This is a genomic window from Marinobacter sp. AN1 (genome assembly GCF_026013985.1).
GTDB lineage: Bacteria > Pseudomonadota > Gammaproteobacteria > Pseudomonadales > Oleiphilaceae > Marinobacter > Marinobacter segnicrescens.
In genome coordinates this window covers 862,781-978,123 of the sequence record NZ_CP110342.1, presented here as the reverse complement: position 1 = coordinate 978,123, position 115,343 = coordinate 862,781, and the positions used below count along the sequence as shown (strand labels likewise).

The 115,343-nt window shown below is 56.4% G+C and carries 97 protein-coding genes, 1 tRNA gene, 5 pseudogenes and 1 riboswitch (2 of these 104 running past the window's edge); of the genes and pseudogenes, 46 read left to right on the top strand and 57 right to left on the bottom strand.

The window, feature by feature from the left end; translation table 11 throughout:
• Positions 1 to 1,073 carry the 5' portion of an IS21 family transposase gene (gene istA, locus LJ360_RS04385; protein WP_177186128.1) on the bottom strand. It extends 472 nt beyond the left edge of the window, so only the first 1,073 of its 1,545 coding nucleotides appear in the window; it begins with the start codon at positions 1,071 to 1,073; the stop codon falls past the left edge of the window.
• Between the two features lie 303 nt (positions 1,074 to 1,376).
• Between istA and LJ360_RS04380 the strand changes: the two genes are divergently transcribed.
• Both LJ360_RS04380 and LJ360_RS04375 read left to right on the top strand, forming a co-directional pair.
• Positions 1,377 to 2,312: a tyrosine-type recombinase/integrase gene (locus tag LJ360_RS04380; protein WP_264995388.1), complete on the top strand. Its 936-nt coding sequence runs from the start codon at positions 1,377 to 1,379 to the stop codon at positions 2,310 to 2,312.
• Between the two features lie 68 nt (positions 2,313 to 2,380).
• Complete coding sequence (locus tag LJ360_RS04375) at positions 2,381 to 3,133, top strand: hypothetical protein (RefSeq protein WP_264995387.1); 753 nt, start codon at positions 2,381 to 2,383, stop codon at positions 3,131 to 3,133.
• A 154-nt stretch (positions 3,134 to 3,287) separates the two neighbouring features.
• Here LJ360_RS04375 and tnpC read toward each other — a convergent pair whose 3' ends face one another.
• The 3 genes from tnpC to tnpA all read right to left on the bottom strand — a co-directional run bounded on the left by tnpC (position 3,288) and on the right by tnpA (position 5,638).
• A complete protein-coding gene (gene tnpC, locus LJ360_RS04370) occupies positions 3,288 to 4,853 on the bottom strand; it encodes an IS66 family transposase (RefSeq protein ID WP_264993908.1) in 1,566 nt (521 codons plus the stop codon).
• A 75-nt stretch (positions 4,854 to 4,928) separates the two neighbouring features.
• Positions 4,929 to 5,264: an IS66 family insertion sequence element accessory protein TnpB gene (gene tnpB, locus LJ360_RS04365; protein ID WP_264993909.1), complete on the bottom strand. Its 336-nt coding sequence runs from the start codon at positions 5,262 to 5,264 to the stop codon at positions 4,929 to 4,931.
• The gene (gene tnpA, locus LJ360_RS04360) at positions 5,261 to 5,638 is read right to left on the bottom strand and encodes an IS66-like element accessory protein TnpA (protein ID WP_264994798.1); all 378 of its coding nucleotides are present in this window, start codon (positions 5,636 to 5,638) and stop codon (positions 5,261 to 5,263) included. Before tnpA ends, tnpB begins: the two co-directional genes overlap by 4 nt.
• Before the next feature lie 84 nt (positions 5,639 to 5,722).
• On the opposite strand from tnpA, the gene LJ360_RS04355 reads away from it, so the two are divergent.
• From LJ360_RS04355 to LJ360_RS04345, 3 genes are read left to right on the top strand one after another with little or no spacing between them, the layout of a single operon-like run.
• Positions 5,723 to 6,037, top strand: a complete 315-nt coding sequence (locus LJ360_RS04355; RefSeq protein ID WP_264995386.1) for a hypothetical protein — start codon at positions 5,723 to 5,725, stop codon at positions 6,035 to 6,037.
• Positions 6,037 to 6,957 carry a toprim domain-containing protein gene (locus tag LJ360_RS04350; protein WP_264995385.1) on the top strand — a complete coding sequence of 307 codons (921 nt, stop codon included), beginning with the start codon at positions 6,037 to 6,039 and terminating at the stop codon, positions 6,955 to 6,957. Before LJ360_RS04355 ends, LJ360_RS04350 begins: the two co-directional genes overlap by 1 nt.
• Positions 6,954 to 8,525: a YfjI family protein gene (locus tag LJ360_RS04345; RefSeq protein ID WP_264995384.1), complete on the top strand. Its 1,572-nt coding sequence runs from the start codon at positions 6,954 to 6,956 to the stop codon at positions 8,523 to 8,525. The genes LJ360_RS04350 and LJ360_RS04345 overlap by 4 nt, the downstream gene beginning before the upstream one ends.
• Positions 8,526 to 8,812: 287 nt before the next feature.
• Here the strand turns inward: LJ360_RS04345 and LJ360_RS04340 are convergent, their stop codons facing one another.
• A complete protein-coding gene (locus tag LJ360_RS04340) occupies positions 8,813 to 10,066 on the bottom strand; it encodes an ISL3 family transposase (protein ID WP_264994661.1) in 1,254 nt (417 codons plus the stop codon).
• Between the two features lie 203 nt (positions 10,067 to 10,269).
• Between LJ360_RS04340 and mads1 the strand changes: the two genes are divergently transcribed.
• From mads1 to LJ360_RS04290, 10 genes are all read left to right on the top strand, one after another.
• Positions 10,270 to 10,458, top strand: coding sequence for a methylation-associated defense system helix-turn-helix domain-containing protein MAD1 (mads1, locus tag LJ360_RS04335; RefSeq protein ID WP_199456511.1), 189 nt, complete (start codon positions 10,270 to 10,272; stop codon positions 10,456 to 10,458).
• Between the two features lie 12 nt (positions 10,459 to 10,470).
• The gene (locus LJ360_RS04330; RefSeq protein ID WP_264995383.1) at positions 10,471 to 10,920 is read left to right on the top strand and encodes a hypothetical protein; all 450 of its coding nucleotides are present in this window, start codon (positions 10,471 to 10,473) and stop codon (positions 10,918 to 10,920) included.
• Positions 10,880 to 14,035, top strand: a complete 3,156-nt coding sequence (locus tag LJ360_RS04325; RefSeq protein WP_264995382.1) for a helicase-related protein — start codon at positions 10,880 to 10,882, stop codon at positions 14,033 to 14,035. Before LJ360_RS04330 ends, LJ360_RS04325 begins: the two co-directional genes overlap by 41 nt.
• Positions 14,032 to 15,420, top strand: a complete 1,389-nt coding sequence (locus LJ360_RS04320) for an AAA family ATPase (RefSeq protein ID WP_199456504.1) — start codon at positions 14,032 to 14,034, stop codon at positions 15,418 to 15,420. The genes LJ360_RS04325 and LJ360_RS04320 overlap by 4 nt, the downstream gene beginning before the upstream one ends.
• Positions 15,421 to 15,422: 2 nt before the next feature.
• Positions 15,423 to 16,013: a retron system putative HNH endonuclease gene (locus tag LJ360_RS04315; RefSeq protein ID WP_264995381.1), complete on the top strand. Its 591-nt coding sequence runs from the start codon at positions 15,423 to 15,425 to the stop codon at positions 16,011 to 16,013.
• Between the two features lie 18 nt (positions 16,014 to 16,031).
• On the top strand, positions 16,032 to 18,932 hold the full coding sequence (locus tag LJ360_RS04310; protein ID WP_264995380.1) for a DUF1156 domain-containing protein: 2,901 nt from the start codon (positions 16,032 to 16,034) through the stop codon (positions 18,930 to 18,932).
• Between the two features lie 10 nt (positions 18,933 to 18,942).
• Positions 18,943 to 21,348 (top strand): ATP-binding protein, encoded by a 2,406-nt coding sequence (locus LJ360_RS04305; RefSeq protein WP_264995379.1) that lies wholly within the window; start codon positions 18,943 to 18,945, stop codon positions 21,346 to 21,348.
• A gap of 245 nt (positions 21,349 to 21,593) precedes the next feature.
• Entirely contained in the window at positions 21,594 to 21,806 is a 213-nt protein-coding gene (locus LJ360_RS04300; RefSeq protein ID WP_264995378.1) for a hypothetical protein, read from the top strand.
• A gap of 27 nt (positions 21,807 to 21,833) precedes the next feature.
• Positions 21,834 to 22,172, top strand: a complete 339-nt coding sequence (locus LJ360_RS04295; RefSeq protein ID WP_264995377.1) for a hypothetical protein — start codon at positions 21,834 to 21,836, stop codon at positions 22,170 to 22,172.
• Positions 22,173 to 22,662: 490 nt separating this feature from the next.
• Positions 22,663 to 23,235: a hypothetical protein gene (locus tag LJ360_RS04290; RefSeq protein ID WP_264995376.1), complete on the top strand. Its 573-nt coding sequence runs from the start codon at positions 22,663 to 22,665 to the stop codon at positions 23,233 to 23,235.
• 277 nt (positions 23,236 to 23,512) lie between these two features.
• Here the strand turns inward: LJ360_RS04290 and LJ360_RS04285 are convergent, their stop codons facing one another.
• From LJ360_RS04285 to LJ360_RS04265, 5 genes are all read right to left on the bottom strand, one after another.
• The gene (locus LJ360_RS04285) at positions 23,513 to 24,757 is read right to left on the bottom strand and encodes an aromatic amino acid transporter (RefSeq protein WP_264995375.1); all 1,245 of its coding nucleotides are present in this window, start codon (positions 24,755 to 24,757) and stop codon (positions 23,513 to 23,515) included.
• Positions 24,758 to 24,830: 73 nt separating this feature from the next.
• Entirely contained in the window at positions 24,831 to 24,986 is a 156-nt protein-coding gene (locus tag LJ360_RS04280) for a hypothetical protein (RefSeq protein WP_177186095.1), read from the bottom strand.
• 163 nt (positions 24,987 to 25,149) lie between these two features.
• On the bottom strand, positions 25,150 to 25,557 hold the full coding sequence (locus LJ360_RS04275; protein ID WP_177186094.1) for a DUF4124 domain-containing protein: 408 nt from the start codon (positions 25,555 to 25,557) through the stop codon (positions 25,150 to 25,152).
• A 76-nt stretch (positions 25,558 to 25,633) separates the two neighbouring features.
• Entirely contained in the window at positions 25,634 to 26,824 is a 1,191-nt protein-coding gene (locus LJ360_RS04270; protein WP_091854582.1) for a multidrug effflux MFS transporter, read from the bottom strand.
• 76 nt (positions 26,825 to 26,900) lie between these two features.
• Positions 26,901 to 27,290, bottom strand: coding sequence for a diacylglycerol kinase (locus LJ360_RS04265; RefSeq protein WP_091854590.1), 390 nt, complete (start codon positions 27,288 to 27,290; stop codon positions 26,901 to 26,903).
• Between the two features lie 223 nt (positions 27,291 to 27,513).
• On the opposite strand from LJ360_RS04265, the gene LJ360_RS04260 reads away from it, so the two are divergent.
• From LJ360_RS04260 to LJ360_RS04250, 3 genes are all read left to right on the top strand, one after another.
• Positions 27,514 to 28,392, top strand: a complete 879-nt coding sequence (locus LJ360_RS04260; protein WP_264995374.1) for a hypothetical protein — start codon at positions 27,514 to 27,516, stop codon at positions 28,390 to 28,392.
• A 3-nt stretch (positions 28,393 to 28,395) separates the two neighbouring features.
• Complete coding sequence (rhtB, locus tag LJ360_RS04255; RefSeq protein ID WP_264995373.1) at positions 28,396 to 29,016, top strand: homoserine/homoserine lactone efflux protein; 621 nt, start codon at positions 28,396 to 28,398, stop codon at positions 29,014 to 29,016.
• Between the two features lie 82 nt (positions 29,017 to 29,098).
• Entirely contained in the window at positions 29,099 to 30,190 is a 1,092-nt protein-coding gene (locus tag LJ360_RS04250) for an alpha/beta hydrolase (RefSeq protein WP_264995372.1), read from the top strand.
• A 339-nt stretch (positions 30,191 to 30,529) separates the two neighbouring features.
• On the opposite strand, the gene LJ360_RS04245 is transcribed toward LJ360_RS04250, so the two are convergent.
• The 5 genes from LJ360_RS04245 to LJ360_RS04225 all read right to left on the bottom strand — a co-directional run bounded on the left by LJ360_RS04245 (position 30,530) and on the right by LJ360_RS04225 (position 35,287).
• Positions 30,530 to 31,048 (bottom strand): hypothetical protein, encoded by a 519-nt coding sequence (locus tag LJ360_RS04245; RefSeq protein ID WP_264995371.1) that lies wholly within the window; start codon positions 31,046 to 31,048, stop codon positions 30,530 to 30,532.
• A gap of 2 nt (positions 31,049 to 31,050) precedes the next feature.
• Positions 31,051 to 31,356 (bottom strand): DUF883 family protein, encoded by a 306-nt coding sequence (locus tag LJ360_RS04240; RefSeq protein WP_091854572.1) that lies wholly within the window; start codon positions 31,354 to 31,356, stop codon positions 31,051 to 31,053.
• A gap of 121 nt (positions 31,357 to 31,477) precedes the next feature.
• Positions 31,478 to 32,686, bottom strand: a complete 1,209-nt coding sequence (gene glcF, locus LJ360_RS04235; protein ID WP_264995370.1) for a glycolate oxidase subunit GlcF — start codon at positions 32,684 to 32,686, stop codon at positions 31,478 to 31,480.
• 2 nt (positions 32,687 to 32,688) lie between these two features.
• Positions 32,689 to 33,765 carry a glycolate oxidase subunit GlcE gene (gene glcE / locus LJ360_RS04230; protein WP_264995369.1) on the bottom strand — a complete coding sequence of 359 codons (1,077 nt, stop codon included), beginning with the start codon at positions 33,763 to 33,765 and terminating at the stop codon, positions 32,689 to 32,691.
• A complete protein-coding gene (locus LJ360_RS04225) occupies positions 33,758 to 35,287 on the bottom strand; it encodes an FAD-linked oxidase C-terminal domain-containing protein (protein WP_264995368.1) in 1,530 nt (509 codons plus the stop codon). Before LJ360_RS04225 ends, glcE begins: the two co-directional genes overlap by 8 nt.
• 240 nt (positions 35,288 to 35,527) lie before the next feature.
• On the opposite strand from LJ360_RS04225, the gene LJ360_RS04220 reads away from it, so the two are divergent.
• From LJ360_RS04220 to astE, 5 genes are all read left to right on the top strand, one after another.
• The gene (locus tag LJ360_RS04220) at positions 35,528 to 36,298 is read left to right on the top strand and encodes an ABC transporter ATP-binding protein (RefSeq protein WP_248235732.1); all 771 of its coding nucleotides are present in this window, start codon (positions 35,528 to 35,530) and stop codon (positions 36,296 to 36,298) included.
• Positions 36,299 to 36,384: 86 nt separating this feature from the next.
• Positions 36,385 to 37,140 (top strand): transporter substrate-binding domain-containing protein, encoded by a 756-nt coding sequence (locus tag LJ360_RS04215; RefSeq protein WP_091854562.1) that lies wholly within the window; start codon positions 36,385 to 36,387, stop codon positions 37,138 to 37,140.
• 48 nt (positions 37,141 to 37,188) lie between these two features.
• A complete protein-coding gene (locus LJ360_RS04210; RefSeq protein ID WP_264995367.1) occupies positions 37,189 to 37,896 on the top strand; it encodes an ABC transporter permease in 708 nt (235 codons plus the stop codon).
• Position 37,897: 1 nt separating this feature from the next.
• On the top strand, positions 37,898 to 38,620 hold the full coding sequence (locus tag LJ360_RS04205) for an ABC transporter permease (protein ID WP_091854558.1): 723 nt from the start codon (positions 37,898 to 37,900) through the stop codon (positions 38,618 to 38,620).
• 3 nt (positions 38,621 to 38,623) lie between these two features.
• Complete coding sequence (gene astE, locus LJ360_RS04200) at positions 38,624 to 39,640, top strand: succinylglutamate desuccinylase (protein WP_264995366.1); 1,017 nt, start codon at positions 38,624 to 38,626, stop codon at positions 39,638 to 39,640.
• Positions 39,641 to 39,667: 27 nt separating this feature from the next.
• Here astE and astB read toward each other — a convergent pair whose 3' ends face one another.
• From astB to aceE, 7 genes are all read right to left on the bottom strand, one after another.
• On the bottom strand, positions 39,668 to 41,044 hold the full coding sequence (gene astB / locus LJ360_RS04195; protein ID WP_264995365.1) for an N-succinylarginine dihydrolase: 1,377 nt from the start codon (positions 41,042 to 41,044) through the stop codon (positions 39,668 to 39,670).
• Between the two features lie 532 nt (positions 41,045 to 41,576).
• Positions 41,577 to 43,049: a succinylglutamate-semialdehyde dehydrogenase gene (gene astD / locus LJ360_RS04190; RefSeq protein ID WP_264995364.1), complete on the bottom strand. Its 1,473-nt coding sequence runs from the start codon at positions 43,047 to 43,049 to the stop codon at positions 41,577 to 41,579.
• Between the two features lie 135 nt (positions 43,050 to 43,184).
• Positions 43,185 to 44,228: an arginine N-succinyltransferase gene (gene astA, locus LJ360_RS04185; RefSeq protein WP_264995363.1), complete on the bottom strand. Its 1,044-nt coding sequence runs from the start codon at positions 44,226 to 44,228 to the stop codon at positions 43,185 to 43,187.
• Positions 44,229 to 44,537: 309 nt separating this feature from the next.
• Positions 44,538 to 45,755, bottom strand: coding sequence for an aspartate aminotransferase family protein (locus LJ360_RS04180; RefSeq protein ID WP_264995362.1), 1,218 nt, complete (start codon positions 45,753 to 45,755; stop codon positions 44,538 to 44,540).
• 97 nt (positions 45,756 to 45,852) lie between these two features.
• Positions 45,853 to 47,310, bottom strand: a complete 1,458-nt coding sequence (locus LJ360_RS04175; RefSeq protein WP_264995361.1) for an exonuclease domain-containing protein — start codon at positions 47,308 to 47,310, stop codon at positions 45,853 to 45,855.
• Between the two features lie 291 nt (positions 47,311 to 47,601).
• Positions 47,602 to 49,323 (bottom strand): dihydrolipoyllysine-residue acetyltransferase, encoded by a 1,722-nt coding sequence (gene aceF / locus LJ360_RS04170; protein ID WP_264995360.1) that lies wholly within the window; start codon positions 49,321 to 49,323, stop codon positions 47,602 to 47,604.
• Between the two features lie 10 nt (positions 49,324 to 49,333).
• Positions 49,334 to 52,003: a pyruvate dehydrogenase (acetyl-transferring), homodimeric type gene (aceE, locus tag LJ360_RS04165; RefSeq protein WP_264995359.1), complete on the bottom strand. Its 2,670-nt coding sequence runs from the start codon at positions 52,001 to 52,003 to the stop codon at positions 49,334 to 49,336.
• A gap of 257 nt (positions 52,004 to 52,260) precedes the next feature.
• Here aceE and LJ360_RS04160 point away from each other — a divergent pair, with 257 nt between their 5' ends.
• On the top strand, positions 52,261 to 52,494 hold the full coding sequence (locus LJ360_RS04160; RefSeq protein ID WP_264995358.1) for a hypothetical protein: 234 nt from the start codon (positions 52,261 to 52,263) through the stop codon (positions 52,492 to 52,494).
• A gap of 107 nt (positions 52,495 to 52,601) precedes the next feature.
• A complete protein-coding gene (locus tag LJ360_RS04155; RefSeq protein WP_264995357.1) occupies positions 52,602 to 53,966 on the top strand; it encodes a KamA family radical SAM protein in 1,365 nt (454 codons plus the stop codon).
• Between the two features lie 72 nt (positions 53,967 to 54,038).
• Here LJ360_RS04155 and LJ360_RS04150 read toward each other — a convergent pair whose 3' ends face one another.
• The 17 genes from LJ360_RS04150 to rlmE form a co-directional block, all read right to left on the bottom strand.
• Positions 54,039 to 54,710, bottom strand: a complete 672-nt coding sequence (locus LJ360_RS04150) for a LutC/YkgG family protein (RefSeq protein WP_264995356.1) — start codon at positions 54,708 to 54,710, stop codon at positions 54,039 to 54,041.
• Entirely contained in the window at positions 54,707 to 56,155 is a 1,449-nt protein-coding gene (locus tag LJ360_RS04145) for a LutB/LldF family L-lactate oxidation iron-sulfur protein (RefSeq protein WP_264995355.1), read from the bottom strand. Before LJ360_RS04145 ends, LJ360_RS04150 begins: the two co-directional genes overlap by 4 nt.
• Positions 56,152 to 56,979 carry a (Fe-S)-binding protein gene (locus LJ360_RS04140; protein ID WP_264995354.1) on the bottom strand — a complete coding sequence of 276 codons (828 nt, stop codon included), beginning with the start codon at positions 56,977 to 56,979 and terminating at the stop codon, positions 56,152 to 56,154. The genes LJ360_RS04145 and LJ360_RS04140 overlap by 4 nt, the downstream gene beginning before the upstream one ends.
• Positions 56,980 to 57,140: 161 nt before the next feature.
• Positions 57,141 to 59,258 carry a polyribonucleotide nucleotidyltransferase gene (pnp, locus tag LJ360_RS04135; RefSeq protein ID WP_413774395.1) on the bottom strand — a complete coding sequence of 706 codons (2,118 nt, stop codon included), beginning with the start codon at positions 59,256 to 59,258 and terminating at the stop codon, positions 57,141 to 57,143.
• Between the two features lie 305 nt (positions 59,259 to 59,563).
• Positions 59,564 to 59,833 carry a 30S ribosomal protein S15 gene (gene rpsO / locus LJ360_RS04130; RefSeq protein WP_264995353.1) on the bottom strand — a complete coding sequence of 90 codons (270 nt, stop codon included), beginning with the start codon at positions 59,831 to 59,833 and terminating at the stop codon, positions 59,564 to 59,566.
• A gap of 86 nt (positions 59,834 to 59,919) precedes the next feature.
• Positions 59,920 to 60,846, bottom strand: a complete 927-nt coding sequence (gene truB / locus LJ360_RS04125) for a tRNA pseudouridine(55) synthase TruB (protein WP_264995352.1) — start codon at positions 60,844 to 60,846, stop codon at positions 59,920 to 59,922.
• 2 nt (positions 60,847 to 60,848) lie between these two features.
• Positions 60,849 to 61,259, bottom strand: coding sequence for a 30S ribosome-binding factor RbfA (gene rbfA / locus LJ360_RS04120; RefSeq protein WP_264995351.1), 411 nt, complete (start codon positions 61,257 to 61,259; stop codon positions 60,849 to 60,851).
• A complete protein-coding gene (gene infB / locus LJ360_RS04115) occupies positions 61,259 to 63,841 on the bottom strand; it encodes a translation initiation factor IF-2 (protein WP_264995350.1) in 2,583 nt (860 codons plus the stop codon). Before infB ends, rbfA begins: the two co-directional genes overlap by 1 nt.
• Positions 63,842 to 63,858: 17 nt before the next feature.
• The gene (nusA, locus tag LJ360_RS04110) at positions 63,859 to 65,352 is read right to left on the bottom strand and encodes a transcription termination factor NusA (RefSeq protein WP_264995349.1); all 1,494 of its coding nucleotides are present in this window, start codon (positions 65,350 to 65,352) and stop codon (positions 63,859 to 63,861) included.
• A 46-nt stretch (positions 65,353 to 65,398) separates the two neighbouring features.
• Positions 65,399 to 65,860, bottom strand: coding sequence for a ribosome maturation factor RimP (rimP, locus tag LJ360_RS04105; protein WP_091854272.1), 462 nt, complete (start codon positions 65,858 to 65,860; stop codon positions 65,399 to 65,401).
• Between the two features lie 400 nt (positions 65,861 to 66,260).
• Positions 66,261 to 66,345 (bottom strand) — tRNA-Leu (locus LJ360_RS04100).
• A 6-nt stretch (positions 66,346 to 66,351) separates the two neighbouring features.
• Positions 66,352 to 66,732: a preprotein translocase subunit SecG gene (secG, locus tag LJ360_RS04095; protein ID WP_091854270.1), complete on the bottom strand. Its 381-nt coding sequence runs from the start codon at positions 66,730 to 66,732 to the stop codon at positions 66,352 to 66,354.
• Positions 66,733 to 66,798: 66 nt separating this feature from the next.
• Positions 66,799 to 67,554, bottom strand: a complete 756-nt coding sequence (gene tpiA, locus LJ360_RS04090; RefSeq protein ID WP_264995990.1) for a triose-phosphate isomerase — start codon at positions 67,552 to 67,554, stop codon at positions 66,799 to 66,801.
• Positions 67,555 to 67,855: 301 nt separating this feature from the next.
• Positions 67,856 to 69,217, bottom strand: a complete 1,362-nt coding sequence (glmM, locus tag LJ360_RS04085; protein ID WP_264995348.1) for a phosphoglucosamine mutase — start codon at positions 69,215 to 69,217, stop codon at positions 67,856 to 67,858.
• A 264-nt stretch (positions 69,218 to 69,481) separates the two neighbouring features.
• On the bottom strand, positions 69,482 to 70,315 hold the full coding sequence (folP, locus tag LJ360_RS04080) for a dihydropteroate synthase (RefSeq protein ID WP_264995347.1): 834 nt from the start codon (positions 70,313 to 70,315) through the stop codon (positions 69,482 to 69,484).
• Positions 70,316 to 70,437: 122 nt separating this feature from the next.
• Positions 70,438 to 72,375: an ATP-dependent zinc metalloprotease FtsH gene (ftsH, locus tag LJ360_RS04075; protein ID WP_264995346.1), complete on the bottom strand. Its 1,938-nt coding sequence runs from the start codon at positions 72,373 to 72,375 to the stop codon at positions 70,438 to 70,440.
• A gap of 100 nt (positions 72,376 to 72,475) precedes the next feature.
• Positions 72,476 to 73,096, bottom strand: a complete 621-nt coding sequence (gene rlmE, locus LJ360_RS04070) for a 23S rRNA (uridine(2552)-2'-O)-methyltransferase RlmE (RefSeq protein ID WP_264995345.1) — start codon at positions 73,094 to 73,096, stop codon at positions 72,476 to 72,478.
• Between the two features lie 148 nt (positions 73,097 to 73,244).
• Here rlmE and yhbY point away from each other — a divergent pair, with 148 nt between their 5' ends.
• From yhbY to LJ360_RS04045, 5 genes are all read left to right on the top strand, one after another.
• Positions 73,245 to 73,547 (top strand): ribosome assembly RNA-binding protein YhbY, encoded by a 303-nt coding sequence (yhbY, locus tag LJ360_RS04065; RefSeq protein ID WP_264995344.1) that lies wholly within the window; start codon positions 73,245 to 73,247, stop codon positions 73,545 to 73,547.
• A 200-nt stretch (positions 73,548 to 73,747) separates the two neighbouring features.
• A complete protein-coding gene (locus LJ360_RS04060) occupies positions 73,748 to 76,369 on the top strand; it encodes a tetratricopeptide repeat protein (protein ID WP_264995343.1) in 2,622 nt (873 codons plus the stop codon).
• A 302-nt stretch (positions 76,370 to 76,671) separates the two neighbouring features.
• Positions 76,672 to 76,746, top strand: a riboswitch (cyclic di-GMP riboswitch).
• 30 nt (positions 76,747 to 76,776) lie between these two features.
• Positions 76,777 to 77,487, top strand: a complete 711-nt coding sequence (locus tag LJ360_RS04055) for a PEP-CTERM sorting domain-containing protein (RefSeq protein WP_264995342.1) — start codon at positions 76,777 to 76,779, stop codon at positions 77,485 to 77,487.
• Between the two features lie 486 nt (positions 77,488 to 77,973).
• A complete protein-coding gene (locus tag LJ360_RS04050) occupies positions 77,974 to 79,605 on the top strand; it encodes an FAD-binding oxidoreductase (protein WP_264995341.1) in 1,632 nt (543 codons plus the stop codon).
• Positions 79,606 to 79,713: 108 nt separating this feature from the next.
• A complete protein-coding gene (locus LJ360_RS04045) occupies positions 79,714 to 80,553 on the top strand; it encodes a PEP-CTERM/exosortase system-associated acyltransferase (protein ID WP_264995340.1) in 840 nt (279 codons plus the stop codon).
• 102 nt (positions 80,554 to 80,655) lie between these two features.
• On the opposite strand, the gene LJ360_RS04040 is transcribed toward LJ360_RS04045, so the two are convergent.
• A complete protein-coding gene (locus LJ360_RS04040) occupies positions 80,656 to 81,480 on the bottom strand; it encodes a THxN family PEP-CTERM protein (RefSeq protein WP_264995339.1) in 825 nt (274 codons plus the stop codon).
• A 594-nt stretch (positions 81,481 to 82,074) separates the two neighbouring features.
• Here LJ360_RS04040 and LJ360_RS04035 point away from each other — a divergent pair.
• Positions 82,075 to 82,587: a hypothetical protein gene (locus LJ360_RS04035; protein ID WP_264995338.1), complete on the top strand. Its 513-nt coding sequence runs from the start codon at positions 82,075 to 82,077 to the stop codon at positions 82,585 to 82,587.
• Here LJ360_RS04035 and LJ360_RS04030 read toward each other — a convergent pair.
• Positions 82,584 to 83,558: an IS3 family transposase gene (locus tag LJ360_RS04030; protein WP_264995337.1), complete on the bottom strand. Its 975-nt coding sequence runs from the start codon at positions 83,556 to 83,558 to the stop codon at positions 82,584 to 82,586. The genes LJ360_RS04035 and LJ360_RS04030 overlap by 4 nt on opposite strands.
• Positions 83,559 to 83,677: 119 nt before the next feature.
• On the opposite strand from LJ360_RS04030, the gene LJ360_RS04025 reads away from it, so the two are divergent.
• Positions 83,678 to 84,979: an IS1380-like element ISMaq3 family transposase gene (locus LJ360_RS04025; protein WP_011784498.1), complete on the top strand. Its 1,302-nt coding sequence runs from the start codon at positions 83,678 to 83,680 to the stop codon at positions 84,977 to 84,979.
• A 229-nt stretch (positions 84,980 to 85,208) separates the two neighbouring features.
• On the opposite strand, the gene LJ360_RS04020 is transcribed toward LJ360_RS04025, so the two are convergent.
• Positions 85,209 to 85,727, bottom strand: coding sequence for a transposase (locus LJ360_RS04020; RefSeq protein WP_264995336.1), 519 nt, complete (start codon positions 85,725 to 85,727; stop codon positions 85,209 to 85,211).
• An 84-nt stretch (positions 85,728 to 85,811) separates the two neighbouring features.
• On the opposite strand from LJ360_RS04020, the pseudogene LJ360_RS19980 reads away from it, so the two are divergent.
• From LJ360_RS19980 to LJ360_RS03980, 9 genes and pseudogenes are all read left to right on the top strand, one after another.
• A pseudogene (locus tag LJ360_RS19980) lies at positions 85,812 to 85,892 on the top strand (PEP-CTERM sorting domain-containing protein); the annotation flags it as partial.
• Positions 85,893 to 86,152: 260 nt separating this feature from the next.
• Positions 86,153 to 87,580, top strand: coding sequence for an exosortase/archaeosortase family protein (locus LJ360_RS04015; protein WP_264995335.1), 1,428 nt, complete (start codon positions 86,153 to 86,155; stop codon positions 87,578 to 87,580).
• 1 nt (position 87,581) lies between these two features.
• A complete protein-coding gene (locus LJ360_RS04010; protein ID WP_264995334.1) occupies positions 87,582 to 89,039 on the top strand; it encodes an oligosaccharide flippase family protein in 1,458 nt (485 codons plus the stop codon).
• Between the two features lie 454 nt (positions 89,040 to 89,493).
• A complete protein-coding gene (locus tag LJ360_RS04005; protein ID WP_264995333.1) occupies positions 89,494 to 90,090 on the top strand; it encodes an acyltransferase in 597 nt (198 codons plus the stop codon).
• 2 nt (positions 90,091 to 90,092) lie between these two features.
• Complete coding sequence (locus tag LJ360_RS04000; RefSeq protein WP_264995332.1) at positions 90,093 to 91,442, top strand: phenylacetate--CoA ligase family protein; 1,350 nt, start codon at positions 90,093 to 90,095, stop codon at positions 91,440 to 91,442.
• Positions 91,443 to 91,591: 149 nt separating this feature from the next.
• Positions 91,592 to 92,362, top strand: coding sequence for a 7-cyano-7-deazaguanine synthase (locus LJ360_RS03995; protein WP_320108783.1), 771 nt, complete (start codon positions 91,592 to 91,594; stop codon positions 92,360 to 92,362).
• Positions 92,363 to 92,538: 176 nt separating this feature from the next.
• On the top strand, positions 92,539 to 95,139 hold the full coding sequence (locus LJ360_RS03990; protein WP_264995331.1) for a hypothetical protein: 2,601 nt from the start codon (positions 92,539 to 92,541) through the stop codon (positions 95,137 to 95,139).
• A 98-nt stretch (positions 95,140 to 95,237) separates the two neighbouring features.
• Positions 95,238 to 96,941: a hypothetical protein gene (locus LJ360_RS03985; RefSeq protein WP_264995330.1), complete on the top strand. Its 1,704-nt coding sequence runs from the start codon at positions 95,238 to 95,240 to the stop codon at positions 96,939 to 96,941.
• The gene (locus tag LJ360_RS03980; protein ID WP_264995329.1) at positions 96,934 to 97,875 is read left to right on the top strand and encodes a glycosyltransferase; all 942 of its coding nucleotides are present in this window, start codon (positions 96,934 to 96,936) and stop codon (positions 97,873 to 97,875) included. The genes LJ360_RS03985 and LJ360_RS03980 overlap by 8 nt, the downstream gene beginning before the upstream one ends.
• A 64-nt stretch (positions 97,876 to 97,939) precedes the next feature.
• Here LJ360_RS03980 and LJ360_RS03975 read toward each other — a convergent pair.
• The 5 genes and pseudogenes from LJ360_RS03975 to LJ360_RS03955 form a co-directional block, all read right to left on the bottom strand.
• A pseudogene (locus LJ360_RS03975) lies at positions 97,940 to 98,266 on the bottom strand (integrase core domain-containing protein); the annotation flags it as partial.
• Positions 98,244 to 99,391 (bottom strand): IS3 family transposase gene (locus tag LJ360_RS03970; RefSeq protein WP_413774394.1). Its coding sequence is split into 2 segments (ribosomal slippage): positions 98,244 to 99,130 and positions 99,130 to 99,391, totalling 1,149 coding nucleotides; the frame shifts between segments, so codons are not numbered across the junction. The gene LJ360_RS03970 and the pseudogene LJ360_RS03975, both read right to left, overlap by 23 nt.
• Positions 99,392 to 99,730: 339 nt before the next feature.
• Complete coding sequence (locus LJ360_RS03965; RefSeq protein WP_264995328.1) at positions 99,731 to 100,435, bottom strand: hypothetical protein; 705 nt, start codon at positions 100,433 to 100,435, stop codon at positions 99,731 to 99,733.
• The gene (locus LJ360_RS03960) at positions 100,432 to 101,121 is read right to left on the bottom strand and encodes a hypothetical protein (RefSeq protein WP_264995327.1); all 690 of its coding nucleotides are present in this window, start codon (positions 101,119 to 101,121) and stop codon (positions 100,432 to 100,434) included. The genes LJ360_RS03965 and LJ360_RS03960 overlap by 4 nt, the downstream gene beginning before the upstream one ends.
• 433 nt (positions 101,122 to 101,554) lie before the next feature.
• Complete coding sequence (locus LJ360_RS03955) at positions 101,555 to 102,529, bottom strand: glycosyltransferase family A protein (RefSeq protein ID WP_264995326.1); 975 nt, start codon at positions 102,527 to 102,529, stop codon at positions 101,555 to 101,557.
• Between the two features lie 155 nt (positions 102,530 to 102,684).
• Here LJ360_RS03955 and LJ360_RS03950 point away from each other — a divergent pair, with 155 nt between their 5' ends.
• From LJ360_RS03950 to LJ360_RS19975, 5 genes and pseudogenes are all read left to right on the top strand, one after another.
• On the top strand, positions 102,685 to 103,470 hold the full coding sequence (locus LJ360_RS03950) for a UDP-N-acetylglucosamine 2-epimerase (protein WP_264995325.1): 786 nt from the start codon (positions 102,685 to 102,687) through the stop codon (positions 103,468 to 103,470).
• Positions 103,463 to 104,727: pseudogene (gene wecC, locus LJ360_RS03945) on the top strand (UDP-N-acetyl-D-mannosamine dehydrogenase). Before LJ360_RS03950 ends, wecC begins: the two are co-directional and overlap by 8 nt.
• Positions 104,728 to 104,997: 270 nt before the next feature.
• On the top strand, positions 104,998 to 106,176 hold the full coding sequence (locus LJ360_RS03940) for a glycosyltransferase (protein ID WP_264995324.1): 1,179 nt from the start codon (positions 104,998 to 105,000) through the stop codon (positions 106,174 to 106,176).
• 376 nt (positions 106,177 to 106,552) lie between these two features.
• Positions 106,553 to 107,239, top strand: coding sequence for a glycosyltransferase (locus tag LJ360_RS03935; RefSeq protein WP_264995323.1), 687 nt, complete (start codon positions 106,553 to 106,555; stop codon positions 107,237 to 107,239).
• The gene (locus tag LJ360_RS19975; protein WP_413774393.1) at positions 107,194 to 107,625 is read left to right on the top strand and encodes a glycosyltransferase; all 432 of its coding nucleotides are present in this window, start codon (positions 107,194 to 107,196) and stop codon (positions 107,623 to 107,625) included. Before LJ360_RS03935 ends, LJ360_RS19975 begins: the two co-directional genes overlap by 46 nt.
• Before the next feature lie 161 nt (positions 107,626 to 107,786).
• Here LJ360_RS19975 and LJ360_RS03930 read toward each other — a convergent pair whose 3' ends face one another.
• The 10 genes and pseudogenes from LJ360_RS03930 to LJ360_RS03885 all read right to left on the bottom strand — a co-directional run.
• On the bottom strand, positions 107,787 to 109,277 hold the full coding sequence (locus LJ360_RS03930; protein ID WP_264995322.1) for an oligosaccharide flippase family protein: 1,491 nt from the start codon (positions 109,275 to 109,277) through the stop codon (positions 107,787 to 107,789).
• 15 nt (positions 109,278 to 109,292) lie between these two features.
• Complete coding sequence (locus LJ360_RS03925; protein ID WP_264995321.1) at positions 109,293 to 109,790, bottom strand: glycosyltransferase; 498 nt, start codon at positions 109,788 to 109,790, stop codon at positions 109,293 to 109,295.
• Complete coding sequence (locus LJ360_RS03920) at positions 109,787 to 110,425, bottom strand: glycosyltransferase (RefSeq protein WP_264995320.1); 639 nt, start codon at positions 110,423 to 110,425, stop codon at positions 109,787 to 109,789. Before LJ360_RS03920 ends, LJ360_RS03925 begins: the two co-directional genes overlap by 4 nt.
• Positions 110,426 to 110,581: 156 nt before the next feature.
• Positions 110,582 to 110,845 (bottom strand): asparagine synthase C-terminal domain-containing protein, encoded by a 264-nt coding sequence (locus tag LJ360_RS03915; protein ID WP_264995319.1) that lies wholly within the window; start codon positions 110,843 to 110,845, stop codon positions 110,582 to 110,584.
• Positions 110,846 to 110,861: 16 nt separating this feature from the next.
• The gene (asnB, locus tag LJ360_RS03910) at positions 110,862 to 112,079 is read right to left on the bottom strand and encodes an asparagine synthase (glutamine-hydrolyzing) (RefSeq protein WP_264995988.1); all 1,218 of its coding nucleotides are present in this window, start codon (positions 112,077 to 112,079) and stop codon (positions 110,862 to 110,864) included.
• An 8-nt stretch (positions 112,080 to 112,087) separates the two neighbouring features.
• A pseudogene (locus tag LJ360_RS03905) lies at positions 112,088 to 112,405 on the bottom strand (asparagine synthetase B); the annotation flags it as partial.
• Positions 112,406 to 112,482: 77 nt separating this feature from the next.
• Positions 112,483 to 113,031 (bottom strand): glycosyltransferase, encoded by a 549-nt coding sequence (locus LJ360_RS03900; RefSeq protein WP_264995987.1) that lies wholly within the window; start codon positions 113,029 to 113,031, stop codon positions 112,483 to 112,485.
• A 150-nt stretch (positions 113,032 to 113,181) separates the two neighbouring features.
• A pseudogene (locus LJ360_RS03895) lies at positions 113,182 to 113,549 on the bottom strand (glycosyltransferase); the annotation flags it as partial.
• A gap of 95 nt (positions 113,550 to 113,644) precedes the next feature.
• Positions 113,645 to 114,991: an O-antigen ligase family protein gene (locus tag LJ360_RS03890; protein WP_264995318.1), complete on the bottom strand. Its 1,347-nt coding sequence runs from the start codon at positions 114,989 to 114,991 to the stop codon at positions 113,645 to 113,647.
• Between the two features lie 16 nt (positions 114,992 to 115,007).
• On the bottom strand, positions 115,008 to 115,343 hold the end of the coding sequence (locus tag LJ360_RS03885) for a sulfotransferase family protein (RefSeq protein WP_264995317.1). Its footprint extends 591 nt past the window's final position; 336 of the gene's 927 nt are visible here — the last part of the coding sequence; its start codon lies beyond the right edge, outside the window; the stop codon is at positions 115,008 to 115,010.

Sequence of the window (115,343 nt, the reverse complement as noted above, 5' to 3'; positions counted from 1 at the left end):
ACACCCACCAAGGCGTGGGGCACGCTGTATAGGCGTTTGTCGATCTCGATGTGGTAGTCGATGCCCGGTCGTGCCTTGCGCCACTCGGCGTAGACATAGGGCGTTGCCGGCAGTGGCTTCAGCGTAGGTCGGTCCAGTGTTTCGAACAGGCTCTGGCGGCTCTCGGAGCGCCCCTGGAACGGGCGCTGATTGAGTGCCGGTAGCAGCTCCGCGATGGCCGAGTTCAGTTCGGCCAGCGAGAAGAACGTTCGGTGTCGTAACCGGGCCAGGATCCAGCGTTCGACCAGCAGCACGGCGGCTTCTGCCTTTGCCTTGTCCTTGGGTTTGTAGGGCCGTGCTGGCAACACCGCCGTCTGGTAATGGGCGGCCAGTTCCGCGTAGGTCTCGTTGATCTTCGGGGTGTAACGATCCGCTTTGGTGACCGCTGCCTTGAGATTGTCGGGGACCAGCAGCTCAGCTACCCCGCCGTAGAACGCCAGCATGCGCTGGTGGGAGGCGATCCAGTCCGGCAACGACTGGGACCAGGTGGCTTCGGCGAAGGTATAGCTGGACGCACCCAGCACGGCCACAAAGACCTGGGCCTTGCGCATCTCGCCAGTGCTGCGGTCCACCACCGGCACGGTGGGGCCGCAGTAATCGATAAAGATCTTTTCACCGGCCCGGTGGACCTGACGCATGCTGCGTCGCTGCCGGCCGCGCCAGAGCCGGTAGTGATGGCAGAACTGGCTGTACCGACGAGCCTTGTCGCCGTGGCGCTCTACGTACTCAGCCCAGAGCAGTTGCAGGGTCACGCCCTTGGTCTTGAGTTCCTGATGGATCTGGAAGTAGTCGGGCTCGGCAAAGCGTTCGGGCGGCGTCTTAGCCGGGAACAGCTGGGCCTCTAACCGTGCTTCATCCGTGCCTTCCGGCAACGGCCAGGTGATGCCCTGCGCGGTGGCCAGGCTGACGTACTTGCCGACCACGCCCTTGGAGAGCCCGCAGGCACGGGCAATACGCTCATGGCTCAGGCCCGCTTCGTACTTGAGGCGCAAGACCTCGATGATCTGTCGCATGGAAATCCTCGCTGCCGGCATCCGCCCTTCCTCGTGATGAAAAAGGAAGGGGTATGCCGGATAAAGTTGAAGAATTCCAGCGTGTTGGCAGGGATTCCGGAGGAACGTGACCGATGATTCCGGCATCGTGACCGGCGATTCCGGAAAACTACCCGAAATCGGTCACGATAAAACGGAATGAGCGGTCACGATCACCCGGAACAGGCGGTCACGTTCAAACGGAATGGGTGGTCACGATGGGCCGGAATATGCAACAAGCCTGTTTCCGCCACTTTCGCACGAAAAACAGATGCGACGCGCTGGATAACACAGACCGAGGCTGCAATGCGGCAAGGCCGTTATTTCCAAGCTGCTGGGGGCGAAGGCAAGACTCTTTCAGAGGCCATTGACCGCTATATCAGAGATATCCTTCCCGGCCTGAAAGACAGCAGACACCGGGAAACCCACCTGAACTGGTGGAAAGGTGAGATAGGCGAGAAAGAGCTGAAGCATGTGAACGCCGCCCTCCTTTCCGAGTGCAGAGACAAGCTCAAGTCCACGCCCTTCAAGTTCGGTAAGCAGGAAAAGCTTCGCTCAGAGGCCACCGTGAACCGCTACGTCGCGGCTTTAAGCCCGGTGTTAGCCGCCGCCAGCAATGAATGGGGCTGGATGCAGGACAACCCCTGCCAGAGAATCCGGCGCGGCGCCGAGTCGAAAGGACGCACCCGGTTCCTCTCGGACTCAGAGCGCAAGGCCCTACTCGATGCCTGCGACAAGGCCACCGATACGCCAGAGCTCAAGATTATAGTGTTACTGGCCCTGACCACCGGCGGGCGCCGTGGTGAAATCTCAGGGCTCCGCTGGCAAGACGTAGACCTCAAACGCCAACGGGTAATCTTTGTCGAGCCCAAGAATGGCGAGACAAGAGCCGCACCACTGGTCGGCCCAGCGCTGGATGCAATGAAAGAATGGTCAAAGGTCAGGCCGCTGGATGCGACTGCCTACGTCTTCCCAGGACGGACAGACAAGACCAAGGACAAGCCCCTGGACTTCGAGCGCCCATGGCAGACCGCTCTGAAGAGAGCCAACATCCAGGATTTCCGGTTCCACGACCTTCGCCACACCGCTGCAAGCTACCTGGCCATGAACGGCGCTGGGCTGCGTGAGCTTGCTGACATTCTTGGTCACAAGACGTTGGCAATGGTTCAGCGGTATAGCCATCTCACCCAAGACCACAAGGCTGCAGTAGTGGAGCGCATGACCAACGCGATCTTTAACTAACCAGAAGTAGGTCAATCCAGCACAAGGACGTGCCACCAGCTATTACCTTACTACCGCGGACACAATCCATGACCGACACGAACCATGCCTCTAACGACCAAGAAGAGAAGCCGGCCACGCAGTTCATCGGCTTGAGTATCTGGGATATCCCTACACCTGTTCCCGTCACCTTGGACACTCAAATGTTCTATGTCCTTGAGGGACTGCGTTCGGGAGATCCATCTCTGCTAGCCGACATGATTGAGGCTGGCCGACTGGATTACGCAGCCAGGTTTATGACAGCCGAGGACAATGCACGCCTTGCTAGAGCTCTAAGGAAAACACAACCGAAATTTTTCCTTTCGAAGAAGGAAAACCGATCCCACCTGGAAATTGAAAGAAAGCGTGATGCTCGGTTACTAGGTCTGATCTGTTTCTGGTACGCGCAAGGTTTCAAAACCACCAGCTCGCGAAACCAAGCCTCTGCTATCGAGAAAGCAGCAGAGTCGTATTCTAATAACCCCATCCCCGGAGCCTACCCCAAGACGGCGGGCAGCATGAAAAGTCACCTGTGGTCGGAACACCTCTCAGGCAAAACCCTTGTCGGAGATGATGCCATCGCAAAAATATTCACTTACTTCGTCGAGGGCCTGAGCAAATCCACGCCATCCACAGAAGAGGCGACCGAGCGATTCATATGGTTCGGAAACCACTTCCTAAACCGCATCCCCCCTCCGCTGCCATTACCTCGTGAACACCTTGAAACACTCGACACCCTTATAAACGGAAGCGACGAGACCTGCTTCAGCTTCAGAAGAATGCTTGTAGAGGAGCGCAACTAGCGACCAGAACCACAAACTCAATGAAACAAGTACGAGAATCAGCCGAGATTCTCGTACCTTACCGGAAACTGCCCCTTTGGTTTCATAGACCCAGCGCGCGCTACAACACTCTATGAAACCCAAGGAGCACAGAATGAAGGTAAGCGTCCGGCCATCACACCTTGTCAGGTATAGCCGGCATCCAGTTGTGGGGTAATAGTTCGTCGATGGCGTTGTTCTTCTGCGTCGGCAGCCGGGTCAGCACATCCTTCAGGTAGGCATAGGGATCATGCCCGTTCAGCGTGGCTGACTGGATCAGAGTCATCACCGCAGCAGCACGCTGACCGCTCCGTAGTGAGCCCGCGAACAGCCAGTTGCTGCGCCCCAGCGCCCAGGGTCGGATCTGGTTTTCCACCCAGTTGTTGTCGATGGGCACAGCACCATCGTCCAGGTAGCGCCTCAGCGCTTCCCACCGTTTGAGGCTGTAATCCAGGGCTTTGGCCGTGCCGGACCCATCCGGCACTTTCTGGCGATGCGCCAGCATCCACTGATGCAGTGCATCGGCAATCGGTCGAGCCTTGGTTTCCCGGATCTCCTGTCGTTTATCCGGCGGCAGGTCTTTGGTGTCCCGTTCGATCTCGTAGAGTCCGCCGATGTATTCCAGAGCCTTGGCAGCCAGCTCGCTCTTGTTGGCTTCGTGCAGGTCGTAGAACTTGCGCCGGGCGTGAGCCATGCAGCCGATCTCGGTAATGCCATTGCCGAACCCGGCCTTGTAGCCAGCGTAATCGTCACAGACTAGCTTGCCCTGCCAGTCACCCAGGAAGGTGCGGGCGTGTTCGCCCGCCCGGCTGGGCGCGAAGTCATAAACGGTGGCTTTCAGGTCCGAGAACGGTGTGGTGCAGTAGGCCCAGACATAGGCCTTGTGGGTTTTCTTCTTGCCCGGGGCCAGCATGCTGACGGGGGTTTCATCGGCGTGCAGAACGCCGTGTTCCAGTAAGGCGCTTCTCAGCGCATCTGCCAGGGGTTGCAACTGCACACCGCAGGCACCCACCCATTCGGCGAGGGTGGAGCGCGGGATTTCGAGGCCGGCGCGACCGAAGATGCGTTCCTGGCGGTACAGCGGCAAGTGGTCGGCGTACTTGGCTACCAGCACCTGAGCCAGCAGGCCGACGGTAGGGATGCCCTTGTCGATCACCTGCGGTGGCACCGGTGCCTGGATCAAGGTCTCGCATTTGTCGCAGGCCCACTTGCCCCTGATGTGGCGCTCCACTGTGAACTCGCCCGGGACGTAGTCGAGCTTCTCACTGACGTCTTCGCCGATGCGCTTGAGCTGACATCCGCAACGGCAATGGGTGTTTTCGGGCTCATGATGGATCAGGGTGCGGGGCAGTTCCGGTGGCAGTGGGGTGCGCTTGGGTTGCTGCTTGGGCCGAGCGGCTTTCTGCTCCTCGGTCATCGCCTGGTCCAGCTCGGCTTCGATGGCGGCCAGGTCGCTGTCGATCAGTTCATCCAGCAGTTTCCCCTGAACCGCATCGAGTTGTTCACTGCGACGGGCGTACTTGTGACGCTTGAGGATGGCGACTTCGTGGGTCAGCTTCTCGATGATGGCGTTGCTGCGCACCAACTCTCGCTCCTTCCGGCCCAGGACTTGATCCTTGGCGTCCAGAGAGTCCATCAGTTCCGTCGCCAGGGCACGGAGCTGATCGGCAGAGAGTTGGTTGATGTCGGGGCGCTGAGTCATGCCGCCTAGTATGCCAAGTCCCTGTGCGGCAAGCGATTCGCGGTTCTGGCTATAGCGGCATCACGGCACTTGTGGTTACAGGATGGAGATGACGCCATCGGCCCCAAGGCGTTGCCAGGGCAGGCCCTGAACCAGGGCGGACAACTGTTCCTCGGTCAGGCGCAGTTGGTCACCGCGCCAGGTTTCGCCCCAGTGGAACTTGCCCCGGTTCAGCCGGCGGGCACACAGCCAGATACCCAGACCATCGTGGATCAGCACCTTCATCCGGTTGCCCCGTTTGTTGGCGAACAGGTAGGCGCAGTGGGGCCTGGCAGAACCGAAGACCTGAACCACCCGGGCCAGGGCCTTGTCGGGCCCCGCCCGCATATCCAGCGGTTCGGTGGCCAGCCAGATCTCGTCGATGCGTATCATCCCAACAGGTCCCGCAACAGGGCAGCACACTGGTGAGCCTGCTCCGCAGGCCACTCCACCACGACCGCGCCACCGGCGCGGGGAATCTCGATGCGGATGGTGCTACGCTTATCTGAGACCGATGGGTTGCCCGGTGCAGAGGTTGCCGCTGGCAGATTGACTGGCACAAATCCAGGTATTGTCGCTGGCGCTTTCGGCGCTCGTCGCGCCTCACTAATCCAGCGCCGGACCATGTTGGCGTTGAGACCGTTATCCAGCGAGATCCGGGAAACAGAGGCATCGGGTTCCAGGCATTTGGCGACAATCTCGGCTTTGAATTCGCGGGAAAAACGGCGACGGCGTTGGCAGGGCTTGGTTACGCTTAATTCGTTCATGCTAAGTGTCCACTAGAAAATAAGTGGACACTATCCTGACGGCGGTAGCGCCAGGCTCAAGATGGGATCACCGGACGGTTACGAATGAAGCCCTTAACACCAGGCAACATCAGCAACCTCACGCAATCCCCCCAGGAAACCTCCCCCAACATCCTGGAATCAGTCGCGGACACAGACTACACCCGGCTTCCGCCTCCGCCATCACTACTAACAGTCAGCCAGTTCTGCAAACTGGAAGCAGCCTTCACCATCGGCGGCATGCGGCACCTCCTCTTCACAAAAGGGCACGACCTCCCAGGCGTTTACCGTTTCGGCAGAAAACTTCTCATCGACCGAGCCGAATTCATAGAAGGCGTGAAGCAGGGGCACACAGCGCAGATCTGCAAGGAGGCGAAGTGATGAGGACTAACGGCTACGCAGACAGACTGTACGAAATCACTAACGCCCTCATGGAGTCAGGCATAGAGCCGGTAAACCCAGAAGGGCTGCTTGGCAAACTCAGCGACGGCTTGATGATCCGCTTCCCAACGAAGTCGAAACCGCGCAAAGCCAACGGCTGGCTGGTTGCCTACTTCGACCGGGGGTTGCCCTTCGTGGTTTTGGCAGGAGACTGGGCAACAGGCGCTGATATGAAGTGGACTCCAGCTTTGAGCACGCCCCCATGTCCAGAAGAGCGTGTGCGGCTAGCGCACAGGTTGGCTGAAGCAAAAAAGGCGCGAGAAACTGAGCAAGCGTTCCAATGGCACCAGGCAGCGCTGAGAGCGGAAACAATCTGGAATAACGCTGAAGCTGCAGCACCAGACCATCCTTACCTCCTACGCAAAGGTATAGAGCCACACCTCGCCAGGATGAAAGGCAAAGACTTGATTCTGCCAATCACCGACTTCAATGGCCGGATCTGGAGCCTGCAATCTATCACGCCAGAGGGAGACAAGCGCCTTATGGCCGGGGGCAAAAAGACTGGATATTTCATTGCCGTTAACCAACCTGCAACACAGGCTCGCGTTCTTATCTGTGAAGGCTGGGCAACCGGCTGCACTCTCGCAGAACAGGATCCAGGAGCGCTTGTTCTCTCAGCTATAGACTGTGGCAACCTCAAAGCAGTTGCGTTAAGTGCTCGCAACCGCTGGCCAGATGCCGACCTTATCGTCTGTGGCGACGACGACCGGAAAACAATGGGCAATCCAGGCGCGAACGCGGCCAAGACAGCAGCATTTGCAGCCCGGGCTCGCTTCAGCCTCCCGGCATGGCCAGCGACCGCACCACTGGAGCTCTCAGACTTCAACGACCTGCACAACTGGCTTAAGGAGCAACAATGAGCATCTACACTCAACTGGTTGCTTCTGACCCAAGAACCGGACTGGCGACGCCCCTACCCAGCATCGACACATCGCCCATTCCGCTGCCGCGGAGAGAATCGCCCGATCCTTTCCCTGTGGAAGCTCTGGGGGAGCTCTTGGGAGAGGCGGCCACAGCGATTGCCTACTACGTGCAGGCACCTCTGGGCATGGCAGCTCAGTCAGTGCTAGCAGTTGCATCTCTGGCAGTGCAAGGCCACGTAAACGTGCGAAAAGGCAACCTCGGAACCAGCCCCACCACACTCTACTGCATAACCATTGCCGCAAGTGGTGAACGCAAGAGCTCGGTGGACAACTTAGCCATGAAGCCGATCTACGAGCTGCAGGCCGAGCGTCGGGCGGAATATCCAGACAGGCTGGCCGAGTATAAAGCAGAACTCGAGGCCTTCGATGTGCGATACAACAGCATCCTGAAAAGCTACAAAGGCTCAGGCAAGTCACAGAGCACCTTAAGCCAGCACGACCAGGATGCACTTGCCGGAGAGTTGGCGGATCTCGAGAAAAGGAGACCTACGCCACCGCCAAGGGCGCACATTCTGATGGAGGAACCGACTGCAGAAGGCATCTACAAACACTTCGAGGAAGGACTGCCCATCGCAGGCCTGTTCTCCGACGAGGGTGGAGCGTTCTTCAGCGGGCACGGAATGTCGGATGAAGCCAAGGGCCGAACCATCACCATGTTATCTCAAATCTGGGATGGCAAGCCCATAACCCGAACCAGGGCAGGCGCCGGGGAATCCGGAGTCATAGCTGGCCGGCGGCTCTCATCACACCTGATGGTGCAGCCTGTCATCGCAGATAAGCTCTATTCAGATCCGCTCTTAATGGGGCAAGGGTTCTTACCGAGATTCCTACCCTGCTGCGATGCATCCCTGATGGGGAAACGGCTACTTGGTCAGCGCCCGTTCGATGAGAACCCAGGTAACGACCCCGCTCTGGTTCAATTCTGGAAGGAGGTAGACCAGTTAGTCCGCCAGCCACTCCCAACTAACGACTGCGGGGAACTGCAGCCGGAAAATCTGGTGATCTGCGGAGATGCTTATACGGCTTGGGCCAATGTTCACGACTCGTTTGAGGAACAGCTAGCTCCCCATGGCGAATACACCATTATTCGTGAGTTCACCGCTAAAGCTGCCGATAACGTCGCCAGGATTGCAGCTGTGATCTCTTATATCGAGTCACGCAGTGCGCCTACGGTATACCACATCGCCCGAGCCGCTCAGCTGATGCACTATTACTTGATGACGATGATGCGTCGAGTTCAGGAAGCGTCCCACAATGCATCGGAGCATGAGGCTCTTGAGCTGTACGAATGGATGCAGCGAAACGGCGGAGAGCTGGCCTCAGATGACTTCAAAAGGCTACCCGCAGCCATTCGCAGGGCCAGGAAGGCCCGGGAACTGCTCTCACTGCTGGTTGATAACGGGTATGCCACCGTGTCTGCTATCAGCGGCCCCAAGGGCAAACCTCGCGCGTGGAAACTTCGGACGGACACCAGGGACGACCCCTTAACCGATATGGAGGGCTAATACCGCCCACGTTGCCGGTTGCGGATTCTGCGGATTCTGCGGAACCCCACTAAATTGGCACCAGGAGACTGCGGGCGGCCTGCGGAAAGCTGCGGATGCATTCAAGAACAACGAATGCTCCGCACGCTTCCGCAGACACCCTAAGCCCTCTTATAAGCGGTAACCTACTGATTAAAAAGGACCCGAAACCAAACTCCGCAATACCGCAAAATCCGCCCACCCTTCCCGCACGACACAACACCCCCTGAAACCGCCAAAACTGGCTCTCTTCCGTTTTGTGTGGAACATTAGCTTGCAACCATTCTCTGTAATGGCGTCTGGAACGGGTTTGCTGGCAGATGCTTGAGCTTGCCGGCAATCAGAAAGCAGATGGCAATGAAGTGGCTCGCCGTGCCGTAGCCGCGCGCACGGGCCTTGGCCGCCTGGATCAGGCTGTTCATGGCTTCGACATAACCATTGCTCAAGCCGCTTTCAAAGCCCTGTAGGACTCCGGCCCAGTGTCGCTTGATGGTGGCAGCTAGTTGTTTCATCGGTTCCAACCGACAGCGTCTGGCCCAGGAGTGCCATCGCTTCAGTAACCCTTCCGCTTGTTCACGACCAGGCTTGGCCTGGAAGATGTCACGCAAGGCCTCTTTGATGCGCCAGGCACGAGCGGTCTTCAGGTTGGAGCGGGTCAGGTCGTAGACGGCCTCATCCTGCTTTTTGCTCCAGCGGGCCATGTCCGTGAGCCAGGCCCATTTGGTTCGCTTCAGGCGGGCGTCGTGGCGTACTTCAGACTTGCGCACGGCATCCACAGCCTGATTTGCCAGCTGAATGATATGGAACCGGTCAAAGGTGATTTCGGCGTTGGGCAGGTGCTGCCCCAGGCCGCTGATGTAGGCTTTAGACATATCGATGCTGGCGTGCCGGATCTGATCAGCCTTGCCCTGATGGCTTGCAAGATCCTCAGAGAATCCTTTCAGAGTCTGGGCGTCACGACCGGGCGTTGCAAAGATGAGTCGGCGCTCGGCCAGGTCATGCACCAGCGTGATGTAGTGATGGCCACGCCGACAGGCGGTCTCATCGACCCCGATGGTGGTCACGGTGCTGTAGTCTTCACGAGCTTGTGCCTGGGTGACATGGTGGTCCAGTACCCGCCAAAGGGCCCTGTCATCAGTCCTCAGCTGCCTTGCCGTGGTCGATACCGGCATGGCCTTGGCCAACGTGAGCGCAAAGGCTTCGAATAGCAGGGTGAAACGGCTGCCCGGGCGAGCCCAGGGTACTTCCACCTGAGTGGTCTTCTTGCAGCCGCCGCAGCGCACCCGGGGCACCTCGGCATGGACATAGGCGGCAAACTGGAAGAAGTCCAAATGCCGCCAGGTTCGCGGTTTCCGGTCGTGAATAGGCTGATCAGATCGCCCACAACCAGGACACGGTAATTGCTTCGCCTCACAGGAGACCCGGAAATCGATACGCTGGGCCTTTGGGTCAAAATCGATGTCATCGACAGCCCATGGTGACGTCAGACCCAAGGCTTGTGTGAACAAGAGTTCCGGATTCATAGAGATGTTCGCTGGAGGTCAGAAGATATCAGGGAGTATGGCTCAAAAAGGCGTTAGCTGGCGACCGATTCCACACGGAATGGAAGAGAGCCCCAAAACTTCGACCACACCAGTGGTAAATGCCATAATCAGCCCAAATCAGGCTGAAACTGGTTAAAACCGGTTTCATTCTGGAACAGACATAGACCGTTGAGACTGCAACAATGGGCGACATAGACGATCGCTGGCTTTCTATCGCTGAAATTTCCCAGTACCTCGGTGTATCCAACGACACCGTGTACAAGTGGATCGAACACAAAGAGCTACCGGCTCATAAGATTGGCCGGCTCTGGAAGTTCAAGAAAGATGAAGTTGACGATTGGGTTCGGTCTGGGAAAGCGGCGGAGAAGTAAGGACACAAGCACATGATCAAATTGGAAGACATCAAGAAAGACGCCCAGATTCGAGGCATCCAGGGCGAAGAGATCGTCCGTATAGTACAAACCGAGCCCGTGGGTGAGCATGCTCTGACTATCTACTACAAAGACAGCCAGGGCCGACTCAACGAACAAATGCTATTCCGCTCTGATGAAGCCCGCCTGGAACTGGCACAGGCTGGCCGCCCTTGGGCGTTTGATGCACCCGGTGCCGACTTCAAGCTTGGCCTGGAAGCCTACCGAATCACCCAGGCCGCTTTATTCGATCCCATGATGGCGGTTCACACCTCCAACGTCGAACCGTTACCACACCAGATCTCAGCAGTTTACGAGTCCATGCTACCCCGCCAGCCTCTGCGATTTGTGCTGGCAGATGACCCGCGCCGGCAAAACCATCATGGCAGGCCTGCTCATTCGGGAGCTGCTCATGCGGGCTGATGCCAAGCGTGTGCTGATTGTCTCCCCAGGTGGGCTAACCGAACAGTGGCAAGACGAAATGCTGGAGAAGTTCGGCGTTCAGTTCGAGATCTTCAGCCGCGAAAAGCAGGAACAGTGCGCCTCTGGCAACTACTTCGACGAAGCCAACCTGCTTATCTGTCGCCTTGACCAGCTATCCCGCAATGAAGACTTCCAGGAGAAGCTCAAGAACACCGAGTGGGATCTGATCATCGTAGACGAAGCCCACAAGCTCTCGGCCAACTACTTTGGCAGCAAGGTCAATAAAACCAAGCGCTTCCAGCTTGGCGAACTACTGGGCTCGATCACCCGGCACTTCCTGCTGATGACGGCTACACCTCACAACGGTAAGGAAGAAGACTTCCAGATCTGGCTCTCGCTGCTCGATGGCGACCGCTTCTACGGCAAGTTCCGAGAAGGCGCACACAAGGTTGATGTATCAGACATGATGCGCCGTATGGTTAAGGAAGAGCTGCTCAAGTTTGATGGCACGCCCCTGTTCCCGGAACGTCGAGCTTACTCTGCCAACTATCAGCTGTCTGATGCTGAGGCAGAGCTCTACGCACAGGTCACCGACTACGTCCGCAACGAAATGAACCGGGCGGATAATCTGGATGGTAAACGCAGAGGCACCGTAGGCTTCGCCCTCACCCAACTGCAGCGTCGTTTAGCTTCCAGCCCCGAAGCCATCTACCAGTCCTTGAAGCGCCGGCGCAAACGTCTGGAATCCCGGCTGGAAGAGATGAAGCTCGTTGCCCGGGGCCAGTCGGTTTCACAGACCAAGAACAACGGCATTGCTGAGACTCTTGGAGAGTACCAGGTCACCAAGAAGCTCGACATTCCGGACAACATCGACGAACTCGAAGACGATGAACTCAGCGCAGAAGAATACGAAATCCTCTCTGAGCAGGTCGTAGACCAGGCCACAGCTGCCGAGACCATTCCGGAGCTGGAAGCTGAAATCGTGATCCTCAAGGATCTGGAATATCAGGCAAGGACGGTAGTGCAGTCTGGCAACGACAAGAAATGGGAAGAGCTCTCCCACCTGTTGCAAGACCGTCCCGAGATGTACACCGCCAGTGACAGTCGCCGCAAGCTCATTATCTTCACCGAGCACAAGGACACCCTGAACTACCTGGTGCACCGCATCTCCGGCATGCTGGGAGACCCTAGTGCCGTGATCACCATTCACGGGGGAACCAACCGGGATGACCGCCGTAAGGCCCAGGAAGAGTTCCGCAATAACCCCGAGGTATTGGTGTTGGTAGCCACCGATGCTGCAGGGGAAGGCGTTAACCTGCAAAACGCCAACCTCATGGTCAACTACGACCTTCCCTGGAACCCCAACCGCTTGGAACAGCGCTTTGGTCGTATTCACCGGATCGGACAAACTGAGGTCTGCCATCTTTGGAACCTTGTGGCCAACGAAACCCGTGAAGGCGAGGTTTTCAAAAAACTGTTCGACAAACTCGAGGTCGAGAAACAGGCGTTGGGCGGCAAGGTATTCGACATTCTTGGCGAAGCCTTCGAGAACCAGTCACTCAAGGATCTATTGGTCGAGGCCATTCGCTACGGCGAGTCCCCCGAGGTTAAAGCCAAGCTCAATCAGGTCATTGATAGTGCCTTGAATACCGAACACCTCAAGGAAATCCTTAAGCGGAATGCGCTGGTTGAACAGCACATGTCCCTGCAGGATCTTTACGCGGTAAAAGAGGAGATGGAAAAGGCCGAGGCGCGCAAGCTCCAGCCCTACTTCATCCGAGCCTTCTTCACTGAAGCGTTCCAGACGTTGAGTGGTGAGATGCGCCAACGAGAGTCGGGCCGCTACGAGGTGCGTCATGTGCCCGCAGCCATCCGCGAGCGAGACCGGATTATCGGGGAAAGCCGCACACCGGTGCTCAAAAAATACGAGCGTATCTGCTTTGAAAAGCAGCTGATCCGTGTGCCAGGTAAGCCGATGGCAGACCTAATTCACCCCAACCACCCACTCATGGCTGCTACTACTGATCTGGTGCTATCCGCCCATCGAAGCAAGCTAAAGCAGGGTGCGGTACTGGTAGACCCCAACGACGACGGGATCGAACCGAAAGTCCTGTTTATGGTGGATCACAGCATCCGCGAGAGTGAACACCAGAGCACCGATGGCAAGTCCGTCATCGCATCCCGCCGCCTGCAGTTCGTTGAGATCGACCAGAACGGCGACACCCACCATGCAGGCTGGGCGCCACACCTGGATCTCCAGCCTATCGACGACTACGACCACAAGCTGATTCAGGACATTCTCAGTGCACCCTGGATCACGGGTAACCTTGAAGCCCTGGCCCTTAACCACGCCTCTCAAAAGCTGGTTCCAGAACACTATCAGGAAGTAAAAACTCGCCGCGAGAGACAAGCTGACAAGGTGCTCGCCGCCGTTAACGAGAGACTGGTTAAAGAGATCAATTACTGGTCAGATCGCTACATCAAACTCAGTGACGACGTGGCCGCCGGCAAGCAGCCCCGCATGCAGCCCGAAATGGCACGTCGCCGCGTGGATGAGCTCACTGAGCGCCTCGCCCAGCGCAAGCGAGAGCTGGAAGCCATGAAAAACGTCGTTTCCAGTACCCCAGTCGTTATCGGCGGGGCATTGGTCATACCTCAAGGGTTACTAGCCATGCGCAAAGGCGAAACGACGTTCACCGCTGATGCCCAGGCCCGCGCTCGGATTGAACAGGTGGCCATGCAGGCCGTCATCCGGCACGAAGAGTCCCTTGGCCACACCACCAAAGACGTATCCGCTGAGAAGTGCGGCTGGGACATCACTGCTCGCCCCTCTACCCTACCCGATGGCTCGTTGCCGCAAGACCGGCACATCGAAGTAAAAGGCCGAGCAAAGGGCCAGGAAGTGATCACAGTGAGCCGCAACGAGATTCTCTATGCGCTCAACCAGGCAGACAAATTCTGGCTGGCCATTGTGCTGGTTGATGGGGACGAATACGAAGGCCCTTACTACGTGAAGAATCCGTTCACCACCGAGCCGGACTTCGGCGTGCCATCAGTGAACTATGAATTGAAATACCTGCTGTCGAAAGCAGAGCCCCAGGAGGCCGGCGCATGAGACTTGATAAGCTGCGGTTAAAAAACTTCCGCTGTTTTTCCGAGATTGAGCTTGAACTCAACGACAAGCTCACGGTCCTGGTGGCTGAGAACGGCCAGGGTAAATCAGCCCTTTTGGATGCCATCCGCATCGCGTTATGGCCTTATGTCAGCAGTTTCGACTTGGCCCGTCCAGCGTTCACTGATCCGAGCAATAACATTTCAATCAATGATGTACGGTTGGTTCGAATGCCGAACAACGATATGGCTCGCCAATTACCAACCGAAATTGCAATGAAAGGAGACTTTGGCGCCGGAAAGAGTGAGACTTGGGTTCGCTACCGGGATAGTGAGGCAAAATCTACCAAGACAAAGGAAAGAGAAGCCACCAGCAAACTAAAGAACTGGGCCAACAGTATCCAGTCACAGATCAGAAACCCGGAAAAGCCCGTGTTGGATCTTCCGGTATTCGGATACTACGGAACTGGACGGTTGTGGTCTCCAAAGCGACTGATGCCAGATTCCAGGCTGAGAGATAACTCCAGAGATTCTGACTTCTACATTCGTACATTTGCATACCAGAACTGCCTGGACCCCGCCTCCACCTACAAGCATTTCAAAAAGTGGTTTATATGGGCTTATGAAAGCCTGAATGAACAACTTCTGAGGGATATGAAGGGGCACTCCAACGAAGGTGAGCTCCGTCAGGCACAAGACAGAGTCCAAGTAGTTCAGAGGGTAATCGATACCTTTCTAAAGCCGATTACCGGATGGCATACACTGGAATACAGCATAACGCGAGAGCACTCGCTCATCTTGCATCATGATGAACAAGGCACTCTCGATGTAGAACAACTTAGCGACGGCATTCGCAGCATGCTCGCCATGGTGGGTGACATTGCCTACCGATGCATAAAGCTGAATCCGCAGTTGGGCGCGGAAGCAGCCCAGCAGACCACTGGCGTTGTAATGATCGACGAAGTGGACATGCACCTACACCCACGCTGGCAGCAAGTGGTCCTTGGCCAGTTGAGGGAGGCCTTTCCCAAAGTACAGTTCATCGTAACGACCCATAGCCCACAGGTATTGACCACGGTAGCTCGGGGATTCATCCGTGTTCTGAGAGCCGACGAAAACGGGATCTCAGTGGAAGTGCCCGAGTTCAGTCCACTGGCCCACGAATCCGGCGATGCCCTGGCTCAGATTATGGGCACCCAAAGGGAGCCTGAGCTGCCACTCCAGGATGATATTCGCGCCTTTGAACAATTGGTTAGAGCCGGACAAGAAGCTTCCGCAGAAGCCCAGGAAATGCGCGCCAAGCTAGAACAAGCTGGCTACCAGTTCCACGAAAGCGACCTCACCACTTGGCGTTTTCTGGCCGAACGCAAGAAGAACAGGGAGTCCTAACTGTGGTGGAGCTACAACACCGAGTAGGAGGAATACCTGCTCTGCAAGACTTTCTAACGAACAATCCCAATGCAGGAGTATCAGACTGGGGAAGCCAGACCTTCCAGCCAGTCAAACAGCTGGTTAAACAGGCGCTCAACCAGGATCAGCAAGGATTATGTGCCTACTGTGAGCGAAGGCTGGCAGAGACGGACGGACAGATCGACCACATCAAGCCCAAAGGTGGTGCAAACGGGCATCCACAACTGTGCTTTAGCTATTCCAACTATGCCCACAGCTGCATTAACCCAAAGACCTGTGGACAGAAGAAAGGGGAAGGCCTGTTACCGATTGAGCCAGGCCCGGACTGTAACAGCCAATGGACACTATCCACGGACGGCACCATTGAGCCCATCGCAGGCTTAACCCGTGCCCAAAGGCACACGGCAAACCAGACTCGGGACATGCTCGGGCTCAACAAAGACTCGGCCCTGGTGGACGACCGCCAAAAATGGTTAAAAAGCGCACTGGCTGTGCTCAGAGAGTCGCCCAACGACATCAACGCTTTTATTAACAACGCGCCTTTCCGCCACATCCTGGCGACAGTGCTTTAATACCGGAAGAAAGACCGTATGACCGCTATCAAATCCCCCAAGAAGCTCATCGAAGTGGCCCTGCCGCTGGACGATATCAACGTAGCGGCGGCGCGTGAGAAGTCCATCCGCCATGGCCATCCCAGCACCCTTCACCTCTGGTGGGCGCGCCGCCCTCTGGCCGCTGCACGCGCGGTATTGTTTGCACAGCTGGTGAATGATCCCGGCTACCAGCGAGAGCTGGGTTATGGGGTGAACAAGAAAGAAGCGGAAATCAAGCGGGAGAAGCTGTTCCAGATCATTCGCGATCTAGTGAAGTGGGAAAACACCAACAACGAGGAGGTGCTGAACCGCGCCAGGGAGGCCATCCGGGAAAGCTGGCGTGAAACCTGCCACCTCAATCGTAATCATCCGCAGGCGGCGGAGCTGTTCAACCCAGATAGACTACCTGCCTTCCACGATCCCTTTGCCGGGGGCGGTGCCATTCCACTGGAAGCCCAGCGGCTGGGGCTGGAAAGCTATGCGAGCGACCTGAATCCGGTTGCGGTGATGATCAACAAAGCGATGATCGAGATTCCGCCCAAGTTTGCCGGCCAACCACCGGTAGGCCCGCTGCCGGATGGCGAGAAACAGCAGAACATGATGGAAGACTGGGCCGGTGCCAAAGGCTTAGCCGAAGACGTGCGCCGCTATGGCCACTGGATGCGGGAGGAAGCCTTTAAGCGGATTGGGCACCTTTATCCAAAGTTCAAGATTACCCATGAAATGGTCGTCGAGCGCCCAGACTTGAAAGCCTACGAAGGGGAAGAACTGACAGTGATAGCCTGGCTTTGGGCCAGAACCGTGAAAAGCCCCAACCCGGCTTTTAGCCATGTAGAGGTGCCTCTCGCCTCCAGCTTTGTGATATCTGGCAAAAAGGGTAAAGAAGCCTATGTTGTGCCTGTCGTTGAGGGTGACAAGTATCACTTTGAAATTAAAGTCGGCAATCCACCGCAAGAGGCCAAAGATGGCACCAAAGCTGGCGGGCGGGGAGCTAATTTCAACTGTCTAGTATCTGGTTCGCCAATTGATGGGAAGTACATTAAGGCTGAGGGTCAAGCTGGTCGCATGAAGCAACGCTTGATGGCTGTCGTTGCAGAAGGAAACCGTGGCCGTGTCTATCTTTCGCCAACCAGTGAAATGGAGACTGTCGCGAATCAGGCCGAACCATATTGGGCGCCTTCTGGAGATGTACCCGCGAGGCTGACGGGCGGCACATGTGTTCCATATGGGCTGAGAGAGTGGGGTAACCTCTTCACCCCCCGCCAGCTGGTAGCCTTAACCACCTTCTCCGATCTGGTGCAGGAAGCTCGTGAAAAAGCCATTGCCGACGCCAAAGCTGCCGGCCTGCCGGATGATGGTCAAGGCCTGGCCCAACGCGGTGCCGGGGCTACGGCTTATGGGGAGGCCGTGGCTGTGTATTTAGCGTTCGTTATAGAGCAGGTTGCAAATCACAGCTCAACTGTTTGTGGTTGGAATTCAGCGAATACACAAATGCGGAGTGTTTTTGCACGTCAAGCGATTCCGATGACGTGGGATTATGCCGAAAGTAATATTTTCTGCTCTTCTTCAGGAAGCTTCAACAATCTATTCGAAAGAATGATCAAGGGCTTTGTCGCTTTGGGGTGTGGCCATCCGGGAATTGCTCAACAAGCGGATGCGGCTGTTCAGGACATTTCAAGCAATAAGGTTATTTCTACAGACCCGCCTTACTATGACAATATTGGCTATGCTGATCTTTCAGACTTTTTTTATGTTTGGATGCGAAGAGCACTGCGAGGCATTTATCCGAGCTTGTTCGCGACCATGGCTGTACCAAAAGCGGAAGAACTCGTTGCAACACCATATCGCCATGGCGGGCGGGACAAGGCCGAAACTTTCTTCATGGATGGCATGACACGCGCCATCCACAATATGGCAGAGAAATCCCACCCTTCGTTTCCTACAACAATCTATTACGCGTTTAAGCAGTCAGAAACTCAGGATAACAGCACAACCAGTACTGGGTGGGTGACCTTCCTTGAGGCAGTTATTCAGGCTGGATTTTCTATTGACGGCACATGGCCAGTACGAACAGAAAAACAGGGCCGGGTTATCGGTAATGGCACCAACGCACTGGCGTCTTCAGTGGTTCTGGTCTGCCGCAAACGCGAAACCAATGCGGAATCCATCTCCCGACGCGATTTCCAACGGCAACTGCGGGAAGAAATGCCCGAGGCTCTGGAAACCATGATCGGAGGTCAGACAGGCCAAACACCCATTGCGCCCGTTGACTTGGCTCAGTCCGCCATAGGCCCTGGGATGGCTATCTACTCTAAATACGAAGCGGTGCTGAACCAGGACGGCAGCCGCATGAGTGTGCACGATGCCCTGGTGCTGATTAACCGCGCCATTACTGAGTACCTGAGCCCGGACTCTGGTAGCTTCGATGCCGATACCCAGTTCTGTTCCAGCTGGTTCGAACAGTATGGCTGGAGTGCGGGTCAGTTTGGCGAAGCCGACACCCTGGCGCGCGCCAAGGGCACCAGCGTGGATGGCGTCAAGGCCGCTGGCGTGGCCGAATCCGGTAGCGGCAAAGTGCGCTTGCTGAAATGGTCTGAGTACGAATCCGACTGGGATCCCACCAAAGACGATCGAACCCCAGTATGGGAAGCTTGCCATCAGATGATCCGCCGCTTGAACAACCACGGCGAATCCGCCGCAGGCGAGCTTCTGGCAAAAATGCCTGAGAAGGGCGAAGCGATCCGTCAGCTGGCCTATCATCTGTACACATTGTGCGAACGCAAGAAGTGGGCCGAAGAAGCCCGCGCCTACAACGAGTTGATCGGTTCGTGGCACGCCATTGTCGAGGCCTCCCACGATACGGGCCACAAGGGCGAACAACACGGACTGGATTTTTAAGGAGTAAGCCATGAGTTTGAAACCCTGGAGCGAAATAGCCCGGCCACACAAAGATGTTCTGGAGGGCACGTTCAAGCAGTCTGAGTTCGCTGCAGACATCACTCAGGTAGCAACCGGCACAGCGCCGGAGGAGTACCAGAACGCAGAGAAGTTCTTTTCGCGCACCTACATTACCGAAGGGATGCGCCTGCTCCTGATCTCTGTCGCGCAGCGCCTCGCTGGCCAGAGCGGCGACCCTGTTGTTCAGCTGCAAACTGCTTTTGGTGGCGGTAAAACCCACACCATGTTGGCCGTGTACCACCTAGCAAGCCGCAAGGTGAGTACCGATAAGCTGATGGGTATTCCTCCGGTGCTGGATGAAGCCGGCATTACCGAGCTCCCTACCGCACGTATGGCTGTGATCGATGGCATTCAGCTGTCACCCAGCCAGGTTCGCACCTACGGTTCCACCACCGTAAACACGCTTTGGGGCGAGCTGGCTTGGCAACTGCTGGGCGAGGAGGGCTACGCACTGGTCGCGGATAGTGATCGAGATGGCACCTCACCGGGAAAGGAGAGCCTGAAACAGCTGCTCACCCGCGCAGCTCCCTGCGTGATTCTGGTAGACGAGCTGGTTGCGTACATCCGCCAGCTGGAACTGGGTAAGCAATACAAAGGCGGTACCTTCGATAGCAACATCAGCTTTATCCAGGCACTGACCGAGGCACTGAAGGCTGTACCCAATGCCATTCTCCTGGCCTCACTCCCAGAGTCCGAGCTCGAGGTGGGCGGCACAATGGGCCAGCGGACGCTGAACTCACTGGAGAAATACTTTGCCCGGGTGGAATCCGTATGGAAGCCCGTTGGCTCCAGCGAAGCATTCGAGATCGTGCGCCGCCGGCTATTTGAGAGCTCTGGTGAACGGGCCGAAGTTGAAGGCATCAGCCGCCAGTTCTCGGACTTCTACCGTCAAAACGCTGAAAAATTCCCGGTAGAGACTCAGTCCAACGAATACTATGATCGGCTCTGCTCTTCCTACCCGATTCACCCAGAGGTCTTCGACCGACTCTATGAAGACTGGTCTACGCTCGATAAATTCCAGCGTACTCGCGGTGTTCTCCAGTACATGGCCATCGTCATCCACCGCCTTTGGAATGATGGTAACCGTGACGCCTTGATCATGCCTGGCTCGTTGCCCCTGGATGACGCCAATGTGCGCAACAAGAGCATTCACTACCTGCCCCAAGGCTGGGAGCCCGTCATTGAGAAGGAAGTGGATGGGCCAAGGTCGGTACCCGCAGATATTGACGGCCACCACACCCTGTTCGGCGGTGTTCAAGCCGCCCGCCGAACTGCAAGAACCATCTTCCTCGGCAGTGCTCCTTCAACCCAGGCAGAAATGATTCGTGGTGTTCAGACCGAGCGCATACTGCTTGGCTCTGTTCAGCCTGGCCAGACCATTGGTGTGTTTGAGGATGTGCTCAAGCGCCTGCGGGATCGGCTGCATTACCTGTATGCAGAGCAAGACCGCTACTGGCTGGACACCAAGCCGAACCTGCGCCGCGAGATGGAGAGCCGCAAGCAGAATATCAGCGAGCGGGACGATGTGATTCCGTTACTGGAAGATCGCGTTGGTCAGTTTTTCAGAGGACAGAACCACCAGTTTTCAGGCATCCATGTGTTTAGGTCGTCTGCAGATGTCCCAGATGACTATGGAACCGGGCCTCGCCTTGTCGTGCTCCCACTGGATGCAGGCTATAGCCGCACCGAGACCAACCAGGCCTACGGGCAGGCTGAGAAGATCCTGCGCAACCGCGGTGAACAACCCCGCCAGAAACAGAACCGCTTGCTGTTCCTGGCCCCGGACTTCGATGTGGTAGGACGGTTAAAAGAACAAACCAGGATCTACCTAGCCTGGCGCTCCATCGTGACGGATATCGAGAATGGAACGCTTAATCAGGATCTGTCACACCTCAAGCAATCCGAGCGGAGTCGGGATGCCGCAGGGCAAAGCCTTGGCCAGCTTATCCGGGAAACCTGGAAGTGGCTGATGGCACCGGTTGAAAGCTTCGTTAAAGGCCGCCCAGAGCTCAGCTGGGAGGTCGTGACTGTCCCTCCAACTGCGCCCTACCTCGTCAAGAGCATTGAGGAAAAGCTTAGGGAAGAAGAATGGCTGGTCTACGAGTGGTCACCCATCCACTTGCGCAAGGTACTCTCAGACTGGTACCTGAAGGACGGCGTTACCGAAATCAGCGCGCTGAAGGTATGGCAGGACAGCTGCCATTACCTCTATCTACCGCGCCTGGTTAACGACCAGGTGTTCCGGAATGCTATCGCTCAAGGCGTGGAGTCTGAGGACTACTTCGGCTTTGCATCTGGAAAGGAAGGCGACCGTTATCTTGGCTTCTCATTCGGCCGAACTCGCTTGCTGACCTGACCGAGTCTTCTCTACTGATCGAGCGTGAGACGGCAGCAGCCTATGCCGAGAAGCTTCGTGCAGCAGAACAACTAACCCCTCCCACCGGAGGTGAGGTACCAGGAGCTGGAGGCACAACACCGCCGCCAGCCGGCGACCCGGGCAGCCCACTGACTCCCCCGGGTGTCCCCGGCGGTCAACCGGGTGGTGCGGCTACCCCGCAACCGGCAGTAACGGGCACAGCCAAGAGCCACTTCTATGGAACAGTGGAGCTCGATGCCGTTAAAGCCAAGATGGATTTCGCCACCATCATGGACGAGGTCGTTCAGCAGTTCACAGCGCAGTTGGGTGTTGATGTAACCATATCCGTGGAGATAGAGGCCCGGAAGAAGGATGGCTTTGACGAGTCGCTGCAGCGAACCATCAAGGAGAACTGCAACGTGCTGAGGTTCAGCTCTTCGGAGTTTGAGGAAGACTGACCTCGGAGAATCATAGGAGTAGTATCTATGGATCCCCTAACCGCCGGCGCGCTGGTATCCATGCTGATTGCAATGCTCTCAGCCATATACGCGCGCCGCTCGGTGAACCAGGCTCGTCATGCAAATGACATTGGGCGCCTGAATGCACTGTTAGCGCTCAGAACCCACTACCTCGAACTAATGGCCAGGCAAGCAGAGCTAGCCAAGGCGCTTCAAGGAACAAGTGGCGAGAACAAGGCCAACAACGCTTACACCGATCTCGACACCGAGCTGCGGGAAGTGAACCAGACAATCAGAAAGTACCACCGGACAGTTACCAAGGACGACACTCCTGTTAACTATCAGGATGTGGGCTGCCGCAAGTAACTAGAACCACTGTTTCCGTGGATACCAGCTTGGATACCTGGTTGGATACCAGTAGATCCGTGCAAAGCAGACGCTGTGAGAGCATGCCGAATCCCTGCGTACCAGGGTGCGTACCAGTTAGTGCGTACCAAAACTGAGCGGGCGGTAGAGCAGCAGCCGTTAAGTCCGGACAGTTAACAACCACCTCACACTGAGGGCGCCTGTTAACCTACGACGCAACAGCTGTTGCATAGCATGCTATCCAAATGCACGACCAAAACACGCGGCCTCGATTTTTTTCATTTAAAAACAGTTAGTTGAGAGAACCCATCTTTATTGCCAACGCTCTCTCGACGCTCCACACATGGGCAAACCGTGTTGCGTAAAGTGTTGCGTATGCTGTTAACCCCACTGTTAACCAGCCTACAGTCGTAATTACCTACGCAGTATCGTTGGCTGGAATCGTTCGGTACAAGAAATCCATAAAGTGACAGGGAAGGAGACCACAAGCATGCTGGATGGAGTACGCCACAAAATCAAATATCGGCTCAGCAAGGAGTACCGGAGGGAGGTAGACGCTCTCGAAGAAATAAAGAGAACATTCACCCAGCTTCCCAGATGTCAGCCCTACGTGATCGTCGCCAACCCCGACTACGGAGAAGGCGAGTACCAGGCAACGATTACCATGCCGGCCATAGACCTGCTGGCCTGGGTCAACGCTAAACTCGAGAGCGGCAGTCCGCTATATACTGACAAGGTGTTCCTTCCGCTGCTCCGGGACTGGCTGAGAGATGCCGAAGAAAGCGGCAGCGAGCAGAGCCGGTTTCCAGCAATCGCTTACGAGGTAATAGAACGTGAGATAAAGGATTGGATAGAGAAAGGACTTACCACAGTTTACTGCCCTTCCTGTGCCTCGGAGATTCAAGGCTTCCACAAAGCCGAAAAAGACCGTTGGAACGCCGGCAACAGCCTGTACTTCTGGACAGACAACTGGGTATGTCCGGCTGGCCACCTGCTATACCGCCGAAACGAGTGGATGCACATCAACCGGTTGAGTCACCGGATAGACACCCGGAACTGGTAGATGGACCGCAGCTGTCCCATGGGACACTCATGGGACACTTGACCACAAACTTCCAGCAAACCTGACAACATGCCGCAACACAGAAACGACGTAACCCTATGATTTATATGCCGCCTAGTCTCGTGCTTTATCGTGAGCAGCGGTATTCACGAGATTGAAAATCCCCGTGTCGGTGGTTCGATTCCGCCTCCGGGCACCATTAGAATTCAGACGAAGCCCGCCTTGTGCGGGCTTTGTTGTTTCAAGGCCTGACCAATGGGCAAGCCACAAGCTGAACCTACTGCGCCCTACCCCCCAATTCCGCCACCGGCAATACCCCCGCCAGCCCCAGGAAGTGGAACACGACGGTCAGCACTCCGAACACCAGCACCAGCAAAATGCCAGCCTGCCCACCCGGAGCCATAAAGCCTGACCGGCCACCTTTCAGCATTCTTGATTTCCTGGCCAGCAGGGCCGGGATAATGCATGTCCAGACTGCCGCGGCTGCACCGGCATAGCCGATAGCCAGCACGAAGCCGAAAGGGGCCAGCAGCGAGAGCAATAGCGGCGGAATAAAGGTGAGGGCCCAGGTTCGGGTGCGCCCCTTCCGGTCGTTGCGAAAGCCGAGCAGGTCTGCCATGAAGTCGAAGGTGCCGAGGCCAACGCCCACAAACGAGGACAATATCGCTGCCGCTGAGAAGGCACTGATGATATTTGCCACCTGCTCGGAGTCGATAGCAAACGACAGGGCTGCCAGCAGGGCATTCACGTCACCACCCCGGGCGACCACAGGCCCGAAGTCGGCCCTCGGCAAATTGCCGAAGATACTGATCAGCCACGCCAGGTAGAGCATCAGCGCGATCAGGGTCCCACCGAGAATGGCCTTCTGCGCCTTGCGTTCGTCACCGTAATAGGCGCGCAGGGACGCCACCGAATGGTGGTAGCCAAACGATGTCAGTGCCACTGGCAACAGGGCCAGGGCATAGGGCGCGTAGTGACCGCCCACGTTCGAGGTATCGAACAGAATATCGAAATCGATCCTGGCCGCGAGGCCGGAGATCCCCAGCACGAAGCTCAGCACCATGAAGGTGACAAGCACAACCGACAGCCGGTCAACCGCTCGTGTGGAGTGCCAGACAACCAGTGAAAACACGGCAACAAAGGCAACGGAGGCAAGCTTGCTGTTGACGCCCGTCAGGTCGTGGATAATCAGCCCGGAGGATGTGATGTAGGCGTAGAGCAGTATGCCACCCACAAAGTAGACCATCAGGTTGCTGAGGATATTAACCTTCGCCCCGAGAAGGGACCTTGTAACGGTGTTGAACGAAGCCCTGAGGTCGTAGTGTTTGAAAGCCTCCAGCAGCATCCAGCCAGACAGCGTCATTACCGACATGGTGAGTATCAGTGCCAAGCTGGACCACAGTGTCCAGGCCCCGGCTCCGGAGCTGGGCAAGCCCAGCATACCGGCGCCCACGCACACGCCTGCAACAATGCTGGAGCCACCAACCAGGGAGGGATTACGATCACGCGTTGGCTGAACCATTACGTCATGTCAGCCATTAGTGTTCCTGGCGTCATGGACAGAAATCAGGGGGAAGACTTTCGTAAAACCACAATCATGCAGCCTTGCGAAAGTCCTCCATCCTGGCCGCCTTGTCCCGGGTGCGCTTGTACTTGCTCTTGTCCTCAACAACCCGCATCTGATACTTCGGGGTTCTCAGATCCCGCTGCACAGCACTGTGCTGGGTGGCTTTCGCCTTCTTCCTGGCCATATTGGTTTCTCCTCTGCTGGCCGCTTGGTTACCATCGGTATTATAACATTGCTGCAAATGCATGAGCGTACGCAATGCCCGTCACTCCCTGCGACCCTGGATTCCTCCATCCGCAGGACACCGGTGTCACGCGCGTTTAATTTGGCGGGTCTTCTGCTTCCGACTAGTTCCGCAAACACTCCCAGGCCCGCTTACCAGACAATTCCCGGCGCTCGGCCCGTAGCCGATTGCCCTGGTTTACGGAGTAGCCACCCGCGCGCAGCCGGCTGTCGATCCATTCGATACGCTCGACCAGGGATTGGCATTGGGCCTCGCGTTTTTGGGCGTCACTCTCACCCTTGCTGACCTTTCTACCATTGCCCTTACCGGAACCGGTCCGGGCACGCAATTCACGCCTGCCCCGGCTCACCGCCTCACTGGCGCGGATATTCCCTCGCATATCGATTTCGCTGTAGCCCTCGAACCGGAAGGGCTCATGGGCCTGTTGCGCCGGCGCCGTGTCACCGTAGTGAACCACGCCGTCCGGGTCGGTCCATTTATAGACCTGGGCATTGGCAGGGAATGAGATCACGAGCAAAATCGCTAACATAAGTGGGGGCTGCCATCCTGGCATTCGGGCTCTCCATGGGTTCAGAAAGCTTCGGAGGTTACCCGGCCTCAACCTCACGGGCAACGGCACGAGGTGCGCCAAGCGCCAGCGTTACGGCACCGAGGGAACAGATGGCCATGGTCAGTACGATCGGCAACAACGCATCACCAGCGTAGGTAGCGGATAGCGCACTGATGATCCCGGCAAAGGTAAACTGGGTTGCCCCCAGTAACGCCGAGGCTGTGCCGCCCAGGTGCGGGAAATACTCGAGTGCATTGGCCATGTTGTTGGGAATAATCGCGCCCATGCACCCTACCCCGACGATAATGCATCCGGCGACCACCCAGTACGGGGCCCCAAGCCAGGCAGTTGCCACCAGCGCCAACATGGCGGCGAACTGAACCAGTACACCAATACGTAGCAACATCGTGGACGGATAACTGAGAAGCAGCCGCCGGTTAAGCAGGTTCAACACCGCCATCATGCCGACATTGGCGGCAAACAGCCCTGAGAAATGCCCCTTGGACAGGCCAAACCATTCCTGGTAGATAAACGACGCATGGGTGATAAACACCAGCATGGCGCTGAAACACAGCACCTGGATACCGACAAATCGCATAGTGGTGCGGTGGGAAAGCACCAGGGCGTAATTGGTTACCAGGGTACTGAGGGGCGTGGTCACCGGCTTGTGGACGGGCAGACGATGGAACATCACCAGCTTGAGTACGAAGCCCAGGAATACCGCATAGCCGGTCAGCATCAGAAACACCGCCGGCCACTCGCCCACGGCCAATAGCAAGGCGCCAATGGATGGTGCTGCCGCAGGGGCTATAAACATGATCAGCCCGATCAGGCCAAACAGGCGGGCCGCGTCCTGCCCGTTGGTGGTATCCCGCACGATGGCCGGCACCGAGACCGCGCAGAAAGCCCCACCGATGCCCTGCACGACCCGCCAGAATAGCATTTCATCAAGGGACGCCGCCCGGGAAACCATGAACGCCGCGCAGCCAAACACCAGCAGGCCGCCCAGCAGAATCAGCTGGCGCCCATAGCGGTCGGACAATGGACCGCCCACCAGCTGGGCCAGTCCCAGGGCGCCGACATAGGCGCTCAACGTCAGCCCAATGTCGCCCAGGCCCACACCCAGGTCTGCGGCGATATCCGGAAACGCGGGCAGGTAGGCGTCCAGGGCCAGCGGCCCCAGCGCGACGGTCATTCCCAGTAGTACTGCCAGACGAAACTGCGACAAAGCACCCCTCCAAAAAGGTAGACAGCTAATCGTATTTTCCCGAAATGCGCAATCGCTATCTTTGCGGAGGGCAAGGCTACAGCAAAATAGTGGTCCAGCAGACGACGATCAGCACCAGCCCCATAAACTGCGCCGCGCTGCCCATATCCTTTGCGGACTTGGAAAGGGGATGCAATTCCAGGGAGATACGGTCAACCACATGCTCGATGGAGGAGTTGATCAACTCGATCGTCAGGGACAACAAGGGGGTCAGTAACAACAGCGCGCGCTCTACCGGGGATACATCTACCCAGAGCGCGATGGGCAACAGCACGGCATTGAGGAGCACCAGTTGCCGAAACGCGGGCTCAGTACGGAAAGCTGCCCGAAATCCCTGCATGGAGTAACCGGTAGCATTCAGAATACGACGCAGCCCGGTGCCCCCTTTAAGCTCCCGGGCTGTCTTTGGATCGGATACATCTGTCATGGATATCAGTCGCTGGCCAGAATCTGGGGGCATTATGGCAGGCCAGCGGGGGCTGTGTCCCGTGCGGAAGGAAAGCCGTTCAGGCCAGGGCGCCCAGACCACGGACCACCAACCCACCCAGGTCACATGTTAACCAGCAACACCTTCGTATCGGGCGTTTCAGTTGCGCCGCGACAGCGGTATGATCCGGTTCTGTTAAACGCACCGACAGCCCGGAACCCACATGACCAAGACGCCCCTGCCCACATCACTCACACTGCTCTGCGTTCTGTTATTGGCAGGCTGCAGCAACCCGGAAACGCCGCAGGAGGTCACCCAGGCATTCTGGGAGGCCGTCCTGGAAAACGACGGCGAAACGGCTACGGAGCTGTCCACTCTGATGGACGAATCCGGCTTTGATGGCTTTGGTGTGGACTGGACCGGGGCCCAGGTGAGCTGGGGCCGGGTCACGGTAGAGGGCGAGCACGCCAGTATCGAAACCATATTTAACGGCCTGGACGTCACCCGGGGTGAGTCCCTGGAAACCACCACCCGGCTGATCCGGATCAGTGACCAGTGGCAGGTGGACTATCACCATACCGGAGACGAGATCGAGGCCGACCGCCGGCTTGAGAGCCTGATGGGGAGCTTCCGAAGCCTGGGCGACTCCCTGCGATCCCGGTTTGCAGACGAGTCGGAAAAAGCCGCGCAGGAAATGGACCGCCTGGCCGCAGAATTCGCCACCCTCGCCGGCGACGCCGAACGGGAGCTTTCAGCCCTGGTGGAGCAGTACAGCGAAGACCTGCAGCGGGAAATGGACGAGTTTGCCCGCTCCCTGGATGAAGCCCGCCAGCAGAACCCGGATGCCAGCCCGGAAGATCAGCAGACACTGGACCAGGCCCAGCAGGCCATAAAGGACCAGAAAGAAACCCTGGAGCGAGAGGGCTCCGAGGCCGCGGCTGAGGTCAGCCAGGAACTGGCGCGGATACAACAGCAGCTGTCAGAACTGTCTGGCCAGTCCTATGACCAGCTCAAGAAGGAACTGGTCCTCTGGATGGAACAACTGAACCGGGAACTGGAAAGGCTGAACCGGCAGGCCCGGGAGCAGCAGGAGGGCCAGTAAGCCATGTCACTCACAGTCTGGCTGACGTTCGTGGTCGCAGCTGTGCTGATCTCCGTATCGCCAGGGGCAGGTGCAGTAAACACCATGAGTAACGGCCTGCAGTACGGTGTACGACGTTCGGTACCCTCCATCCTGGGCCTTCAGCTGGGTTACGGAGCACAGATATTGCTGGTCGGTGCGGGCCTGGGTGCCATCATCGCTTCATCCACCCTGGCGCTGTCGGTCATCAAGTGGTTGGGCGTTGCCTATCTGATCTGGCTAGGCATCCAGAAATGGCGTGAGCCAGTCGTCACTCATTCGGAAAGCGCCCCAGCCGAAACCAGCAACCAGAAACGTTTCTGGCAGTCGGCCTTTGTGAATCTGACCAACCCCAAGGCCACGATATTTCTGGTCGCCCTGTTCCCCCAGTTCCTGGTGGCAGGCGAGCCCCATGGACCGCAACTTGCGACCATGGGCATCACCCTGGTCCTGGTCGACTGCATGGTCATGCTGGGCTATGCGCTGCTTGCCAGCCAGCTTTACCGTTTCATGACAACACCGCGACGGCAGAAGCGCATGAACCAGGTATTCGGCAGCCTGTTTGTGGTGGCGGCCGTGGCCCTCGCCAGCTTCCGGCGGACCTGAAAACCCGGGTGACGAAGGACGCAACAAGCCTTATCCTTGCCGCCCACCGATTTCATTTTCAACAACATCCCAGGAGCCCGGCTTGACCCGCAGGATCGTTCTCTCCGTATTGCTGGCACTTCCGTTTGCAGGAGGCCTGGCCGAGGCGCGACAGATTCCTCCGGTTAGCCTGGAAATATCCGGCGAGGCTACGCCCGAACTGCTGGCAGATTTCCGCCAGGCGCTGCGGCGAATGGAGGACCGCCTCGAGAAATCCGAAAACCAGGTTGAGGCCGACAGGGTAACCGGGCAGGTTGATCTGGGGCAGTTCTGGAAAGTCGAGCAAGACATAGACTATACGGTCAATCGGACCAGCCCCCGTCAGCGTCTCAACATCATCTACCCCTTCGAGGGCGAACCACCCTATAGGACCATCGTTTACTTCCACGAAGGGGACTGGCAATCAGGCAACCGGACGGCCGCCGCAGATGCGGTCGCCTACCAGGCCATCTACCAGGGGTACGCCCTGGTCAATGTGGGGTACCGACTGGCTGACCAGGCGCTCTGGCCAGGGCAGTTGCATGACGCCAAGGCTGCCATCCGTTTCCTGCGTGCCAATGGCGAACAGTACCAGCTGGATACCGAACACCTGGTTGCCTGGGGCCGTGGCAGCGGTGGCCATATTGCACAGATGCTGGGCGCCACCAATAACAACCCGGCCGCGGAAGACCCCGGGATGGGATACGCAGAGGCATCGTCGAAGGTACAGGGTGTGGTGTCCTGGAACGGCGCATCGGATATCACCAACCTGCCGGAGCAGACCCGCGATGCCGCCGATGCATTGACGGGCTACCTGGCCTATATGAGTGAGCTGGCGCTGGAAGCCAGCCCCGTGGCGCAGGTCAGCGAAGACTTCCCGCCTATCCTGCTGGTCCATGACACCGGCAACCGTGCCGTCCCCTTTGAGCAGTCTGCCCGCATGGCCATACGGGTCAATGCCGCCACTGGTGAACCCAGGGCGACGCTGAGACTTGTTGTGAGCGGGGAGCAGACAGCCCAGGGGCTGGACCGCCCCGACGTCATGTTCCCAAGCCTCGACTTTGTGGATGCACTGCTCTATCCGCTTGATGGCAACCCACACCGGTCTTCGTTCTTTCCCGACATCCAGACAGTGGACGACACCGGGCAGCAGTGACGACGGGGCCCGACCGTTGCAGGACCGTGAATGCGCCAACCGGCCCACACCCGGTACGTTATGGTGCAAATTCTTTTAATTCTTGTTTAGCGATTGCCCACTAAATGATCTATGCTGTTTGAAAACCGTATAGAAGTTGACATGCATCAATAACAACAAAAGGGGCAACAATGAAAACGGTTCGACGCAGCGACATGATCATTCCCGCCTGGCTGGTTATCCTGACCGGATCAGCGGCCTTTCTCTACTGCGCCTACGCAGGCTTACTCTGACAGGAAGAATCCCTGTCCGGAGCGCGAAACCAGCAGGAGCTGAACGTAGCAGGTGAGCCCGAAACACTCAGGGCTCACCACCCAGTGGTGTGCCATCACCAGCGCCGGCTTCACCAGCTGCTTCCCCCGGTTCTTCTGCCGATCCGGAAGACTCTGCCTTTGCCTGACGCATAAAGGCGATCCCGCTTTGCAGCACCATCGCCCTGAAGCGGGCATCCGCCTGGCCGAAGATGCCGAGCGCAAACGCACCCAGCGCAGCTTCCAGGGGATTATCGCGGATGGCCTGTTCGAGGCGCTCGCGCATGGTTGGGCTCTGTTCTCCATCGCCGTCACCTTCTCCCGATGTCGCCCGGGAGCGGATCAATCGCCAGAAGAAGAGACCCAAAAGCAGAAAGCAGGTAGCGCCGGATATGGCAAGCGCACCGGCTTGCCCCACCAGGGGCGTAAGGCCTGCCGTCGCGGCCCACAGAAGCAAGACCAGGCCAGCGATGAGGAGGGCCGACAGCAAGGCAAATGCCAGCAGTGCTCCGATGAGCGCGGCAATGGCCTTGCGGGCCAGCCCTTCAATTTCCTGTTTGGAATACATGGTTACCGGTCGAGCAGCTTGCCAACCACCAGTCCGGCCAGGAAGAGGATGATGACCGTCAGGAACGGTCGCTCAGAGATACGCTCTTCAGCTTCGTGGAGTGCCTTCTCACCGGCACCGCGGGCGTAGTCCAGCGCTTCCTGGCTTTCCCGGCGAATTTCGTCACGGAAATTGTTCAGGTTGCTCTTCTGCCCGTCGGCCACGCTCTTGCTCAGTTTGGCCAGGTCTTCGCGCAATGCCTTAAGGTCAGCTTTGACCTGCTCGTATTCAGCGTTGGATGCCTTAACGTCCTGTGATTGTGCTGCCATTGCCTATCTCCTTGATGGATGATGACTTTCCAAGTGTTTTCTGACCATGCTCCCTCAAGGTAGCACAGGTATGCAGGTACGTCGGCATTATTGAGGGAATGTCATGGGCCGGCACCGCCGGTCATCGGTCCAGCAACTCGATCCAGTGTCGCACCGGCACGGATGCGCGGGTTTCCAGGTGCAGTTGGCACCCAACATTGGCGGTGACAATCTCATCTGGCTGGTCCACGGTGAGCGCAGCAAGTTTGTTGGCCAATAGCCGCTGGCTGAGTTCCGGTTGCAGCACCGAGTAGGTACCGGCGGAGCCGCAGCAAAGGTGTTTATCGGTGGTTTCCGCCAGCGTGATGCCCGCCTTTTCCAGTACCTGCTCCACCACCCCGCTCTGCTTCATGGCATGCTGCAGGGTGCAAGGACAGTGGAAGGCCACCTTGCCCTGCCCTTTCGCCAGGCCCAGGCTGCCCAGGTCCTGCTGCAGCAGAAACGCGCCCAGGTCCATCGTCAGTTCGCTCACCCGGCGGGCCTTGTCTGCGTATGCCGGGTCGTCCTTCAACAAATGACCATAGTCCTGGACCATGGCTCCGCATCCGGACGCCGTCATGACCACTGCCTCGGCCCCGTTTTCAATAGCCGGCCACCAGGCGTCGATATTACGCCGCATGTAGTCGAGGCCATCGCCATGCTCTCCGAGATGGTAACTGACGGCGCCACAGCAGCCCGCCGCCGGCGCCTCTACCAGGGTAATACCCAGGCGGCCCAGCACCCTGGCCGCAGCGGCGTTGGTGTTCGGTGTCGCCGAGGGCTGCACACACCCGGCCAGGGCCAGCACCTTGCGAGGGTGGCTGCCCACAGGCCAGGGGCTGGCTTCACGTCTCGGGGGAATCTTGCTGCGCAGGGGTTCAGGCACCAGGGGGCGGGCAAGCTGGCCGACCCGCAGCAAGCTTCCGAACAGGCGCCGATTGGGCAGCACCCGCAACAGCGCCTGTCGCAGCCACCGCTCCCGTGCAGGACGCTCTATCCGGTCTTCCATCAGCCCGCGGCTGATATCCAGCAGGCGGCCGTACTGCACGCCGGAAGGGCAGGTTGTTTCGCAGGCCCGGCAGCTCAGGCACCGGTCCAGGTGCTCCTGGGTCCTTTCGGTAGTTTCGTGCCCCTCCAGGAACATTTTCATCAGGTAGATGCGCCCGCGGGGGCCGTCCCGCTCGTCACCCAACTCCTGGTAGGTGGGACAGGTCGCCGTGCAAAAACCACAATGCACGCAGCTGCGCAAGATGGCTTCGGCTTCCTGGCCTTCCGGTTGTGCCGCGAATTCCTGAACAAGGTTGGTTTGCATGATTACAGCCAGCTATAAAGATGTCCGGGATTGAAAATACCGTTGGGATCAAAGGCCGCCTTTAGGCGCTTCTGGATGGTTCGCAACGGCGACGGCTGAGGATGCATCACCTCTCCGCTGCGGTCACCATGGCAGAACAGGCTCACCTGCCCTCCGGCCCGGGCGGCCCGTTCCGCCATGACGGACAGGGATTCGTCCTGCCTGCTCCAGCGCTGGGCACCACCCCAGTCAATCAGTGTCCTCTCACCCAACTCCTCCAGGGCAGCGGTCGGGTTGACGGAGAAACGCCACAAGGGTTCAGTACCATTAAAGAAGGACAGCCGCTGATCACGAAGATCACGCCAGAAGGCCTCGCCGTCCTCAAGCACATTCATTTCGCCACCACTGTCAGCCACCCAGCGCTTTGCCGTTGCCTCCACGGCGGTGGCCGCACCGGACAGGCGCAGATACAGGTGGCCATCGTACCAGCAAGCCGCCGACAGGGGTTTGGGCTGGCCGGCCAGCTGGTTCATGGTGTCGATGGCCTGCTGTTGCGCCATGGGTTGTACCAGGGTCTGCTCCATGGCTGGCAGCGGCAGCACCTTCAGGGAGACCTCTGTTATCACACCCAGGGTACCCAGGGCGCCGGCCTGCAAGCGGGAGGCATCATAGCCCGCCACATTCTTCATCACCTGGCCACCAAACTTCAGGTGCTCGCCCCGCCCGTTGATCAGCCGCAGCCCCAGCAGGTGGTCCCGCACTGAGCCCTGCCAGGGGCGGCCCGGACCGGAGAGATTGGCGGCCAGGGTGCCGCCAATGGTGTCGGTGTCGCCGAATCGGGGCGGCTCGAATGCCAGTCGCTGGTTGTTCTCCGCCAGCACCGCGTCGATATCCGCCAGGCGTGTGCCGGCCCTGACGGTCATTACAAGCTCCACCGGCTCATAACTGACGATGCCGGTATGTTCCGCCACGCTCAGGGACTCCCCCCGAAGGCCGCGCCCCAGGAAAGGCTTGCTGCCGCCCCCGGAGATGGCCAGTGCGGTACCCGTTTCAGCTGCCTGTTTAACCTGTGTTACCAACTGTTGGCTGATATCACCCATGACTGGCCTCCCCTGCCTGCGCAACCTCTGGCTGGCGCAGGGGACCAATGGCACGGTACTCCTGGCACTGGCGAAGGGTAGGTACCCCCTTGCCCGGGTTCAGGATGCCCAGGGTATCAAAGGCCTGTTTGATGGCATGGAACTGGGACACTTCCAGGTTGCCGAACTGGTTCGGCATCTGACGGATTTTCTCCATCCCGACACCGTGCTCGCCGGTGATGCTGCCACCCACGGCAACGCAGAGATTCAGAATGTCGCCGCCGAAGGCTTCGGTACGCTCAAACTCGCCCTCCACATTGGCATCGAACAGGATCAGCGGGTGCAGGTTGCCGTCACCGGCGTGGAATACATTGGCGACGCGCAGCCCGTAATGCTCTGACAGACGCTGCATTTCCGTAAGAACGTGGGCCAGCTGGCTTCGGGGAATGGTGCCATCCATGCAGTAATAGTCCGGGGAGATTCGCCCTACCGCCGGGAAAGCGGACTTGCGGCCTTTCCACAGCAACGCCCGTTCTTCCTCCGAGCCGGAGGTACGCACCGACGTGGCCCCCAGTGCCCGGAACAGGGATTCGGCCTGGTGGATGTGGTCGTGCACTTCTTCCTCGGTGCCGTCCACCTCACACAGCAAAAGGGCTGCCGCATCAGTGGGATAACCGGCATTGGCGAAGTCTTCCGCCGCCTGGATGGCAAAGCCGTCCATCATTTCCAGGCCACCGGGAATAATGCCATGGCCGATAATCCCGGCCACGGCCGCGCCGGCTGCCTGGACAGTATCGAACCCGGCCATGACCACCTGGGCTACCTCCGGCTTCGGTAACAGTTTGACCTGCACCTCGGTGACAATACCCAGCAACCCTTCGGAGCCGGTTATCAGGGCCAGCAGGTCCATGCCACAGCTGTCATAACCGTCGCTGCCAATGGTCACCCGCTCGCCCTCTGCGGTCACCACTTCCACACTCAGCAGGTTGTGCACCGTCAGACCATACTTGAGGCAATGCACGCCTCCGGAGTTCTCGGCCACGTTGCCGCCAATGGTGCAGGCGATCTGGGAGGACGGATCCGGGCCGTAATAAAGGCCGTGCCTTGCTGCCGCCTCGCTGATGGCCAGGTTACGAACACCCGGCTGGAGGCGGGCGCTGCGGGCCTGCGGATCGATGGAGAGAATGCGATTGAACTTGGCCAGCGACAGAACAATACCACCGGCATGGGGCATGGCGCCGGCACTCAGCCCTGTGCCGGCGCCCCGGGCCACCACTGGTACTTCTTCAGCGTGGCAGATCCGCATGATCTGCTGCACCTGTTCCACGGTTTCCGGCAATAGCACCATCTGCGGCATTTCGCAGTACATGGAAAGGCCGTCGCACTCGTAGGGGCGGATGGTCTCGTCGTCGGTGATCACAGAGTCCGGGCTGAGAAAGCGCCGGAAGCGATCAGCGAGGCTTGCCCGGTACACAGGGGGAAAATCCGTACGCCCGTCAATGGGCCGGGGCGTGTCCGTTTCATGGGAGTTTGCCACTGACATGATTCAACCTGTCGCGATTATGGCTGTTGTTTCAGGTCATCATAAGGAAGCAAGTGCCGGAGCACCACCAGACTTTTGTTGATTAATTCAGCTATCCTGACGACCATGCCTATTGATTTTCTGTGTGGCAATCCGTACAAAGTGCGCCTTTCTGTAAAATGCGTGCATTTTCTGTTCATGGTGCCGGATCTTTCGTGTATTTTTCACGCATCATGAAGAAGTCATTACCGGAGTATGGCCATGGCGGACGTCGCCCCCCTGATCTGCAGGGACATCCACAAGACTTTCGACCAGAACGAGGTGCTCAAGGGCATTTCCCTGGAAACCCGCAAGGGCGATGTGGTGTCGCTGATCGGCAGTTCCGGCTCCGGCAAGAGTACCTTTCTGCGCTGCATCAATTTGCTGGAAACACCCACCTCTGGCGACATTATCGTGCATGGCGACCCGATCCGCTTCAAAACGGATCGCAAGGGCGAGCGCATTCCCGCCGACAACCGCCAGGTGGAGCAGATCCGCGCGCGACTTTCCATGGTGTTCCAGGGATTCAACCTATGGTCCCACATGACGGTACTCGAGAACGTCATCGAAGCACCGGTACATGTGCTGAAAGTGCCCCGGAAAGAGGCAATCGAGCGCGCGGAGGCCTATCTTCACAAGGTAGGCATCTATGAGCGCAAGGACTACTACCCGGCCCAGATGTCTGGCGGGCAGCAGCAGCGGGCGGCCATCGCCCGTGCCCTGGCCATGGAGCCGGAGGTGATGCTGTTTGACGAACCCACCTCTGCCCTTGATCCTGAACTGGTGGGCGAGGTTCTGAAAGTGATGCAGGGACTGGCCGAGGAAGGGCGCACCATGATTGTGGTGACCCACGAGATGGCCTTCGCCCGGGATGTGTCCAGCCAGGTCCTGTTCTTGCATCAGGGAGTGATCGAAGAACAGGGAAGCCCTGAAAAAGTCTTCGATCACCCGGAATCGGAGCGCATGCAGCAGTTCCTCGCGCCCCGGTTCTGAGCCAGCTCAAACGCTGGTAAAACGAAAAAACAGGACTGGAAAAAAGAGTCCCGACAACCCTGAAATCGCAACACTGGAGAAACCCCATGAAGAAAATGATTGTTGCAGCGGGCTGCGCCCTGGCCATGATGGCCGGCTCCGTACAGGCCCAGGACGGCAGGGATATCCGCATCGCCTTTGATGTGCCCTACGAGCCCTTCGAGTACCGGGATGACGACGGCAACCTGACCGGCTTTGAAGTGGAACTGGCCGAGGCCATGTGTGAGGAACTGAAGGCCAACTGCGAATTCGTCACCCAGGCGTGGGATGGCATGATTCCGGGCCTGCTGGCACGCAAGTTCGACGCCATCATGTCCTCCATGTCCATTACCGAGGAGCGGGCAGAGCGTGTACTGTTCTCCGAGCCCTACTACAACACCCCGGGCGGCTGGTTTGCCCCTGAAGGCTTCGACACCGACGTCACCGACATGAAGGCAATGGAAGGCAAGACCGTGGGCGTTCAGCGTGGCACCACCATGGATACGTATGTAACCGAGAACATGGGCGGCGTGGTCACCATCAAGCGCTACACCACGGCCGATGACATGGTCCTGGACCTGGAAGGCCAGCGCCTGGACGTGGTCTTCGTGGACTACCCGGTGGGCGAGCAGACCGTACTGAGCAAGGACGGGTTCAAGGAAGTGGGCAAGCCGGTCAAGCTGGGTCAAGGCGTCGGCGTTGCTATGCGCAAGCGTGACAAGGACCTGGCCGAGGAAATCAACGCAGCCCTCGAGACCCTGAAGAATGATGGCACCTACGACGCCATCATGGAGAAATACTTCAGCTACGACATCAAGATGTAAACCACGAGGTGGCCGGGCCTGCCCGGCCACCTTTGCCCGGATGCCCCCATGATCGATCTTAAAGGCTATGGTCCGCAGCTTGCCGAAGGCGCGGTCGTCACTATCGAACTGGCCTTGCTGTCCCTTCTGCTGGCCCTGTTCCTGGGTCTCACCGGCGCTGCTGCCAAACTGTCTGCCAGCCGGGTTGCCCGGGGGGTAGCCACTACCTACACCACTATCGTCCGGGGTGTCCCGGACCTGGTCATGATGCTGCTGTTCTATTACGGCGGCCAGGTCCTGGTGAACGGCATTTCAGACCTGCTCTACGAACACTACGAAATCGACTGGTTCTTCCAGTTCGACCCGTTTATTTCCGGTGTACTGACCATCGGCCTGATCTTCGGTGCCTACATGGCTGAAACCTTCCGCGGCGCCTTCCTGGCGGTGGAAGCTGGCCAGATCGAAGCGGCCCGCGCCTATGGTTTCACCCGCTGGCATACCTTCCGCCGGGTCATGGTACCCCAGATGATGCGCCATGCCCTGCCCGGTATCGGCAACAACTGGCAGGTGCTGCTGAAAACCACCGCGCTGGTATCCATCATTGGCCTGACCGACATGGTTCGTGTGGCGGAGGAAGCGGCCAAGGCTGAACGGTCGCCGTTCCTGTTCTTTATCCCGGTTGCAGCGGTCTACCTTGCCCTGACCGCCGTAACCGAGTTGTTTATCAAGTGGCTCAATCGCCGGGCCAACGTCGGCGTCGTGCAGGGGGAAGGCTGATATGCCGGACTTCATTACCGCCTGGCTGGACCAGAACGACGTCTTCACCACCATGACCATGCTGGAGTACTGGAACGGCCTGGTACAGACGGTGCAACTGGTCTTCCTGTCCCTGATCATCGGCCTGCTGGTGGCCGTGCCCCTGGCCATCCTGAGAACGAACCGCCGTTGGTGGGTGTCCGGACCGGTGTGGGTGTATACCTACCTGTTCCGGGGCACGCCACTGCTGATCCAGCTGTACATCATCTACTATGGACTGGCCCAGATTCCCGGCATCCAGGAAACCTTCTGGTGGTCCATCTTCCGTGAGCCCTTCTACCCAGCCCTGCTGGCCTTCACCCTGAACACCGCAGCCTATACCACGGAGATCTTCCGGGGCGCCATTGCGGCCACTCCCCAGGGCGAGATTGAAGCAGCCAAGGCCTATGGCATGAGCTGGTTCCTGCGGCTGCGTCGCATCGTGCTGCCCAGCGCCGCCCGTCGCGCGGTGCAGGCCTACTCCAACGAAGTCATCTTCATGCTCCACGCCAGCGCCATTGCCAGCGTGGTGACCATCGTGGACCTGACCGGGGCGGCCCGTAATATCTACTCACGGTTCTATGCGCCCTTCGAGGCGTTTATCGGGGTGGCCCTGATCTACATGGCCCTGACCTTCCTGCTGGTGTTCGCCTTCCGCAAGCTGGAGAACCACCTGCTCCGACACCAGCGCCCCGCCGGGGGCTGAGCAATGGGCCCGGCGCAGGCGCTGTTCGATCGCCACGGAGACTGGTTATCCCACACCCTGGCGATGAGCGAACAGGCCTGCCCGGTAGCGGCTGTAACCCTGCCCGATGGCGGACAGCTGCAACGCCTGGGCACCGGCCTGCTGCGCTACCACCCTGACGCTGGAACAATCCCGAAAACCGGCCTGATCCTGTCCGCCGGCATCCATGGCAACGAGACTGCCCCCATCGAGCTGCTAAACGCCCTGGTTAACGACCTGCTTCAGGACCGACTGCATTCCCGTATTCCGCTGCTACTGATCCTCGGCAACCCGCCGGCAATGGTGGCTGGCGAACGGTTCCTGGAGCACAACCTGAACCGACTGTTCTGCGGGGCATGGGAGGCTTACCCGGAGGGCTACGAAACCCGCCGGGCCAGTCAGCTGGAGGCGGTTTGCCGGGAGTTTGCGGATGAAACCAGCTTGCCACTCAGGCACTACGACCTGCACACCGCCATCAGGCCGTCCAGGCGAGAGAAGTTCGCCCTCTATCCCTATGTGGAAGGCCGGCAGGTGCCGGACACGGAGCTTGATTTCCTGACCGATGCCGACATTGGGACCGTATTGCTGCAGCACAGACGAGCAACGACGTTTTCAGGCTTCAGCTCGGAGTATCTGGCCGCGGAAAGCTTCACCCTGGAACTGGGCAAGGTGGAACCATTCGGCCATAACGACCTGAAACGACTGGACCGGCTGCGAAGCGCCCTGATTAACCTGCTGGAACAAAGGCCACTGGCGACGGCTGCCGGGCCACAGTGCCCCGAGATATTCCAGGTAGTGCACGAGGTCATCAATACCGGGGAGGGTTTCCGCTTTCACGTGGCGGATGATGTGGCCAACTTTACAGAGTATGCCCCCGGCACCCTGATCTGGGAGGATGCGGACACGGAATACCGGGTAGGCGATCAGCCGGAGGCGGTTATCTTCCCAAACCCGAAGGTGCCGGTGGGACACCGGGTGGCGTTGATGATCAGAAAGTCCTAGCTAGGACCTTTGAGCCCCAATCCTGACTCATACCTCATGCTGAAAATCGTAGATCGACCCCAGGCCAAGAATCCCGGTCAGTTCATCCAGGGCGTGCCTGCTTTCTTTCAGTAAGTCAGGATCAGCCAGGTCCGCAGGTACTAGCTCATCCCGGTAATGACCCTGCACCCAGGCCACCAGCCGGTTGTAGAGATCGTCGCTGAGCAACACACCCTGGTTCATCGCTGCAACCGCCTCGTCTGCCAGCGCCACCCGCAAACGCAGACAGGCCGGGCCGCCGCCATTGCGCATGGACTGGCGCAGGTCGAAGGTTTCGATACCGGTGATGGGGTTATCAGCCGCCAGCACCTCATCCAGGTACCGGTTAACCGATGGCACCTCACGACACTCCGCCGGCACCACCAATAGCATGCCGTGTTCCACCGACAACAGCTGACTGTTGAACAAATAGGATGACACCGCATCCCTGAGCGACACCTGGCCGGACGTCACACGGATAGTCTCCAGCGGTGTATCCCCGAGTTTCTCCCGCAACTCCGCCAGCATGGGTTCCTCATTCAGGAACGCTTGTTCATGGTAGAACAGCAGGTTTTCATTACCCACGGCAATCACGTCGTTGTGGAACACCCCGGCATCGATGGCCGCCGGGTTCTGCTGGGCGAAGACCGTCCGTTCCGGTTTCAGCCCATGGAGGCGCGCCACGGCCCGGGAGGCCTCCAGGGTCTGCCTTGCCGGGTAGGTTTGCGGTATCGCGGCACGGCTGTCGAAGGCCATCTGGCCATACACAAACAACTCCACCCCGGGCCTGCCATGGCCGGCACACAGGCGGGTATGGTTGGCGGCGCCTTCGTCACCAAACTGAGGCACCGACGGCAACGGAGCGTGGTGGGCGAACCAGGCCTCGTCAGTAAAAATCGACTTGAGGATGCGCCCGGTTTCCGGCGCCTCCAGGGAACGGTGAAAGCTGGAAGACAGGTTAGCGGGGGTAAAGTGCACCCGATGGTCGGCGGTGTCCGCTGCCGGTGAGACGGTAGCCGCATTGGCAACCCACATGGAGGACGCTGAGCTGACCGCTGAGAGCAGCTCGGGGGACTCCTTTGCCACACGGGAGAGCATGGCCTCCTCGGTGCCGGTAAAGCCCAGGCGTCTTAATGTAGGTATATGGGGACGTTCCTGGGGTGGCAGAACGCCCTGCAGCAGGCCCCGGTCGGCCAGGGCTTTCATCTTGGCCAGGCCCTGAAGCGCGGCCTCTTTCGGATTGGATACCTGGTTGGCGTTGGCTCCAGAGGCGAGGTTGCCCCTGGCGAGGCCCGCGTAGTTATGGGTCGGGCCGACCAGGCCGTCCAGGTTCATTTCCCGAGTTTTGGCTTGGGTGTTTGTTTTTTTTGGGTTGTAGGTATCCATGGAGTTTGGCCTTTGCTTTCGGACTAATCTGCGCGTTGGGTGTATAGATCTTTGTTTGCTGGCTTGGGTGGAGGCCCCCGCAGGCCGATGAGGCCTTTCGGGACACGCCGTAAACCCGTCCATGGGGGCTCTTCAAAAACGTCCCTGTTTTTGAAGGTCCCGAAAGGCCTCCTCAACCCGCGACGGCCCCTACTATTCAGCTGCCTGCTCCACCCTCTCCCCGGCCCTCTCCCATCAAGGGAGAGGGTGTTAACCAACAATTTCAGCGCCAGCACTTAAGCCGAACAGCGGGGCTCAACAACCGGAACCTAAACGGGGCCTTGCATCTTTATGCTTCAGGCAACCGAAAGGTCCGAGTGTCCACGGGTTGAGAAGATTTTCCGGGACCTTCAAAAACAGGGACGTTTTTGAAGAGCCCCCATGGACGGGTTTACGGCGTGTCCCGGAAAATCTTATCGGCCTGTGGGCACATACTCCCAAGCCCGAAGGCAAAGCTTTTGGAGGCAAGCACCCAAACGAAGTACCTGGAAAATTACAGCTTTAACCCCGGAGCCAATTCCTCAGGCAACGACACCCGATCAGCCTCAAGGGAAGCCATAGGCCACGCACAATAATCCGCAGCGTAATAGGCACTGGGCCGATGGTTACCGGAATCCCCTACCCCACCAAAGGGCGCCGCGCTGCTGGCACCGGTCAGTGGCCGGTTCCAGTTCACGATACCGGCGCGGACCTCCTCCACCAGCCGGTAATATAACGCTCGCTTATCGGTCAGGATACCGGCCGCCAAACCAAACCGGGTGTTGTTGGCCAACTCGATGGCCCCATCAAAACCCTTGTACCGGTAAACACTCAGTAGCGGCCCGAAATACTCCTCATCAGGTGCCTCCACCCCGGTCAGGTCCACAATGCCCGGGGTCAGCAACCCTGTGCCTTCCTCATGGGACATCTCCAGCAGCGACTTGCCGCCCGCTGCCGTCAGCTTGTGCCAGGCCTCCATCAGCCGGCCGGCAGCGTCCGACGAGATAACCGCACCCATGAAGGGCTGCGGGTCCGCGTCGTACTGACCGACGGTAATGTCCTTGGCAGCCTCGACCAGCTTCTCCAGGAACGCATCCCCTGCCTTGCCCTCGGGCACCAGTAACCGGCGTGCACAGGTACAGCGCTGCCCTGCCGACAGGAATGCAGACTGCAACGTGTGGTGGACCGCAGCAGTGGTATCTTCTACATCCTCCACGATCAGCGGGTTATTGCCACCCATTTCCAGCGCCAGGATCTTGTGGGGCTGGCTGGCGAACTGTTCGTGGAGAAGCTTCCCTACTGTGGAGCTGCCGGTGAAGAACAATCCGTCGATCTGCGCATGCCCGGCCAACGCCCGGCCGGTGTCAGCTTCCCCCTGCACCAGGTTCACCACGCCGTCCGGAAGGCCCGCCAGGTGCCACAGCCGCACCGTCATTTCCGCAACGCCCGGGGCAAGCTCGCTGGGTTTGAACACAACCGTGTTACCCGCCAGCAACGCGGGGACAATATGGCCATTGGGCAGGTGCCCGGGGAAGTTGTATGGGCCGAAGACAGCCACGACACCGTGAGGCTTGTGGCGCAGTACCGCCTTTCCTCCAGGCACGTCGGAGGTTCGCTCACCGGCCCGTTCTTCCCGCGCCCGGACGGAGATATCGATCTTGCCAATCATGGCAGACACTTCCGTGCGGGATTCCCACAGCGGCTTGCCGGTTTCACAGCCAATCTGGTGGGCCAGTTCTTCGCGATGCTCTTCCAGCAGCTCGCCGAAGCGACGGATGATGGCCTCCCGCTCGCTCACAGGCCGTCGTGCCCAGGCTGGGAACGCCTCGCGGGCTTCTTTCACTGCAGCATTCACATCGTCCAGACCGGCACCAAGCCCTTGCCACAGGGTTTCGCCGGTCACCGGGTGGATGGACTCCAGCTCCTCTCCATGGCCGGAAGCCCAAAGGCCGTTGATAAACAGTTCTCCGGTTAGCGTAAGGCTCATGGAACACCTCCCGTGCCCATTTGAAGATGGTATTACCAGTATCGGCCCGAGCAGGTACAACCTGTCGGGTTTATGATCGCCTGCCGGCAGCTGGGACTATCAGCGAATGATCCTGGTTGATACTAAAGGTATTGGTCAGAACAGCGCTTCTTTCAAGGGCGCGATCCTTACCTGGTCACCTTCGGCCACCCCCAGCGCCTCCATGATGGGCCCCGGCATCTGTACCTCTTCATCACGGATGGCGACCCTGGGCAAGGTGCCAACCCGGAAGTCTTCAAAGGAGCGATTGCTGACCATGACCCGCTCCCCGGCTGGCAGATTGCTCAGTAAAGGCCGGTCGACCCGCCTTGCCGGGCGCAGGATGCTCTGGCGGATGGTACGAATGTTGTGGAGGAAGGCTTCCACCACCGGGCCGCCGTCGAAGATGTCCACCAGGCCGTTGAAGTTGAAGCCTTCGGCCTGAAGCATGTTGAGGGCCGGTTCGGTGTTTTTGTGGACCTTGCCGATGACTTCGGTGGCACTCTCGGGCAATAAAGACAGGTAGATGGGGAAGCGGGGCATGAGCTCGGCGATGAAGGATTTGTTGCCCCGTGCGGAGAGTCTGTCAGCCTCGACAAACTCCATGTCGAAGAAGCGCCGGCCCAGGGCGTCCCAAAAGGGGCTTTGTCCCTGTTCGTCGGAGACGCCGCGCATTTCGGCGAAGATTTTGTCGGAGAAATGCTCGCGGAATTCGTCCAGGAACAGGAATCGGCTGCGGGAGAGCAACAGGCCGTTGCCGCCGCCACGGTGGCTGTCGGCCAGCAGCAGGGAGCCGATTTCGGTGGCGTCGGTCATGTCGTTGGTGAGGTAGAGTGTGGGGGTCCTTACGTGGACGTTGAGTTCGCGGCTGTCGCTGACGGTGATGCTGAGGCGGTAGTTGTAGAAGACTTCGTCGAGGCCGACGCGGGCCTGGATGCCGCTTATGCCGGCGCAGCGCTTTTGCTCTGTGTCTTCGAGGGCGAAGAGGTAGAGGCCGGCGTCCGGGGGGCATTGGCCGTTAAAAGTGGCCTGGGCTTTGTCGATCTTGGTTTTGAGGAGGGTGCGGTCCGGAGGGAGGGTTGTGAGGCCGTTGCCGGCTGAGGCGGCCATTTCATAGAGATCATCGAGATCATTTTCGGCTAATGGCCTGATTATGAGCATTACCCCCTCCAGGACTGCAGGTTTGGGTGCCAGGCGGCCGGTCTGGTGTTGTTTTCCGGGACACGCCGTGAATCCATCCATGGAGGCTCTTCAAAAACGTCCGTGTTTTTGAAGGTCCCGGAAAACAACACCAGCCCGTCCACCGGAACAATGTGCTATTCGCTGGCTCGTCACCGCAATCGTTTGAAATTGCCCAGGCAGCCCCGGCCTACCTGCCGAAGCTTCATACTATTTGCCAGTTCGCCAGAGCCCTGGGCCATATGTTCTCAACCAGAGCTACCGAAGCATATTGCCATCCGCCAGTTGGGCTTACTTCTCCACCAGTGTAGCCACAGCCTTCTCAAACCGCTCCAGTCCCTCTTCGATATCCTGGTCGGGGATGATCAGTGAGGGGGCCAGGCGGACGACGTTGCCGCCGGCCACGAGGATAAGCAGGCCCTGTTCCTGGGCGGCGGCGACGAAGTCCTTGGCCTTGCCCTGCCACTCTTCGGTCAGCACGCAGCCCAGCAGTAGCCCTTCGCCGCGGACTTCGGTGAAGATGTTGTATTTCTCACCGATGGCCATCATTCCCTTGCGGAGTTTGTCGGAGCGGGCGCGGACGCCTTTGAGAATTTCCGGCTGGCTGATGGTGTCGATGACTTTCTGGGCCACGGCGCAGGCCAGGGGGTTGCCGCCATAGGTGCTGCCGTGAGTGCCGACGCCGAGGCTTTCGGCGATTGCGGTGGTGGTGAGCATGGCCGCCACCGGGAAGCCGCCGCCCAGGCCCTTGGCGCTGGTGAGGATGTCCGGGGTGACGCCGTAATGCTCGTAGGCGTAGAGGTGGCCGGTGCGGCCGGCGCCGGTCTGGACTTCGTCGAATACGAGTAGTGCATCGTTTTCGTCGCAGAGATCGCGCAGGCCCTGTAGGAATTCCGGTTCAGCGGGCAGTACGCCGCCCTCGCCCTGGATGGGTTCGACCACTACGGCGCAGGTTTTCTCCCGGGAGATCAGTGCCTTTACGGAGTCCAGGTCATTGTAGGTGGCGTGGTGGATGCCGCCGGGGGCCGGTTCGAAGCCTTCCAGGTATTTCGGCTGGCCGCCCACGCTGACGGTGAACAGGGTGCGGCCGTGGAATGAGTTGGTGAACGAGATGATCTCGTGTTTCTCCGGACCATGGTGGGTCCAGCCGTGGCGACGGGCGAGTTTGAAGGCCGCTTCGTTGGCTTCACCACCGGAGTTGGCGAAGAACACGCGTTCGGCGAAGGTCAGCTCACACAGGGTCCTGGCCAGGCGCAGGGCCGGTTCGTTGGTGAGTACGTTGGATACGTGCCAGAGCTTTTCGGCCTGCTCCTGGAGCGCACCGATCAGGCCCGGGTGGGCGTGGCCGAGGCTGTTGACGGCAATACCACCGGCGAAGTCGACGTATTCGCGGTCCTGCTGGTCCCAGAGTCGTGACCCTTCACCTCGCACGGGAATCATGGCGCCGGGAGCGTAGTTGGGGACCATGACGTCGTTGAAGAGTTCGCGGGTGACGGGTTCTCTGTTCATACTTTCCTCTCTGGACCTTGCGGAGCCGGCCTCTGTTCCGCACAGGGCCGGGGTTGGAAAGCCTTATCATACGCCAGAGCGGGAGTGTGTGGAAAACTCAGCTGTTTTCCGGGGAGACCGCGAGGATATCCGGCTCACCAATCGGCGGCAGTTCGAGGATCTGCAGGCCACCAATGCCTTTGCCGGACAGGGCCTTGACCACCAGTTTGTAGGAGTCCATGTCAAAAGTGACGGCGGTACCCCGCAGGCTGAGATCGCTCAGTTCTTCTTCCGAGTGTACGGTCGCCACGTGCATCCAGTTGTAAATGATCAGGATGTCGGTGCGGCCGGTGTTGGGGTTTTGCTCCATCACGCCGACAGGCCCCTGCCAGGGCCAGGTTTTCAGCCGCAGGCTGTGGAAGGCAATCTGCACCCGAAGGTTGTAGCGGGTGACATCTTCTTCTCCTTCACAGGCGCCCTTGCAACGACCCAGGGTTCGCTGGAAGCAGGGGCCGTGTTGGTCCGCCGGTTCCAGGTCGAGGAGTTTGTTGCACAGTTCGTTCTTGCTGGCGATGCCGGTCAGGGCCCTCAGGGCATCCCGCTTGCTGCGGAACAGGCCGTAGTAGTGGCCCAGCCGGTGAGGTTCGATCTGCCGAACCAGCCGGGCCTGGAGGTACCCCTGCCCGCTCTCGGTCAGCTCGATGCTCCAGAGTGTCTTGGCCGGCCGGGAGCGGCGGTTGTACATGGGCCGCAGGCCCTTGATCTGTTTGAGTTCCAGCAGCAGGGCCCCCAGTTCGCCGGCGGTCTCTGTCCACTCCAGGCGGCGCATGCTTTCGGACAGGCGTATGCCCTTGCCGGAATTATGATCACCGGAGAAATGGGAGGCCACCCGCTGGGCGATGTTGGTGCTCTTGCCGACATACAGCAGCACATCGTTCTCACCATAGAACCGGTACACACCGGGCACCGCCGGCACCTCGTCCAGTACATCCGGGGGCATATGGGAGGGCACGCTGGGGCGTTGCAGCAGGGTGCGAACGGCCTCTTCCACGCTTTCGTTACCATGGTCGGCAAGCGCGTGGTTGAAGAACTCCATCATGGCGGTGACATCACCCATGGCCCGGTGCCGCTGCACAGCGCCAAGGCCGTGGCGCTGTATCAGGGCATCCATGTTGTGGCGTTTGTACTGGGGATATAGACGCCGGGACAGTTTGACGGTGCACAGCACCTTCGCCGCGAATGGGCGCAACAACCGCCGAAACTCCGCCTTTACGAAGCCATAGTCAAAGCGGGCATTGTGGGCGACGAACACCGAGCCCTTCAGACGTTCTTCCAGCTCATCCGCAATGTCTTCAAACAACGGTGCGCCTGCGACCATCTCGTTACTGATGCCGGTGAACCGCTCAATAAACGGGGGAATGCGCATCTGCGGGTTAAGCAGGGTTTGCCATTCGTCCACGACCTCGCCATCGCGCCAGAAGCGGATACCGATCTCGGTAATACGATCATGGCCCGCCGAGCCGCCGGTGGTTTCCAGGTCGAGGAAGGCGAAGGTGGTGGAGTTGAGGAAGTTCATGAAGGCAGTGTACTTCAAAGCGTGAAACAAGGCCGGAAACTTCTCGACTCGCCTGCTTTCACCCTCTCCCCAACCCCTCTCCCGTCAAGGGAGAGGGGCTTTACACAGGTGCCTCTTCGTACTTCCCCTATCCCGTCAAGGGAGAGGGGCCTTACACAGGTGCCTCCTCGTACTTCCCCTCTCCCGTCAAGGGAAAGGGGCCTTACACCGGTGCCTCCTCGTACTTCCCCTCTCCCTTGACGGGAGAGGGCCAGGGAGAGGGTGAGAGGAGGCGGGTTCCCTGACTCGCGTCTACAGCAACAGCCGCCGGATATCCCCCAGCAACTGCCCCAGCAGGTTGGTAAACCGGGCTGCGTCCGCCCCGTTCACGGCCCTGTGGTCGTAGGACAGGGACAACGGCAGCATCAGCCGTGGCTGGAAGGCCTCGCCGTCCCAGACCGGTTTCATGGCCGCCCTGGACACGCCCAATATGGCCACCTCCGGGGTGTTCACGATGGGGGTGAACGCGGTGCCTCCAATGCCGCCCAGGCTGGTGATGGAGAAACAGGCTCCCTGCATCTCCGCCGGCTTGAGCTTCTTGTCCCGGGCCTTGTCCGCCAGCTCCTGGGCTTCCTCGGCCAGCTGCCACAGGCCTTTCTGGTCCACGTCGCGGATGACCGGCACCATCAGGCCATGGGGCGTGTCCACGGCAATGCCGATGTGCACGTACTTCTTGCGCACCACTTCCTTGCGTTCCATATCCAGTGACACGTTGAACTGGGGCAACTCCTCCAGCGCAGCGGCGCAGGCCTTGAGGATAAAGGGCAAGGGCGTGAGCTTGACGCCCTTTTTCTCACCTGCCTGCTTCTGGCCCTTGCGGAAGGCTTCCATCTCGGTGATATCGGCGTCATCGAACTGGGTGACATGAGGTACGTTCAGCCAGCTCTTCTGCATATTGGTGGCGGTGGCGGTCATCATGCGGGACATGCTTTCCCGCTCCACTTCACCAAACTGGCTGAAGTCCGGCAGCTTGATGCCCGGTATGCCGGCGCCTTCCACCGAACCGCCCTCCTGGGCTTTCTTCAGGTTCTGGCGGATGTAGGCTTCCACATCGTCCTTGAGGATGCGGTCCTTCGGACCGGACGGTTTCACCCTGGTCAGGTCCGCCCCCAACTCCCGGGCCAGCTTGCGTACTGCCGGACCGGCATGGACCTTGGCGCCGGGGGATGGCATCTGGTAGGTGCTGTCGCCCTGGCTGTCTTCCGAGGTATCGCCGCGTTCCTTATCCTTTCCGACCTTGTCCTCCTTGTCGGACTTTTCGTCCTTGTCGCCGGTTTTTTCCTCTGCCCCGTCAGTGTCAGCCTCCTCTTCATCCCCGCTGTCACCGCCTTCCTCGACAGTCATTTCCAGCAGGTCGTCTCCTTCCGAGAGCTTGTCACCCTCCTTTACCAGGATCTTGTCGACCTTGCCGGCGTAGGGGGACGGAATTTCCATGGTGGCCTTGTCGGACTCCACGGTGACCAGTGGGTCGTCTTCGCCAACGGAATCGCCCTCACTGACGTTGATCTCGATAACCGGGACATTCTCGAAGCCGTCCAGGGCGGGCACCTTCACCGTTTCCTTGCGGCTGCCGCCCTTCTTGCCCTGCTTCTGGCCGCCCTTGTCCGAAGCCTTCTCACTGTCCTTGTCGTCATCCTCGTCGCTGTCGGGCTGCGCCTTCTCTGCAGCTTCATCTTTCGACTGGTCCGCGTCCTCGCCGCTGTCGCCGTCGTCTTCGTCGTCACCGCCGCCGGCTGCATCGGTATCGATCGTGCCAACCACGTCGCCTTCACTAAGCTTGTCGCCCACCTTGACGGACAGCTTGGTGATCTTGCCGGCAAAGGGTGCTGGGAGCTCCACGGAGGCCTTGTCGGACTCTACCGTGAGGATGGGATCTTCTTCCTCGACGGTGTCACCCTTGCTGACCAGTACTTCGATAACCTCGACTTCGTCCGCACCGCCGAGATCGGGAACCTTGATGTCCTGCTCACTCATAGCGGCCTCCTCAGCTGTACGCCGGGTTGGGTTTGTTGCGGTCGATGTTGTACTTGCGCATGGCTTCCAACACCTGGTCCTTCTTGATCTCCCCGTCCTCGGCCAGCGCCGACAGGGCGTTAATCACCACGTAGTAGCGGTCCACTTCGAAGAAGTTGCGCAGCTTCTCCCGGGTATCACTGCGGCCAAAACCATCAGTGCCCAGGGTGTAGTAGGTCTTGGGAATGTAAGCGCGCAACTGCTCAGAATGCAGCTTGATGTAGTCCGTGGCGGAAACCACCGGGCCCTGCTGCTTTTCGAGGCACTTCGTAACGTAGGGCGTCTTCTGCGTGTCATCCGGGTGCAGGTGGTTCCAGCGTTCCACATGCATGCCGTCACGGGCCAGTTCGTTGTAGCTGGTAACACTCCAGATATCGCTGGCCACGCTCCAGTCGTCCCGCAACAGATCGGCTGCAGCCCTGACCTCATTAAGGATGGCACCGGAACCCAGGAGCTGCACCCGTGGGGTTTTCTTGCGGCCCTTGGTTTCCACCGAGTCGAACTTGTACATGCCCTTGATGATCTGCTCTTCAATGCCCTTGGTACTGGGCATGGCGGGCTGTTGGTAGTTCTCGTTCTCGATGGTGAGGTAGTAGAAGACGTTGCGATTGTCCTCGAACATCTCCTTGATGCCATGCTGGACCACCACGGCCATTTCGTAGCCGAAGGCCGGATCGTAGGCACGGCAGTTGGGCACCACGTTGAACAACACATGGCTGTGGCCATCCTGGTGCTGCAGGCCCTCGCCATTGAGTGTGGTGCGACCCGCGGTGCCACCAATCAGGAAGCCCCTGGCCTGCATGTCCCCGGAAGCCCAGACCAGGTCCCCTACCCGCTGGTAACCAAACATGGAATAGAACACGTAGAACGGAATCAGCGGGAAATTGTTGTGGCTGTAGGAGGTCGCCGCAGCCATCCACGCCGCCATGGAGCCATCCTCGTTGATGCCCTCCTGCATGATCTGGCCCTTCTTGTCCTCCCGGTAGTACATGATCTGGTCCCGGTCCTGGGGCACGTACTTCTGGCCTTCGGAGGTATAGATGCCCATCTGCCGGAACATGCCTTCCATACCGAAGGTCCGGGCCTCGTCAGGAACAATGGGCACTACCCGCTTGCCCACCCGCTTGTCTTTCACCAGGGCATTGAGGATGCGCACAAAGGTCATTGTGGAGGACACTTCCCGGTCACCGGAACCGTCCAGCACACTCTTGAAGATGCTCAGTTCAGGCACCTTCAATGGCTGGGCGTCCTTGCGACGCTTGGGATAGAAGCCGCCCAGGTCCTGCCGGCGTTTCTTCATATAGACCATTTCCGGGCTGTCCGGAGCTGGCCGGTAATAAGGGATATCTTCCAGTTCGTCGTCCTTGAGGGGCACGCCGAAACGGTCCCGGAAGGCCTTGAGGGCTTCCTTGTCGAGCTTCTTCAGGGAGTGGGCGGTGTTCTGCGCCTCGCCTGCGGCGCCAAAGCCATAACCCTTGATGGTGTGGGCAAGGATAACCGTGGGCTTGCCGTTGGCCTCGTGTACGGCCTTGTGATAGGCGGCATATACCTTGTAGGGATCATGGCCACCACGGTTCAGCTTGTTGATATCATCGTCGGAGAGATTCTCCGCAATCTTCGCAAGCTCAGGGTACTTGCCGAAGAATTCCTTGCGGGTGTAAGCCGGGCCCTGGCTGGTGTAATTCTGCAGGTCGCCATCGCAGATTTCATCCATGGCACGCTGCATCACACCGTCTTCATCCTTGTCGAACAGCGGGTCCCACATGCGGCCCCAGACCACCTTGATGACGTTCCAGTCCGCACCCCGGAAGATGCCTTCCAGTTCCTGGATAATCTTGCCATTGCCCCTTACCGGGCCGTCCAGGCGCTGCAGGTTGCAGTTGACCACGAAAATAAGGTTATCCAGCTTCTCGCGACCGGCCTTGGAGATGGACCCCAGGGTTTCCGGCTCGTCACACTCGCCGTCCCCCACAAAGCACCAGACCTTGCGGTTGTCCATATCAATCAGTTCCCGGCTGTGCAGGTACTTCATGACATGGGCCTGGTAGATCGCCTGGATCGGGCCCAGGCCCATGGAGACCGTCGGGAACTGCCAGTAATCCGGCATCAGCCAGGGGTGGGGATAGGAGGACAGGCCGTTGCCGTCGACCTCTTCCCGGTACTTGTCCAGGTGTTCCTCATCGAAGCGGCCCTCCAGGTAGGAACGGGCATAGATGCCCGGGGAGGCATGGCCCTGGAAATAGACCAGGTCAGACTCGCGCTTGTCATCACCACCGTGGAAGAAGTAATTGAAGCCCACATCATAGAGGGTGGCGGCTGAAGAGAAGGTGGAAATATGCCCGCCCAGCTCACCCGGGCGCTGGTTTGCCCGCACCACCATGGCCATGGCGTTCCAGCGGATCAGGGAGCGGATACGGCGTTCCATGAACAGGTCACCAGGCATACGTGCTTCATTGGTCACCGGAATGGAGTTTCGGAACGGCGTGGTAATGGAATAGGGCAGTTCCGTGCCTTCCCGGCTGGCGCGTTCTGACAGGCGCTCCAGGATAAAGCGGGCGCGGTCTACGCCTTCGTTTTCAATCAGGGATTCCAGTGCATCCAGCCATTCGCTGGTTTCAGTGGGGTCATCGTCCTGGTACATCGAACCCTCCCATGTTTTCGATTATGCGGCCAGGATGCCGCTGAACAGGGACCAGTGCGGGTAGGCACCAGCCTGGGAAACCGCCACCCCAAGCATAGATCAGTTACGCCGGGGTCTCCGGCCGATGAAATTGCGGTGGCGCAACCGGCACTTTTGGCACCGGAAAAAATCAGAGGAACGTCAAGACTATAGAAAGCATGTTGCCAACTTGCGACATCCTTCACAACTCGACCAAAGACCAAGGCGGCCTGTGCGGTATGAATCGCACCGCTCCCACGTCCGCCAACCTGAATCAGCATTTAGCCTCGGTCCATGTTTTCGCAGCCACAATGCTTTTCGCACTAAATATCTTCGCGCTGACAAAGCGTGACGGGATCATGATGCCAATTGCTGCCAATATCATTGATAAGTCATCGAACCACCGCGATAAACCGGCAAGTTACCGCAACACAAAGAACTTTCTTCAAGGCGAACGTCATTTTATTAATTAGACCTGAAAATGTTGTTCCTTTCCGGTATACTTGCCTGCCTGATTTTTGAACAGTGGTGGCTGATGCATTCCGGCCGCCGGCAATTTCACTCAGACAGAGGGCGATCCATGAATTCCATCGTCACCTTCCCGAACCGGATTCCGACCGTCGAGTTTGAAGAGCGTCGTTTCCAGGTCTACACCGACCGCCAACTCGACAAGATCGAGGTTATCCAGAATCTTCCCGAAGAGACTCTGTTCGAAATGAAAGTGGTGGCCAGCGTGCTGCCCTTCCGTGTCAACGAATACGTCATCAACGAACTGATCAACTGGGACAATGTCCCCAACGACCCGCTGTATCAGCTGGTGTTCCCGCAAAAAGGCATGCTGAAGGAAGAGCACTTCGAGCGCATGGCCAAGCTGCACCGGGAAGGCGCCGACAAGAAGCTGATCCAGAAGGTTGCCAAGGAAATCCGCGACGAGCTGAACCCGCACCCGGCGGGGCAGATGGAAATGAACCTGCCCACCCTGGACGGGGTGCCGCTGGAAGGCCTGCAGCACAAGTACCGGGAAACCGTGCTGTTCTTCCCGGCCCAGGGCCAGACCTGTCACTCCTACTGCACTTTCTGCTTCCGCTGGGCGCAGTTTGTTGGCGACAAAGACCTGCGCATCGCCAGCAGCGACGCGGAGCAGCTGCATGGCTACCTGAGGCAGCATACCGAGGTTACCGACCTGCTGATGACCGGCGGTGACCCCATGGTGATGAAAACCAAGAACCTGGTGCAGTACCTGGAGCCGCTGCTGGAACCGGAGTTCGATCACATCCAGACCATTCGCATCGGCACCAAGGCGCTGACCTTCTGGCCGTACCGGTTTGTCACCGACAAGGACGCCGACGAGCTGATCGAGCTGTTTGCGAAGCTTGTCGATGCTGGCAAACACGTGGCGCTGATGGCCCACTACAATCACTGGCAGGAAATCACTACCGATATCGCGGAAGAGGCGATCCGTCGCATTCGCGCTACCGGGGCTGAAATCCGCGCCCAGGGCCCGCTGATCAAGCATGTGAACGACAATGCCGACGACTGGGCGAAGCTGTGGAAGAAGGAAGTGAAGCTGGGCATCATCCCCTACTACATGTTTGTAGAGCGGGACACCGGCGCCAAGAACTACTTCGAAGTGCCGCTGGCAAAGGCCTACGACATCTACCGTGAGGCCATCAAGCAGGTCTCCGGCCTGGCCCGAACCGCCCGTGGTCCGTCCATGAGTGCCGGCCCCGGCAAGGTGGAAATCCAGGGCGTCACCGAGGTCAAGGGTGAAAAGGTGTTTGTACTGCGCTTCCTGCAGGGCCGCAACCCGGACTGGGTTCAGCGCCCGTTCTTCGCGAAGTACAGCGAAACCGCCACCTGGTTGCACGAGCTGGAGCCGGCGTTCGGTGAAGAGAAGTTCTTCTTCGAAAACGAATACGAACAGATGCGCAAGGGTAACGGCTAATCAGCCATACACCCTGCATCTCCTGAAAAGGCAGCCTCCGGGCTGCCTTTTCTGATTCTGCCTGAGTCTCCCTCAGGCATCCTCAGGGATCAGTACGACCAGCTCCTTCGGACCATGCGCCCCATACGCCAGCACCTGCTCAATGTCTGCTGTCTTGGACGGCCCGGACACCAGCAGCAGGTTGGTGGGCATCGCCGCCGACCAACCCTGTTTTTGCATGATGGTGTACAGGTTGTCCTCCACCTCGCTGGCCTTGAGCAGGGCAATATGCAACGGCGGCAACAGGCTCATCAGCCGGGGTTCGTGCCGATCCGGCCACAGGACCAGGGAGCCGGTGGCGGCAATCCCCCCCACCGTTCCGGTCAGGCTGGCCTCTACCTTCCAGAACAGGTCTTCCTTCCAGGCTTCCACCGGCCGGTCATAGGCCAGCAGCTCCGGCTTTGCCCCGCCCGCCTGCCAGTGTGCCGCCAGCTGACGTCCGTGGTCAGTGCCGGGCGCGTACAGCAGGTTTGCCAGGCCACGGGCTTCCAGCAACGCCTCAACCTTTGCCGGCCAGCTCTCGCTGGTCACCAGGTGCAGCTCGGTCTGGACCGCCTCCATCAGGCTACGCAGGCGCTTGATCCGCTCCTGCGGCGGGTATTGCCAGGGCCCGGTCACCAGCGTTTCGTCGAAGTCATCCGGCCGCGGCCTGGTGTCCGCCAGGCTGGCCCGAAGCCTGCCCAGGATGTTACTGCGTGCGCTCATGGCTGGCTCTCCCCTTTCTCCAGGTGGGTCCTGGCAAGGTCATGCAGGGACTTCCGTGCCGGTACCGGGGCTGCATGATTGTCGGTCCATGGCCCTGCCTTCTTAGGCGCAAGCCTGCCGAACCGTGTGGCGCCCCAGAGGAACAGCCGGTAAAACATCGGCGAGGTGTTCAGGGTCGCCCAGAACCGCCAGATGGCCCGCTCCCTGCGGGAATACCTGGCACCGCCGCCCTTTACCTTTGGCTGCTCTGCGGGACTCTTGACGTTCTCCTGCCGCAGTCGCTGCAGCAGTTCCGGGATCGGAATCTTCACCGGGCAAACCTCACCACAGGCACCACACAATGAAGACGCGCTGGGGTGATCCGGCACTTTTTCCAGGCCCACCATATGGGGCGTAACGATCTTGCCAATCGGCCCCGGGTAGACTTCACCATAGGTATGACCGCCCACCCGGGTATAGACCGGGCAATGGTTCATGCACGCGCCACAACGGATGCAGTTCAGGGTCTGGCGCATCTGGGCGTCAGCGAAGGCGCCGGTGCGGCCATTGTCCAGCAACACCAGGTGGACCTCTTCCGGGCCGTCCAGCTCGTCCGCCTTGCGGGGACCGGAAATCATGTTCACGTAGGTGGTTATGGGCTGCCCCAGGGCGGAGCGGGTAAGCAGGGACAGCAGCGGCACCACATCGCGAAGATTCTCCACCACCTTTTCAATGCCGGTTACGGCAATATGCACCGGTGGTGCGGTGGTGCTCATGCGGCCATTGCCCTCATTCTCGACCAGTAACAGGGTGCCGGTCTCGGCAATGGCGAAGTTCACGCCGGAAACCCCCACATCCGCCTCCATGAACTTCGTGCGCAGGGTCCGTCGTCCGACCTGGATCAGCTCGTTAACGTCATCGGTTTCCTCCACACCCAGCTTGTCGTGGAACAGCTTCGACACCTGCCGCCGGTTCTTGTGGATGGCCGGCATTATGATGTGTGAGGGTTTCTCGCCATCGAGCTGAACAATGTACTCCCCCATGTCCGACTCCAGGCACTCGATACCACGCCCGGCCAGGTAGTCGTTCATCTCCATCTCTTCGCTCACCATCGACTTGCCCTTCACCACCTGCGAGCCCTGCCTTGCCTCAATGATGGCATGGACGATCCGGTTGGCCTCTTCCGTGGTTTCCGCCCAGTGAACCTTTATCCCGTTGTCCGTGAGCTTCTCTTCCAGCTGCTCCAGCAGATCCGGCAGCCGTGACAGTGCCCGCGCCTTGATATGGTTACCCTGCTCCCGCAGGCCCTCCCGTTCACCTTCATCCGGGAAAGCATCGGCCCGCTTCTTCATCAGTGAATCCATGGCCACCCGGAAATTGGTGCGCAACTGATCGTCGGCCAGGGCCTCGCTGGCCCGCCCCCGGAAGCTGTCGGCGAGTTCCCTGACGTGTATACGCTGGCTCATGGGGCCACCCCCCCAGACACCCGTTCCCAGAGGAAACTGGCCAGGTGACGACCCCGAAAGGGCTGCTGCTGTTTTTCCAGGGAACCATTGATGTTGAGCAGGCAGCCGCCATCCGCGGTGACCATCTCGACGGCGCCGGATTCCACCAACGATCGGGTCTTGTCCAGCACCATGGCACCGGATACTTCCGGCATACGCACCGAGAAGGTGCCACCAAACCCGCAGCACTCGCTCCCATGGTCGTGCTCCAGTCGCTCGACATTGGCCAGCGTGCCGAGCAACGCCCGCGCATGCAGGTGGGTGTTCATTTCCCGGCGGGCGGAACAGGAGGTGTGCAGGGCGATTTGCGTGGGGGCCCCCAGGTCTTGCCACTGCACCTTGCAGACATGCAGCAGGAACTCGGTAAGCTCGAACGTGCGCCCGGCCAGGTCCTCGACCCGCTTCAGCGTATCCGGCTCATCAGCAAACACCTCCCGGTAATGCTGACGGAACATGCCGGCGCAGGAGCCAGAGGGGACCACCACCGGCAGGCCATTATCGAGGAGGTTGAGCTGGGCCCGGGCCACCTCCCGGGCTTCGTTTACGTAGCCGGACGTCCAGGCTGGCTGACCACAGCACGATTGCGCCTGGGGAAAGTGTACGCGAATCCCTTCCCGCTCAAGCAGGCGAATGGCATCCAGCCCGGCCTGCGGGTAGAACAGGTCCACCACACAGGTACCAAACAGCGTAATCTCGGCCGGCTTCGGCGGATAGTCACGGGCCCCTGACCGCTCGGGGGCCACACGGGTGGCATTGGGGGCGGCATCGTAGAACAGCTCAGTCATCAGTTGTCTCCGGACTGCCAGGTGCAGGGTTCACCTGCCCGCTTGTGGCTCTTGGCTCCTCGATAGCACCAAGAATACCAAATGCACTGGCTGAGTCAGGCCCATAGACGAAAAAAGCCGCCAGGGTCTCCCGTGGCGGCTTTTTCAGACTTCGGTGTTGCTTAGCTGAAGTCAGTGGGCTTGTCGCCCTCTTTCACTTCCTTCATGGACAGCTTGACGCGGCCACGGTTGTCCACATCCAGCACCTTGACCAGGACTTCCTGACCTTCACTGAGCACGTCAGTAACGTTCTCGACACGCTGGTCGGAAATCTGGGAGATGTGAACCAGGCCATCCTTGCCAGGCAGGATGTTAACGAAGGCACCAAATTCCATGATGCGCTCAACCTTGCCCTTGTACAGTGCACCCACTTCGATCTCGGCGGTGATCTCCTTGACCCGGTTAACCGCCGCCTGGGCAGCGATCTGGGTGTCGGCGTAGATCTTGACGTTACCGTCATCGTCCAGGTCGATGGAAGCACCGGTCTCGTCGCAGATGGAGCGAATGGTCGCACCGCCCTTACCGATGACATCACGGATCTTGTCCGGATGGATCTTGATGGTGGTGATGCTCGGCGCACGCTCGGACAGCTCGGTGCGCGGCTCGGCGATCACCTTGGCCATTTCACCCAGGATGTGCAGGCGGGCGTGGTGGGCCTGCTCCAGGGCGATTTCCATGATCTCGTCGGTGATGCCGTTGATCTTGATATCCATCTGCAGGGCGGTGATGCCCTCGGAGGTACCGGCCACCTTGAAGTCCATGTCGCCCAGGTGATCTTCATCACCCAGAATGTCGGTCAGGACGGCGAACTGCTCGCCTTCCTTCACCAGGCCCATGGCAATACCGGCTACCGGCGCCTTGATGGGCACACCCGCGTCCATCAGCGCCAGGGAGGAACCACAGACAGAGGCCATGGAGCTGGAGCCGTTGGACTCAGTGATCTCGGATACCGCACGGATGGTGTACGGGAACTCTTCGATGGTCGGCATAACCGCCGCCACACCGCGCTTGGCCAGGCGACCGTGGCCCACTTCACGACGACCCGGGGTACCCACACGGCCAGCTTCGCCGACGGAGTAGGGAGGGAAGTTGTAGTGGAACAGGAACGGATCCTTGCGCTCACCTTCCAGGGCATCGATGATCTGCATGTCACGGGCAGTACCCAGTGTGGTGGTCACGATGGCCTGGGTTTCGCCACGGGTGAACAGGGCAGAACCGTGGGTGCTGGGCAGGATGCCGACTTCGATATTGATCGGACGAACCGTCTTGTTGTCACGACCATCGATCCGCGGCTTGCCGTCGATAACCTGCTGGCGAACCACGTTCTTCTCGACCTTGCCGAAGTACTTCTTCACTTCGTCTTCAGCCGGCTGGCCTTCTTCTTCACCGGCCAGCTTCTCGACGGCAGCGTCCTTGATTTCCTTCAGCTTCGCGTAGCGCTCCATCTTGTCGCGGATGGCGTAGGCTTCAGCGATAGCGCCGCCGAAGCCATCCTTGATAGCGTTCAGCAGGTCAGTGTTCTCAGGCTCTGGCTGCCAGTCCCAACGGGGCTTGCCAACTTCGGCAGCGAATTCCTTGATCGCGGTAACCGCCGACTGCATCTCTTCGTGGGCGAAGAGTACCGCACCCAGCATCTGGTCTTCGGTCAGGCCCTTCGCCTCGGACTCAACCATCAGCACGGCGTCTTCGGTACCGGCAACGACCATGTCCAGGGCTGAGGTTTGCAGCTCTTCAAAGGTCGGGTTCAGGAAGTAGCCCCGGTCGTTGGTGAAGCCAACGCGGGAGGCACCGATAGGACCGTCAAACGGAATACCGGAAATGGAAAGGGCCGCAGAAGCCGCCAGCATGCCGGCAATGTCCGGATCCTGGGTCTTGCTGGAAGACATGACGGTACAGATGACCTGCACTTCGTTCATGAAGCCGTTGGGGAACAGCGGGCGGATCGGGCGGTCGATCAGACGCGAGGTCAGGGTTTCCTTCTCGGAAGGACGGCCTTCACGCTTGAAGAAGCCACCCGGGATCTTGCCCACGGCGTAGGTCTTCTCGAAGTAGTTCACGGTCAGCGGGAAGAACGGTTGGCCCGGCTTGGCTTCCTTGGCACCAACCACGGTGCCCAGTACAGAGATGTCATCGATGGTCACCAGTACAGAACCGGTGGCCTGGCGGGCGATGCGGCCCGTTTCGAGGGTGACGGTCTTGCCGCCGAGCTCGAAGGTTTTCTTCGTTGCTTGTGGAATCACAGTAACTCCTGATTTTGCTTGATCATCAAATGCACCAGATCAGGAAGACGCGTTCCCAAAGCCCTGCTACCAGAAAGCGAACAGGCTGTTGCAAAACCCCGGGGGAAGTACCCGGGCCTTTCAACAACCTGCTATCGGCGCTTTCGGTCATGACAGCAGAAGCACTTCGGTAGTGGCGTAACAACCGGTTCTGGTACCGGTTCGGGTGGAAAAGCATACTCCGATGACAAGCCCCGGTATAAACCGGGCCCAGCCACCGGAGCACAGGCCGGCACCAGGTTGGCGCCAGCCGGCAGGTCGTCCGCTTAGCGACGCAGACCCAGACGCTGGATGAGATCCAGGTAACGGTCAGCGTTCTTGCGCTTGAGGTAGTCCAGCAGCTTACGACGCTGGTTAACCATACGGATCAGGCCGCGGCGGGAATGGTGATCCTGCTTGTTGGCCTTGAAGTGGTCCTGCAGCTTGTCGATGTTGGCGCTCAGCAGGGCTACCTGAACTTCAGGGGAACCTGTGTCGCCATCGCCTTGCTGGTAGTCCTTGACGATCTGTGCTTTTTCCTCGGCTGAAAGTGCCATAAATCACCTCATTGTTTGCGATGCCTGAAATCATCCGGCCGAACCGCGCATCTCTGCAGCCCGGCTAGGCAGTCACAACCGGCTGGTTATCGACTGCTTGAAACCAGACGACGGGGCACAACCACGGTTGTATCCGCGCCTTCCGGCTGTCCTTCACCGAGGCCGACGAAACGGTTAGCACCGTAAAGCCGTACCGGTCCGGTCAAGGATTGACCCGATATTCTAACGGGTTGTCCGTTCAATATCGACTGTAAATTTGCCCCCTCAAGGGTCAGCTCCGGGAACATGGTGAGCGCCGCATCCGGCGCCACCAGGAGGCCATCCAGGGACTCGCCCCGCTCCCGCATCTGCTCCAGGTCCGCCACCTGGCGGGCATCCGCCAGGGTAAAGCCGGAAGCCATGGTACGACGCAGCGCGCACACGTGTGCGCCACAGCCGAGGGCTTCACCGATGTCTTCCACCAGGTTACGAACGTAGGTGCCCTTGGTGCACTTCACTGCCAGGTCCAGCTCATCCGGGCGAACCGCCAGAAGGGTCAGTTCATAGATGGTCACCGGCCGGGCCGGACGTTCCACCTCGATACCCTCGCGGGCGTACTCGTACAATGGCCGGCCCTTGTGCTTCAGCGCCGAGTACATGGAAGGGACCTGCTCGATATCACCGCGAAAGTCGGCGAGCACGGCCTCGACATCCGCCTCAGTCAGACCTTCCGGCACGGGCCGCTCGGCGACCACGGCGCCTTCACTGTCAGCGGTTTCCGTGCGAACACCGAGTTTTGCCGTGGTGATATAGGCCTTGTCGCTGTCCAGCATCAGCTGGGAAAACTTGGTGGCCTCGCCAAAACACAAGGGCAACACACCGGTCGCCAACGGGTCAAGGGCACCGGTATGGCCGGCTTTCGCCGCGCCATAGAGGTGCTTGACCTGCTGGAGGATACCGTTGGAAGTCACGCCCTGGGGCTTGTCGATGACCAAGATGCCGTTGACGTCACGGCCTTTGCGTCTGCGAGCCAAACTCAGGACTCCTGGTCGTTGTCGTCGTCCTGGCGGACTGCCGGCTTCTTGCCCACAGCCTGGTCGATGAGACTGTCAATATGACGACTCTGACCCTGGAGGGTGTCGAAGTGGAAACGAAGCTGCGGAATCACCCGCAACTTCATGGCACGACCGAGCTGCCCCCGGAGAAACCCGGAGGCATTGCGCAGAACCTTGAGGGAGTCCTGGACTTCGCCGGACTCCTCACTCAGTTCCTCGGTACTGAGCAGGGACACATAGATATCGGCATAGCCGAGGTCCTTGCTGACGCGCACCGCATTGATGGTGACCATACCCACGCGGGGGTCCTTGACCTCCCGCATGATGAGCAGGGAAAGCTCCTTCTGGATCTGGTCACCAATGCGGTCGAGACGACTGAACTCTCTGGGCATTATGAACCTGTGGATTCCAGCTTGCGTTCAACACGGACCCGATCGAACACCTCGATCTGGTCACCCACCTTCACGTCGTAGCCCTTAACACCGATACCACATTCCATGCCGTTGCGAACTTCCGGAACGTCGTCCTTGAAGCGGCGCAGGGATTCCAGCTCGCCTTCAAAGATCACCACGTTGTCACGCAGAACACGGATCGGCTTGTTCCGGTACACGGTGCCCTCAGTCACCATACAGCCGGCCACCTGGCCGAACTTCGGTGAACGGAACACATCCCGCACCTCCGCAATGCCCACGATGTCTTCGCGGAATTCCGGGGCCAGCATGCCGGTCAGGGCTGCTTTCACATCATCGATCAGGTTATAGATGATGGAGTAGTACCGCAGATCCACACCTTCCTGCTCGACCAGGCGCTTGGCGGAGGTATCCGCACGGACGTTGAAGCCGAACACAACGGCGCTGGACGCCAGTGCAAGACTGATATCCGTTTCCGCGATACCACCCACACCGGAAGAAATGATCTTCACCTGGACTTCGTCGTTACCCAAGTCCTGAAGGGCCTTGGTAATGGCTTCCAGGGAACCACGCACGTCGGTCTTGAGGACCACGTTGAGGGTCTTGACCTCGTCCTTGCCCATGTTCTCGAACAGGTTCTCCAGCTTGGCCGCCTGCTGACGCTGCAGCCGCTGCTCCCGCTCCCGGGCCTGGCGGAACTCGGCAAGCTCCTTCGCCTTGCGCTCGTCGGCGACGGCAAAGAACTCATCACCGGCATCCGGTGTACCGTTCAGGCCAAGGATCTCGACCGGGATGGACGGGCCAGCTTCCTTGACCTGCTTGCCAGCCTCGTCGGTCATGGCGCGGACCTTACCGAACCAGGCACCGGCCACAACCATGTCGCCCTGGCGCAGGGTACCGTTCTGAACCAGTACGGTAGCCACGGAACCACGGCCGCGCTCCAGGGAGGATTCGACCACAACACCCTTGGCTGGTGCGTCCTTGACCGCTTCCAGTTCCAGCATTTCTGCCTGCAGAAGAACCGCTTCCAGCAGCGCATCGATACCGTCACCGGTGTGGGCGGATACCGGTACAAACTGGACGTCACCGCCCCATTCTTCCGGGATGACATCCATGCCGGCCAGCTCGTTCTTGATGCGGTCCGGGTCAGCTTCTTCCTTGTCCATCTTGTTGATCGCAACGACGATGGGTACGCCAGCGGAACGGGCGTGGTCTACCGCTTCCTTGGTCTGGGGCATAACACCATCATCGGCAGCCACGACCAGGATAACGATATCGGTACACTGGGCACCGCGGGCACGCATGGCGGTGAATGCCGCGTGGCCCGGGGTATCCAGGAAGGACACCATGCCGTGGTCGGTTTCCACGTGGTAGGCGCCGATATGCTGGGTAATACCACCGGACTCACCGGAAGCCACCTTGGTGCGACGGATGTAATCCAGCAGGGAGGTCTTGCCGTGGTCAACGTGGCCCATAACACTCACCACCGGAGCCCGGCGGGCCTTCTCGCCGCCGCTATCGCCGGCGATCTCGCTGATCACCTCTTCCTCAAAGGCGTCCTCGCTCACGGTCCTGGCCTTGTGGCCCAGTTCCTCGGTGACCAGTACCGCCGTTTCCTGGTCCAGGGCCTGGTTGATAGTGGCCATCACACCCATACCCATCAGGGTCTTGATCACATCGGCAGCCTTGACTGCCATGCGCTGAGCGAGATCACCAACGGTAATCGTTTCCGGAATTTCGACTTCTCTGACCATTGGTTTGGTTGGCTTCTCGAAGCCATGCCTTTTCTCTTTGGGTTTCTTTTTCGCCCGCAGCGGCTTGCGCAGCGTGGTGTCCTCTTCATCTTCAGACAACACAATGGGTTCTTCCACCGGACGACTGCGTGGTCCGCGATGACCTGCGGACTTCTTCTTGGGCTTGCCCTCTTCCGTATCGTCAGGACGCTCGCGGGCCTTTTCCTTCTTCTTCTTGGCCTTGCGTTCCTTATCCTTGGCGGTTTCAGGATCGGGCGGCGGCATCGGAATCTCTTCCTCCGCCACAGTAGTCTCGGGCTTGACCGCCTTGTTGGTTACTTCCCCGGCGTCTTCCTCACCTACCGTAATCGGGCCAGTTTCAGGAGTGCCTTCGGTGGCCGGTGCCTCTGCAGCCTCCGGCTTTTTCTCTTCAACCGGCGCCTGCTCGGCGGCGGGCTGGGGTGCTGGTTCCTGCCGCTCCTCTACCGGCGCTGCGGACGGTTGTTCCGGCTCCGGCTCGGGTTGCAACTCAGCACGCTTCACGTAGGTGCGGCGCTTGCGTACCTCAACATTGACGGTTTTGCCGCCACGGGCGCCACCACCGGTCTTGAGGGTGGTTGTGGTCTTGCGCTTGAGGGTGATCTTATTCGGCTCTGCCTCGGCCTCGCCGTGGTTCTTGCGCAAATAGGTCAGCAGCTGCTGTTTCTCATCGCTGGTCACGGAATCATTCTCGGAACGGGCCTTGAGGCCGGCTTCCACGATCTGACGCAGCAAACGATCCACGGGAGCGCCTACATCTTCGGCCAGTTGTTTAACGGTTACTTCTGCCATACTGGTCCTCCTCCCGATTAAGCCTGGTCTTCAAACCAGGGGGCACGCGCCGTCATGATCAACTGACCAGCACGCTCTTCATCCATACCTTCAATTTCGAGCAGGTCATCAATTGACTGCTCAGCCAGGTCCTCCATGGTGCGGACACCCATACCGGCCAGCTTGAACGCCAGGGTACGGTCCATGCCTTCCATTCCAAGGAGGTCATCGGCCGGCTCGTTGCCCTCAAGGGCTTCCTCGCTGGCCAGGGCCTTGTTCAGCAATACATCCTTGGCACGACGGCGGAGCTCGGTAACCGTGTCCTCGTCGAAGCCTTCAATAGCCATCATCTCTTCCATGGGGACGTAGGCCACTTCCTCGATGGAAGTAAAGCCTTCCTCGATCAGCACCCCGGCAAACTCGTCGTCGACATCGAGGTTTTCCATGAAGTGGGCCAGCAGGCGATTGTATTCCTGCTCCTGCCGTTCACCGGCTTCTTCCTCGGTCATCACATTGAGGGTCCAGCCGGTCAGTTCGCTGGCGAGGCGCACGTTCTGGCCGTTACGGCCAATCGCCTGGGCCAGGTTATCCTCGGCAACCGCCACTTCCATGGTGTGGCTGTCTTCGTCCATCACAATGGAGGCCACTTCAGCCGGCGCCATGGCGTTAATCACCAGCTGGGCCGGGTTATCGTCATACAGCACGATGTCGACACGCTCGCCGGCCAACTCGTTGGAAACGGCCTGCACACGGGAACCCCGCATACCGACACACGCGCCCACCGGATCGATGCGGCGGTCGTTGGTCTTGACCGCAATCTTGGCCCGGGAGCCCGGATCACGGGCAGCGCCACGGATCTCGATCAACTCCTCGGCAATTTCCGGCACCTCGATGCGGAACAGCTCGATCAGCATCTGCGGATCGGTACGGCTGAGCATCAGCTGCGGACCACGGTGGTCGGTGCGGATCTCCTGGAGCAGCGACCGGACACGGTCACCCATACGGAAAGTCTCCCGCGGAATCAGCTGGTCACGGGGCAGCAGGGCTTCGGCGTTGTTACCCAGGTCAATGATGACGTTGTCCCTTGTCACTTTCTTGACCGTACCGGAGATCAGCTCGCCCACCCGGTCACGGTAGCTGTCGACGATGCGCATGCGCTCAGCTTCACGGACCTTCTGGAAGATGATCTGCTTGGCGGCCTGGGCGCCGATGCGACCGAAGCTTTCGGATTCGATCTTTTCCTCGTGGATATCACCGGGCTTGAGGTTGGTGTCGATCTCTTCCGCTTCCTGCAGGGTCAGCTCGGTACCCAGGGCCGGAACGGCGTCGTTGTCGACTACCAGCCAGCGGCGAAAGGTTTCGTACTCGCCGGTACGGTGATCGATGGACACGCGGATATCCGCTTCCTCATCCTCGAACCGTTTCTTTGCTGCGGTTGCCAGTGCCAGCTCGATAGCTTCGAAAATAACGTCTTTCTCGACGCCCTTTTCGTTGGAAACGGCCTCAACCACCATCAGGATTTCTTTACTCATTGAAATACCCTGCCCTTACAATTCTCAGACATGCAGTCACCCGGCCTTACTCGAAAACCGGCACAATGTTCGCTTTATCAATACTTTCAAACGGCAGCAGGTACTCGTGGTCATCCACCACAACCACCACATCGCCGTCTTCGGTGCCTTTCAGGATGCCCTGGAACCTGCGCCGCCCCTCGAAGGCCATCCGCAAACGGATATTGACCTGATAGCCCGCCCAGGCACTGAACTGCTCCAGGGTAAACAGGGGCCGGTCCATCCCCGGGGATGAAACCTCCAGGGTGTATTCGTTCTGGATCGGGTCTTCCACGTCCATCACACCACTGACCTGGCGACTGACTTTTTCACAGTCCTCGATGCTGATGCCATTTTCCTGGTCATCAATAAACAGGCGCAGTGTCGAGTGGCGACCCTGGGAGCGGAATTCAATCCCCCAGAACTCGTAACCCAACCCCTCCACTACCGGGCGGAGGATCTCTTCAAGTTTGTTCAGTTTTGCAGACAAGTCCGATGCGACTCCCGTGGTAACCCGCCAGCTCCGCCGGCGGCTGATTTTCAGGCCACAAAAACAAAAAAAGGGCTGTCTGGCAGCCCTTTTCATGCATCAGGGCCCGACGCGCCAGGCCCCTTAATCAAAAAGCCCCGACTGCTCAGACAGCCCGGACCATGACAACTCCGGAACTACCTGCCTGTGGGGCCTTTTGTTGCAAGTAATCGCGAACCAGCGCCGGATAACCGGATGGACCGCCGACAGACACCTGGCCTGTCACCGCAACCCGGAGCAGAAAAACCACGCACCGGGCCGCTTCAATAATCGCCGGAGTATAAGGATCCGGGCGATCATGGTCAAGGACTGACCAAAAAAAACGGCTTGGGTAAACGCTACGCCAAGCCGTTTCTGTATATGGTGCCGAAGGCCGGACTCGAACCGGCACGGCTTACGCCACTACCCCCTCAAGATAGCGTGTCTACCAGTTCCACCACTTCGGCAAAAACTCACTCGAGCTCGGGGATGGCATTACCATCACCGCCCTCTTCTTCGCTGAGGCTTGGAGCCCCGCCTTCAGCATCATCCGCCGGGGTACTGCTATCAACCTGCTCCACCATGGGAACACCAGCCTGACCCGCCACCTCGGCGCGCTGCTTGGCGAAGATCGCCAGCGAAAAACTTGTAATAAAGAACACCAGGGCCAGAATGCTGGTTACACGGGTCAGGAAGCTGCCGCTACCCTGACTACCGAATACCGTCTGGGAGGCACCACCACCAAACGCAGCGCCGGCGTCGGCACCCTTGCCCTGCTGGATCAGAATCAGACCCACCAGTGCCACGGCAATCACGACGTGCACGACGACAACCAGTGTTTCCATCCAGTCCATATCTGCTCTCTGTAACGCTAAGCAGCCCCGAGGGGAACTGCAAAACCCGTGTGATCCTGCCTGGTCTTACGAACTAACTGCCTGACAGATCGCGATAAAATCTTCAGCTTTCAGCGATGCTCCGCCGATAAGCCCGCCGTCAATATCCGGCTTCATAAACAGTGCGGCCGCATTATCCGGTTTTACACTGCCGCCGTAAAGCACTGACATCGCATTTCCTGGCAATCCGAGACCGACAAGCTTGTCCCGAATGGCCTGGTGCATCGCCTGGGCATCTTCTGCCGTGGCAGTTTTGCCAGTCCCGATGGCCCAAACGGGCTCGTAGGCGATAACAATATTAACGGCCTCGTCGGCAGACACCCCTGCAAGGGCACCTTCCAGCTGCCGACAAACGACAGCTTCCGCATCACCAGAATCACGCTCTTCAAGGGTTTCGCCGACACAAACCATGGCCTGCAAACCACACGCGAGAATCCGGGACACCTTGGCGGCGACAATCTCGTCGGTTTCGCCGAACAGCTCACGCCGCTCAGAATGTCCAACCAGCACGTACTGGCAACCTGCATCAGCGGCCATGGCCGCAGCAATCTCGCCTGTGTACGCACCACTTTGCCACTGCGCTACGTTCTGAACGCCGATGCTGATCGACGAATCGGCCAGCTGCGCCTTAACCTCGCCGAGGTAAAGCGAGGGGGGCATAATAACAACCTCAGGGCCATTATCAAGCGCCGACACCGCTTCCCTGACGGCCGGTACCAGTTGCTGAACCAACTCCGAGGAGCCGTTCATCTTCCAGTTTGCTGCAACAATCTGTCTGCGCATGCCATCCGTCATCAGGGTTATGCCCGGGGGCCGTCCAGAAACGAGCGCGAACTATACAGCACGATACCACGGTGCACAAGCCTGAACGCTGTGGGCGCCCAGGGGCGCCTCCCCTCTCCCTGGCCCTCTCCCTGGCCCTCTCCCGCAATGGGGAGAGGGAACCCATGTAACAAGCTCCGATTTAACCCCTTTGACGGCGGGATGACATCTGTAAGACAGAATCCGGCTAACCCCCTCTCCCTTGACGGGAGAGGGGCTGGGGTGAGGGTGGAGCAGGCTAACTGGTCACCAGCAGACAATTTCAAGCCTTTGAACGACCAACCACCTCAGCAAGCTCTTCGGCAACCTGCTCGATCACCGCAGCGTCTTCTCCTTCCGCCATCACCCGAATCAGCGGCTCGGTGCCAGAGGCACGCAGCAGAATCCGGCCCGCGGCGCCAAGGTGGTCTTCAGCCTTGCGTACTGCCTCGGCAATGTCTGGGCGAGACATCGGATCAAAGCGTTCGCCAACCCGCACGTTGATCATGGTCTGGGGCAGCTTGGTCATGCCCTGGCGCAATTCGCCAAGGGTCTTGTCGGCACGCCAGCAGGCCAGCAGCACCTGCAGGGCGGAGACAATGCCGTCGCCGGTCGTTGTACAGTCGCGGATCACCAGGTGTCCCGAGCCTTCGCCACCAAGCAGCCAGCCACGCTGGAGCAGGCGCTCCATGACATAGCGGTCACCGACCTTGGCGCGCTCGAAGGGGATGCCTTGATCCTGCAGCGCCAACTCGACGCCAAGGTTGGTCATCAGAGTGCCTACAACGCCGCCCTTGAGGGTGCCGGCTTTTTTGCGCTGGGCGGCGATGACGTAGATCAGCTCGTCACCGTCTACTTCGGAGCCGTCCTTGTCCACCATAAGCACCCGGTCGCCATCTCCATCAAAGGCAATACCGAGATCTGCGTTGCGCTGCTGGACGGCTTCCTTCAACGCCTCCAGGTGGGTGGAGCCCACGCCCAGGTTGATGTTGAGACCATCCGGATCGCCACCAATCACCGAGACCCGGGCGCCCAGTTCACGGAACACCTTGGGCGCCACGTGGTAAGTAGCACCGTGGGCGCAATCGAGCACAATATGCATACCGTCCAGCACAAATTCGTTGGGGACGGTGCTCTTGCAGAATTCGACGTAACGGCCTGGGGCGTCTTCCACTCGGAAGGCCTTGCCTAGGTCGGCTGACTCACAGACGGTCACCGGCTTGTCCAGCCAGCGCTCGATCTCGGCTTCCAGGGCATCGTCCAGCTTGGTGCCATCGCCGGAGAAGAACTTGATGCCATTGTCGTAATGGGGGTTATGGGAAGCGCTGATGACAATACCCGCACAGGCGCGGAAGGTCCGCGTCAGGTAGGCAATGGCCGGAGTTGGCATTGGGCCCAGCAGTTTGACGTCGACACCGGCAGCAGACAGCCCGGCCTCCAGGGCAGATTCGAACATATACCCGGACAGGCGGGTGTCCTTGCCGATGATAACGCTGTTGCGCTGACCGTCCCGCTTGAACGCCTGGCCGGCGGCCCAGCCCAGTCGCAGCATGAAATCCGGGGTAATAGGCGCATCGCCCACCCGGCCGCGAATACCGTCTGTACCAAAATACCGGCGCGCTACCGGTGCGCTCTTGTCCGTCATTTGTCAGTCTGCTCCTTAATCAAAAAACTGTTCTGCCACGGAATCTTGGGCCCTTCGATAGCCGTCCCGATACAAACGCCCTTCGACAGGCTCCCTTCGACAGGCTCAGGGCGAACGAGAAGATCAAAAAATATCCTTGGCCAATGAAAGCACGGAATAACACGAAGAAAGGACAAGGACTGTTTGCCACTAAATCCTTTTCCCATTCGCCCTGAGCCTGTCGAAGGGAGCCTGTCGAAGGGCCTTGGATTCATGGCAAAAAAATCAATAACCCTGTGCCTGCATAGCCTCTACCACCCTCACCGCATCCACGGTCTCGCGCACATCATGTACCCGTATCACCGAGGCACCTTTGAGGGCCGATATTGTGGCGACTGCCAGACTGGCAGGCAAGCGCTCGCTTACCTCACGCCCGGTAATCTGCCCCAGCATGGTCTTGCGGGACATGCCTACCAACAGAGGGTAGCCCAGCACTCGCAACTGCTCCAGCGTGGCCAGCAGCTGCAGGTTATGCTCGAGGGTCTTGCCGAACCCGAAGCCCGGGTCCAGCAGGATTTTCTCTGCCGGGATGCCGGCCGCCTCACATACCCTCACCCGATCCATCAGATAGGTCGCAACATCCCGAACCACGTGGCGGTATTCCGGATTTTGCTGCATGGTGCCCGGCGCACCCTTCATATGCATCAGGCATACCGGCAAGCCGGCCTCCACGGCAGCATCGACGGCGCCTTCCCGCTCCAGGGCCCGCACATCATTGACCAGGCCTGCACCGAGGCGTGCGGTTTCCCGGATAACCGAGGGCGTGCTGGTGTCTACCGAAATAACCGTATCCACTTCACGGGCAATCGCCTCGACAACGGGACACACCCGGTCCAGCTCCTCCTGCTCGGATACCGGTGCCGCACCCGGACGGGTGGATTCACCACCCACATCCACGAACGCGGCGCCGTCAGCGACCATCTCGCGGGCCCGCTGCACCGCCAGCTCAACCGAATTGTAGCGACCACCATCGGAAAACGAGTCCGGCGTGACGTTAACGATGCCCATGACATGGCAACGCCCCATGTCCAGCTCGCGCCCGGCAAATGCCATCTGCATAACACAACCTGCCTGATTGGATCTGAAAAGAAATAATACGGGAAAGAAAGGGCCTGACTGAAACAAAAACGCCGCCCTCGCAGGCGGCGTGTAATTTTGCTTCCGAACCTAATGACTGGCGATCAGTGCTCGCCGGCCGGCTGCCCGGCTGCACCCGTGTCGCGACCGTCATTATCGGACAGGGTGCCGGTTTCCGGCTGGTCGATGGTGACACCGCCACCGGAGCCATCCCCCCAACCCTTGGGCGGACGCGGGCTACGACCTTCCATGATGTCATCGATCTGGAAGCGGTCGATGGTCTCGTACTTCATCAGCGCCTCTGCCATCAGGTCGAGCTTGTCCCGGTTTTCCACCAGGATCTGCTTGGCCTTTTCGTAGCAGGTATCAATGATGTTGCGCACTTCCTCATCAATACGCTGGGCGGTTTCCGGAGAGTAGACCGTATGGCTCTGACCAGCGCTGCGACCCAGGAACGGCTCTTCGCTCTCAGTATCGTATTGCAGCGGGCCGAGCTTCTCGGACAGACCCCACTTGGTGACCATGTTACGGGCCAACTGGGTGGCACGCTCGATGTCGTTGGAGGCACCGGTGGTTACACCCTCAAAGCCCAGGGTCAGTTCCTCAGCGATACGGCCACCAAACAGGCTGCAGATCGAGCTGATCAGATAACGCTTGGAGTGACTGTACTTGTCCTCTTCCGGCAGGAACATGGTCACACCCAGGGCGCGGCCGCGGGGAATAATGCTCACTTTGTACACCGGGTCATGCTCCGGCATCAGCCGGCCGACAATGGCGTGGCCAGACTCGTGGTAGGCCGTGTTGAGCTTTTCCTTCTCGTTCATGACCATGGACTTGCGCTCAGCGCCCATCATGATCTTGTCCTTGGCCAGCTCCAGCTCTTCCATGGTTACCAGGCGCTGGTTACGGCGTGCCGCAAACAGGGCGGCCTCGTTCACCAGGTTGGCCAGGTCGGCACCGGAGAAGCCGGGCGTACCACGGGCAATCACCGCCGGGTCGATACCGTCTGCCAGGGGCACCTTCTTCAGGTGCACCTTGAGGATCTGCTCACGCCCAATGATGTCCGGCAGGCTGACCACCACCTGGCGATCGAAACGGCCGGGACGCAGGAGAGCCGGGTCCAGCACGTCCGGACGGTTGGTAGCGGCGATGACGATAACGCCCTCGTTGCCCTCAAAGCCGTCCATCTCGACCAGCAGCTGGTTCAGGGTCTGCTCACGCTCGTCGTGACCACCGCCCATGCCGGCGCCACGATGGCGACCAACGGCGTCGATCTCGTCGATAAAGATGATACAGGGGCTCTGCTTCTTGGCCTGCTCGAACATGTCACGCACCCGGGAGGCACCGACACCCACGAACATTTCCACGAAGTCAGAACCGGAAATGGTGAAGAACGGCACCTTGGCCTCACCCGCGATGGCCTTGGCCAGCAGGGTCTTACCAGTACCCGGAGGGCCAACCATCAGCACGCCCTTGGGAATGCGGCCACCAAGACGCTGGAACTTGCTGGGGTCCCGCAGGAAGTCCACCAACTCCTTCACATCTTCCTTGGCTTCATCACAACCTGCGACATCACCAAAGGTGGTCTTGATCTGATCCTCGCTCATCAGGCGGGCCTTGGACTTGCCGAACGACATGGGGCCCTTGCCGCCACCGCCGCCCTGCATCTGCCGCATGAAGAACACAAACAGCGCGATGATGATCAGGATGGGGAACGCCGCCACCAGCAACTGGGTCCACAGGCTCTGGCGCTCTGGCTCCTTGCCGATGATCTCGACATTGTTGCTGAACAGGTCGTCCATCAGGCGATTATCCGGAATCGGCGGCCGTACCGTATCGAACCGGGAGCCGTCGCTACGCTGCCCCTGAATGTGAAGTCCATCGATGGTCACCTGGCGCACCTGGCCCTGCTCCACCATCTGGACGAATTCGGTATAGTTGACCTGCTGAGCGGTGGTCGTCGGAGAGAAATTCTGGAACACCATCAGCAGTACGGCTGCGATTATCAGCCACAAAACCAGATTTTTAGCCATATCGTTCAAGGATCATCACCTGTGAATTGCAGGGCAGCCGGGGCCTGAGCCACAGCGGCCTGTTATCGGTTACCTTACACCAATTGTACGTGCTACCACCAGAAACCGGTCATCCGCGAAAACCCTTGCACACCTGGTACACCTCACGGGACCGGGCGCGGGACGAATCCGGCTTGCGGCTGACCACTGACGAGAATGAACGCTTCATCTCCGCCAGCAGCGAATCAAAACCTTCCCCCTGAAACACCTTGGCGACAAACACGCCCCCGGGGCGCAACACCTGCGTGGCCATATCCAGCGCCAGCTCTACCAGCGCCATGGCCCGAGGGATATCTGCCGCCGGGTTACCACTCATGTTGGGGGCCATATCGGAAATCACAACATCTACCGGTCGATCACCCAGCACTGCCATGAGCTCATCGAACACCGACTGCTCGGTAAAATCCCCCTGCACGAAGTCCACACCGGCGATAGGATCCATGGGCAGGATGTCGCTGGCGACCACAACCCCCTTGTCACCCACTTTCTCCACTGCCACCTGCGTCCAGCCGCCAGGGGCTGCACCCAGATCCACAACGGTCTGGCCGGGGCGGAACAGCCTGTCCTTCGAGTCCAGATCTATCAGCTTGTAACTGGCCCGCGAGCGATAGCCGTCCTGCCTGGACTTCTTGACCCAGACATCGTCAAAATGTTCCTTCAACCAGCGATCACTGGATTTCGAGCGCGCCAATGTACCTCCCGGTCGTGCTGTAAGTGCAATCGCCCATCCAACGGACAAGCTTCTCTGTTATCATGCCGCGATTATACGGCCTCGGGGCCTTAATTTCTCCCGAGCGCCCTCTACTATCTTTTAATAGCCTTGATCAAGAGATTTCATCATGAGCCTTTCGTCTGCCCAGCGTCGCGAATACCGCGCTATCGCCCACAACCTGAAGCCCATCATTATTATTGGCGACAAGGGCCTGTCCGAGGGCCTGATGCAGGAGCTGGACCGGGCCCTGGACGACCACGAACTGATCAAGGTGAAAGTGGCCAGCAATGACCGGGAGGCCCGCGCCGAAGTGATCGACGAGCTGTGCCGCCAGTCCGGTGCCGAACTGGTCCAGACCATTGGCAAGATTGCCATCGTGATGCGCCGCGCCAAGCAGCCCAACCCCAAATTGAGCAACCTCTCGCGCTGAACGCCTCTTCACACTGGCACTGCCTGGAACCGATTTTTTCGCCACGGACGGCACGGACTCACACGGACAAAACCAGAAAACCGTCATCTAGCGACGCCACCGAAAATCCCCCGCCCCGGCAAAAACCGCCTATCCAAAAAGTAACATTGACGCTAGGATACGATTAAAAACCAAACAGACCTGTTCGAAGGATCGAAACCATGAACACCGCACTCCGGTTCCTGGCAGCTGCTGCTACGTCCTCCCTTTTCCTTTTATCTGCAGGCTGCAGTAGCTCCGATGACACCAACTCGGAAGCCGCCGGCCACATTACCCGCGCCGAAACCTACGCCGACCAGGGCCAGTACCGCTCCGCCATGCTGGAAGTCCGCAATGCCGTCCAGAAGGATCCGGGCAACGTGGACCACGTGCTGGTCCTTGCAGGCATCTATAACAGCATTGGCGCCGGGGAACAGGCCACCGACCTGCTGGAACCCTGGCAGGAGGACCACGTTGACCAGGTGTCCCTGCCCCTGGCCCGGGGCTATATTCTGCAAGGCAAGCACTTGTCTGCCCGCGAAGTCCTGGACGACTTCCAGCCCCAGACCGACTCAGCGCAACGGGAGTACGATTTCCTGAGGGCCGAGAGCCAGCGCCTGGCAGGCAATACCGAGCAGGCCGTCAGCCAGTTACGCAGCCTCCAGGAAGCCCATCCCGCCGATGCCGAAATCACCGTGGCCCTGGCCAAGGCTCTGCTGACAAGCGGTGAGGCCAATGCCGCTGTGAATACCCTGACCCAGTGGACCGAACAGAACGGCGACAACGCCGAAGTGCTCTACCTGACCGGCCTGGCCCATTACCGCATGGGCAATATCGACGAAAGCACCCAGGTGCTGACCGATGCCACTGCGGCCGTTCCCACCTCGGACATCTTCCTACCGGTGCGCCGCAGCATCCTTACCCTGCTCTCCCGAAGCCTGACCGAGCAGGGCCGCATCACCGAGGCCCAGGTTTACAACAAGATCCTGGCGGAAAACACCAGCTCGGATACCCGCGAGCGTGCTGAGTCTGCCCTTGAGGCTATTCTGCGTGGCGACATGGATACAGCGCGCACGACCCTCGAAGAATTAATACGCCAAAACCCCGACAATGAACAGGTCGCCCTTATGTTGGGCACACTTCGCCTACAGGAGGGCGAGAGGGAAGAAGCGGAAAAACTGCTCGCCGGTAACATTGACGCAGAGACCACACCCACCCCCTTTCTTCGGGCAGCGACCATTGCCCAAGTTGACAGCGGTAAGCGCGAGGAAGCCCTTCGAACGCTATCCCGCGCTATCGAGGCACGTCCTAAGGACGTTGAGCTACTGGCGATGCACGGCATTCTGGCCCTGTCCCTGGAAGACTATAAAGAAGCCGGTGTCGCCAGCCTGAGCAAAGCATTGGAACTGGACCGGTCCCGGTCGCGCCTAAGGTTGGCGCTGGCACGCCATTACATGTCGGAAGAGCAGCAGGAGCAGGCCCTGGCCCAGATGCGCGTTGCCTTCACTGAAACACCCACAGACTGGACCGTGACTCAGAGCTACCTGGCCTTGCTGATGTATACCGGCAGGGAGAAGGAAGTCGAGGAAGTTAAAGAGTCCTTACTCAACGGCTTCGCCGATGAACCACCAGCGCTACTGCTCGCCAGCCTTACAGAGCTCCGCCTGGGAGACACCGAGACTGCCTTGAATCGGCTCGAAGTTCTCGCAAACAACAATCCAGAGTCAGCTCTGACTCATCAGGCGCTTGCATCGGCCTATCAACAAAACGGGGAGACTGAAAAAGCGCTTGAATCCCTGATCAACGCTGCCAGGCTGAGCCCGGATTCGATGAGGCCGCTCAGCCAGGCAACCCAGCTATACGCCTCAGCCCATACGACAGAGGAGACTATCAGCTGGCTCCAGGAGTTAGGCACACAACACCCAGAAATCCGCTTCAACTCCACCATCCTTTCGGCCCAGGCAAGAATCCAGCAGGGCCGCACCAAAGACGCACGCCTTTTGCTTGAAAAGCTTCCCCAGAACAACAGAGAAGATACTGTCATTGCGCTGACCAGCCAGCTCCTGGTGACCGAGGCTGAGCAAGCGGCGCAAGCAGAAGACTGGGAAACCGCCCGAGCCAAGGCAGGAGAAGTCGCAACCCTGCAGCCGGGCAACGTCAATTTGGCTCTGCTGCCGGCTCGTTACGCAGCAATGGAAGGCAATACCGATTCAGCTCTGAGCACACTGAATGAGGTAGAAGCAACGTTCGGTGAGCAACCTGCCACCGTGCGTTCCCGGGCACAGCTCCTCATGCTTGCCGAACGTCCAGACGAAGCCATGGCCACTCTGGAGAATTATTACCAGGACAGCGAAAACCCAGCCATCCTTGCGGACCTGATACAGCTAAGCCGCAGCGAGGCCCCTGACAAAGTGGACTCACTAACCGAGCAGTGGGTTGAACGCCAACCTGCCAGCCCGGCTGCCCACCTTGCCAGAGCGGATCACCTGATGAGCAAGGGCCTCGACGCACAGGCGCTACCCAGATACGAGCAGGTTTTGGAGCTACAGCCGAATAATGTCCGAGCCATGAACAATCTGGCCTGGCTGCTACGGGAAAATGATCGTCCACGCGCCTTGGGCCTCGCCTCGCAGGCTGCCCAACTGGCTCCCGAGAGTGCCGCAGTACAGGACACCTACGGCTGGCTTCTCCACCTGGATGGACAGCATGAACAGGCAGTGGAGCAACTCGGAAAAGCCCTGGCCCTTGACCCTGATAACCAGGAAATCGAAAACCATCTGAACGAGGCTCGGCAGGCACTCTAGCCAGCAGGGGCTAACTGCCCACCCAAACGACGCCAATATCGCCGGAATCCCACCGGAGGATGAGAGCCACCATCCTCCGGCCCTCTCACTGACATCCACCGCGGTTATGCACGTCAGCTTTCTTGACACCTCAATTTGTTAAATTTTGTTATATTGGCTAGAAAGCGATACAACTCGCATTTTTGGTGTCGAATTTCTTTACATCCCCACCCACGAAAATCTTTATCCTACTGTTTTTAATATTGTTTGTGGAGTTGGAACCGCATTTGCATCCCACCGACCAGCGCCGAGCCAAGAATCTCGGTCACGCTGGCCAAACCATTCGCGAGGATGGGACGGAAAGCCACGGATCTCTCAGAGACCGCCGGGTTGCATGGAACGCCAAATGCAGTATCAAGGAGTATTCGATGAACAACCTTCAGCTAGTAACAGCGGGCATCGTATTGTCGCTCGGCTCTGCCGCGGCATTAGCGACACCTGAGTACAACGGACAAACAACGGGGAGCTTCACTGCAGCCTACGATGCGAATTCCAGCGACGCCGCAATCGATAGCGAGCTTAATGGAGGCGCGGCCGGCTACTACATCTGGAACAGCAGTGCCAAAGACTGGCACATCCGCTGGACGGCAGACACGTCCGCAGCGTTTGTGTTCAATGGAACAGTTACAGTCTTCAACAACAGCATTAATGAAGCGTCAAGTTTCCAGTTCGAAACCAACGGCACCGATATCCTGACGTCCGGCAATATCAGCACCTTTGGATTTGCAGACTGGAACACCCTCAACAGCTGCTGCTGGGATGGCATCGACTTCACCCTCAACAATGGATTCACGTTCGGCGATGAAATGCGGTTTGATCTCTACTCAAACCTCTGGGACCTGAGCGAGTTTGGTGGAGGTGAAGGTGCAAACGGCGGCATAGCCGGCCAGGGCATCTTCATCAGTGATGCATTCAATACTCCCGACGTAGAGATCCTTGACTGGCACACATTTGCCGAGCCAAACGCGGGCACTTTCATGGGTCAATCGTTCGAAATCACGGTTCCCGAGCCTGGCACCCTGGCCCTGCTCGGTCTCGGTCTGGTTGGCCTGGGAGCAGCCCGCCGCCGCCAATCATAATAGTCATTTAGCATCTGCATTCAGAGACCAGGCCCTGAGGCCTGGTCTCTGACTTACCCTAAAGCCCTTTCTTATCCCTTGAAATTACATGACGTCTATTTAAACGTGTCGTATATATAAACAGTAATTCAAATTATCTGCCCCTGAAACACACCCTCTCCGCATGCGCCCAGTCGTCAGAACAAAAAATAACCATTATTTTCAGTTCTTTACGATTCCATAAAACACCCGAAAACCCTTTGATAACCAATAAATTACCGTCCCAGACTTAACATAGGTTAAGTCTTTTTAATGCATAGGTATTGCCTACCGCTTACCCAAATCGAGTTCAACCATCTGTTATAACGTGAATTTCACGCTTGAAATCGATTATCCAAGCCGTAATACCGATCCATAGTGTTACAGTCCCTACCTCACTTATAATCCCATCGCAATAACTTACCGCACAGTTAGCAGACGTTAACTTAACGTTAATGAACCTTGAGAATGCCAGTGATTAACATCCCTATTCAGTCCGCAATTGACGAATGGACCGCCGTTCTGGGGGCGTCGGGCGTCAGTGCCACTGACACGACCGGCTTCGGCGCTTCAACTATTGGAACCAAGCGCTCGATTCCAGCCGTACTCCACCCAACGAACCAGGAGCAAGTCGCGAAGATCTTACAGATCGCGCAGCGGTGGCAAGTGCCGGTGTACCCCGTAAGCACTGGAAATAACTGGGGTTACGGTAGCGCCAACCCGGTTGAGGATGGCTGCGTCATCCTCAACCTGAGCGGGCTTGACCATATTTCCGACTTTGACCCGGAAATGGGTGTCATCACTATTCAGCCCGGAGTGACACAGGCAGCACTTCGCGAATTCCTGGATGAGAATGAAGGCGACTACCTTGTTCCCGTAACCGGCGCAGGCCCCACTTGCAGTCTACTCGGTAATGCGCTGGAACGGGGCTACGGCATCACGCCCATTACTGACCACTTTTCAGCAGTGACCAGAATCACCGCCGTCTTACCCGATGGAAGTCTTTACCAGACGTCTCTCACTGAACAAGGCGGGGAAGAGGTTGATCGCCTGTTTAAATGGGGTGTCGGCCCCTATCTGGACGGCCTTTTCAGCCAGGGCAATTTCGGAGTGGTCGTCAATATGACCATCGCCCTTGCCCCGGCCCCCGAGACTGTAACTGCCTTTTTCTTCTCGACAAAAGACGACGCCCGACTCGAAGCCCTGGTGCCCACGGTCAGGTCCGTGTTACGAGCGCTGGGTGGATCAGTCGTAGCGATAAACCTGCTAAATAGCAGGCGAATGCTCTCCATGATGGTGCCTTTCCCCGAAGACAAAGCAGTCGATGGAATTTTGCCTGACCACGAGGCTCAACTGCTTGCAGAAACCCACGGCGTGCCGGCATGGAGTGGCGTTGGTGCAATATATGCCCCCCGGGAGGTAGCAAAGGCCGCCAAACGCACACTGAAACGACTACTTGGCCCGGTTACCGACCGATTGGTGTTTATCGACAAACGGAGAGTTAACGCAGCAAGAAAGCTGGCGAAGTTGATCCCGCAGCGATGGTCCACGAAAATTACAAGCATGGCGGACACGCTTTCCGGCGCATTGGAAATAATGCACGGGCGCCCTAATGATGTTGCCCTTGCATTAGCCTACTGGCGCTCAGGGGCATTGCCAGCTAACGGACAGCCGAAAAATCCTGCGAGGGATGGTTGCGGGCTGATATGGTTTGCACCCCTGGTTCCCATCCGCGGTAGCGATGCGCGCCGGTATGTCAACATGATTGAACGGATCTGCCCCCAGTATGGCGTGAATCCACTGATCACACTAACGACGATTAACGAACGCTGTTTTGATTCTACCGTGCCACTGCTCTTTGATCGTAGCGACGCCAACTCCACCGCACGAGCTCAGGAGTGTTACCGGGCATTGTATGAAGCCGGCCAGAAGGAGGGGTTTCTACCTTACCGCCTGAACATTGACGCCATGGAGCTTGCCTATCCCACTGGCTCCAGATCCGGCAAGCTCGCCAGCCAGCTGAAATCTGCGATCGACCCGAACAATATTCTGGCGCCCGGGCGATACGTGCCCGGGCCAAAGAACTACGAGGCTTTATGAGCTGTAGCCTCGATATAACGAAGCACCCCCTTCAGACCTTGAGGGCGCTTTACCCCCAACATCATAGATAATACAGCTCCAGGGACGGAAAAGAGCGAGGACCTAACAATGCACACAGGGTTTGCTTTTCCGCATCAAACAAATAACACCAAAAACGCTCAGGTGCCGGAAGACATCAGCAATATTTTCAACTCGGTATTTGCCGTACACCTGGCAAATTCTCCAGAAACCATCGACGAAGTATTTGCAGTACGCTATCAGGTTTATTGTATCGACCGGCCGTTCGAAGATCCCAATTGCTTTGCCGATAAGAGGGAGCACGATGAATATGATCACCGCTCCGCCCACGCACTGATACGGCACAGGGTCACGGGTGAAAGCGTTGCCGCCGTTCGGCTGGTGATGGCAGGCGATACGCCCGACGATATTGATTTCCCAATGGAAGGCCCATGCCTCCCACACATGGATCGAACGGCACTGCGAGCCATCATGCAAACACCTCGAAACAGGGTTGCAGAGATTTCCAGAATGGCCGTCAGCAGGGAATTCCGTCGGCGCCTCAATGAAGACAAATCCGCCAGCGGTATCAGCGCCCTGGCCTGTTACAGTGATGCTGAAAAAGGGAAGCGAGCCATGCCCTATATCAGTCTCGGCCTGTTTTCCGCCATTCTTCAGATGTCGATTCAGCACGGTATAACCCACTGGATGGCGGTCATGGAGCCAGCGCAGCTTCGGCTGTTAAAACGATTTGGCGTAGAGTTCGATCACGTCGGTCCTGTATTGGAGTATCACGGCCGCCGTCGTCCTGCCTTCACTGAGGCCGCGACGTTAATTAACGGCATCAAGAAACGCCGTCCGGATGTTTGGTCACTGATTACTGATGATGGGCGGCACCTGCCACCGAAGCTGGATAACGACTACAAAGTACGTGAGCAGGAGGTCGCGTGACCTCTTCTGAACTGCCCTGAATGCGGAACGCTGAGACTAAAAAGCCCCCGACTTCTCAACGGGGGCTTTTCAGGATGTTACCAATTTACCGCTAGGTAAATTTTATGCTTTTACTGCTTTCTTTCTGCGCGCTAAACCAAGCCCTGCAAGCCCCATACCCAGAAGGGCCAGAGTTCCTGGCTCAGGTACTTGCTTTGCAGTAATACGGAACCGGGTTTCGAATTCGTTTGCCTTATTCTCTTCAGTTATAAGGCCAATGCAGCCCCCGCCCGCACCTGCTTCAGAACAGGCATCATCCCCAAGGTAGCCCAAACCGTCCAATTCAAGGAACACCGTATAGAGATACTCACCAATAAAGAAAGACGGTGAGGCAAACTCCAAACCATTGGCAGTCTGGACCAAGCCCAAGTCCCCAACGTTATCAATGGTGAAGATATCATCACAATTGGAAGTCCCTACAACACAACTCCCATCATTATCCGTTTCTGTGAAAAAGCTATCAAAGGTGCGAGATGTTGGCTCCAGAGCGTCGAAGTCTGGATCAAATGGGTCCAACGTCAGGGTAGAAGTCAAAAGGAAAGAGGTCAGGTAGGGATCATTAGCCCCTATGACGTTGTTGGTATGGGTGAATTTCCCCCCCGTCACGTAGCCTCCATTAGTCACAAGGCCACTGTCCGCACTTACATCAGTGATCGAGACAGAGGACTGTTCAGGATGCGCTGGACTAATAATGCCCCACGATAGTTTATGGTCATCATCAGAACTTGTGATGTCGGCGGAGTTACCGGAGCTGGCTTGCCAGTCAGAGAACTCACTGGTGACATCATAGCCCCAGTTCTCGATCATCACCGCACTGGCAGAAGAAGCACCTAATGCAAAAGGCACGACAAGAGAAGACAGAAGTGTTTTTTTAAATACCATGTTCATAGGTTATTCCTCCATGACTGTGAGCGCTGGCAGCTAGACTTCCAAGCAAGCAAGCCAACGTTTACTCTGACTAGCATAACGAGTACCACATACATGAAACCTTTTATTTTCAAGGCATTAAATAGCAGGGGGAAACGAAATTTTGATACAGCTGTAAACTTATTCGACGCCAGGCAACAGAAATTCTATCGCTAAATACGTCATATCAATTTCCTTTTTCGATAACGTAAATCATTGAGCTGACGCCAGACGGGGAACCGTTCAGCATCAATAATATAAACTGTGGAGGCACGGGATCGGGCACTGGCACCAACTATGCGTTCGAGCACACTAAAACCTGGAGGCCCCTCGGGGCTCCAGGTTTTTTAGTTCTGACAGACTCCCACTCACGTCCAGCCAGAGCTGTTGTGTCGATATCTTATACACATACTCAAACGACCGCTTTTTTCCAGCCGGCCCGGTCAATTCATGTAACTGATATTAAGGTCGTATTTTTGATTTGGCTTTATTTTTGAATGGCACGCCCTGTCAGTGGCGTAAGCAGCCTCTGTTTCAAATCATTTTGCCGGACTGCACAACGAAAAAGGAAAAAATATGAGAGTGTTAAATTTGATGTTAGGCGCAGCCTTGCTCAGCATGACCGCCTCCATGGCGCATGCTGTGCCATTCATGTCCAGCCTCGGTGATGAGTGCGTGGGTTGTGAGCTTTCCGACCAAACCGTTGACACCTATATTGACCCAGCCGGGACACCACTCGATGGAGCAGCCTGGATCCAGGATTTCGATAGCTGGTGGGTCGATAACGCAGAATATCGAATTTGGGAAGAAGACCTGAACATGACTGGTACTGACGCCATCATCACGTCACTCTATGTATCGTACGATGACACCCTGATGATCAAGAGCAAAGGAGAAACGATCTTTAACTCAGAAGATTACTCGATCGCAGCCCCTTGGACACAGGCCATAAATGTGCTTGATCTTTTAGGGGAGTCCTTTATCGTTGCTGGCGATGGACGACTGAATTTCTGGGTAACAAATAGCGAAAACTTTGCGACTGGCGTGATCGGTAATTTTCAACCCAGTTGTCCATTTTACTGCGTTTAAGCAGCCGATTTATTCAGCTCGATTTCCTGCAATTTGCCGGGGTTGAGTGACACAGCACCCACAGGCTTCCAGTTTCGGGTTGCCTTGGACCAGCGCCGAGGATTCCGACGTTTGGCTGCCTCATACACCCGCTTACGATGCTGCAATTGCTCCAGATCCTTTCCGGTATGACGCGCACTCGGGGTGACGAAGTTGATGCCGCTATGCAGGTGATGGTTGTTGTACGCATTTTCGAACGCCAGCATCCAGTCGCGCCCCTCAACCAACGAGGCAAACCCCTTTGATGGCCAGGCCGGGCAGTATTTCAGTGTCCGGAACAGCGACTCTGAGTACGGGTTGTCATTGCTGACACGAGGCCTGCTGTGTGACATCGGCATGCCCAGTTCAGCCAGCCGTGCACGTAACGTGTGCGACGTCATAGGCGCCCCATTGTCCGAGTGCAGAACCGGTGGCTTGTTCCAGCAACCTTCGCGCAACAGCGCGCGCTCGATGAGCTGTTTTGCCAGCATTCCGGACTCAGCATCATGTATTTCCCAAGCCACGATCTTGCGGCTGTAAATGTCCAGCACCAGGTACAGGTACCAGTGCTGACCACGAACCGCCGACGGGCAGTAACTGATGTCCCAGCTCCACACCTGATTGGGGCCAGTGGCGGTAAAGCTGGTGGGCTCCGGCACCTTGCGCCTTGGCTTCATATGCCCTCTGTGGTTCTGCTGCTGATGCTTTTTCAACACCCGGTAAAACGATGATTCAGACGCCAGGTAGACACCCTTATCGGCCAGCTGAGGAACAATCTGCGAAGGCGGCAGGCTGCGGTATTCAGTCTGATTACAGGTGGCCAGAATGGCAACCTCCTCGGCAATCGTCAGCTGATGTGGCTGTTCAGCCTGCTTGACCAGTGGCCGGCGATCCGGGGTAACCATCCCGTCGGCTTGTCGCCAGCGCTTTACCGTGCGCTCGCTCAGACCCATGAGCTCGGCTGCCTTGTGCCTAGCCCGAATTTCTCATGAGGGGATAAAAGAAAGCGGCTGAAAGTGTTAAAATTTCAGGACCTTACACCATCAATCAACACCAACAACCGCTATCCAAAATGGTACCTCAAAAACTGACCTTCTCGCCACTTTCCCGCCGCCAGATTGAAACCGACTTCTCCGGAGGCCATATCACCTCCGATGCCGGCTTGCTGTTACTGCGCGAAGTCGACAAACAACACCGGTTAACCCAACGGCTGGCCGAGACTCTGACCGACCAGCGGGATCCCCGGATGATTCGTCATGAGCTCAAGTCCCTGGTCCGGCAACGGGTCTACGGTGTGGCCGGTGGCTACGAAGATCTGAATGATCATGAAGCGCTTCGCTTTGATCAGGCACTACAAACCGCCACGGGGAATGCCTCGACTCTGGCCGGCAAGTCCACGCTTTGTCGAATGGAGCAGGCGATGGATCGGCAAACCATTGTCAAAGCGCATGAGTTGCTCTGGCACCACTTTATCGAGCAGCATGAGAAGCCGCCCAAGGAAATCGTGCTGGATTTTGACGGCACCGATATTCCGGTGCACGGCGACCAGCCGGGTAAGTTCTTTAACCGGTATTACGACCATCACTGCTACTTCCCGCTTTACGTCTTCTGCGGTAGGCACTTGCTGGTGAGCTATCTGCGCACCAGCAATCGAGGTGATGCCCGGCACAGCTGGGCCATTCTGGCGCTGCTGGTGCGATTTATTCGCGAGTATTGGCCACAGACCCGGATCGTGTTCCGGGGCGACTCCCACTTCAGCAAGCCCCGACTGCTGGCCTGGTGCGATCGCAACCAGGTGGATTACATCGTAGGCATGGCCCGCAACCAGCGGCTGGAGGCGCTTGCCGCCCCAGCCATGGACAAAGTCCGGACCTACTACGAGGCTCATGGCCATAAGCTCGCCAGCACCTTCCGCTTCCGCTACAAAGCCCGAAGCTGGCATAAGCCACGCTGGGTGGTTGCGCGCCTGGAATATGGCCCTCAAGGCCCGAACCCCCGGTTCGTTATCAGCTCCCGCTACGATGACGGATTCAAGCTCTACTACGAACAGTATTGCGCACGGGGTGATATGGAGAACCGGATCAAGGATCAACAACTGGATCTGTTTGCCGGTCGCACCTCCAGCACACACTGGTGGACCAACCAGTGGCGGCTGATCTTATCCGGCTTCGCCTACACCCTGTTCGAGCGTTTGCGGGTGCATCTGAAAAACACGCCCTTCGAACGTATGAGTGCCGGCACCTTGCGCTTGAAGCTGATCAAGGTTGGCGCAGTCATCATCCGCAACACCCGCCGAATACGGGTGTTGATGAGTGATAGCTATCCACACAAGAACGATCTCTCAGCACTGGTTCAGCGCTTGGTGCCCCAGTAGATAATCGGGCTCCCCCGGCCCGATACCAATGGGGGAAAGGGGGAGTTGTGCCTGAATGCCGGAAACTGGCTAAATAATCGCCAACTTCGACCATGACCACTCGGATCTGGCACTACCAGGCTTGGTCTGCGAAGGTTGTTGGAGCACTATGAGAAATCCGGGCTAGGGGCGCCGCCAGCCACAGCCTCATCAAAGTACTGCAACAGCCTTGTACGCTCAGCCAGCGAGGTCAGTTGTCCTCGTTGTCCGGGGTTTCGCCGTACAAGGCTTCGAGCTTTTTTGATAACACCAGCAAGGAGGTCGTTTCCGCCAGTACACGGTCTTTGCGACGCACTTCTGCCTGGAGCTTCTTGATAGTTTTGCGTGCCTCACGCTGCTGCTTATGAGCGGTCTTATCGCTTTCCACCTGCATGCCTGCGCCCTGGAGGCAACCCGCCTTCCAGCGCTGGATTTGCTCGGGGTACAAGCCCTTCTCGCGACAATACGCGCCGAGCTCGGCTTCAGACATGGGCGCTGTTTCAATCACAGCAGCCAGCTTGGCTTCAGGAGACCACTCGTCTCCATTGTTACGATTACCCGGCACAGGCATTCCTTGTTGTCGACACTGTTTCAACCAACTATACAGGGTCACATCGGAGATGCCTTCCTCTGCGGAGACAGAGACAACGGTCCGGTTATGGGGTGGCAAGAGCTTGTTGAGAACTGCCGCTTTACGTTCATCGGAATAGCGTGGCATGTGTGCATCCATACCGCCCCCTGTGATGTGGTTTCAGGCAAAACTGCCTACTGGACAACTAGGCTGACACAGGGGGTGATCTGGAAAGGCGAAGCTAGTGTCCCCGAACCCGGCACACTGGCCCTTCTCGGAATGGGCCTCCTGGGTCTCGGTGCAGCGCGTCTTCGCAGGGCCTGACCTCTGGTCAGACCTGTCAAGCATGAAAGAAAGCCGGGCCTTGCCGCCCGGCTTTCTTCAGCCTGTCGAAGTTTTTTACAGTGCCTTAAACCGCAATTTTCAAAAATAACCACCAACTAATCGGAACGATAACAAGAGATAGTCAAAACAGGCGGCACCAATCATCATTTTCCGATACAGTAAGAGTGCTTGAGCAGGAGGGCTGGAAAGCCCCGCTTGTCGACAAAGCACCACCACCCAGGCACGCAGTTGGTTGAAGCATGTTAAGGAAAACACTGGATCAGTTCCCCCTCGCACGCCCCTATCTTCTAGTAACTGCCATAGCCATTGCGCTGTTCTGGCCAACCTGGTTCCGGTTGGTCGGCGAATGGCTGAAATGGGAACAGGTGCTTGCCCACGGGCTCCCCACGTTCGCCATTTTTATCGGACTCCTGCTGATTCACCCACCACCCCCACCTGAAAACCGGGCGCAACGTAGCTTCTCAGTACTCGGCAGCCTGTCATTGATTGCGACAGCAGTCACCTGGGCATTGCTGGAACTGGTTCGCATCGACACCCTCACCTACCTGATGCTGCCTGCGGGTCTGCTCACTCTGGCCTGGGCGCTTCTGGGGGCAAAGGCGATGCTGCGCTTTCTGCCCTATGTATTGCTATTCGGGTTGTCCCTGCCTATATGGTCGGACCTGGTGCCGTACCTTGTCGTTCTGGCGACGGCAGTGGTTACCAAGCTGGTCGCTAGCATAGGCATCACTGCACTCATCGAAGGCGCCAACATAACCTTGCCCTACGGTCGCCTGGTGATCGCTGATGGTTGCTCCGGCATCCGCTACTTTGCCATCTCCCTCCTGTTGGCAATAATGATGTCCATACTCAATGACTTTCGCTGGAGGGGCTGGGTTGCTGCACTCGCGGTTGGCGCCAGCGTTGCTTTGGTGGTGAACTGGGTTCGTATAACGGCCCTCGTGGTTATCGCCTACCAAAGCGATATGGAAAGTAGCCTGGTAGCAGACCACGAAACCTTCGGATGGGCTATCTACGCAGCTTTTGTCATTCCGATTATGTGGTTGGCACCTGTCCTACGCCGCGAGGGGACGCCGGACGGCGCCCCTCCCCATTTGCTCAAAATGGGTTTCGTCGCGGTTGTTGCGGCGTTCCTGGTCGGGCCTCTGGGTGTCAGCCTGGCGCATTCACGGGCCTCAGGCAGTCCAGCCTGGGCCCTGGCTGTACCCGGTTTCGTAAAGACAGACCCGGAGGCTTTGCCACTGAAGATAACCTTACCGGAGACGTTGAGCCAGGAAGTATGGAGTGCAGGACAAACCACCTGGATTTCCCTGGCCCAAACCCGCAACACCGAACGAGGGGACAAATTGGTACCCTACCTGCCGCCACGAGTACCCGGCAACTGGTTCCGCGCCGATCAGGAAGCAGGTTACGGAGGTGACGTTCGCATTTACCAGCACCTGACTGAACGCCGCCAGGTCGTTATCGCCGAGCGATTCCAGGTGGGCGCCTACACCACGACAAGCTACACCAAAGCCAAGCTCCTGCAGATACCCGCGACACTGTCCGGTGAGAACCGGTTTGCGCTCATTTCTGTGCAGGGTATCTGTGCACCACGGAGCTGCGACAGCGCTGTCGAGCGGGTGAGGACAGCACTGGACAACCTGACCCTGGACGCAGCCCGCTGAAATGTCGGCCAGCCTGAAGGTACTCAAGAGTGCTGGCCTGCTTTTCGGCATTCAAGTTGTGCAACGGGGGCTGGGTATCATCAGCACCCTCATCCTTGCCCGGCTGCTAGCGCCGGAGCACTTCGGCATAGTTGCGCTTGTTACCATTGCCTTGCAGTTCTTCGAACTGTTGGTGGAAACCGGCAATCGGCAATACATCGTTCAAAAAGAAACCCTCGACGACGAAGACCTTGATACCGCCTGGAGCATGGATATCCTGATCAAGTCCTCCCTGGCGGTACTGGTTATTGCGAGCTCTCCTGCCCTGGCGCGGTGGTTCGATGAGCCTGCCCTGACCGCGGCCCTGGCGGTTGCCGCCTTAGCCCTGCCGATACGTGCACTGAGAACACCAGGCATGATGCGCCTGGCACGGGAGATCAACTACCTCCCCCTGTTCCGGCTCACGCTCTGGCAGAAGGGGCTGTCATTCATGACAGTAATCACCATTGCGTTCATCGACCCCAGCCACTGGGCCATCATTGCCGGCAATCTCGTCTCGGCGGCGGTACTCGCTGTGGGTTCGTACCGGGTGGACCGTCACCGCCCCCGGTGGACGCTCAGCCGTTTTCGGCAACAATGGGGCTTTTCTCAGTGGCTCCTTTTGCGGGGAATTGTCGGTTTTACCCGTTCTCAGGTAGATAACCTGCTGGTGTCCCGTTTTTTCGGCACGACCGCTCTCGGCGGCTACAACCTGGTAAGAGAGGTAAGCCTGCTGCCAGCGCTGTCCGCTATTATTCCCATGAGTGAACCCCTGCTGGCCGCTATCGCCCAGAGCCGGCAATCCCGCACGAACCTTGCGTACCGAGTGAGCTTCAGCCTCGCCTTGATGATTACCGTGCTGACGCCCATCACTGTATTCATCATGCTCTATCCGGAGCTGATTGTGCGGGTGCTATTGGGCACCCAGTGGACAGAATTCGCGCCCCTGCTGCAGCCTTTCGGGTTGTTCTTCTTTACCTTCTGCCTGTTCTCGCTGGTCAGCGATGCCATCATTGCACAGGGCAAGGTCAAGGGACTGTTCTGGTTCGACCTGGCCTCTACAACGATAATCCTGGCCATCCTGTACTGGTTTGCTACCGACAGCCTTCACACAATGGCCTGGGCGCGCGGCTGGCTCGCCGTGGCGACCACCGGGGCGCTGCTACTCATTCTCCAGCGACAGACTCGGTTCGGTGCCGGGCACCTGCTGCTACTCTGCCTGCCGACGGCCCTTGGCTCGACTGCGAGTGCCCTGGTGACCATCAGCCTGGACGTACCATGGGAACTGCCGTTAGCGGAACTTATGGTGCGCGGCACGGTTTTTGTCCTGCTGGCTGCGATCTCAACGGTAGCCCTTGCGATGCTGTTCCTCCGCCAGACAACAGAGTGGCAACAGCTCATGTCACTTATCCGTCCCATGATCGAAAAATACCGAAACTAAAAGTCCGTAGCAGATGAGCCCCTGTCGGAATAAATTACACCCCTTTAACTGCCGGTTTCGATGGAACACAAGGCGTCGGTCTCAGCCCGAACAATCCAGACAGCGATGGTGACGACATACCGGATGGAGCGGAGAGCGCCCTTTCAGAGCCAGTCAGGCACACGATAGGGTGATATGGCTATTCCTGATGGAGTTCGCAATCTACCCTCTGGATAAGATCTCAAATACTCGCAAAAACCACCTCGGATGTGACATTATGTAACTACCAAGCAGAGTATTCTTCGTCAGTACATAGGGAATTGGAAGTAACTGGCATGCTGAGAACCGACGCGATCCCGATCAGTGCGTGTGCACGAAGCGGCTGCAACCCGTTGCACCTGGCTGTGCCATCACCCAACCTGTCTTCAGACACCAGACCAGGCCGGTCATGACAGCCAGGACACTAGCCAAGCGCGTGGCCAAGGCTGGCTTTCTCCTGCTGGCGTTGCCGCTATACCTGCTCTTTCGGCTGGTAAGCATGCTCGGCAAAAGCGACAGCTGCTTTGCTTCCTTCTCTCAGGGGCTGAGCCTTGTTCCTGGCAAGGCAGGCGTTTACCTCAGGGCAAGCTTCTATCACCTGTCCTGCCCCGACACGTCACACGACATTTCCATCGGGTTTCTTACGATACTGTCCCACCGGAATACGAGTATCGCTCAAGGCGTCTATATCGGTCCGCAATGCAATATCGGAATGTGTGCGATTGGTAAAAACACACTGATCGGTAGTGGCGTACATATTCTGAGCGGCAGCCGGCAGCACCAGTTTAATGACCTTGATGTTCCCATTCAGGAGCAGGGCGGAACCTTCGAAAAAATTGAGATTGGTGCAGATTCATGGATTGGTAACCAGGCGGTGATAATGGCACCAACGCCTGCCAAGACCATCATTGCATCAGGATCGGTTGTTACCCGGATTTACGACGTTGGCGATATTGTCGCCGGCAATCCTGCGCGGGTCATCCGAAACCGGTACGATGCCCATCCTGCCGACAAAGCCGCAGGAGCCAATTGACCATGTCTGCAAAGGAGCTCGTCTACAACGCCTCCCCTGTATGGCTGCAGAACCTGCTAGTTACGGCGTACGGTCAGCATCTATACCGGAAACGCTATTCGGGAATCTATAAAGACGCTCTCCGATTGGCGAGGGAGTCAAGGGATTGGACGCCGGATCAAACCCTGGCCCATCAGGCTGAGCGTCTGCACCAGATGGTAAAACACTGTCGCGAGACCGTCCCCTACTATCAGCAACTCTTTGCCAGTCACGGCTTACATGAAAATGATTTCACCAGTGTCGAGGATCTCACCAAACTACCCATACTGACCAAAGCCACCCTGAAAGCGCAACCGGAGAGCTTTCGGTCAAGCAAGGGCGAGAGATTCATGCTACAGCACACCAGCGGCAGCACGGGTTCGCCCCTCGAACTGGACGTTAACGAATATACCTACAAGCTTGCTATGGCGTTGGTCGTCGAACACGAAGAAGCCCACGGGGTGCCGTTCGGTGCTCCCCGGGCAACGTTTGCTGGCAGGATGATTCAGCCTGCTTCCCGACTCAGGCCGCCCTACTCAAGGATTAACCGGGCGGAAAACCAACGGCTATTCTCCAGTTATCACCTGAATGCCACAACATTTCCGGACTATGCCAGGGAACTGGATCGTTTCAGTCCTGCCGAGCTCATCGGCTATCCTTCGGCCCTTGCAGACCTGGCCAACTATTACCTCTTGACCAACACAAGGCCTGGGTTCACGCCCACTGCCATCATAACGAACTCGGAAACCTTGCTGGATTGGCAACGAGACAAGATCGAAAGTGTCTTCGGTTGCCCGGTATTCGACTACTATGGCACTGCTGAGTATGTATTGTTTGCCGGACAGGAAGCAGATAAGAGCTATCGACTTAACCCAGTCATCGGCATAACAGAAGTCCTCCCTGAACCGACCGACCATCGGCTGCTGGCCACCACCCTGACAAACGGCGCAATGCCATTACTCCGGTATGAAATTGGCGACACGGCGGAGCCGCTGGACTATCTGAGTTCAACGGTCGTTCATTCGCTGGCAAGAATTAACGGTCGAGTCGATGACTATATTGAGCTGCCGGACGGACGAAGAGTCGGGCGCCTCGACCATGTATTCAAAGGTATCAATGCACTGGCAGAAGCGCAGATTGTGCAGGATGCGCCTGACCACTGCTCGATCTACATCGTGATCAAAGGCACGGACTCGAACGAAGCTGAAACAAAAATCAGAGATAATCTTCATCAGAGGCTCGGTCAGGTGATATCCGTCTCGATCGAGCGGGTCCCCGAAATTCCGCGAGGAAAAAACGGGAAATTCAAGAACGTGGTCCGCGCTTATGAATAGTTGCTATCCCGGGCCTGAAACCCAGAGCCAAGCAATCCTGCGCGCCTGGGGCGTTCGCTGGGCTCAGGGGCCGATAACTCTTCGCCGTGGGAGTCTGACCAGTGGCGAGGCGCTACCAATCGCTTCTGAATATTAAGTGAGGGAACTACGTGAATAAAAATAACATCCCGTCAGTTGATGTCCTATGGACCGGAGGTTGGGATTCCACCTTCAGAGTGTTAGAGCTTGCACGTTCGGGCACTATCATACAACCCCACTACATATTGGATTCGAACCGAAGTTCGTTATCTAAAGAGCTTGAGGTTATGAACGATATCAGGCAAAAAGTTAACGCGAGATTCAAAAACTCTCATATCGAAGAAATCAAGACGATTGATCAGTCTGATATATCTATATACGAAGAATTTTCTCAAGCCCATAAAAGCCTGCTCGCCAAAGACTGGATTGGATCACAATACGTCGGAATTGCGTCTTATGCAAAGGCGAACAACATAAATAAATTGGAGCTCTCTATTAATTATGGAGATTCCTATCAGAGGACAAACTTCCCGGATTTTCAGAACACTTACATTGACAATGATGGCTTCCGAATAATTGCCAATGATGCCGATCGCGATCTGCAAACGTTATTTGGGCAATTCTCTTTTCCTGTCATGTCATTAACCAAGCTTGATATGTTGAAGAAATCTAAAGAATGGGAAGTACACGATTTAATGAATAAAACTTGGTTTTGCCACCAACCATTTTTAGGCCAACCATGCGGATCTTGCAATCCGTGTATACATACCTTGGAAGCTGGCTTGCGGTACCGCTTCTCGACAATATCATTATTTAGATACAGGATTAAGAAATTGATAATTTCATATCCGAAGCTTCACAGAACTCTTAGCAAATTGAAATACGGCGAAAAATATTTTTAATATTGATCGTAATGGAAAAGCCACTCTATCGTTGACGCATGCTCAGCCTATGGAAGGCAGCTTCTTTAAAAATGCCTTTGAATTAGTAGAATCCTAGCGGTGGAGAGGAAGGTCCAAACCTCCAGTTTGGTGGCCAAATGTATCGTCACGCACAACAAAGGGCAGTAGGTAGCAAAATGGAAGCGATCAGTATTCGCCTCAGGGAAGAACAGGGGATCCGGCATGAAGGAGAAGCGTTTCAGCTCGGTATACCGCTGAAGCAGGGGGATCTCTCGCCAGATGCAGAGGTTATCCTGGTGGATACCGCGAGCTGTGACGAAATCATCTGCCAAAGTAGCCCGATGGCGAGCTGGCCAGACGGCAGCGTCCGTTGGCTCAAGTTACAGTTTCTTGGCAATCTTGGGCCTGGAGCGGAACGAACACTTGAACTGTGCTCCAGAGAAACACCGACTTCATCCTCCTCTTTGTTGACCTGCACAAGAGATCCCAAAGGCCTGGCTGTTGATACGGGCGCCTGCCGGTTCAATCTGACAGCAAACTCGCCAACCTGGGTGCATACCGAGACCAGCATTGCTACGTGTCATCAACTCACCTTGACCACCGAAGAAGGAAAGCGCTGTCAGGCACTTATCGATGCCGACTGGGAGATTGTAGAGCACGGCCCTGTGAGTCTGAGCTGCCAACAGACGGGATGGTTTCTCGATGACGACGTCCGCTTGGCCCGATTCCACTGCCGGCTCACCTTTTACCACAACAGCAAAACAATCGAAGTTCAGACCTGCCTCCATAACCCTAAACGGGCCCGTCACCCCGGTGGGTTGTGGGACCTTGGCGACCCGGGCTCCATACATTTCAGGTCAATGGAGATACGTGCTGAGTTGGCTGACATCGAGCACCTAAGAGTAACGCCTGAACCAGGAATGCCTGCAGTCGAGCTGGATAGCAAACACGGCACGCTCTACCAGGATTCGAGCGGGGGCGAACACTGGGACAGTCTTAACCACGTCAACGCAAAAGGCGAGGTCACCACCAGGTTCAGGGGGTATCGTCTTCGCATTGGTGACCATATCCAAATGTCTGGAAATCGAGCCAATCCGGTCATTAGCGTCGCAACCCCGTTAACAACCGTTCAGGCTACCCTTCCTAATTTCTGGCAAAACTTCCCCAGTTCCATCGGCGTGCAAGACAACGGCCTGATCGTTGGCCTGTTTCCGGGCGAAACCGCTGAGGTATACGAACTGCAGGGCGGCGAGCGGAAAACCCAGACCGCCTATTTCCATTACAGCGATTACCCTGACGCCCTGGCATGGACACTGGCTCCAACGACCCCAGTGCTGGATGCGAAACAGTATCAGGAGAGTCAGGCCTTGCCATGGTTTACTGCAGACGCGCCCAGAGGCCCGCTGGATGAGCTGATCCAACTTGGGCTGGAGGGCCAGTCAAACTTTTTTGCCAAGCGCGAAGTCATTGATGAATACGGCTGGCGTCACTTTGGAGAATTATTCGCGGACCACGAATCGCTCTACCTGCCGCCCGATGAACCTCCACTGATATCGCATTACAACAATCAATATGACCCCATCTACGGGTTTGCGCGACAATTTGCAGCCACCGGCGATCACCGTTGGTATGAACTCATGAACGACCTCGCGAGTCATGTCAGGGATATCGATATTTACCATACTAACGAAGACAGGTCCGAATATAACCATGGCCTGTTCTGGCACACCGATCATTACCTGCCAGCCCATACCGCTACCCATCGTACGTTCTCAAAATACAATGACACGAGTTCAACACCCGGCCAGACGGGGGGAGGGCCAGCAGAGCAGCACTGCTATACCACTGGCTTGCTATACCACTACTTTCTCACCGGGTGCTCCGCGTCCCGCGAAGCGGTTCTGGAGCTGGCAAACTGGATTGTGACACAACGCGAGGGAGATCCTTCCTTTCTGGGCCAGCTGGAGCTGGCGAAAAGACGGGAATTGCCCAACTTGAAGGCAACCCTCCGAGGAAAGAATCCGCCGGACCGTCAGTACGCGCTGAACCGTGGTACCGGGAACTATCTCAATACCCTGCTCGATGCTTACTGGCTTACGCTTGAGTCGAAGTGGATGAAAAGGGCGGAAAGAATCATCAAGAGCACCTTGCACCCAGCGGACGAGCTCGCCGAACGAAATCTGACCGACACAGAGACGTCCTGGTCCTATTTGATATTTCTTGCAAGCCTCGCTCGATACCTGGACATGAAGCGGTTAACTCGCCAACGGGATGACTCCTTCAGGTATGCCCTCGCCTGCATGGAGTCGTATGCCGGTTGGATCTGCGCTAATGAAAGACCATTCCTTGAACAGCCAGAGAAGCTCGAGTTCCCGAACGACACCTGGGTGGCTCAGGATATCCGAAAAGCGATGCTGCTATTCCAGGCAGCGAGTTTCCTTCCCGCCAGGTCCGACGAGTTTCTGCGTTCAGCCGAAAAATGGCTGAATTACGTAACGAGCCATCTGAAAGACTCGCCTGAATGCCAGATGACCCGGATACAGGTCATCCTTCTACAGAATACGGGGCCGAATACGTGTCCCGTTCTGGTGCCAACAAGCCCATTGGTTGATTCCGGCGAACTGGATATGCTGAAGGAATACGACTTCGGCGAGCAACCCCGGCTTACCCGGAGAGCGTCCTCTACGCGGTTGTTACGACGGCTATTTTCCGGACTGCGTAAACTCGACCTCGCAAAGGAAAAAGCCTGGTTGACGTCCCGCCTGGCGGGGCGTTAGTCCGAATCAGTAGTTGATCGAATTGTCACTAACAAACGGATCGTCAGGGGCAGGCTTTAACGCCCTCCCCTGGCGAATCCCCTTTTACCGGTAACCCTATGCTGCGCCAGAACTCTTTTGTCGTCTCCATCTCGGACACCAGGCCGGAAAACGCTGCCGGGGCCTGCTATTCCGACGACCGCGTTCAGGTCAAAATGGAGGCGCCCAACGAGCATTATATTGTCTTCAAAGAAATGGGGGGCGCCGGCTTCAGCATGTTTTTCGGTGAGCGCAAGGACGACCAGGCGCTGGATTTCACCCGTCCGATCAATGGAACATCCATAATCTACGAAGCCGACAACAAAACGCTCAAAGTGGTTGCCGACGAGGTCGGCGCCGAGCACCTCTATTACCGGATAGAGCCAGGGTCCATTCTGTTATCCAACCGGCTCGACAACCTGGTAAGAGAAGAAGACGAGCCCGACTGGACCGCCATCCAGTGCTTCCTCACCCATGGCTACACGTTAAAGACCCGTACGTTCTTCAAAGATGTTAAACAAACGCGCCCATATCAGACACTGTCAGTAGAGGTCGATGGCCCTGATATCAGCGAAGCCTACTATGCCCCGCAAGATACCTCAGGGCTGAACAAGGACGAGGCAGAAATAATATCTTCGTTTTCACACCGCTTTTCGGAGATCTTGGAATCTTATCCCAGTATGGTGCTGATGATGTCCGCTGGCTGGGATTCCAGAACCATTCTGGCACCAGAGACCGCACCCGTTGCCGCAGCGTACACTCACGGCGATCTCTCAAGCAGGGAGACAACGATCGCGAAAAAGCTTACCGGACAGGTCCGCAAGGATCATCTCTTTACCGATATTCGCAATCTTGAAATCAACAATCGATTGCTCGATGAAATAATGGAGATAAACGGACATTGCCTTTGGCCAATATGGCATATATCGAGCAGATTAATCGCCAGGGCCTACAATTTACCGATCACCAGCGGCGTCATCGGCGCACGGGTTGGCGGCCACAATGGCTTCCCCAGTATGGGCAACCGGTGGCAGAAAGTCATAAACTCACTTCACCTGCTGAGCCCGGCTTTAATTTCCAAAGACAAGATCACCCGTGACCTCAGGAATGCGCTGACGATTCCTGAGACCTTCTGGTTCACAAGCAAAGCGGGTCACGAACTTTTCACGGGAACCCGGAGACAGACGACTCAACAGCTCCATGACGCACTCGACGAGTATATGGAAGATAACGAGGATTTTGCGACTGCCATCGAAAAGTTCAACTTCGAGCACGTCAGCCGGCAATACATGATGAAACAACCCGCCATGGCGCGCGGATCAATCGGGTACTACTCACCACTCAGCCACCCCGACCTTCTGAACCTGGCTTACGCGATCCCGTTCAGATCAAGGCTCCACAACAAGGTCAGCCAAAAAGTCATTCGGCAACTGAACCCGGCCCTTCTGGATTTTCCAATGGCCGCCACCCTCGCAAAGGCCAGGCGCTCCATCCTCGTCCAGGAGTTGTCCAGGATTCTGAGAATTCTCATAGAGCGAACTTCCGAGGCCCTTCACAGGAACAAACCCCGCCTTGGCTGGTTCAACTATGAGCACCTCTATACGCAAGATGTCTTCCCCGAAATCATTGATTCTTTGACGTCAGACCTCTGGTCAAAAGAACGTATGAAGGAAGTCATCGCCCGCAATCCCGCCCGCGGCATCGACGCCGGCTCGACCCTTGATATGCTCTGTAAAATCAAAACCGTCGATTACTATTTGAACCTGAGGTCAAATCGTGAATAACGACGTCCCGTATGTAACCGTTGTAATCCCCGCTCACAACGAAGAAGACTATATCGAGAGATGCCTAACCAGCATCCTGGCGCAAGACTATCCTGACTCGCGTTATGAAACGATCGTCGTTAATAACAACTCTACGGACGCGACGCCGAAGATCGCTCGTCAGCTGGGCGTGCAGGTCATTGACGAACCTCAGGGCCCGGTAGGCAGGGTAAGAAATGCTGGTGCGAAAGCCGCACGAGGGGAAGTTCTGTTATTTATCGATAGTGACTGTATAGCACCCAGTGACTGGATCACCTATGCTGCGGGCAAAATAAGTTCCGAGCCAGGGCTCGTGCTGGGCGGCGGATGTGAGTTGCCACAGAACCCCAAACCTATCGAGAAGTATTGGCTCCTGAACGGAACCGAGGGGGCAACCCTGCCGAGAGACCTAATTGGTGCCAGTATTGCGATCGCAACGTCTGATTTTTTCGAAGTTGGTGGCTTCGACGAATCCGTCACTTCCGGGGAGGACAGTAAGCTCTCTGCAACGCTCAGGAAACAAGGTTTTTTGGTGTCGATCGAAAGAGAAATGTCCGTGATCCACTTAGGTAACGCGACAAGTTACCGGGACTTTATCCAGCGACAAATATGGCATTCAGAGAACTACATTAAGGACCTTCAAAAATCAATTTTTGACCCAACCTTCATTTTAACCGCCACATTTCTGACGCTATTATTGTTGGCCTCAATATCACTCCCCTTTAGCCCAAGGATTGCTTTCTTGACCGCACTTATAGCGGCAATAATACCACTAATATTTTCTACAAAAAGGATCCGACGCGCCAATACCTGGCATCACCTAAAAAACCTCCCGCAGATCTACCTCGTTGATTTTTCTTATCTTTTAGGAAGGAGCGCAGGAATTCTAAAAGGGATAAAAAGGCGGTCAAAGTGAACTAGCCCCGGTTGTACGGACACCTCAAAAGTGACTATACAGAGAGTATGTAAACATCCCTGTTTTAGTTGCACCGTTGATTAGAGTTTTCCGTCCGTTGGTGTTTCGCCAGATATTCCCATGACGTCAGGTCTTCCAGTGAATCGTGGGGACGCTCGTCGTTGTATTCGGCCATCCACGATTCGGTTAGTTGCCGGACTTCGGTGAGATTCCGGAAGACATACATGTTCAGGATCTCGTCCCGGTAAGTTCGGTTGAAGCGCTCCACGTAAGAGTTCTGAGTCGGCTTCCCTGGCTTAATAAACTCCAGCGATATGCCGTGCTGTTCCGCCCAATCTGCCAGGGCGATGGAGATGAACTCCGGGCCGTTATCCATTCGCAATCTGGCCGGGTGTAATCCCCCCATTTTTAAACGCTGTTTTGAGTAGACGTTGAGCTACCTCCAGCAGCCTGGATGGGGGTATTCCTCCAATAGCCGTGTTTGGCCGTTCGTTGTTGTATTGCCAGAGCCATTGGGTCGCTAATAGCTGAGCACGGGCAATGCTTTCGAACTGATGCAAATCCAACCATTCATGCCGTGCGGTCCGATTGAAGCGCTCGATGTAGGCATTCTGAGTGGCCTTACCCGGCTGGATGTAGATCAGTTTAATCCGATTTCTGTTGGCCCAGTTTATCAGTGACTGCGAGATATATTCTGGCCCATTGTCACAGCGAATGGCGGCGGGCTTGCCACGCCATTCCATGATCTGATCCAGAGCGCGAATCACCCGTTGTGCGGGTAGTGATAAGTCGACTTCAATGCCCAGGCCTTCCCGGTTGTAGTCGTCGATCATATTGAATGTCCGGAACGTCTTGCCGCTGACCAACTGATCACTCATGAAGTCCATCGACCAGACCTGGTTGGGTGCGGTCGGAACATCCAACTCACCCGGGTAATCCCGCTGGATTCTTCGCCTGGGCTTGATGCGTAGGTTCAGCTCCAGCTCCCGATAAATACGATACACGCGCTTATGATTCCAGGTGTAGCCCTTCACGTTGCGCAGGTATAGAAAGCACAGGCCAAAGCCCCAACGTTTGTGGGTCTGGGTAAGCCGTAACACCCAGTCAGCCACCAGAGCGTTCTCGCCACTGAGCTTCGCCAGGTAGCGATAGCAGGTCTCGCTGATCCCATACACCACGCAGGCCAATCGGATACTGATGCCATGCTTGGCTACGCCCTTTCTGGCCATCTCCGGGCGTTGAGATGGCCTTACAACTTTCCCTCCAGGGCTTCCTGACGAAGCTCGGCCTTGAGCCTCTCTTCTGCGTACATCTTCTTGAGGCGGGCATTCTCAGCCTCCAACTCCTTCAGGCGCTTCATCATCGATGCATCCATGCCGCCAAACTTCGAACGCCACTGATAAATCAGCGCCGTGCTGACATTGTGCTCCCGTGCCAGCTCAGCCACCGGGACTCCGGCTTCGTGCTGCTTCAGGATGGCTATGATCTGGCTGTAGGTGAATCGAGACTTCTTCATCCGTCGCTCCCTCTGCGATCATTGTAAAAGTCTCTACTCAAAACCTCGATTAATTTCTGGGGGGATTACACTCCGACTCACCTCAAAGGCTGCCGTCACCACATCTAAGCAGTACACCACATCATTAAACGGATGTCAGTTATGCTCGGCATCTTCAGGGCAAGATCATTTTCAGCCCACTTTGCGCGAGGCAGTACCGTGATTATGGCCTTAGCCCCATTCCAGCAGCCCCACCATCCCGGCAAAGGCAAATATGGTTGCGTGGAAATCCAGTCGTTCTATTTGAACGTGAGCCGGCATGCTTCGAGATGACCACTGCCACAAGCCAAACAGATGATATCACTTTATATTTATATTTTCGGGCGGATTTGGTTTTAAATCATTCGAACCTTTACGGCTTTTAAGCTCAAAATAAGTTGGCGCAATTCTATCTCCATGAATGATGAAATCATCAACGTAATAGCGACTATCCAACCCCTCCTGGCAACTGCCATAGTTAAAGCACAACCTATTCCCCCCAAATACAAACTTATTATACTTATGATCAAAATGTCGTAACTTGTTATAGTTGAAGGCACTCCAATAACCTATCTGCTCACCTTTTTGGGAGTAAAGATAGACTTGGGTGCTACCATTTGCTTCACCTACGTCACCCAAATCTGACACCAACTCTACCCCAATCCATTCGTCTCGCTCATATAAATCTGAAAAGCTGGCAGAGGCCGACTTACTCATAGCCCGCCCCGCTTGTATAGCGGTTTTTCCCCAGCCCGATGATTTTAGTTCGGACACAAATGTTGATTCCACGAGAAAAAGATCGCGCGGTGAAGAAAGTCCCCCACCACCGACATTTACAATTGTTGCATTTGTTCCATATTCTCGTTTTGTTTGAGGGGTATCCTCTAATGTTTGATATTCGTCAGAGGTACCATAATGATCTATCGCAGTAAACCCGCTGGAAAGGTGAAACAATTTCAATGTGCCTACCCATGCATAATCACGGTTTTCATTTTTCCAAAAGAAACCATCTCTAAATCGAATCATAAAGAAAACATGAATTTTTTTGTAGCCACTATTGCCCGTCTCGCCATCCCCAAAAAGACTCCGAGGCGAGATGGTCCAAATCCATCTACCCCACCACTAAAATCATTATAATTGATTGCTAACGACTTACCGGAGCCCAAAGTATATTTGCCATGGTCACCAATCCATTTTGGGATATAGTCAACAATACCTTTCGCCCCAGATGAGGTCGAAAACTTATCACCCACGGAAACCCCGTCGATGGCTCTTCCAATCTGGATGAACTTTTTCCCGTCCTCCTCATGAAATCGAATTATACGGGCGTTGATGCCAGAATTCTCGAACAAAATGTCATCGTCAACTTTAAACTCGCCAGATACCAGCTCGTAAGCGAAAATCAGACGGTCGTTAGAATAATTGGTCCACATCCCCCTAGCACCATCCTCCCGCTTGGGCATATCTTGACCATGATAATGATAACCAGTTTTTAATGGATTCCAGTCTTGAAGGTGATCAAATGTTTCTACAATATCAAACTGACTGTCAAGACTCTGGTGCCAGCTAATTTCTTCTGCATTTACCGATACTGAAAAAGGTATTATCAACATAAAAATGAATTGAAGATAGCCGGACGTGAAGTCACGACGAACATTCCACTTACCGATTGCTTCCCTGACGGCAAAGGGAGCACCAAAAAAAAGTTGCATTATTTTCTCCATCTCCAAACCCTCAGTGATATATTTTTTAGCAATAACCCTAAAAAGCATTCAATACGACTACCGCATTAAATTATCATGAATTACTGATTCACCAAATTTCGACACACCTTCATGGAGCTTCTCTCAAGCCATGCCACTATCGGATATACCGATTTTCAATAATAAAATATTGACACAAATTAATCTGTTTGATTTTTGTTTCGTAATGTTAAAGACTGCTTGAAAAGCACCAATGTTGAAATTCTGCGTTTTATCTATCCCAAGGTTTTTTCTCATTCACAAAATAGCGCAAGTCGAACAAGTACAACTCAGTATATTTTCATCTAAATTGAAACACTAAACCTTCATTTTGAAAAAAATTATAGTTCTAAAATGTCTTACGGTCAGCTTTTAGGCGTTAGTAAAACAAGGCCACATTAAATTATAATCGATTTAAATAGCTATTCTTCAAGGCCTTTATCCAGAACCAAGGATTATCCAGAACACGGATTCCGGATTGACGAGCCCACAATCGAGAATTTATGAATTTTCTGATGCCGTGCTCGGAAGCAATGTAAAAAAAATCTTTCCGGGCTCGATCATATGCTTTATTCAGAGCATCACGCTCGTGCTTCATTAATCGCCAGCCAGTTGACTCTAGACGCAATGACTTAAGGCATAACAAGCTATTTTTCTGGATATCTAACCAACTTGAGCTACCTGTTCTGCTTAAGTCATGCGCTCGATACAGGTGTGTTGGCACCAAAGTATAGGCTGACTCTCCTTGTAAAGCCAATTTGCTAAAGAAGTGCCTATCTTCGCTTGCGATAAGAAATATGGAAAATAATCCCGCTGCGTACGCAGCACTACGACGCACGACAGCACCGCTACAAGAAATAAAATTTCCGTATACCAGATGACTGAATAAGCCTTCGGATATCTTCAAAATATCTGCAGATACTTCGTCGAACGAAATATCATTCAGCCGTGTATTTTCCAAGAAGGGTTCGTCCATCACACTGCCGTTTTTTAAAGGCTTTCGATTGCCAAAAAATAACACAAGGTCAGGAATGACGTTATATGCTTTAAGCGCCAACTCAAGGAACGCCGGCTCGTAGAGATCATCAGCATCTAGCATAGCTATAAGCTCAGTTTCCGCTAGTGAGAAGCCAATATTCCGAGCATTGGATACTCCTGGACAGTCTGTGTAGACAATCTTCAGTGGTAGATCACTCGTCTCCGCATAACCTTCAAGGCACTCTCGGGTGCCGTCACTCGATGCATTTTCTATGATGATGATCTGACCAGGGCGAATCGTCTGGAGCTCGATGCTTTGGAGTGCCTCCCTGATATAGCATTCACAGTTGTGGGCTGGTATGACCACGGTCAGGTCTTCACCATTGTAGATTTCAATCATCCTTGTCTACCTCACCCTTTCGAGGCCGCTTCGGTATGTAAACCACCAATTTACACGTCAAACTCTGGGGCTATCTATACAGTCAGAACGAATTCTCTGATAAGCTTTTTTTACCATAAACGCACCACGCTGTCGTTATCCATGGAAGGAAATTGATGAAATTGCGCACAATCTTCGGCAGTCGCCCGGAGGCCATCAAAATGGCCCGTCTCGCTTTCAGCTTGACTGACGACAGTTGCTTTGGATCCCAAGTCTGTGTTACCTCTCAACACCGGGAAATGCTCGACCAAGTGCTCGATTTGTTTCGGCTCCGCGACAATTTCGACCTTAATCTCATGAAACCCGGTCATACACTCGCAGCAATCACCAGCCGGATTCTTACCGGGGTCGAATCGGTCATTCGGAAGTTCCGTCCCGATATCGTTTTGGTCTATAGTGATACGTCGACTACGCTCGCCGCCAGCCTCGCGGCTTATTATCAAAAAATCCCTTTAGGCCACGATGAGTCCGGGGTGACCGTTAGTAATCTGTACTCGCTCTGGCAGGACGGAAGCAACCGGAAGCTCACAGTCGCGCAGGCTACCCTCCTCCTCGCCCCTACCGAATCCTCTGATCAGAACTTGCTCATTGAAGACGTACCCGGTCACTCAATATTAGAAATCGACAACACCGTTGTTGATGCACTTCTGGCGGTGGCACAGCGGATTGATAACAATGCCGACCAGGACCCTGAAAAAGAGGAACGCTCCTGTAGAGACGCAACTAACAATACCATCAGTGAGATGCTGACCAACGACTCGGCCAATGTGACCATGAGTCTTACACGCACCCCTATGGTGACGGCAAAGCATGTGGCCGGATCGTCACGGCGCTTTTTACCCCATCACAGAACGCCCAGGCATGAACACCCGCGAATAAAAGGACGATTCCAATATGAGTGATCACGCCATTGTTGTCATGGGTCTTGGCTATGTTGGCTTTCCTACAGCCGCAGTATTTGCCTCACGGCGAATTCGGGTACTGGGTGTCGATATAAACCGAAAAGCGGTTGATATCATCAACCAGGGCAACATTCATATTGTCGAACCGTCCCTGGACATTGTGGTACGAGCTGCGGTTACTGAGGGTTATTTGAGAGCGGCCACCCGCCCTGAACCCGCCGATGCGTTCCTGATCGCCGTACCAACACTATCCAAGGATGACAAGATACCGGACTTTGCCTACGTGGAGGCAGGTACCCGTGCGATTGCGCCAACATTGAAGTCGGGAACCTTGTGATGCTCGAGTCCACATCGCCGGTCGGTACGACCGAACTCGTATCTCACTGGCTCGCAGAAGAAAGGCCTGACCTTACCTTTCCCCAAACCTACGGAGAGGATTCCGATATTCGTATTGCTCATTGTCCGGAGCGCGTGCTCCCAGGGCAGGTTGTCCGGGAACTGGTGGAGAATGACCGAATCATCGGAGGGATGACCCCACGATGTTCTGATGCCGCCCGTAAACTCTATAAACAGGTGGTGCAAGGCGACTGCATTACCACCACAGCTCGCACAGCTGAGATGGCAAAGCTCACGGAAAACAGTTTCCGTGATGTGAACATTGCGTTTGCAAACGAATTATCACTGATTTGCGATTATCTCGATATTAACGTCTGGGAGATGATTGAACTGGCCAACCGGCATCCTCGGGTCAACATCTTGACTCCCGGCCCTGGTGTAGGCGGACACTGCATCGCAGTTGACCCCTGGTTTATCGTCGACAGCGCCCCTGAACAGGCAAGGCTTGTCAAACTTGCCAGGGAAGCAAACGACTTCAAACCCAACTGGGTATTAAACAAAGTCCGTCAGGCGGTTGACAAGCTCCATTCCGAGGCGCCGGCTAAAACCAGGCGTGACATTCGGGTTGCCTGCTTCGGCGTTGCCTTCAAACCTGACATTGACGACCTTCGGGAAAGTCCCGCACTCAAAATTACCCATAATATTGCGGACCTGGGCTGCCAGGTACTGGTGGTCGAACCAAATACAAAGGAACTTCCTGTAAGCCTGACTGGTGAATATATCCGCCAGGTTTCCATTGAAGAGGCGTTGAAGAATGCCGATATTGTCTGTGTACTTGTGCGACATAGCCCATTTATCAAGTATCGCGATCGCTTAACCAGCGCCAGACATCTTATTGATACCGTTGGTCTGACGGGCTGAGTTCTTTGCAGTATTTTGCACCTACATAAAGGATAATAACCAGATGGCCGAAAATCCCGCTGATCTTCAAGGAACGAGAGTACTGTTCATTGCCTATTTTTACCCGCCCACGGAAAGCACGGGTGTTCCGGGAAGCATGCGCACGGTTAAATTCATCCGCAACTTGGGTAACGGAGAACGCCATGTTCTAACGACCCTGCAGGGGTAACGCCGGAAAAAGATGCCCTGGCGCATATTGCCCTACCGGTGAACGGAGAACAAATTCACCGAGTGGCTAGCTGGGACGTTTTTCGGTTGTTGCTTGTTATTCGCAGTGGCTTGCGTCGTCTGCAAGGCAAAGACAATCAGTCCGGCGAGACGCTGAACGCAGATACGACCGCAAAATCAAACTTTAAAAGTACGACTGACTCCACTGCGATCAGCCGAAGCCAGAGGTTCAAAGATTTTATCTACAACCTATGTTATTTCCCCGATCAAGCCGGGCCCTGGATTATTCCCGCCTTCCTGAAAGGGCGGAAACTTGTTCGTCAGTGCAACCTGGAGGTGATATTTGCCACCGGATCCCCCTGGTCTAGCCTGATTACCGGCTATCTGGTCAGCAAAACCACTAAAACACCTCTGGTAGTCGATTTCCGGGACCCATGGATCAATAACCCTTTTCACCAGTCGAAGGGCGAACTTCTGGACCGCTGGAGCTCGAGCCTCGAGAAAAAGGTCGTAAACCATGCTGCGGCGGTTTCCCTGAACACAGAGGCCTTAATGGAGGAATTTCTTCAACGATATCCGGAGCTGAACCGAAATAAGTTCTTTGTTATGCCCAACGGTATCGATCAGCGCGATTTCGAACAGATCAAACAGGATTCACCGATGGAGCGGGATACAAACACGCTATCCCTAATCCATGCCGGTTTTCTCTATGGTGTGCGGGACCCGGCCCCCTTGTTAGATGCCTTGCGTAGAGTAAACGAGACTCTAGAAGGGACAGGCCAGAGAATCGTTTTCACCCAAATCGGTGATATCTCCTTAAGTTATGACATACGGCAAACCTACTCGGACCTGCTTAAAAACGGCTTTTTAATAATTGAGCCAGCCAAGCCCTATCGGGCGTGCCTTAAAATGCTTGCCGCAGCTGACATAGTGGTCAATATACAATCGGGCACGAAAACTCAGATTCCATCTAAGCTTTACGATTACTTAGCGATCAACCGCCCAATTTTACACCTCACCCCAGAGGCTGGCGCATTGGACCGGCTGGTTAAAAAGTATAAGCTAGGCAGATCCATCGGGTTAGACTCCACCAATGAACTTGAGCATTATCTATCGGAAAAAGCCGCAGAGCTGAGACAAGGCAAACAGATTCAGGAAGAGTACCCTAACCGGAAGATGTTCCTAATTGAGGACATCTCCCAGACACTGGCAAATGCCATCACTCGGTTAACTAAACGATGACCTTTCGTGAAACATAAGAACGGCATGCCTGCAATATTTAAGCAGTATTGACAAAGGACTCTGCTAACTAAGAGTTCAGAGCATCTAAGGATTGAATAGACCATGCATTATAAACCATCATCGTTAGACCTGAAGGCTCGATCCGATTTAGCGATCACCGATTCAAAAACCTGGAAAGCTGTCTATTTCAATCAGATTGGTTGCTCACCTTCGCCCTAAACGGACGTACGTAATGGGTAGAATTGTATATACTTTGCACCGAAGTTCGAACAACAGTTTTTGTAATTCTCCATATAATCATAGTGAAGACCTACTATCGCATTCAAAGGCATAATTTTTTTCAAAAATACCATGAACAGATTAGGGTTATAAGAAAATGCGCATACTATTTTTAACCAACCGACCTTATTTGCCACAAAAAGTCGGCGGAGCAGAAAGCAGCACACATGAAATGATCCAGGCACTGGAACGCCGCGGTCATTCGTGTATGGTATTGTCAGGATTCGTAGCCACCACGAATTGGCTTGGATTGAGAAATCGAGTGAGAAGAAAAATCTTAAGACACAAAGCTCCAACTGACTATGTTATGGGATATCCAGTCTCAAGAACTTGGAAAATATCTATTGCGTTAGAGAAAATAAAAAATTCATTTCAACCAGACGTTGCCGTTTTGTTACCAAGTAATGGCGGCGCATACAACTTGGCAAAGATTCTCCATAAGGAGAATATTCCAGCTGTTTTACATCTACGCGATGTTGAATTTCAATCACTGGGCAACCCTAACCAGATGCACTTGGCGGGCTTCATAGCCAACTCAAAATTTACAGCACAAGCCTTTGAACAAAAATACGGAACCAGACCAACAGTAATTTATAACGTATTCGATAGAGCCCAATACGAATGCAGCGCCATCGGAACTTACGTCACCTTCATAAATCCTATCTTGTTAAAGGGACAAGCAATTGCGCTTGAATTAGCACGCAAAAACCCAGATATACCATTCCTGTTTGTTGAAGGATGGCAACAAAAAATCGAGGACAAACAAAGTTTACTAAAAAAATAGAACAATTAGGCAATATTACATGGCTAGATCGTTTACACGACATGCGCAAAGTATATTCTAAAACGCGCATTCTTATTGTACCCAGTCAATGGCGCGAGGCGTGGGGCCGAGTGGTTTCAGAAGCGCATATGTCCGGAATACCGGTGCTAGCAAGCAACATCGGAGGGCTGCCGGAATCAGTAGGTCCCGGAGGCCAGCTTCTTGATCCTACCGACGTCGAGGCTTGGAACTCGGCGCTCAGAACAATGTGGAATGACCCTGAAGTGTGGTCCGACTATTCAACTAGCGCCAAGAACTTTAGTTTGAGGTCGGATTTAAGAGAAAATGATATCGCTGAATCGTATGAACGCGCTCTTCGATCGTTTTCAAAGATGCAGAGAAGATAAAATATAAGCCTATCATAAATATCTTCCAAAGATCTAATAGTCCTTGGCGATACTTCTACCAAGCTTGGCAAATTATACTTGAGACAAAACGTGTTGAGCAAGATAATCTGGCTTTCAACAAGCCTACACATGTTCGTTCATAACGCAAAAGTATCACCTCGTTAATTTACAACCAAAACAACATGCCGGCTCATTAATAAACTACTTAGAGCTGATATTTTTTTGGCCAGATCATACAAATTAATGATTTCAAATCGGAGAGAGTGACCTACTAAGAATAAACCCGAAACCCAGATTAATGGTAGAACAGCGGCCACAGTGATAAGTGCTCCAAACATCCCCATGGAACTAGAACTCACGACCATATAAATTAGTTGAGCAACCGACCAGCACAAGATAGTCAAAATGGCGGTTCTAATCCATGCGCTAAAGAAACTGACTGACTTTATCTGAGCATAACGTACTAAAACTGCAGTAGTAAATAAAAGATCCGCAAATGCCACTAACACAAACATGACCGCCACAGCCAGCAAGCCACGGGGGAAGGATAGGATAATCCCTCCAAAATACAAAAATACAACAACGCCCTCTTTCAGTGCCAATATTTTTTCTTTATGAATTGCAGTAAGCAATTCACCTGCGAATAAGTGAACAACTCTTAACATCGCCCAATAGGCAAGCATGCTTGCCGGTGGTGCTGCTGCATCCCATTGATCGCCGAAAAACATCCTTATAGCAGGAAGACTCACGATACTTGCAACTGCAAGCACTGGCCAAATAAGCCCTCCCGCCATTACGCTAGCTCTAGTATATGCGAAACTAAGATCCCCGCCGGCACGCTTAACATCGGAAAGGTATGGTAAAGAAACCGGCTTCATTCCCATTATGATCGTTTGCGATACAAACTGTATAAACCCTAGACCACGAGAAAACATGCCGACTTGGGCGGTGGTTCCCATTTTTCCTATAATCATGTCTGGCATAGTTACCGTCAACTTTCGGAAAAGACTGGCGAGGGAGGTATAAGCCCCGAAACTCGCCACTTTGCTAATGCCCTTGAAGTGAGGAAGCCAAACCATTCCCTGAGGCCTTATCTTGGAATACATTACAAAACTAACGATCGCAACTGCCGTTTGACCGAGAGCTAGCGCGTAATAACTGGCCCCCATTACAATTAAACCTATTGTCGTCGAAAATCCTACCAAACTAGCATAAAATCGGATCTTGAACTGAACACGGAAATTCATTTTTCTCGACAACAGCGAAGCAGGTATACTTATGTAGGGTGCAAGAAAAAAGCTAAGAGAGAGAATCGAAAAAATTAACGCTAGTGACGGCAACTCATATAATATTGAAATTGGCCATGCTGAGACCAATATAACTATCCCGAACCCCCAGGAAACCAAGATAGTCAGGCCAAGCGCTGATCTTACTTTTTCTTTGGTGACTTTTTCCTCTCTAACCAAATAGCCGCCTGCTCCTAACATCCGAAATTCGCTCATTATCATTACAATCGCGCTTGCAATAGCAAAAGTACCTATCTCATCGGGCGTTAACAGTCGTGACACGAGCATACTAGAGGCGAGGCCAAGAAAGGACATCACATAGCGTGCTGCGGAGGAATAAACAATCGCCTGTCGAACAGATGGCATTGAGTTCCCCCCGTGTTAAATGCTATTAGATATGATAGCGTGATAAGTCTGCATATAAGCGCTCAACATATTCTCTACTGCAAAATTCTTGTGAAATACTTTGTTCGCAGATGACCCCATTTTGTTGGCTATATCCGGGTTTTCAACCAAGTACCTTATCGCTTCGGCAAACCGGTGGTGGTCATCTGACGGGGTGAGCAATCCTGTGGCATTATCTTCCAAAATCTCTGGATTCCCCCCGACCGATGTAACCACTGCCGGTATACCAATGCTCATTGCCTCAAGAAGCGTCATCGAGGTACCTTCCGTATGGGAAGAAAGTAAAAAAATGTCCATTGCGCAAAGGTAGCGAAACGGGGTTGCCTTGAATCCGGTAAAGATGACTCGGTGTCCTATCTGCAATTCCTGGACCCTGCGTTTCAGTAGTGATCCAGCCGGCCCATCCCCTACCATAAGCAACCATATATCTTTGTAATTTCTGTTTATTTCGAAAAATGCATCCAGCATCATCATCTGATTTTTACGGGGTCCAGCCTGGCCATTGTGCCCAAGACTGTCACGTCGGCAGGAATCCCTAGCTCAGCACGCACAGTTTTTGAAACTGATTCATCTCTCTCGAGAGGCTCAATGCCATTATAAATCACTTTTATTCTTGAAGCAGGAATAAACTCATACTTCTGCATTGCCTTTTTCGTTGCGTTAGATATTGCGATAACAGCATCGGTTGTAAACGCGATCAGAGGATTTACCAACACAGCCTTATATCGATAACGGTCAGGATGAAATCGGCCGTGTTCGGTGAAAACAACTTTTGTACCACTTCCTATCGCTGCTAGCCAACCATATACCCAAGGCGTGTACTGGTGACAATGCACAACATCGACATTTGATTGCCTTAAAATCTTTCGAATAGAGCAAACCAATTTCCAATCAAACCCCGGTGAGCGCTTTAATGCGGTTACTGTTATATTTTCGTCTGAAAGCTGCTTTCCAATATCACCTACAAAACCATCGATACATAAAACCTGGCTGCTAAAGTCTTTCCGAGGTAAACCCAAAACAATTTGCCGTATTACTTGTTCCGTACCTCCGATACCCATATTGAAGGTAATATGAAGAATTCGGGCAGGGCGACCACTGTTTCCCATGAAACCACCTTTTCATAGACTGTATCCTACCCAGAACCTAGTTAGCTCCGAGTGAAGACAAGAAATAAATCAGAAAATAATCGAACGAAATTCGATGAGCATTGTTTGGCGCCCCTCAATGAATGCACAAAATTGGTTGATCGCTGTTACAGTATATCAATTTATCTTTTCGGAATGATAAGCTCTCCACCACAGCTCGAATGCCACCATGCTCCAAAGCTCCTGAGTATTGTCGTCCCGGCCCTCCCGATGATTCATCCAGAGCCGGCGCACTTTGTTCATATCGAAACATTGAGCCAGGCCACCGTCATCCTCACTAAAAACGTCATCCGCCACTTCGAACAACTCGTTCCTCAACCACTGCGCCAGGGGAACTGAAAAGCCCATTTTCTTTCGATACAGAACATCCTCGGGCAACATTTTTTCGAAAGCTTTTTCAGAATGTATTTTTTTCTTTGCCGTGGAGCTTCAAAGCGGACGGAATACCAGCGGCATACTCCACTACCCGGTAATCCAGTAAGGGCGCTCGGGTTTCCAGGGAGTTGGCCATGCTCATTCTATCGACCTTCACCAGAATGTCGCCCGGAAGATAGGTTTTGATGTCCGTGTACAGAATTTTGGCCAGGTGGTCGTCGGTGTCAGCATTTCGGTAATGCTCGCGGGTGATGTCCGCCGGATCGTAACCGTCTGTTTCCCGTTTCAGCTCGCCGCGTACCAGTTCGTTCCAAAGGCTCGTGCGGAAAAAACAATTGGTAGTAAAAAATCCCTGGTCCGGGTCCATGGCCAGAGAGCTCAGCAAAGATTTCGCCTTGCGGCTTAAGGGGGTGTTGATACCGCCGGCTAGTTGCGCCAGTGGAGGAAAAAGCCTACGGCGCAACGCTCCTGGGAATAGATTACGTAGCTGGTTTTCGATGCTGTCAGTACGATACTTACTATAGCCGGCAAAGTTTTCATCGCCGCCATCACCCGCAAGTGCAACCGTTACCTGTTGCCGCGCAAGCTGCGATACAAAGTAAGTGGGTACAAATGAGGGGTCCGCAAAGGGTTCGTCAAAATATCGGGATATCTTCGTCAGGCTGTCTGGCAGGTTTTCACGTACTGTGAATTCGTGGTGATTAGTACTGAATAGCTTTGCCACTTTTTTTGCCCAGGCTACCTCGTCAAAGCGTTTGGAGTCGAATCCTATAGCGCAGGTGGTCACGGGTTGGCGGCTATGACCCGCCATCATTCCAACCACCGCACTTGAGTCTACTCCACCGCTGAGAAAGGCTCCAAGAGGCACATCACTGATCATTCTCAGGCGAACCGCGTCATCAATAAGGTCATAAAGCCCCGCCTCCAGCTTATCCGGGCTCGCTGTGCTCGGGTTTGCGAAGGACAGGTCCCAATACTGGCCAGCTCGACTTCGGTTGCCGTCGGTTTTGAGCCAGTGACCAGGCGCCAACTTGTGGATACAGCGGTAAATGGTTTTTGGATCCGGGATGTATTGGTAGGCAAAGAAATCCTTGATGGCATCCGGGCGAATTTCTTTGTTTAGAAAAGGTAACGTACTGAGTGCCTTGATTTCGGAGGCGAAGGCAAACTGGCCATCGGCTTCATAGTAATAAAGTGGTTTTTGCCCAACCGATCCCTGGCCATAAACAGTTCTTTCGATTGGGTATCCCAGATGGCGAAGGCAAACATGCCATTAAGGTCATTCAGGCAGCGCTGTCCCTTATGTTCGAATAAGGACAGAAGCACTTCAGTGTCGGTACCGGTAGTGAAGCGATACCCTTCAACTTCGAGTTCAGCCCTGATCGAACGGTAGTTATAGATCTCACCGTTAAAGGCAATTACGTATCTACCAGAGTTGGACGTCATTGGCTGATTACCAGCATCGCTCAGGTCCAGGATACTTAAGCGGCGGTGTACTACACTGATCTCATCGTCCTGGTAGATGCCGCCGGCATCGGGGCCGCGGTGAACAATGGCCTGACCCATGTGTTCAAGCCATTGACGATGCGCATCACGGTTAGGCGTTGAAGGGGTCCTTAGAAAACCGGCAAGACCACACACAGTTAACCCGCCCCTCCTTCGCCGGTGACTATGGTTTCGCCACTGGCCAGCAAATTCTGAAAGAGGGCTTCGTATTCCTTCGCCATACGTGCGGCTGAGTAGTCCATATCGATACGATTGCGAGCGGCGTGGGCGAGAGTCCGTGCAAGAGTCTTATCTTCCAGAACCCGTTCACAGCAACCAGCCAATGCCTCCTGGTCGCCCAAAGGAGCCAGCAATCCGGTTGTTTCATGCTCAATCAACTGGTCCACACCCGGAATATCATAAGCAACCACCGGAATGCCAACAGCCATAGCTTCCATCATGCAGCGGGGAATTCCTTCAAGGGACGACGTCATAACGAACAGATCAAACTGTGACAAAAGCGCCAGCCGGTCGTTGCGAAATCCCAGAAATTCGATAGCATTACCGCTTTCAAGACTGGCAGCCAGCTCCTCAAGCTCTGCACGCTGACGGCCGTCCCCAAGGAGTTGAAGACGATATTTTGGGTGATTCTGATGAAGCCGGTCGAAGCATTGCAAAAGGTCACCCAGGCCTTTTCTGGGAATCATCTGGCCAATGAAACCAATTGTCTTGGTCCCGCAGTTACCAGCCTCCTTCTGCGCACCTACTGGCAGTGCGTGCAGAGCCTGATCAACTTCCTTCAGGTCCACGCCATTACGGATAAAGTGGGTTTTGTTATCGGGCACGCCGAAACGCTTCATATCCCCCATGAGTTCTTCAGAGAGAGGTACCACGGCATCAAAGTATCGCAGCATGAAGGTTCCCAGCTTTATAAAAGCTCCCAACTTGAAGCCTACCTTGCCGGAAAAACCATGGGGCGTACTTACGCATTTGATACCGACCCGGCGCGCGCCAGAAGGCCCAGAATGTCTGACTTGTACCCATGGGTATGGATAACATCGATTTGTCGCTCGCGTATAACCTCCACCAACTGCAGGACAGCCCGAAGGTCAAATCGCCCTTTCATGGGTAGGTAATGCACTTGCCCCGCATGTTTCGGGTAATGTTCAGCCACCGAGAGGTCCTGACTCGCGCTTTCCCATGTCACGGCCAGGTCACAGATCATACTCTCCCCTAGCAGGTTATTGGCCAGAGCAATCACCCATCTCTCTGCACCATAAAAACCAGCCGGCGTTATAAACTGCAACACTCGCAGTGGCCTCATGCCTTCGCTCCCCCGAGGCTATTTATTTTCTCTCTTTGTGCATCAGCCTCGTGCGTTGCCTTCTCAATGCGCTGAAGGTAATACACATTGGAGCCGACAGCGACCAGAAGTATCATCCAGTAAAGTACTTCGGCCCGGAACATGTCGATAAACGAACCTGCCACCAGATAGCTGATCAATGCAGACTCCAGTGCAAGCAGCTTGAAAAAAGTTGTACTCTCCCCTAGCTCAATCGCGAGATCTTTCGCTTTACGGGACATGCGCCGGAGCGCCAGTAACGCCATGACGAACAGGCCAAAACCGATCGGGCCCACCTCGCCCAATCCCTGAAACCAGAGCGAATGGACAGCACGGTTCTCTACACCGCCCCGGGTCTGATCGTCCATATAGAGTGATGAAACTTGATTGTACCCTTGTACGCCCATGCCCATGGGATAGTCCTTGAGCATATCAAAGGTGGTTAACCAGAAGGTAACGCGCCCGGCGCCGCTTTCCTTCGACTCCAGGTTCTCAAGGGTTTGCATACGGCTCCAGAACACATCGTCAGTTACATAAAGCCCGCCACTGATTCCGGCTACGGCAATCACGATTGCCATTGCCCTCTGGCCCTTTTTTCTATAACGCGAAAAAATCATGTGCAATAGATAAAGACCAGCACCGACCACCACACCCAGAAATGCGCCCCGACTGTTGATTAACACCAGGCCATTCGCAATAAGCGCCCCACAGCCAACGCACAGCAGCTTGACCTTCCAGTTACCCATCCAGGCGTAGTACATCAGCAAAGCCCCTGCGGGCACCAGCGCCGCCGCTACGCCATTCGCGTCAGGCGCATCTACCATACCAATGCCTTCAAGACGATCACCGTAATTTCTGCCGGTAATGGTTGCAAGATAGCCAATGTAAGTAGCCCCTATCAGGTAAGCCCAAATTGAAGCGTCGAGGGCTCGCTCAGTGTTTACAAGCTTATAGGCCACGAAAATAACGACCATCAGCTTGGCAAAATCGAAGGTAAACCGATCGTGGATAAGGTCGTTTAACGCCCAGAAGCTAGCCAGATAGTACAAACCCAGCAGTCCGATTAACCACTTGAATGTCGGCTGTCCTTTCCAGGGGCTGATTTTTGAGTAGTCCCCATACTTAACCCCCAGCGCCATCAGCATCAAAACAGCAGCAACGAAGGAGTACCGGATGCCAGGGATGTCGGCAGACCACCACCGGGAATCCGGGTTCAGAAAGTAAACCAGCTGGTAGAGCACAAATGCCGCAGCTCCGCTGTAGGTGAGCGTTGCGATCACACAGCCCAAAAAAACCATGATGAATAATAGAGCGAACTTGGACATTGCTGCGCGATTCGCCTTAGCCTGATGTGTATGATGTCGGTTTATCACTAGCGCGTAGAATCCGGAGCCAGTGACGGATTTTCCAGCGATACTGGATCTGGATTTCGCCTACAATGCTCTGATGCTGACGATACCAGTCAGCCATCCAGGCCGGCACCGAATAAGGTTCTGCTTCGGCCTGGTACCCTGTAGCTTCCATGGTGTAACGGGCGATTGAGTCGATAACCCGTATCTGATGCTCGCTTAGCTTGCTGCGCCATTTTTTGGTGAGGGCCGGATCGGGAGCCCGGAACGTATTCCTGTTTTCCCGGCTCTTAATCACGAAGGCCTTTTGATCCGCGTAATCCATCAT

Coding starts and splice junctions, on each gene's coding strand:
- LJ360_RS04060 (WP_264995343.1), top strand. CDS start 73,748: ATGAACACCGCACTCCGGTTCCTGGCAGCTGCTGCTACGTCCTCCCTT.
- LJ360_RS03965 (WP_264995328.1), bottom strand. CDS start 100,435: ATGATTCGATTTAGAGATGGTTTCTTTTGGAAAAATGAAAACCGTGAT.
- astE (WP_264995366.1), top strand. CDS start 38,624: ATGGGCCCGGCGCAGGCGCTGTTCGATCGCCACGGAGACTGGTTATCC.
- tnpA (WP_264994798.1), bottom strand. CDS start 5,638: ATGAACGAATTAAGCGTAACCAAGCCCTGCCAACGCCGTCGCCGTTTT.
- LJ360_RS04305 (WP_264995379.1), top strand. CDS start 18,943: ATGAGTTTGAAACCCTGGAGCGAAATAGCCCGGCCACACAAAGATGTT.
- LJ360_RS03960 (WP_264995327.1), bottom strand. CDS start 101,121: ATGCAACTTTTTTTTGGTGCTCCCTTTGCCGTCAGGGAAGCAATCGGT.
- LJ360_RS04150 (WP_264995356.1), bottom strand. CDS start 54,710: ATGAGCGCACGCAGTAACATCCTGGGCAGGCTTCGGGCCAGCCTGGCG.
- tnpB (WP_264993909.1), bottom strand. CDS start 5,264: ATGATACGCATCGACGAGATCTGGCTGGCCACCGAACCGCTGGATATG.
- rhtB (WP_264995373.1), top strand. CDS start 28,396: ATGTCACTCACAGTCTGGCTGACGTTCGTGGTCGCAGCTGTGCTGATC.
- LJ360_RS04055 (WP_264995342.1), top strand. CDS start 76,777: ATGAACAACCTTCAGCTAGTAACAGCGGGCATCGTATTGTCGCTCGGC.
- secG (WP_091854270.1), bottom strand. CDS start 66,732: ATGGACTGGATGGAAACACTGGTTGTCGTCGTGCACGTCGTGATTGCC.
- LJ360_RS04380 (WP_264995388.1), top strand. CDS start 1,377: ATGCGGCAAGGCCGTTATTTCCAAGCTGCTGGGGGCGAAGGCAAGACT.
- LJ360_RS04310 (WP_264995380.1), top strand. CDS start 16,032: ATGACCGCTATCAAATCCCCCAAGAAGCTCATCGAAGTGGCCCTGCCG.
- LJ360_RS03985 (WP_264995330.1), top strand. CDS start 95,238: ATGCTGCGCCAGAACTCTTTTGTCGTCTCCATCTCGGACACCAGGCCG.
- infB (WP_264995350.1), bottom strand. CDS start 63,841: ATGGCAGAAGTAACCGTTAAACAACTGGCCGAAGATGTAGGCGCTCCC.
- LJ360_RS04155 (WP_264995357.1), top strand. CDS start 52,602: ATGAATTCCATCGTCACCTTCCCGAACCGGATTCCGACCGTCGAGTTT.
- LJ360_RS04375 (WP_264995387.1), top strand. CDS start 2,381: ATGACCGACACGAACCATGCCTCTAACGACCAAGAAGAGAAGCCGGCC.
- LJ360_RS04045 (WP_264995340.1), top strand. CDS start 79,714: ATGCACACAGGGTTTGCTTTTCCGCATCAAACAAATAACACCAAAAAC.
- astB (WP_264995365.1), bottom strand. CDS start 41,044: ATGGATACCTACAACCCAAAAAAAACAAACACCCAAGCCAAAACTCGG.
- LJ360_RS03900 (WP_264995987.1), bottom strand. CDS start 113,031: ATGATTCCCAGAAAAGGCCTGGGTGACCTTTTGCAATGCTTCGACCGG.
- LJ360_RS04345 (WP_264995384.1), top strand. CDS start 6,954: ATGAGCATCTACACTCAACTGGTTGCTTCTGACCCAAGAACCGGACTG.
- aceF (WP_264995360.1), bottom strand. CDS start 49,323: ATGAGTGAGCAGGACATCAAGGTTCCCGATCTCGGCGGTGCGGACGAA.
- LJ360_RS04325 (WP_264995382.1), top strand. CDS start 10,880: ATGGCAGGCCTGCTCATTCGGGAGCTGCTCATGCGGGCTGATGCCAAG.
- rpsO (WP_264995353.1), bottom strand. CDS start 59,833: ATGGCACTTTCAGCCGAGGAAAAAGCACAGATCGTCAAGGACTACCAG.
- LJ360_RS04040 (WP_264995339.1), bottom strand. CDS start 81,480: ATGAACATGGTATTTAAAAAAACACTTCTGTCTTCTCTTGTCGTGCCT.
- LJ360_RS03930 (WP_264995322.1), bottom strand. CDS start 109,277: ATGCCATCTGTTCGACAGGCGATTGTTTATTCCTCCGCAGCACGCTAT.
- LJ360_RS04340 (WP_264994661.1), bottom strand. CDS start 10,066: ATGAATCCGGAACTCTTGTTCACACAAGCCTTGGGTCTGACGTCACCA.
- LJ360_RS03990 (WP_264995331.1), top strand. CDS start 92,539: ATGGAAGCGATCAGTATTCGCCTCAGGGAAGAACAGGGGATCCGGCAT.
- LJ360_RS04280 (WP_177186095.1), bottom strand. CDS start 24,986: ATGGCCAGGAAGAAGGCGAAAGCCACCCAGCACAGTGCTGTGCAGCGG.
- LJ360_RS19975 (WP_413774393.1), top strand. CDS start 107,194: ATGGCAACAAAAAATCGAGGACAAACAAAGTTTACTAAAAAAATAGAA.
- glcE (WP_264995369.1), bottom strand. CDS start 33,765: ATGGGTGATATCAGCCAACAGTTGGTAACACAGGTTAAACAGGCAGCT.
- LJ360_RS04050 (WP_264995341.1), top strand. CDS start 77,974: ATGCCAGTGATTAACATCCCTATTCAGTCCGCAATTGACGAATGGACC.
- mads1 (WP_199456511.1), top strand. CDS start 10,270: ATGGGCGACATAGACGATCGCTGGCTTTCTATCGCTGAAATTTCCCAG.
- LJ360_RS04225 (WP_264995368.1), bottom strand. CDS start 35,287: ATGTCAGTGGCAAACTCCCATGAAACGGACACGCCCCGGCCCATTGAC.
- LJ360_RS04000 (WP_264995332.1), top strand. CDS start 90,093: ATGTCTGCAAAGGAGCTCGTCTACAACGCCTCCCCTGTATGGCTGCAG.
- LJ360_RS03890 (WP_264995318.1), bottom strand. CDS start 114,991: ATGTCCAAGTTCGCTCTATTATTCATCATGGTTTTTTTGGGCTGTGTG.
- LJ360_RS04245 (WP_264995371.1), bottom strand. CDS start 31,048: ATGTATTCCAAACAGGAAATTGAAGGGCTGGCCCGCAAGGCCATTGCC.
- LJ360_RS04020 (WP_264995336.1), bottom strand. CDS start 85,727: ATGGATGCACACATGCCACGCTATTCCGATGAACGTAAAGCGGCAGTT.
- LJ360_RS04205 (WP_091854558.1), top strand. CDS start 37,898: ATGCCGGACTTCATTACCGCCTGGCTGGACCAGAACGACGTCTTCACC.
- tpiA (WP_264995990.1), bottom strand. CDS start 67,554: ATGCGCAGACAGATTGTTGCAGCAAACTGGAAGATGAACGGCTCCTCG.
- LJ360_RS04015 (WP_264995335.1), top strand. CDS start 86,153: ATGTTAAGGAAAACACTGGATCAGTTCCCCCTCGCACGCCCCTATCTT.
- astA (WP_264995363.1), bottom strand. CDS start 44,228: ATGCTCATAATCAGGCCATTAGCCGAAAATGATCTCGATGATCTCTAT.
- glcF (WP_264995370.1), bottom strand. CDS start 32,686: ATGCAAACCAACCTTGTTCAGGAATTCGCGGCACAACCGGAAGGCCAG.
- LJ360_RS04210 (WP_264995367.1), top strand. CDS start 37,189: ATGATCGATCTTAAAGGCTATGGTCCGCAGCTTGCCGAAGGCGCGGTC.
- LJ360_RS04220 (WP_248235732.1), top strand. CDS start 35,528: ATGGCGGACGTCGCCCCCCTGATCTGCAGGGACATCCACAAGACTTTC.
- LJ360_RS04010 (WP_264995334.1), top strand. CDS start 87,582: ATGTCGGCCAGCCTGAAGGTACTCAAGAGTGCTGGCCTGCTTTTCGGC.
- LJ360_RS04320 (WP_199456504.1), top strand. CDS start 14,032: ATGAGACTTGATAAGCTGCGGTTAAAAAACTTCCGCTGTTTTTCCGAG.
- LJ360_RS04035 (WP_264995338.1), top strand. CDS start 82,075: ATGAGAGTGTTAAATTTGATGTTAGGCGCAGCCTTGCTCAGCATGACC.
- astD (WP_264995364.1), bottom strand. CDS start 43,049: ATGAGCCTTACGCTAACCGGAGAACTGTTTATCAACGGCCTTTGGGCT.
- LJ360_RS03925 (WP_264995321.1), bottom strand. CDS start 109,790: ATGATGATGCTGGATGCATTTTTCGAAATAAACAGAAATTACAAAGAT.
- LJ360_RS04025 (WP_011784498.1), top strand. CDS start 83,678: ATGGTACCTCAAAAACTGACCTTCTCGCCACTTTCCCGCCGCCAGATT.
- LJ360_RS04285 (WP_264995375.1), bottom strand. CDS start 24,757: ATGGTTCAGCCAACGCGTGATCGTAATCCCTCCCTGGTTGGTGGCTCC.
- LJ360_RS04160 (WP_264995358.1), top strand. CDS start 52,261: ATGAATCGCACCGCTCCCACGTCCGCCAACCTGAATCAGCATTTAGCC.
- LJ360_RS04145 (WP_264995355.1), bottom strand. CDS start 56,155: ATGAGCCAGCGTATACACGTCAGGGAACTCGCCGACAGCTTCCGGGGG.
- LJ360_RS03950 (WP_264995325.1), top strand. CDS start 102,685: ATGAAATTGCGCACAATCTTCGGCAGTCGCCCGGAGGCCATCAAAATG.
- folP (WP_264995347.1), bottom strand. CDS start 70,315: ATGCAGATGGCATTTGCCGGGCGCGAGCTGGACATGGGGCGTTGCCAT.
- LJ360_RS04295 (WP_264995377.1), top strand. CDS start 21,834: ATGGATCCCCTAACCGCCGGCGCGCTGGTATCCATGCTGATTGCAATG.
- LJ360_RS03955 (WP_264995326.1), bottom strand. CDS start 102,529: ATGATTGAAATCTACAATGGTGAAGACCTGACCGTGGTCATACCAGCC.
- LJ360_RS04215 (WP_091854562.1), top strand. CDS start 36,385: ATGAAGAAAATGATTGTTGCAGCGGGCTGCGCCCTGGCCATGATGGCC.
- LJ360_RS04350 (WP_264995385.1), top strand. CDS start 6,037: ATGAGGACTAACGGCTACGCAGACAGACTGTACGAAATCACTAACGCC.
- tnpC (WP_264993908.1), bottom strand. CDS start 4,853: ATGACTCAGCGCCCCGACATCAACCAACTCTCTGCCGATCAGCTCCGT.
- LJ360_RS04330 (WP_264995383.1), top strand. CDS start 10,471: ATGATCAAATTGGAAGACATCAAGAAAGACGCCCAGATTCGAGGCATC.
- yhbY (WP_264995344.1), top strand. CDS start 73,245: ATGAGCCTTTCGTCTGCCCAGCGTCGCGAATACCGCGCTATCGCCCAC.
- glmM (WP_264995348.1), bottom strand. CDS start 69,217: ATGACGGACAAGAGCGCACCGGTAGCGCGCCGGTATTTTGGTACAGAC.
- LJ360_RS04180 (WP_264995362.1), bottom strand. CDS start 45,755: ATGAACAGAGAACCCGTCACCCGCGAACTCTTCAACGACGTCATGGTC.
- LJ360_RS04030 (WP_264995337.1), bottom strand. CDS start 83,558: ATGGGTCTGAGCGAGCGCACGGTAAAGCGCTGGCGACAAGCCGACGGG.
- LJ360_RS04265 (WP_091854590.1), bottom strand. CDS start 27,290: ATGACAGATGTATCCGATCCAAAGACAGCCCGGGAGCTTAAAGGGGGC.
- LJ360_RS04355 (WP_264995386.1), top strand. CDS start 5,723: ATGAAGCCCTTAACACCAGGCAACATCAGCAACCTCACGCAATCCCCC.
- LJ360_RS04240 (WP_091854572.1), bottom strand. CDS start 31,356: ATGGCAGCACAATCACAGGACGTTAAGGCATCCAACGCTGAATACGAG.
- rbfA (WP_264995351.1), bottom strand. CDS start 61,259: ATGCCCAGAGAGTTCAGTCGTCTCGACCGCATTGGTGACCAGATCCAG.
- LJ360_RS03915 (WP_264995319.1), bottom strand. CDS start 110,845: ATGTTGCCCGAGGATGTTCTGTATCGAAAGAAAATGGGCTTTTCAGTT.
- LJ360_RS04175 (WP_264995361.1), bottom strand. CDS start 47,310: ATGAACTTCCTCAACTCCACCACCTTCGCCTTCCTCGACCTGGAAACC.
- LJ360_RS03935 (WP_264995323.1), top strand. CDS start 106,553: ATGCGCATACTATTTTTAACCAACCGACCTTATTTGCCACAAAAAGTC.
- LJ360_RS03920 (WP_264995320.1), bottom strand. CDS start 110,425: ATGGGAAACAGTGGTCGCCCTGCCCGAATTCTTCATATTACCTTCAAT.
- aceE (WP_264995359.1), bottom strand. CDS start 52,003: ATGTACCAGGACGATGACCCCACTGAAACCAGCGAATGGCTGGATGCA.
- nusA (WP_264995349.1), bottom strand. CDS start 65,352: ATGAGTAAAGAAATCCTGATGGTGGTTGAGGCCGTTTCCAACGAAAAG.
- LJ360_RS04290 (WP_264995376.1), top strand. CDS start 22,663: ATGCTGGATGGAGTACGCCACAAAATCAAATATCGGCTCAGCAAGGAG.
- LJ360_RS04260 (WP_264995374.1), top strand. CDS start 27,514: ATGACCAAGACGCCCCTGCCCACATCACTCACACTGCTCTGCGTTCTG.
- LJ360_RS04140 (WP_264995354.1), bottom strand. CDS start 56,979: ATGACTGAGCTGTTCTACGATGCCGCCCCCAATGCCACCCGTGTGGCC.